The 82,173-nt window shown below is 70.4% G+C and carries 78 protein-coding genes and 2 tRNA genes; 35 read left to right on the plus strand and 45 right to left on the minus strand.

Features of this window, described 5'->3' with window-relative positions; all coding sequences use genetic code 11:
* The first annotated feature begins 5 nt into the window (after positions 1 to 5).
* Together GT007_RS08095 and GT007_RS08100 are read left to right on the plus strand one after the other, a co-directional pair.
* Positions 6 to 569: a TetR/AcrR family transcriptional regulator gene (locus tag GT007_RS08095; RefSeq protein WP_160121094.1), complete on the plus strand. Its 564-nt coding sequence runs from the start codon at positions 6 to 8 to the stop codon at positions 567 to 569.
* A gap of 40 nt (positions 570 to 609) precedes the next feature.
* On the plus strand, positions 610 to 1,584 hold the full coding sequence (locus tag GT007_RS08100; protein WP_160121095.1) for a tripartite tricarboxylate transporter substrate-binding protein: 975 nt from the start codon (positions 610 to 612) through the stop codon (positions 1,582 to 1,584).
* Between the two features lie 125 nt (positions 1,585 to 1,709).
* Here the strand turns inward: GT007_RS08100 and GT007_RS08105 are convergent, their stop codons facing one another.
* Entirely contained in the window at positions 1,710 to 2,558 is an 849-nt protein-coding gene (locus GT007_RS08105; RefSeq protein ID WP_236571557.1) for a DMT family transporter, read from the minus strand.
* An 81-nt stretch (positions 2,559 to 2,639) separates the two neighbouring features.
* Here GT007_RS08105 and GT007_RS08110 point away from each other — a divergent pair, with 81 nt between their 5' ends.
* A complete protein-coding gene (locus GT007_RS08110) occupies positions 2,640 to 3,680 on the plus strand; it encodes a quinone-dependent dihydroorotate dehydrogenase (RefSeq protein WP_160121097.1) in 1,041 nt (346 codons plus the stop codon).
* Positions 3,677 to 4,528, plus strand: coding sequence for a TIGR01459 family HAD-type hydrolase (locus tag GT007_RS08115; protein WP_160121098.1), 852 nt, complete (start codon positions 3,677 to 3,679; stop codon positions 4,526 to 4,528). Before GT007_RS08110 ends, GT007_RS08115 begins: the two co-directional genes overlap by 4 nt.
* Positions 4,529 to 4,548: 20 nt before the next feature.
* Here the strand turns inward: GT007_RS08115 and GT007_RS08120 are convergent, their stop codons facing one another.
* The 16 genes from GT007_RS08120 to GT007_RS08195 form a co-directional block, all read right to left on the minus strand.
* On the minus strand, positions 4,549 to 8,424 hold the full coding sequence (locus GT007_RS08120; RefSeq protein WP_160121099.1) for a cellulase family glycosylhydrolase: 3,876 nt from the start codon (positions 8,422 to 8,424) through the stop codon (positions 4,549 to 4,551).
* Between the two features lie 183 nt (positions 8,425 to 8,607).
* Entirely contained in the window at positions 8,608 to 9,246 is a 639-nt protein-coding gene (locus tag GT007_RS08125; protein ID WP_160121100.1) for a phosphoribosylanthranilate isomerase, read from the minus strand.
* On the minus strand, positions 9,246 to 9,956 hold the full coding sequence (pyrF, locus tag GT007_RS08130) for an orotidine-5'-phosphate decarboxylase (protein ID WP_160121101.1): 711 nt from the start codon (positions 9,954 to 9,956) through the stop codon (positions 9,246 to 9,248). The genes GT007_RS08125 and pyrF overlap by 1 nt, the downstream gene beginning before the upstream one ends.
* A gap of 172 nt (positions 9,957 to 10,128) precedes the next feature.
* Positions 10,129 to 11,142 (minus strand): sterol desaturase family protein, encoded by a 1,014-nt coding sequence (locus GT007_RS08135; RefSeq protein ID WP_160121102.1) that lies wholly within the window; start codon positions 11,140 to 11,142, stop codon positions 10,129 to 10,131.
* Positions 11,142 to 11,894, minus strand: a complete 753-nt coding sequence (locus GT007_RS08140) for a polysaccharide deacetylase family protein (RefSeq protein ID WP_160121103.1) — start codon at positions 11,892 to 11,894, stop codon at positions 11,142 to 11,144. Before GT007_RS08140 ends, GT007_RS08135 begins: the two co-directional genes overlap by 1 nt.
* Positions 11,891 to 13,045 (minus strand): YncE family protein, encoded by a 1,155-nt coding sequence (locus GT007_RS08145; protein ID WP_160121104.1) that lies wholly within the window; start codon positions 13,043 to 13,045, stop codon positions 11,891 to 11,893. The genes GT007_RS08140 and GT007_RS08145 overlap by 4 nt, the downstream gene beginning before the upstream one ends.
* Before the next feature lie 96 nt (positions 13,046 to 13,141).
* The gene (msrB, locus tag GT007_RS08150; RefSeq protein WP_160121105.1) at positions 13,142 to 13,552 is read right to left on the minus strand and encodes a peptide-methionine (R)-S-oxide reductase MsrB; all 411 of its coding nucleotides are present in this window, start codon (positions 13,550 to 13,552) and stop codon (positions 13,142 to 13,144) included.
* Positions 13,552 to 14,100 (minus strand): peptide-methionine (S)-S-oxide reductase MsrA, encoded by a 549-nt coding sequence (gene msrA, locus GT007_RS08155; protein ID WP_160121106.1) that lies wholly within the window; start codon positions 14,098 to 14,100, stop codon positions 13,552 to 13,554. The genes msrB and msrA overlap by 1 nt, the downstream gene beginning before the upstream one ends.
* 382 nt (positions 14,101 to 14,482) lie before the next feature.
* A tRNA-His gene (locus GT007_RS08160) sits at positions 14,483 to 14,558 on the minus strand.
* A 16-nt stretch (positions 14,559 to 14,574) separates the two neighbouring features.
* Positions 14,575 to 15,261, minus strand: a complete 687-nt coding sequence (locus GT007_RS08165) for an NrsF family protein (protein WP_160121107.1) — start codon at positions 15,259 to 15,261, stop codon at positions 14,575 to 14,577.
* Entirely contained in the window at positions 15,261 to 15,839 is a 579-nt protein-coding gene (locus GT007_RS08170) for a sigma-70 family RNA polymerase sigma factor (protein WP_160121108.1), read from the minus strand. Before GT007_RS08170 ends, GT007_RS08165 begins: the two co-directional genes overlap by 1 nt.
* A 99-nt stretch (positions 15,840 to 15,938) precedes the next feature.
* Entirely contained in the window at positions 15,939 to 16,814 is an 876-nt protein-coding gene (locus GT007_RS08175; RefSeq protein WP_160121109.1) for an ABC transporter permease, read from the minus strand.
* Positions 16,811 to 17,758, minus strand: coding sequence for an ABC transporter permease (locus tag GT007_RS08180; protein ID WP_160121110.1), 948 nt, complete (start codon positions 17,756 to 17,758; stop codon positions 16,811 to 16,813). Before GT007_RS08180 ends, GT007_RS08175 begins: the two co-directional genes overlap by 4 nt.
* The gene (locus tag GT007_RS08185; protein WP_160121111.1) at positions 17,758 to 19,278 is read right to left on the minus strand and encodes an ABC transporter substrate-binding protein; all 1,521 of its coding nucleotides are present in this window, start codon (positions 19,276 to 19,278) and stop codon (positions 17,758 to 17,760) included. The genes GT007_RS08180 and GT007_RS08185 overlap by 1 nt, the downstream gene beginning before the upstream one ends.
* Positions 19,279 to 20,319: an ABC transporter ATP-binding protein gene (locus GT007_RS08190; protein ID WP_160121112.1), complete on the minus strand. Its 1,041-nt coding sequence runs from the start codon at positions 20,317 to 20,319 to the stop codon at positions 19,279 to 19,281.
* The gene (locus tag GT007_RS08195; RefSeq protein ID WP_328798940.1) at positions 20,316 to 21,269 is read right to left on the minus strand and encodes an ABC transporter ATP-binding protein; all 954 of its coding nucleotides are present in this window, start codon (positions 21,267 to 21,269) and stop codon (positions 20,316 to 20,318) included. The genes GT007_RS08190 and GT007_RS08195 overlap by 4 nt, the downstream gene beginning before the upstream one ends.
* Before the next feature lie 137 nt (positions 21,270 to 21,406).
* On the opposite strand from GT007_RS08195, the gene GT007_RS08200 reads away from it, so the two are divergent.
* Positions 21,407 to 21,580, plus strand: coding sequence for a hypothetical protein (locus GT007_RS08200; protein ID WP_160121114.1), 174 nt, complete (start codon positions 21,407 to 21,409; stop codon positions 21,578 to 21,580).
* A gap of 274 nt (positions 21,581 to 21,854) precedes the next feature.
* Here the strand turns inward: GT007_RS08200 and grxC are convergent, their stop codons facing one another.
* From grxC to GT007_RS08220, 4 genes are read right to left on the minus strand one after another with little or no spacing between them, the layout of a single operon-like run.
* Positions 21,855 to 22,112: a glutaredoxin 3 gene (gene grxC / locus GT007_RS08205; RefSeq protein ID WP_160121115.1), complete on the minus strand. Its 258-nt coding sequence runs from the start codon at positions 22,110 to 22,112 to the stop codon at positions 21,855 to 21,857.
* A 37-nt stretch (positions 22,113 to 22,149) separates the two neighbouring features.
* Positions 22,150 to 22,368 (minus strand): hypothetical protein, encoded by a 219-nt coding sequence (locus GT007_RS08210; RefSeq protein WP_160121116.1) that lies wholly within the window; start codon positions 22,366 to 22,368, stop codon positions 22,150 to 22,152.
* Positions 22,369 to 22,402: 34 nt separating this feature from the next.
* Positions 22,403 to 23,290 (minus strand): 50S ribosomal protein L11 methyltransferase, encoded by an 888-nt coding sequence (locus tag GT007_RS08215; protein WP_160121117.1) that lies wholly within the window; start codon positions 23,288 to 23,290, stop codon positions 22,403 to 22,405.
* A gap of 30 nt (positions 23,291 to 23,320) precedes the next feature.
* Positions 23,321 to 25,513 carry an ATP-dependent helicase gene (locus GT007_RS08220; RefSeq protein WP_236571558.1) on the minus strand — a complete coding sequence of 731 codons (2,193 nt, stop codon included), beginning with the start codon at positions 25,511 to 25,513 and terminating at the stop codon, positions 23,321 to 23,323.
* Positions 25,514 to 25,567: 54 nt separating this feature from the next.
* Between GT007_RS08220 and GT007_RS08225 the strand changes: the two genes are divergently transcribed.
* From GT007_RS08225 to GT007_RS08280, 12 genes are all read left to right on the plus strand, one after another.
* A complete protein-coding gene (locus tag GT007_RS08225; RefSeq protein WP_160121118.1) occupies positions 25,568 to 26,197 on the plus strand; it encodes a ribonuclease HII in 630 nt (209 codons plus the stop codon).
* Between the two features lie 70 nt (positions 26,198 to 26,267).
* Positions 26,268 to 27,947, plus strand: a complete 1,680-nt coding sequence (locus GT007_RS08230) for a methyl-accepting chemotaxis protein (protein WP_160121119.1) — start codon at positions 26,268 to 26,270, stop codon at positions 27,945 to 27,947.
* 63 nt (positions 27,948 to 28,010) lie between these two features.
* Positions 28,011 to 29,102 (plus strand): site-specific DNA-methyltransferase, encoded by a 1,092-nt coding sequence (locus GT007_RS08235; RefSeq protein ID WP_408015536.1) that lies wholly within the window; start codon positions 28,011 to 28,013, stop codon positions 29,100 to 29,102.
* 157 nt (positions 29,103 to 29,259) lie between these two features.
* Positions 29,260 to 30,636, plus strand: coding sequence for a signal recognition particle protein (gene ffh, locus GT007_RS08240; protein ID WP_160121120.1), 1,377 nt, complete (start codon positions 29,260 to 29,262; stop codon positions 30,634 to 30,636).
* 15 nt (positions 30,637 to 30,651) lie between these two features.
* Positions 30,652 to 30,984: a 30S ribosomal protein S16 gene (gene rpsP, locus GT007_RS08245; protein ID WP_160121121.1), complete on the plus strand. Its 333-nt coding sequence runs from the start codon at positions 30,652 to 30,654 to the stop codon at positions 30,982 to 30,984.
* A 7-nt stretch (positions 30,985 to 30,991) separates the two neighbouring features.
* A complete protein-coding gene (gene rimM, locus GT007_RS08250) occupies positions 30,992 to 31,498 on the plus strand; it encodes a ribosome maturation factor RimM (RefSeq protein ID WP_160121122.1) in 507 nt (168 codons plus the stop codon).
* A 144-nt stretch (positions 31,499 to 31,642) separates the two neighbouring features.
* A complete protein-coding gene (gene trmD, locus GT007_RS08255) occupies positions 31,643 to 32,347 on the plus strand; it encodes a tRNA (guanosine(37)-N1)-methyltransferase TrmD (RefSeq protein WP_160121123.1) in 705 nt (234 codons plus the stop codon).
* A 73-nt stretch (positions 32,348 to 32,420) separates the two neighbouring features.
* A complete protein-coding gene (gene rplS / locus GT007_RS08260; protein ID WP_160121124.1) occupies positions 32,421 to 32,819 on the plus strand; it encodes a 50S ribosomal protein L19 in 399 nt (132 codons plus the stop codon).
* A gap of 142 nt (positions 32,820 to 32,961) precedes the next feature.
* Positions 32,962 to 34,389, plus strand: a complete 1,428-nt coding sequence (gene leuC, locus GT007_RS08265; RefSeq protein WP_160121125.1) for a 3-isopropylmalate dehydratase large subunit — start codon at positions 32,962 to 32,964, stop codon at positions 34,387 to 34,389.
* Positions 34,390 to 34,787: 398 nt separating this feature from the next.
* Positions 34,788 to 35,399: a 3-isopropylmalate dehydratase small subunit gene (gene leuD, locus GT007_RS08270; protein ID WP_160121126.1), complete on the plus strand. Its 612-nt coding sequence runs from the start codon at positions 34,788 to 34,790 to the stop codon at positions 35,397 to 35,399.
* A 15-nt stretch (positions 35,400 to 35,414) separates the two neighbouring features.
* Positions 35,415 to 36,527 (plus strand): 3-isopropylmalate dehydrogenase, encoded by a 1,113-nt coding sequence (gene leuB, locus GT007_RS08275; RefSeq protein WP_160121127.1) that lies wholly within the window; start codon positions 35,415 to 35,417, stop codon positions 36,525 to 36,527.
* Between the two features lie 180 nt (positions 36,528 to 36,707).
* Positions 36,708 to 36,784: transfer RNA gene (locus tag GT007_RS08280), tRNA-Arg, on the plus strand.
* Between the two features lie 26 nt (positions 36,785 to 36,810).
* Here the strand turns inward: GT007_RS08280 and GT007_RS08285 are convergent.
* From GT007_RS08285 to recG, 5 genes are all read right to left on the minus strand, one after another.
* Positions 36,811 to 38,403: a PEP/pyruvate-binding domain-containing protein gene (locus tag GT007_RS08285; protein WP_160121128.1), complete on the minus strand. Its 1,593-nt coding sequence runs from the start codon at positions 38,401 to 38,403 to the stop codon at positions 36,811 to 36,813.
* Positions 38,400 to 40,337, minus strand: coding sequence for a DUF47 family protein (locus GT007_RS08290; protein ID WP_160121129.1), 1,938 nt, complete (start codon positions 40,335 to 40,337; stop codon positions 38,400 to 38,402). The genes GT007_RS08285 and GT007_RS08290 overlap by 4 nt, the downstream gene beginning before the upstream one ends.
* 162 nt (positions 40,338 to 40,499) lie before the next feature.
* Positions 40,500 to 41,054 carry an HdeD family acid-resistance protein gene (locus tag GT007_RS08295; RefSeq protein ID WP_160121130.1) on the minus strand — a complete coding sequence of 185 codons (555 nt, stop codon included), beginning with the start codon at positions 41,052 to 41,054 and terminating at the stop codon, positions 40,500 to 40,502.
* 78 nt (positions 41,055 to 41,132) lie between these two features.
* Positions 41,133 to 42,095 carry a Bug family tripartite tricarboxylate transporter substrate binding protein gene (locus GT007_RS08300; RefSeq protein ID WP_160121131.1) on the minus strand — a complete coding sequence of 321 codons (963 nt, stop codon included), beginning with the start codon at positions 42,093 to 42,095 and terminating at the stop codon, positions 41,133 to 41,135.
* 275 nt (positions 42,096 to 42,370) lie between these two features.
* Positions 42,371 to 44,461 carry an ATP-dependent DNA helicase RecG gene (gene recG, locus GT007_RS08305; protein WP_236571559.1) on the minus strand — a complete coding sequence of 697 codons (2,091 nt, stop codon included), beginning with the start codon at positions 44,459 to 44,461 and terminating at the stop codon, positions 42,371 to 42,373.
* A 21-nt stretch (positions 44,462 to 44,482) separates the two neighbouring features.
* Here recG and GT007_RS08310 point away from each other — a divergent pair, with 21 nt between their 5' ends.
* The 9 genes from GT007_RS08310 (at position 44,483) to GT007_RS08350 (ending at position 54,832) form a co-directional block, all read left to right on the plus strand.
* Positions 44,483 to 44,767: an FAD assembly factor SdhE gene (locus tag GT007_RS08310; RefSeq protein ID WP_160121132.1), complete on the plus strand. Its 285-nt coding sequence runs from the start codon at positions 44,483 to 44,485 to the stop codon at positions 44,765 to 44,767.
* On the plus strand, positions 44,764 to 48,222 hold the full coding sequence (gene mfd / locus GT007_RS08315) for a transcription-repair coupling factor (protein ID WP_236571560.1): 3,459 nt from the start codon (positions 44,764 to 44,766) through the stop codon (positions 48,220 to 48,222). The genes GT007_RS08310 and mfd overlap by 4 nt, the downstream gene beginning before the upstream one ends.
* A gap of 265 nt (positions 48,223 to 48,487) precedes the next feature.
* Entirely contained in the window at positions 48,488 to 48,841 is a 354-nt protein-coding gene (locus GT007_RS08320) for a hypothetical protein (RefSeq protein ID WP_160121134.1), read from the plus strand.
* 110 nt (positions 48,842 to 48,951) lie between these two features.
* The gene (locus tag GT007_RS08325) at positions 48,952 to 49,677 is read left to right on the plus strand and encodes an ABC transporter ATP-binding protein (RefSeq protein ID WP_201451832.1); all 726 of its coding nucleotides are present in this window, start codon (positions 48,952 to 48,954) and stop codon (positions 49,675 to 49,677) included.
* A complete protein-coding gene (locus tag GT007_RS08330) occupies positions 49,674 to 50,396 on the plus strand; it encodes an ABC transporter permease (RefSeq protein WP_160121135.1) in 723 nt (240 codons plus the stop codon). Before GT007_RS08325 ends, GT007_RS08330 begins: the two co-directional genes overlap by 4 nt.
* 3 nt (positions 50,397 to 50,399) lie before the next feature.
* Positions 50,400 to 52,316: a GldG family protein gene (locus tag GT007_RS08335; protein ID WP_160121136.1), complete on the plus strand. Its 1,917-nt coding sequence runs from the start codon at positions 50,400 to 50,402 to the stop codon at positions 52,314 to 52,316.
* Positions 52,317 to 52,333: 17 nt separating this feature from the next.
* On the plus strand, positions 52,334 to 53,341 hold the full coding sequence (locus GT007_RS08340) for a DUF4340 domain-containing protein (RefSeq protein WP_160121137.1): 1,008 nt from the start codon (positions 52,334 to 52,336) through the stop codon (positions 53,339 to 53,341).
* On the plus strand, positions 53,338 to 53,769 hold the full coding sequence (locus GT007_RS08345) for an NUDIX hydrolase (protein WP_160121138.1): 432 nt from the start codon (positions 53,338 to 53,340) through the stop codon (positions 53,767 to 53,769). Before GT007_RS08340 ends, GT007_RS08345 begins: the two co-directional genes overlap by 4 nt.
* 64 nt (positions 53,770 to 53,833) lie before the next feature.
* Positions 53,834 to 54,832, plus strand: a complete 999-nt coding sequence (locus tag GT007_RS08350) for a Bug family tripartite tricarboxylate transporter substrate binding protein (RefSeq protein WP_160121139.1) — start codon at positions 53,834 to 53,836, stop codon at positions 54,830 to 54,832.
* Between the two features lie 125 nt (positions 54,833 to 54,957).
* On the opposite strand, the gene GT007_RS08355 is transcribed toward GT007_RS08350, so the two are convergent.
* The 7 genes from GT007_RS08355 to GT007_RS08385 form a co-directional block, all read right to left on the minus strand.
* Complete coding sequence (locus tag GT007_RS08355; RefSeq protein WP_160121140.1) at positions 54,958 to 56,886, minus strand: potassium transporter Kup; 1,929 nt, start codon at positions 56,884 to 56,886, stop codon at positions 54,958 to 54,960.
* Entirely contained in the window at positions 56,883 to 57,737 is an 855-nt protein-coding gene (locus GT007_RS08360; protein WP_160121141.1) for a class I SAM-dependent methyltransferase, read from the minus strand. Before GT007_RS08360 ends, GT007_RS08355 begins: the two co-directional genes overlap by 4 nt.
* Complete coding sequence (locus tag GT007_RS08365; RefSeq protein WP_160121142.1) at positions 57,738 to 58,211, minus strand: L-2-amino-thiazoline-4-carboxylic acid hydrolase; 474 nt, start codon at positions 58,209 to 58,211, stop codon at positions 57,738 to 57,740.
* Between the two features lies 1 nt (position 58,212).
* A complete protein-coding gene (locus GT007_RS08370; protein ID WP_160121143.1) occupies positions 58,213 to 58,986 on the minus strand; it encodes an amino acid ABC transporter ATP-binding protein in 774 nt (257 codons plus the stop codon).
* Positions 58,987 to 59,029: 43 nt separating this feature from the next.
* A complete protein-coding gene (locus GT007_RS08375) occupies positions 59,030 to 60,163 on the minus strand; it encodes an amino acid ABC transporter permease (protein ID WP_160121144.1) in 1,134 nt (377 codons plus the stop codon).
* A gap of 87 nt (positions 60,164 to 60,250) precedes the next feature.
* A complete protein-coding gene (locus GT007_RS08380) occupies positions 60,251 to 61,453 on the minus strand; it encodes an amino acid ABC transporter permease (RefSeq protein ID WP_160121145.1) in 1,203 nt (400 codons plus the stop codon).
* An 87-nt stretch (positions 61,454 to 61,540) separates the two neighbouring features.
* A complete protein-coding gene (locus tag GT007_RS08385; protein WP_236571561.1) occupies positions 61,541 to 62,644 on the minus strand; it encodes an amino acid ABC transporter substrate-binding protein in 1,104 nt (367 codons plus the stop codon).
* Positions 62,645 to 62,931: 287 nt separating this feature from the next.
* On the opposite strand from GT007_RS08385, the gene lhpI reads away from it, so the two are divergent.
* The 4 genes from lhpI to lpxK all read left to right on the plus strand — a co-directional run bounded on the left by lhpI (position 62,932) and on the right by lpxK (position 66,935).
* The gene (lhpI, locus tag GT007_RS08390; RefSeq protein ID WP_160121146.1) at positions 62,932 to 63,852 is read left to right on the plus strand and encodes a bifunctional Delta(1)-pyrroline-2-carboxylate/Delta(1)-piperideine-2-carboxylate reductase; all 921 of its coding nucleotides are present in this window, start codon (positions 62,932 to 62,934) and stop codon (positions 63,850 to 63,852) included.
* Positions 63,853 to 63,940: 88 nt separating this feature from the next.
* A complete protein-coding gene (locus GT007_RS08395; RefSeq protein WP_160121147.1) occupies positions 63,941 to 64,645 on the plus strand; it encodes a lysophospholipid acyltransferase family protein in 705 nt (234 codons plus the stop codon).
* Positions 64,642 to 65,940, plus strand: a complete 1,299-nt coding sequence (locus GT007_RS08400; RefSeq protein WP_160121148.1) for a 3-deoxy-D-manno-octulosonic acid transferase — start codon at positions 64,642 to 64,644, stop codon at positions 65,938 to 65,940. The genes GT007_RS08395 and GT007_RS08400 overlap by 4 nt, the downstream gene beginning before the upstream one ends.
* Positions 65,940 to 66,935, plus strand: a complete 996-nt coding sequence (gene lpxK, locus GT007_RS08405) for a tetraacyldisaccharide 4'-kinase (RefSeq protein WP_160121149.1) — start codon at positions 65,940 to 65,942, stop codon at positions 66,933 to 66,935. Before GT007_RS08400 ends, lpxK begins: the two co-directional genes overlap by 1 nt.
* A gap of 51 nt (positions 66,936 to 66,986) precedes the next feature.
* On the opposite strand, the gene recA is transcribed toward lpxK, so the two are convergent.
* From recA to GT007_RS08445, 8 genes are all read right to left on the minus strand, one after another.
* The gene (gene recA / locus GT007_RS08410) at positions 66,987 to 68,027 is read right to left on the minus strand and encodes a recombinase RecA (RefSeq protein ID WP_160121150.1); all 1,041 of its coding nucleotides are present in this window, start codon (positions 68,025 to 68,027) and stop codon (positions 66,987 to 66,989) included.
* 132 nt (positions 68,028 to 68,159) lie between these two features.
* Positions 68,160 to 69,608 (minus strand): ATP-binding protein, encoded by a 1,449-nt coding sequence (locus GT007_RS08415; RefSeq protein WP_160121151.1) that lies wholly within the window; start codon positions 69,606 to 69,608, stop codon positions 68,160 to 68,162.
* Positions 69,605 to 70,687 (minus strand): EscU/YscU/HrcU family type III secretion system export apparatus switch protein, encoded by a 1,083-nt coding sequence (locus GT007_RS08420; RefSeq protein WP_160121152.1) that lies wholly within the window; start codon positions 70,685 to 70,687, stop codon positions 69,605 to 69,607. Before GT007_RS08420 ends, GT007_RS08415 begins: the two co-directional genes overlap by 4 nt.
* A 3-nt stretch (positions 70,688 to 70,690) precedes the next feature.
* Complete coding sequence (locus GT007_RS08425; protein WP_236571562.1) at positions 70,691 to 71,473, minus strand: flagellar biosynthetic protein FliR; 783 nt, start codon at positions 71,471 to 71,473, stop codon at positions 70,691 to 70,693.
* Positions 71,470 to 71,745 (minus strand): flagellar biosynthetic protein FliQ, encoded by a 276-nt coding sequence (locus tag GT007_RS08430; RefSeq protein WP_160121153.1) that lies wholly within the window; start codon positions 71,743 to 71,745, stop codon positions 71,470 to 71,472. The genes GT007_RS08425 and GT007_RS08430 overlap by 4 nt, the downstream gene beginning before the upstream one ends.
* 165 nt (positions 71,746 to 71,910) lie before the next feature.
* On the minus strand, positions 71,911 to 72,249 hold the full coding sequence (gene fliE, locus GT007_RS08435) for a flagellar hook-basal body complex protein FliE (RefSeq protein WP_160121154.1): 339 nt from the start codon (positions 72,247 to 72,249) through the stop codon (positions 71,911 to 71,913).
* Entirely contained in the window at positions 72,249 to 72,656 is a 408-nt protein-coding gene (gene flgC, locus GT007_RS08440; protein ID WP_160121155.1) for a flagellar basal body rod protein FlgC, read from the minus strand. The genes fliE and flgC overlap by 1 nt, the downstream gene beginning before the upstream one ends.
* Before the next feature lie 18 nt (positions 72,657 to 72,674).
* Positions 72,675 to 73,064, minus strand: a complete 390-nt coding sequence (locus GT007_RS08445) for a flagellar basal body rod protein FlgB (protein ID WP_160121156.1) — start codon at positions 73,062 to 73,064, stop codon at positions 72,675 to 72,677.
* Between the two features lie 145 nt (positions 73,065 to 73,209).
* Between GT007_RS08445 and GT007_RS08450 the strand changes: the two genes are divergently transcribed.
* The 3 genes from GT007_RS08450 to fliP are packed head-to-tail and all read left to right on the plus strand — an operon-like array spanning position 73,210 to position 74,482.
* Positions 73,210 to 73,503 carry a hypothetical protein gene (locus GT007_RS08450; RefSeq protein ID WP_160121157.1) on the plus strand — a complete coding sequence of 98 codons (294 nt, stop codon included), beginning with the start codon at positions 73,210 to 73,212 and terminating at the stop codon, positions 73,501 to 73,503.
* Positions 73,500 to 73,763 (plus strand): hypothetical protein, encoded by a 264-nt coding sequence (locus GT007_RS08455; protein ID WP_160121158.1) that lies wholly within the window; start codon positions 73,500 to 73,502, stop codon positions 73,761 to 73,763. The genes GT007_RS08450 and GT007_RS08455 overlap by 4 nt, the downstream gene beginning before the upstream one ends.
* Positions 73,760 to 74,482, plus strand: a complete 723-nt coding sequence (gene fliP, locus GT007_RS08460; protein ID WP_160121159.1) for a flagellar type III secretion system pore protein FliP — start codon at positions 73,760 to 73,762, stop codon at positions 74,480 to 74,482. The genes GT007_RS08455 and fliP overlap by 4 nt, the downstream gene beginning before the upstream one ends.
* A 7-nt stretch (positions 74,483 to 74,489) precedes the next feature.
* Here the strand turns inward: fliP and GT007_RS08465 are convergent, their stop codons facing one another.
* Positions 74,490 to 75,254 (minus strand): ABC transporter substrate-binding protein, encoded by a 765-nt coding sequence (locus tag GT007_RS08465; RefSeq protein ID WP_236571563.1) that lies wholly within the window; start codon positions 75,252 to 75,254, stop codon positions 74,490 to 74,492.
* 196 nt (positions 75,255 to 75,450) lie between these two features.
* Here GT007_RS08465 and GT007_RS08470 point away from each other — a divergent pair, with 196 nt between their 5' ends.
* Positions 75,451 to 77,850, plus strand: a complete 2,400-nt coding sequence (locus tag GT007_RS08470) for a hybrid sensor histidine kinase/response regulator (protein WP_160121161.1) — start codon at positions 75,451 to 75,453, stop codon at positions 77,848 to 77,850.
* Positions 77,851 to 77,915: 65 nt separating this feature from the next.
* Positions 77,916 to 78,260: an Hpt domain-containing protein gene (locus tag GT007_RS08475; RefSeq protein ID WP_160121162.1), complete on the plus strand. Its 345-nt coding sequence runs from the start codon at positions 77,916 to 77,918 to the stop codon at positions 78,258 to 78,260.
* Between the two features lie 20 nt (positions 78,261 to 78,280).
* On the opposite strand, the gene speE is transcribed toward GT007_RS08475, so the two are convergent.
* The 3 genes from speE to GT007_RS08490 form a co-directional block, all read right to left on the minus strand.
* Positions 78,281 to 79,141 carry a polyamine aminopropyltransferase gene (gene speE / locus GT007_RS08480; RefSeq protein WP_160121163.1) on the minus strand — a complete coding sequence of 287 codons (861 nt, stop codon included), beginning with the start codon at positions 79,139 to 79,141 and terminating at the stop codon, positions 78,281 to 78,283.
* An 83-nt stretch (positions 79,142 to 79,224) separates the two neighbouring features.
* Entirely contained in the window at positions 79,225 to 79,671 is a 447-nt protein-coding gene (gene speD / locus GT007_RS08485; RefSeq protein WP_160121164.1) for an adenosylmethionine decarboxylase, read from the minus strand.
* Between the two features lie 174 nt (positions 79,672 to 79,845).
* Positions 79,846 to 82,173 (minus strand): hypothetical protein (locus GT007_RS08490; protein ID WP_236571564.1); only part of this gene is annotated, 2,328 nt, incomplete at its 5' end.

Raw genomic sequence — 82,173 nt, forward strand, 5'->3', positions numbered from 1 at the left:
CTGCCATGATCCGCAAGGAACCGCTCAGACCCGGCGGGCGCAGCGCCCGCGTCCAGGCCTCCGTGCACCAGGCGGTGCGCGCGTTGCAGGCCCGCCACGGCCGCGCCGGGCTGACCATCCCCATGATCGCGGCGGAGGCCGGGGTCACGCCCTCCACCCTCTATCGCCGCTGGGGCGACCTGCCGGAGCTGCTGGCCGATGTGGCAGTGGAGCGCCTGCGCCCCGACACCCCCCCACGGGACACCGGCAGCCTGCGCGGCGACCTGGAACACTGGGCCGAGCAAATCGCGGATGAATACGCCTCCGTCCCTGGCCGGGCGCTGATCCAGGATGTGCTGGCGGCCAATGCCACGCCGGAGCGCGCCTATCAGTGCTGCGCCTTCCTGCGGGAGGCGCTGGGCCTGGTGATCCTGCGCGCCCAGGCACGCGGAGAGCCCACACCGGATGTCGAAATGCTGATCGACGGGGTGATGGCCCCCATCCTCTACCGCATCCTGTTCCTGGGCGACCGGCCGGACAAGGCGCGGGTGAAGGCCCTGGTCGCCCGGGCCCTTCAAGGCTTGGCCTGACGCCCCGGCCCCGTTACTGGGTGGAGGCAGGAGGAAACCCATGAACCATCTCGCCCGCCGTGCGCTGCTGGCTGCGCCATTGGCCGCGCCTTCGCTTGCCCGCGCCCAGCCCCCCGTCGCCCGCACCGCCCGCATCCTGGTGGGCTTTCCCGCCGGCGGCACGGTGGATGTCGTCGCCCGCATGCTGGCCGAGAAGCTGCGCGGCGCCTGGGCACCTCAGGTGGTGGTGGAACAGCGCGTGGGCGCCGCCGGCCGCCTGGCCATAGAGGCCATGCAGCAGGCCGAGAATGACGGCACCACCCTGCTGATCACCCCCGCCAGCATGGTCACCATCTATCCGCACCTGTACGGCGAGCGCCTGCGCTACGTGCCCGCGCGGGACCTGACGCCGGTCTCGCCCGTGGTGGTCTATCCCTTCGGGCTGGCCGTGGGGCCCGGCGCGCCCGGCGTGAACACCGTGGCGGACCTCGTGGCCTTCGCCCGGCAGCGGGGCGGGCTGAACTATGCCTCGCCCGCCGCCGGGTCCATGCCGCATTTCGCCGGCGTCGTGCTGGGCCAGGCCGCGGGCATCGAGGTGACGCATGTGCCCTATCGCGGCGCGGCCCCCGCGATTGCGGACCTGCTGGGCGGGCAGATCGCCGCCTCCTTCAACGTGATCGGCGACCAGACGGAGCACCACCGCGCCGGGCGGCTGCGCATGCTGGCGCACACCAACGCCACCCGCCTGCCGCGCCTGCCGGATGTGCCGACCTTCATCGAGGCCGGCTTCCCGCAACTGTCCTTCGACGAATGGTTCGGCATCTTTCTGCCGGCCCGCGCGCCCGCTGGGCTGGTGGCGGCACTGAACGGATTGCTGGGGCAGGCCGGGCAGGACCCGGAACTGAAACCGCGCTTCGAGGAACGGGAATTCATCCCGGCCCATCTGGGGGCGGATGCCTTCGCCAGCCGGATCGAGGCGGAAACGCGGCGATGGGGGCCGATCGTGCGGGATAGCGGGTTCCGGCCGGAGGAGTGAACGGGGGCGTTGCCCCCGGCCAGGACCAGCGCCAAACTCCTGGGGTCCAGGGGCCTTTCGGCTCCTGGCGGGTTCCAAGGGCAGAGCCCTTGGTGGGGGGTCGAGCGGGGCAACGCCCCCCTGCCTCACCTCCCCCGCACCGCCCTTTCGCTCATCACGCAGGCCGCCACCACCACCGCCCCGCCCAGCACCAGCATGGCTTCCGGCGGTTTGCCGAACAGCAGCCAGTCGAAGCCCAGCGACATCGGCAGCGCGATGAATTCGAAGGGCGCCAGCCGTGAGGGCGGCGCGTGGCGGAAGGCGGTGGCGAGGGCGACCGTCGCCGCCCCCGCCAGCACCCCGTTCAGCGACAGGGCCGCCAGGTCGCCCGGCGGTGGCCAGTTCCATTCCACGACCATGAAGGGCGCCGTCGCCAGCAGCCCCACCAGGCCGGGCCAAACCATCAGCCGGGCGAATCCGGCCTCGGAGCGCAGGCGCCGGTTGATGATCACGACCAGCGCGTAGCTGATGGTGCCGCCGAGCGCCGAGGCCACGCCCAGCAAATTCGCTCCGCCCGCCAGTTGCGGCGCCAGCCCCAGCATCACGCCGCCGAAGGCGAGCGCGCACCAGCCCCAGGCGGCGGGCGGCACCGCCTCCTTCAGCACCAGCCGGCTCATCGCCAGGATCAGGAAGGGGGAGGTGAAGAACACCGTATAGCCATCGGCCAACGGCAGCAGGCGGAAAGCATGGAAGAACAGCACGCCCGCGCCCAGCATGCACACCGCCCGCAGCAGATGCAGGCCCGGGTGGCGCGTCAGCAGCGGGCCGCCGGCGCCCGGCACGAACAGCCGCGCGCCGAAGACCAGCGCCAGCAGCACGGCATGGCGGAAGAACAGCGCCTCCGCGGCGCCATAGCGGCCGGAGAGCAGCTTGCTGTTCGCGTCGAGCATCCCGAACAGGAAGATGCCCAGCATCAGGTAGAACGGTCCCCTCACGCCGCAGCAATAACCTGACATGGCAGGCAGCACCACGTCACGGCTTCCCCATCCGGCGCGTCTCTGGCATGCCCCGGGGCGATGACGCCCGCCCTCGCCTCCGCCCTCATGCCGCTGATGCGGTTCCTCGATGCCGAAACCGCCCATGGGCTCGCGCTGAAAGCGCTCAGCCTGGGCCTCGCGGGGTCCAGCGCACCCGACCGGCACGCCTCCCTGGCCACCACCGTGATGGGGCTGCGCTTCGCCAACCCGCTGGGGCTGGCCGCGGGCTTCGACAAGGATGCGGCCGCCATCCTGCCGCTGCTGCGGCTGGGCTTCGGCTTCATGGAGGCCGGCACCGTCGCCCCCCTGGGCCAGCCCGGCAACCCGAAGCCCCGCCTGTTCCGGCTGACGGAGGACCAGGCGGTGATCAACCGCATGGGCTTCAACAACAAGGGCGTCGCGCCCTATCTGGAGCGGCTGAAGGCGCTGCCCCGCCCCCTGCCCGGCATTTTCGGCGCCAATATCGGCGTGAACAAGGAAGGCGGCGACCCGGTGCGGGATTATCCGGCGCTGTATACCGCCCTCGCCCCCTACGCCGACTATGTGACGATCAACATCTCCTCCCCCAACACCCCGGGCCTGCGGGATCTGCAGGGCGAGGAAAAGCTGGCCGAGATCCTGGGCGCCATGCCCGCCCGCACCGTGCCCTTCCTGGTGAAGCTGGCGCCGGATTTGTCGGACGCCGCCCTGCCCGGCATCCTGGACGTGTGCATGGCCCATGGCGTCTCGGGTGTGATCATTTCCAACACCACCATCGCGCGCCCGGCCAGCCTGCGCTCGGCCCATGCGACGGAGGCCGGCGGCCTGTCGGGCCCGCCGCTGTTCGAGCGCAGCACCGCCGTGCTGCGGGAAGCCTATCAGCATGCCGCCGGGCGGCTGATCTTCATCGGCGTGGGCGGGATCAGCACGGCCGAGCATGCCTACAGGAAGATCCGCGCCGGCGCCTCGCTGGTGCAGCTCTATACCGGCTTCGCCTATGGCGGGCCGGCGCTGGTGCCGCGCCTGCTGGATGGGCTGGCCGCCCTGCTGGCGCGGGATGGATTCACCAGCATCGAACAGGCCGTGGGGACCGCAGCGTGAAGATCATCGAGAGCATCGCCGAGACCTTCGGCGATTATGACGGCTATGTGCTGGATCTGTGGGGCGTGGTGCATGACGGCCGCCAGCCCTATCCGGGCGTGCTGGAGGCGCTGGCCGCCATGAAGGCCGCGGGCAAGCGCGTGGCCTTCCTGACCAACGCGCCCCGCCGCTCCTGGTTCATCGACAACCTGCTGGCCAGCATGGACATCCCGCGCGACGTCTATGTCGGCACCATGTCCAGCGGCGAGGCCACCTGGCTGACGCTGAAGGCCCGGCAGGATGAGCGCTTCATCGGCCGCGCCTTCCATATCGGCCCCGAGCGCGACCTGTCCGTGACCGAGGACGGCGCGACCGAGCTGGTGCCCAGCCCCGAGATCGCGGATTTCCTGCTGAACACCGGCCCCGACCCGGACCATGGCTCGACCTCCGCCGAGCCTTACCGGCCGCTGCTGAAGCGCTGCTTCGACGCGGGCCTGCCCATGGTGTGCGTGAACCCGGACCGGCATGTGATGGTGGCGGGCCAGAAGCTGATCTGCGCCGGCGCCTTCGCGGATATCTACCGCGAATTCGGCGGCGAGGTGCTGGAGATCGGCAAGCCCGACCCCAGCGTCTATGCCCCCACCCTGGCGCTGCTGGAAGGCATCCCGAAGCACCGCATCGTGGCGGTGGGCGACACCCCCCACACCGATCTGGCGGGGGCGGACGCCGTGGGCATCGACAGCCTGTGGGCGATGACCGGCCTGTTCGCCAACGCCCATGGCCAGGATGCCTCGGCCGAGACGGTGGCGCGGCTGGCCGCGAAGGAAGGCGTGCGGCCCAAGGCGGGGCTGCGGGGGTTGAAGCTGTAGGGCCCAGCCCCCCCGGGCCCTCACATCCCCCAGCCGAAATCCGTCATCGCCAGCCCGGCCTTGGCCACCCCGGCCAGCGTCACGTCGCCGCCCGTGTAGTGCAGGATGGTGTCGCCGCCGGCCTCGGTGGCGCCGGCCAGCATGGCCTGCACCTGCGCCTCGGTCAGGGACTGGAAGAACAGCCCGTCACTGCCGCTGGCCCAGCCTTCCACCCGGTCATGCCCGGTCTGGGCGCCGAAGATGAACAGGTCGTGCCCGCCGCCCGAGTAGAACACGTCATCCTGGGCGGAGGCGGTGAACACGTCATTCCCCGTGCCGCCCACACCCACGAAGCCCTTGCCCGTCAGGCCGGAGGCATCGATCGTCAGGCTGGTGCCGCCCGCCGCCGAGAGCGTCACCACCCCCTTGAAGGCCGCGGCCGCGCTGTCGCCCAGCGCGAGCGAGACGCGCCCGCTGGTCGCGGCATCCGCCCCGCCCACGAAGGTCACCTGGTCCAGATTGGCGATATGGGCGAAGGCCGCGTCGGTCAGCGTGCCGAAGCCGCCGACGGCCGCCAGGTCATAGCCGGTGCCGCCATCCACCAGCGCCGCGCCGGAGAAATCGGCCAGCCCCGCGAACTGGAAGCCGTCATTGCCGCCGCCGCCATGCACGATGTCCCCGGTGCTGACACCGCGGAACAGGTCCGCGCCATTGCTGCTGGTGATCACGTCGGCACCCGTGGTCATGTACACGTCCAGCACGCCGGTGGTCATGGCATGGGCGTCGATGGATAGGGAGGCAGCGCCCGGCCCCGTCACCGTCACCCGGCCGCCGAAGGCGGTGCCCGCCAAGTCACCCAGGATCGCGGACTGCAAGCCGCCGCCCGCGAGCTGCAGGTGCTCCATCCCCGTCACATGGGCGAAGGCGCTGTCGGCGATGCTGGTGCCGGTCTCGATCTTCAGCGTGTCGAAGCCCGTCCCGCCATCGACCAGCGCGGCCTCGGCCAGCTGGGCGGCGGTGTGGAACACCAGCGTGTCCTGGCCCGCGCCGCCATGCAGCGTGTCGGCGCCGCCCTGGCCGATCAGCCAATCATCGCCCTGCCCGCCGATCAGCGTGTCCGCGCCGCCGGTGCCGTACAGCACCACCGCGCCATAGGGCACGGCCGAGGCATCGAAATGCACGCTGTGGGCATTGGGCGCCACCACGATCAGCTGCCCGTTGGCGGCACCGATGGCCTGCAACCCGAAGCTAGCGGTCACGTCGCCGGTGCTGTCGAACTGCACGTATTCGATGTTGGACTTGCCGGCGAAGGCGCTGGCCGAGAGGCTGGTTACATCCGCGCCCAGCTCGATCACATCGGTGCCCGCGCCGCCATCCACCTGGGCCGCGGCCATGCCGGCGGCGGTGCCGAAGATGACGCGGTCATTGCCCGCGCCGCCCTGGAACAGGGTACTGCCGTCGCCCGCCACCACGATATCGTCGCCCGCGCCGCCGAACACCACCAGGTCATGCGTGCCGGTCACATGCAGGGCGGCATCGGCCTGCAGCGCCCTGCCATCCACGCCGAACAGCTGGGCATTGGGGGCGGAGACGTTAATGACCTTGCCCTGGAAGGCGCCCGCATCGGCCTCGGTGAAGCTGGCCGAGAGCTGGGGGGCCGCCGCCGTCAGGGTGATGGTGGTCAGGTGCGAGAGGTGGTCGAGCGAACCCGCGCCGAGGTTGTCGCCGGTCAGCTCGATATGCGTCACCCCGGCCGCGATGGCGCCGATCGCCAGCTCCGCGCTGGTGGAAAAGCTGGCGGTGCCGCCCTCCACCGGGGTGGTGCCGCCGCCGCCATCGGTGATCAGGCCGAACATGATCGGCTTCACCGCGTTCACCTTGTTCAGGTTGGGCGTCAGCCAGTCATCCTGCAGCACGCCGCCGGTGTCGCCGCTGTTGGGGTTCCAGGCCCACCAGGCCCAGGACATGGGCAGCTTGCCCGCGCCGATGTCCTTGGTGCCGTCCAGGTTGAAATCGCCGCCCAGATACTTGGTGATGGCGTTCAGCCAGCCGCTGTCCAGCGGGTCCACCAGCTTGGTGCCCCATTCGCCCAGCAGGATGGGGGCGATGTTCTGCTCGTAGATGTAGCCCCAATTGGCGCGGAAGATGTCGTCCAGGTTGTTCGGGAAGTTCGGGTCCTGGAACCAGGTCTGCGGGAAGACGCTGTTGGGATAGTCGTGCGGCGAATAGACCAGCTGGTTGGCCACGTTCAGCACCACCGGGTGCTGGGCCACGCCTTGCAGGTTGCCGCCCCACCAGTAGTTGTTGCCCTGGTAGCTCTCCACGCCTTCCACGATGATCAGCCATTGCGGCGCCACGTTCAGGATGGCGTTGCCGATGCGCTGGGCGGCGGCCTGCCAGTCATTCGCGCCGCCATCGCCCCAGGTCGCGTTGTGCGGCTCATTGGCCAGATCCGCGCCGATGACGGTGGAGTTGCCGGCATAGCGGTTGGCCAGCATCACCCAGTTCTCGATCATCTTCGATTCCGGGTAAGCGCTGCTGTACCACAGCCCGTTGCCGTTCGGCCCCGCCCCCGCCTCGCTGCGGTGGTGGTCGAAGAAGATCTTCAGGCCGACCTGGCCCGCGTATTCCACGATCTTGTCGTAGACCTGCAGCACCGTCAGGCCCTGAAGGTCCGGGTTCAGCGCGAAGTCGATGCCGTTGGGCACCTTGCCCGGCTCCAGAGCCTCGTCGCTGTAGGGCAGGCGGATGGTGTTGAAGCCCAGCTCCACCATCTGGTCCAGCATGTCCTTGTAGCCGCGCGACCACAGCCCGTGCGGGACATAGGTGGTGCTCTCGCCGCCGAACCAGCTGGTGGCGTTGATCTGCACCGCCTCGCCCGAGGCATTGACGATCTGGTTGCCGTCCGTGTGCAGATAGCCGCTGCTGGCCGCCACGGGGTCATGGATGGTGGCGGTGGCCGACAGGCTGGGCGGGGTGGCGCCGGCCGCGTGGGTCAGGTTGAGGGCGAAGGTCTCGTTGCCCTCCGCCACGCCATCGCCCGCCACCTGCACGCTCAGGGTCTTGCTGGTCTCGCCCGGGTTGAACACCAGCGTGCCGGAGATGGCGGTGTAGTCGCTGCCCGCATGGGCGGTGGCGTCGGCCGTGGCATAGGCCACCTGCACCACCTCGGTGGAGGCATGGGACAGGGTGATGGTGAAGGTCGCGGCCTTGGCGCCGCTGGCGGGCTCCGTCACCGAGATATCGGAAAGACTGAGCGCTGGCGGGCCGGCGGGGGCCACCGTGTCCGTCACCGTCACCACACCCGTCGCATCCGACAGCGTGGCGCCATTGGCGTTGGAAAGCGTGACGTTCAGGCTTTCCGTGCCCTCGGTCAGCGTATCGGCCAGGACGGGGATGGTGATGGTCTTGCTGGTCTCGCCGGCGGCGAAGGTCAGCGTGCCGCTGGTGGCGGTGTAGTCGAGGCCCGCCGTGGCGGTGCCCCCGCCCGTGGCGTAATCGACCGTGACGCTACCGGTGGCCGGCGCGCTGAGCGTGACCGTCAGCGTGGCGTTGGCGACGCCCGAGGCGGGCTCCGCCAGCGTGACGTCGGAGATGGCCAGCCCCGGCAGCGCCGTGCCCGCCCCGCCTGTGCCGGTGGCCAGGCCGCTGATCTGGCTGAAGCTGCCCGCCGCCTGGAAGCCGAAGCCGGTGGAGGCGCCCGCCGCGATGGTGCCGTTATAGTCGAGGTTGCCCAGCACATAATGCGTGCCGACATGGCTGACGATGCGGGCGTTCCACACATTCGTCAGCGCGAAGGGCGCGTCGAAGGCGACGGTCCAGCCATTGGCGGCGCTGCCCGTCGCATTGACCGTGAAATCCGCCACGAACCCGCCATCCCAGGCGCTGCGCAGCGTGGCGTTGACTGTCTCGACCATACCCCGATCCCCCGCGGAACAACCGCTCTCTGGGGGGACCATATCCGGCAAGGCCTTGGCGAACACCGCCAAATCAATGCGTTAGCGAAATCTTTACCTGGGTATGATCGGCGCACAATCCACGACAGAACTCGGCATTACTCAACCCACAAGTGTAGGCCAAGGAATAAATAACTGTCGCGCTCAGTCGCTCTGTCGCGCCGCGGCGACGAAGGCACGAATCAGCGAGACACTCTTCACCCCGCGCGATTCCTCCACCCCGGAGGACACATCCACCCCGGGCGCGCCGCTGACCCGGATCGCCCCCGCAACATTCCCGGGCGTGAGGCCCCCGGCCAGCAGCCAGGGGCGCGGGATGGTCCGCCCGGCCAGCAGCGCCCATTCGAAGGGATGCGCGTTGCCGCCCGGCAGCACGGCATCGGGCGCGGGCTTCGCATCCAGCAGGAAGCGGTCCACCACCGGGGCGTAATCGGCCAGCTGGTCCAGGTCGGCGGCGGCCCCCACCCCGATCGCCTTCATCACCGGCAGGCCGAAGCGCGCGCGGATCTCGGCGCAGCGGGCCGGGGTTTCGGCGCCGTGCAGTTGCAGCACATCCAGCTTCACGGCGGCCAGGGTGGCGGCCAGCGTGGCGTCATCCGCATCCACGAACAGCCCCACCCGGCGCGGACCACCGGCCACGGCCGCGCTCAGCGCGCCCGCCTGCCCAGGCGTGACCGCGCGCGGCGAGGGCGAGAAGAACACGAAGCCCACGAAATCCACGGCCAACTCGGTGCAGAGCGCGAGGCTCCCGGCATCCCGCAGGCCGCAGATCTTCACCTCCATCAGCCGATGCCCGCGGCGATGGCTTTCGCCGCCGCCACCATGTCGGGCGCGCGGGTGATCGGGCGGCCCACCACGATCCAGTCGGCACCGGCGGCCACGGCCTCGGCGGGGGTGGCGGTGCGGGCCTGGTCGCCGGCCTCGCTGCCCGGCGGGCGCACGCCCGGCACCACCAGGGCGGGGGTGGCCCCGAAGGCGTCGCGGATGCGCGAGACCTCCTGCGGGGAACACACCAGCCCATCGGCCCCGGCATCCAGCGCCAGACGAGCCAGCCGCAGCACCTGCTGCACCGGCCCGCCCGACACCCCGGTGGCGGACAGCGTCTCGGCATCGATGCTGGTCAGCACCGTCACGGCCAGGATGATGGGGCGGTCCTCGCCCGCTTCCTCGGCGGCGCGGCGGGCGGCAGTGACCATGGCCGGGCCGCCGGCCGCGTGAATAGTCAGCATCGCCGGGCGGATCGGCAGCAACGCCCGCACGGCGGAACCCACCGTGTTCGGGATGTCGTGCAGCTTCAGGTCGAGAAAGACCGGCGCATGGGCGGCCACCTGCCGCATCGCGGCGGGCCCGCCAGCGCCGAACAACTCCAGCCCCACCTTCACCGGGCCGGTGTGCGGGGCCAGGGCGGCGGCGATCTCGGCGGCACGGGCAGGGTCCGGCACGTCAATGGCCGGGATGATGCGGGAGGCGGCGGTGGTGGGGCGGGCAAGCATGGAGGCTGTCTACAGGAAAATGGGGCGGGCTCCGAGAGGGGGCTTTGCCCCCGGCCCCCAGTCAGGGGCTCCGCCCCCGACACCCCCGCCAGGACCGTGCTCGGTCCTGGACCTAGATCAGTTGGTGCCCTTCCTGGCAGGCGGGGCGCCAATTCCCCGGGGTGCGGGGCCGCTACGGTCCTGCCGGAGGTCCAGGGGGCAGAGCCCCTTGGTGGGGGCCCGGGGGCAACGCCCCCGTTTCTCCCCGCCCCACCAGCGCCCGCGCCACCTGCCGGAACCCTTCCCATTGCTGCCGCAGCCACCCGCCGCTGACATAGGCCTGCGGCGCCTCCGGGTCGCCCGTCTCGGGGAAGCGGTTGCGCTCGAAATTCGCGGTGCCGAAGATCCAGTCCCACACCGGCAGCAGCACGGCGTAGTTCTTGCCGGTGGCCCCCGCCCCCAGCACCCCGTGATGCAGCCGGTGGAAGCGGGGGGAGACGACCAGCCTTTCCCCCAGCCAGCCGAAATGGATGCGGGTGTTGGCGTGGGACAGGGTTTCGGCCACGCGCAGCACGGTCAGGATCACCGGGAACTGGCCCGGCGGCACGCCGATCAGCACCGCGATGGCGCCGAGCCAGGCGGCCTGCAGCACGTCGTCCAGCACATGGTTGCGGTCGTCGGTCCAGAAGGTCATGTGCTTCTGGGCGTGGTGGATGGAATGCAGCGCCCACCACCAGCGGAAGGTGTGCTGGAAGCGGTGGCGCCAATACTCGAAGAAATCCAGCACCACGATATAGACCAGCATGGCCAGCCACGGGATGTCCCGCAGGATGGGGAAGAACTCCTCCAGCGTCGGCGGGATCCAGCCGCTGTCGGCCAGCGCGCCCGAAAGCCAGGTGTCGGCCGCGAAGAACAGGATGAAGCCCAGCAGGGGCAGCACGCCCAGCCGCGTCAGCAGGGTATAGGCCACATCGGTGCGGATGGCGCGGCGGTCCTGGCCGCGCTCCACCGGGCGCCAGGCCTCCAGCGGGCGGCAGACGGCATAGACGACGGCCACCTGCACCAGCCCGAACAGGAAGAAGTCGAGCCAGGTGAAGGCATCCTCCGCCCAGTCCATCAGGCCGAACTGGTAGAGGACGGGCTGGATCGCCGTCTCGAAGATCCAGGTGGCCAGCAGGTCGTATTTATCCGACAGCCAGTCCCACATCAGGCCCCGCCCTCCGACATCCCGCCCTCTGGCAGCAGGGCGAAGCGGTGGCCGCGGGCCAGCAGCCCGGCCATCAGATCGTCGAAGATGCCCGCGAAGGGCTCCCGCCGGCTGCGCACGCCCCAATGCATCACCAGCACCTCGCCGGGGCGGATATTGGCGAGGTTCCGGCGCAGCAGGGCGGCGTTGGGGTGGGCGGCGCTGTCCAACTCGTCGCCCAGGAAGCCGTTGGCAGTCCAGCCCTGATGGCGCAGGCCGCAGGTCAGTGCCATCTGCCGCGCCTGGGCGGTCTGGATGCCGCCCGGGGCGCGCCACAGCGGCAGGATGCGGGCGGAAGGGGCGAGGGTACGCAGGGCCTCGATGGGCCGGGCCAGTTCGGCGCAGAGGCCGGCGGCGTCCAGCACCTCCGCCCCCTCACCGGCCCGGCGGGAGGCATAGCGGATGCGCCCCGCACCAGCATCGGCGATGTACCAGTGGCGCCAGGTGTGGCTGGCGAAGGCATGGCCCTCGGCGGCGCGGGCGCGCCAGAACGGGGCCCAGGCGGCATCCAGCGTGCGGTCGCCGCGAAAGGTGGGCTCCTGCGCCACGAACAGGGTGGCGGGGATGGCGCGGCGGCGCAGCACCTCCGCGATCTGCTCGGCCTCACGCGACCAGCCGGTGTCGATGGTCAGGAAGATGGGGGCCTGGGCGCGCGCGAGGCGGGGCAGCGCCAAGCCAGCCGCCGCCAGCGGCAGCGCCCGGCGCGGGATCAATTCGCGTCTTCCAGCCGGGCGGGGCTGCGGCGGAAGAAGCGCGCGGGCGTCACCACCGGGCCCGGGGCCAGGGTGGGGGCGCCGGCCACGATCGGCGGCGGGTGGCCGGCGGCGGGTTCCCCGCTGCGGGCCGCCAGCGGGCTGGGCAGAGGGCGGGAGCCGGAGACGGAACCCGGCATGATCGCCGCGAAATCCGCGCGCATGCCTTCCCGCCGGGGCATCACGAAGATGCCGTGCGGGGAGCGGCCGACGCGGATGGTGTCCATGCTGCCATCGGCGGGGTTCAGGATGGCGACCCGGCCTAGCCAGCGCAGCGTCATCCACAGCCGGCCATCGGGGTCGAAGGCGATGCAGTCCGGCCCACCCGCGATGTCGAAGCGGCGCACCACCTCCAGCGTGTTGGCATCGACCTGCCACACGCCCGATTCCACCCGGGCCGTGGCGTAGAGGTAACGGCCATCCGGGGAGGGAAACAGCGTGTGGGCGCCGCGCGCGGTCTGGAAGGCGGGCGTCACCTCCCGCGTCTGCGGGTTCAGGCTGACGAAGCCGTCGCTGCCCATCAGCCCGATGAGCAGCCGGCCGCGATGCCAGATGATGCCCGCGGGCTCCGGCCCCACCGGCACGGTCCAGACCGTCTCGCGCTTGGTCAGATCGACCGCCGCCACCTCTCCGGTGCCTTGCAGCGTGACATAGACCATGCGGCTGTCGGGGCTGAAGGCGACATGGCTGGGCTTGTCCGACTGCCGGAAGCGGGCGGCCAGTTGCAGGGTGCCGGCATCGTAGATGTCGATCTGGTCCCGCCGGAGGGAGGCGACGACCAGATACTGCCCGTCCGGGCTGTATTCCAGGTGATAGGGGTTCGACACGCGCTCCCGCCGGCGGATCTCGCCGGTGGCGGGGTCGAGGAAGATCAGCTCATTGCCGCCGGAATCGCCGATCACCAGCGTGCTGCCATCGGGGGTCAGCACCGCGTGGTGCACCTCCCGCAGCACGGGCATGCGGCGCAGCTCCACGCGTTCCCGCGCGTCGATAACGGAGATGGAGGCTTCGCCGGAGTTCAGGACATACACGATGTCGGCCCTGGCGGGCGCCGTGAGCAGCCCGAAGGCGCAGGGAATGGCGAGAAGGGGGCGCGCGAGAAAACGCCACATGGGGCAGCACCTGGAACGACGGGGATTTTAGGCGCCACAAAGGACACCACCAGCGTGCCTTTTACAAGGCGCTGGTGGCGAATACCCTGATGTGGATCAATTTTCCGCCGGCTGGAACGTCAAAGCCACACCATTCATGCAGAAACGCTGCCCGGTGGGCTCCGGCCCGTCGGGGAAGACGTGGCCCAGATGGCCGCCGCAGCGGGCGCAATGCACCTCCGTGCGCAGCATGCCGTGGCTGCGGTCGGTGGTGGTGGCCACCCCCCCTTCCAGCGGCGCCCAGAAGCTGGGCCAGCCGGAGCAGCTTTCGTATTTCGTCTCCGCCTCGAACAGCGGCGCGCCGCAGCCCGCGCAGTGGAAGCGGCCGTCGCGCTTCTCGGCGTTCAGCGGAGAGGTGCCCGGGCGCTCGGTGCCATGGCCGCGCAGCACGCGGAAGGCATCGGGCGACAGGCGCGCGCGCCATTCCTCCTCGGACAGGGAGACGGGGTATTCGCGGGTATCGGCCATCAGCTCGCCTCCTGGATGCGCGCGGCGAAGGTCTTGCGGAACTTCGCCAGTTTGGGCGCGATCACCACCTGGCAATAGCCCGCCCAGGGGTGGTGGTTGAAGTAGTTCTGGTGGACGGGTTCGGCCGGCCAGAAATGCACCGGGCCGGTCAGTTCGGTGACCAGCGGCGCGGGATAGAGCTTCTCGGCCGCGATCTCCGCCATCACGGCGCGGGCGGTCTCGGCCTGGGTCTCATCGGTGGCGATGATAATGGAGCGGTATTGCGGCCCCACATCGGCGCCCTGGCGGTTGGGCGTGGTGGGGTCGTGGATGGTGAAGAACACCCGCAGGATGTCGGCGAAGGCGATGCGGGCGGGGTCGTAGGTCAGGCGCACGACCTCGGCATGGCCGGTCTTCTTGTCGCAGACCTGTTCGTAGCTGGGGTTGTCCACATGGCCGCCGGCATAGCCGCATTCGCTGGACAGGATGCCCGGCAGTTCGCGGTACACCGCATCGAGGCACCAGAAGCAGCCGCCGCCCAGGATGGCGGTTTCGGTGGAAGTGGTCATTCGCGGGCCCTCCGGTTCGAGCTGAAAGATAGGGTGCCACGCCGCGCGATCAATCCGGCGAGTCGCAGGGCGCCCGCCCTGCCCTGCCCTTCCAACCGACACGCCCTGCCGGATCTTCCGTTCGCCAGGAGAATCCCGGCGCAAGGCGCCGGGCGGCGCCCATAAGGCCGATATCGAAGGGAGGGACCGCATCGCGCCGCAAGCCAAGCCGCCGGAGGCGGCGCCCGGCGCCTGAGGGCGTCATCATCTTCCCCCCGCCCCGAGAATCCCGGCGCAAAGCGCCGGGCGGCGCCCATAAGGCCAATATCGAAGGGAGGGACCGCATCGCGCCGCAAGCCAAGCCGCCGGAGGCGGCGCCCGGCGCCTGAGGGCACAAAAACTATGGGGCGATCGACGGGGCTCGAACCCGCGACATCCAAGACCACAACCTGGCGCTCTACCAGCTGAGCTACGACCGCCGCACGGGGACGCCGTTTAGAGGCGGGTGGCCTCGCGGTCAACCGGCAGGGCGGCATGAAGTCCGACCAGGGCGAAGCTTTGTGCACCGAAGCGCTTGCCCATCCAGGCCACCAGCAGCACGGAGGTGCCGTGCCACAGCAGCAGCAGCCCCGATGCCTCCACCCCATGCAGCAGGGACAGCACGGCGGAGGAAAAGGCGGCGGCGGCCAGCCCCGCCAGGGCCGAGACCTCCACCGGCCGGGTCAGGGCGGCGTGGCGCATCATCAGCATATGGGCCAGCGTCAGCGGCACGCCCACGGCCACGATGATGCCGAGGCAGACCGCGCTCTCCTCCCCGTGCAGGGTCTCGGCGCCGCCGGGCAGCAGCTCGGCGATGCAGCCGATGCCCAGCCCCGCGAACCAGGCGATGGCGGGCGGGATGGGCAGCCACAGCCAGTGCCGATTCGCGTCCGGCCGGGCCAGCTCGAAGGCCGCATAGGCGGCCGCCAGGGCGGTGAGGACGGAGAACACGATGTTCGCGCGCTCCTGCCAATTGTCCATCGCCTCATGCAGGGGCTGGTTCATGCCGTGCACCCAGGCCACCAACCCGGCGGCCACGAAGGCGCAGAGCAGCCACAGGGACAGGCCCAGCCAGGAAGGAATGATACGCCGCACCGGCCGCAGGTCAGAGGAAAGCCGGGCGATCAGGGTTTCGCTGTCCATCAGCGGTCTCCGCCTAGTCTGGCGCGCAGCGCGGCAAGGGCGCGGTGCGTCGCAACCTTCAGGGCACCCACGGACAGGCCGCTGATCTCCGCGGCCTCCTTCAGCGGGCGTTGTTCCAGCTTGGCCAGCAGCAGCGCCTGGCGCTGGCTGGCGGGCAGATCGGCCACGGCACGGCGCAGTTCCTCGGCCTCGAGGCGCTGGGTACCGGTGGCGGGGGTGGCGAATTGCGATTCGGGCTGGTCGTCCAGCACCTCCTCACGCCCCTGGCGGCGGCCCTTGCGGCGCAGCTGGTCGATGGCCCGGCGCTCCGCCACCGCGTTCAGCCAGGGGCGGAAAGGGCGCGCGGGGTCATAGGTGTGCCGCAGCGCGTGCAGGGAGAGCAGGGTTTCCTGCACCGCGTCCTCCACCTCCGCGCTGCCGCGCAGGCGGGCGCGGGCGATGGAGCGGATATGGGGCAGGATCTCATGCAGCAGCCGGTCATAGGCCCGCGCGTCCCCGGCCTGGGCCGAAGCCATCAGGGCGGACCAGCGCAGGTCCCGCGCATCGGGCACAGCGGGGGCGGCGGTGGCACCCGGCATCCGTTTTCCCGTTGTCAGGCACGCGCCTGCCATGAAAGCCCCCACTCGTTCGTCGGGAGGGGCTTCGTGGCAGGGGCGGGCGAGGTTACGGGCGCAGTATCATCTTTTCGCGGCGCGCGGGTCCATCGCGTCCCGCAGCCCGTCGCCCACCAGGTTCAGCGCCAGCACCAGGATGAAGATCGCGCCGCCCGGGAAGATCGCCAGCCAGGGCGCGTTCTCGATGAAGCGCTGGGCGCTGTTCAGCATGCTGCCCCAGCTGGGTGCCGGCGGCTGCTGGCCCAGGCCGAGGAAGGAAAGCGAGGCCTCGGCGATGATGGCCTCCGCGATCGACAGCGTGGCCTGCACCAGCAGGGAGGGCGCGATATTGGGCAATATGTGCAGGATGGCGGTGCGCCAGGGCGGGTTGCCCATGGCGCGGGCGGCCTCGACGTAATCCTGGCTGGCCGCGTCCTGCACCATGCCGCGCGCCAGCCGCGTGAAGATGGGCGAGGCCGAGATGGCGATGGCCAGCATCGCGTTTTCCAGCGCGGGCCCCAGGAAGGCCGCCAGCGCGATGGCCAGGATCAGGAAGGGCACCGCCAGCATGGCGTCCGCGACGCGGGAGATGACGGCATCCACCCAGCCCCCCGCCAGCCCCGCGATCAGCCCGAAGGGCACGCCGATCAGCAGCGCGCCGCCCACCGCGATCACGCCGGCGGCCAGCGAGGCGCGGGCGCCGAACAGCACGCGCGCGAACACGTCGCGCCCGTTCTCGTCCGTGCCGAACCAATGCGCGGCCGACGGCGCCTTGCGGATGGCGGACCAGGAGGTGGCGATGGGATCGGCCCCGGCCAGATAGGGCGCGAACACCGCCCCCGCCACGAAGACGAGCACCACCAGCAGCCCGAACATTGCCAGCTTGTGCGCCAGAAAGGCCGAGAGCGCGCGGCGCGCGGGGCTTTGCGGCGGGCGGATGGTGCTGACGGAGACGCTCATGCCGCCCTCAGCCTGGGGTTCACCAGCATGGCCAGGATGTCCGCGATCAGGGAGAGGGTGACGAAGATCAGCGCCGTGACCAGCACCACCCCCTGCACCACCGGGTAGTCGCGGTTGAACACCGCATCCACCACCAGCTTGCCGAAGCCGGGGATGGAGAAGATCTGCTCGGTCAGCACCGCACCCGCCAGCAGCCGGCCGAATTCGATGGTGCCGAGAGTGACGACCGGGATCAGGGCGTTGCGCAGGGCGTGGCGGGCGACCACCACGCGCTCCATCAGCCCCTTGGCGCGGGCGGTGCGCACGTAATCCTGCGAGAGCGCGGTCAGCATCGCCGCCCGGGTGTGGCGCATCAGCACCGATGCCACCCCCGTGCCCAGCACGAAGGCCGGCATGATGGTGGTGGCCAGCGACTGCACCGGGTCCTCCCACAACGGCACATAGCCGCTGGGCGGCAGCCAGCCGAGATGCACGGAAAAGAACATGATCATCATGATGCCGAGCCAGAAATTCGGCGTGGAAATGCCGAACAGCGCCACCGCGTTGATGCCCCAGTCGGCCGGCTTGTCCTTCCAGACGGCCGAGAGCACGCCGGCGGGGATACCGATCACGAGCGCGATGAGGAAGCTCATGCTCGCCAGCTGCGCCGTGACCGGCAGCTTGGACAGGATCAGCGCCGATACCGGCTCCCGGATCCGCCAGGAGAAGCCGAAATCCCCCACCAGCACCCGGCCCAGCCAATGGAAATATTGCTCCAGCAGCGGCCGGTCGAGCATCAGCTCGGCGCGGATCTGCGCCAGCACCTGCGGGTCGCCCCGGTCCTCACCCGCCAGGATCAGCGCGGGGTCGCCCGGCATCAGCTGCTGCAGCGCGAAGATGCCGAAGGACAGGATCAGCAGCGTGGGCAGGATCTGCCCCAGCCGGCGGAGGAGCCAGCGGGCCATTACTGAAGGCGCAGCCCGGTCGGGCGGATCAGCCCGTCCGGCACGTTCAGGAAGCCGCTGAGGCGCGTCGTGTGCACCACGATGTTCTTGCGGTGCCACAGATAGATGCGGCTGCGGTCCTGGCGGATCGCGATCTGGAAGGCCTGGGCATACAGGTCGCGCCGCTTGGCCACATCGACCTCCACCCGCGCCTCGTCCAGCAGGCGGTCCACCTCCGGGTTGGAATAGCGGCCGTCATTCTGCGGCCCGCGCGAATGGATGAAGGTCCAGGTGTTGCCGTCCGGGTCCACCCGGCCCGACCAGCCGAGCAGATAGACCTCGAAATCGCCGCGCACGGCGGCTTGCAGGGAGGACGCGAATTCCATCGCCTGGATGCGCAGGTCGAAGCCGGCCTCGCGCACCATGGCCTGCATCACCTCGGCGGCCTGGCGCAGGTCGGGGTTGTTGGGCACGGTCATGTTCACCGCGACCGGGGGCGTCAGCCCCGCCTCCCGCAGCAGGGCGCGGGCGCGCTCCACATTGCGGGGCTCGGGGCGCAGGGCCGCGACATGGAAGGGGTTGGCGGGCGGCAGCGGCTGCACGGTGGGGGTATAGACGCCCTCATACACCACCTGGTTGATGGCGGCGCGGTCCAGCGCCAGCTCGAAGGCCTGGCGCACGCGCACGTCCTGGCCCATCGGCGTCTGCGCGCGCGGGCCGTTGCCGATGTTGATGGTCAGGGACTGATAGCCCAGCTCATCCGACATCTCGACCCGCAGGCGGTTGTTGCGGCGGACGGTGGCCAGGTCGTCGGGCTCGATGGTCTGCACCATCTCGATGGCGCCCGATTGCAGGTTGGCCAGCCGCACCGTGCCGTCCGGGATGGGCAGGTAGGTGATGCGCTGGATGTGGATGTTCTCGGCGTTCCAATATTCCGGGAAACGCTCCACCACGATGCGGTCCTGGGCCACGCGCTCCACGAAGCGATAGGGGCCGGCGCAGACGGGCCGCGCGCCGAAATTGCGGCCCGCAGCTTCGGCGGCGCGGGGGCTGACGATCATGCCCGCGCGGTCGGTCAGCTGGCTCAGGAACGGGGCGGAGGGGCCGGTCAGGCGGATGCGCACCGTCTGGGGGTCCACCACCTCCACCGATTCCATGGTGTTGATCTCACCCCGGCGGAAGCTGCCCTGCATGGTCAGGTGGCGGTTCAGGGAGTAGCGCACCGCCTCCGCGTCCATGGTCTCGCCATCATGGAAACGCACGCCCTGGCGCAGCGTGATCAGCAGGGTGCGCGGGTCCTCCCACCGGTATCCGGTGGCGAGCTGAGGGACGATTTCCAGCTTTTCGTTGATGTCGAACAGCTTGTCGCAGATGCTGGCGAACACGATGCGGCCCACGAAGGTGCGGGCCAGCGTCGGGTCCATGATGTCCGGGTCCTCGCGCAGGCCGATGCGCAGGTTTTGCGCCGGCTGCTGGGCCTGGGCGGCACCGGTCAGCAAGGTGAGCGCGGCGGCCGCGCCCAGCAGGGTACGCTTCAACATTCAGGCTTCCTCCCGGTGGAAGTGGGCGGCCAGGCGCGATAGGCGCTCGCCGCCGGTATGGGCTTCGGCGAAGGGGGCCGCGGCGGGCAGTTCCCCGGCCAGGTGGCAGGCCACCTTGTGGGCGGCGCCGAGCAATTCGGGCGAGTCCACCGAACAGCGCGCCACGGCATAGGGGCAGCGGGTGTGGAACCGGCAGCCGGAGGGCGGCGCGATGGGGCTCGGCATCTCGCCCTGGATGGGCTCGGCCTGAATATGGCCTTGGCCCGGCACGGCGGCCAGCAACGCGCGGGTATAGGGATGGGCGGGTGCGGCGAAGATCTCGGCCGCCGGCCCTTCCTCCACGATGCGGCCCAGATACATCACCGCCACCCGGCCGGCCACATGGCGCACCACGCCCAGGTCGTGGCTGATCAGGATGAAGGCCAGCTCCATTTCCCGGATCAGGTCCATCAGCAGGTTCAGCACCTGCGCCTGCACCGAGACATCGAGTGCCGAAACAGGCTCATCCCCGATCACGATGCGCGGGTTGCTGGCGATGGCGCGCGCGATGGCGATGCGCTGGCGCTGCCCGCCCGAGAATTCATGCGGATAGCGCACCGCCGTCTCGGGCCGCAGGCCCACACGGGCCAGCAGCTCCGCCACGCGCTTCGCCCGCTCGGCGCGCGACAGCTTCGTGTGCAGGATCAGCGGTTCCTCGATGGCGGCGGCCACCGTCATGCGCGGGTCCAGGCTGGCGAAGGGGTCCTGGAAGATCATCTGCGCGTCCCGCCGGGCGGCGCGCAGGGCGCGGGGCGAAAGCGTGGTCCATTCCTGGCCCAGCACCTGCACCTGGCCGTCATCCGGTTCCAGCAGCCGCAGCGCGAGCCGCCCCAGCGTGGACTTGCCGCAGCCGGATTCCCCCACGATGGCCAGCACCTCCCCGGGTGCGACCCGCAGGGAGACCCCATCCACGGCCCGCACGGCGCCCCTGGGGCGGCCCAGCGCGTCCCGCACCGGAAAATGGCGGCGGATGCCGGCGAGTTCGAGCGCGTATTCGGTCATGCGATGGGCGCCACCCAGCAGGCCGCCGCATGCCCCTGGCCCAACGGGGCCATGGGAGGCTGCTCGGCGCAGCGCTCGTCGCCGAAGGGGCAACGAGGCGCGAAGCGGCAGCCAGGCGGCGGGGCCATCAGGTCGGGCACAGTGCCGGCGATGCTGGCCAGCCGGCCGCCCGGGGTGGCGAAACGCGGCGCGGCCCCCATCAGGCCGATGGCATAGGGGTGCTCGGGCCGGGCGAACAGGGCCTCGACCGGCGCCGTCTCCGCCACGCGGCCGGCATACATCACCACCACCTCATCCGCGTGGTCGGCCACCACGCCCAGATCGTGGGTGACCAGCAGGATGGCGGTGCCCGTCTCCCGCTTCAGCTCCGCCAGCAGGGACAGGATCTGGGCCTGCACCGTCACGTCCAGCGCGGTGGTGGGCTCGTCCGCGATCAGCAATTTCGGTTTGCAGGCCAGCGCCATGGCGATCATCACCCGCTGGCGCATGCCGCCCGAGAGCTGGTGCGGATACTGCGCCGCCCGCCGCGCGGGTTCGGGGATGCGCACGCGGTCCAGCATCTCGATCGCGCGTTTCAGGGCGGTGGGGTGGTCCAGCCCCTCATGCACGCGCAGGGCCTCGGCCACCTGCTCGCCCGCGGTGAAGGCGGGGTTCAGGCTCGTCATCGGCTCCTGGAACACCATGGCCAGGGTGCCGCCCGCCAGCTTCCGCCGCTCCCGCGGGGACAGCGCCAGCAGGTCCCGGCCCTCGAAGGTCAGCCCGCCGCCGATGCGCGCGGATTCCGGCAGCAGCCCCATGATGGCCAGGGAGGTGACGGACTTGCCGCAGCCCGATTCGCCCACCAGCGCCACGGTCCGCCCCGGCGCCAACGAGAACGACACGTCATCCACCGCGCGCAGCGGCCCGCGCGCCGTCTCGAAGGTGACGGAAAGCCTCTCGACGCTCAGCATCGCCACGTGATCTGCATCATTTGCGTCCAACAGCATGGAGCGAGGTTGCCGGACAAGCCAGCCCCTTGAGGGCCATTGCCGCGGGCCGCCCCCCGCTGCCCTATATGAAGGCAGCATCGGTCAGGAGGGGGGCAGGCATGCGGCGAGGCTGGCGTTTCATCGCCCTGTTGTGCGCGGGCGGCGCGGTGGCGGTGGGGCTGGGCGCGATCGGCATGGCCGCCCTGGGACAGGCGCCCCGGATGGCGGAAGTGGCGCAGCTGGTCATCGGGCTGGTCTGCGCGGGGATGATCGCGGGCAGGATCGGGCGGTGAAGCATTCAGGGGGTTTGCCTCCGCCCCCCCACCGAGGGGGCTGCCCCCCAAGGGCGCAAAGGACCGAGGGGCTCTGCCCCTCGGCTCCCCGCCAAAGGCCGAAAGGCCCTTGGAACCCAGGAGTTGGCGCCTCATCCTGGCAAGCGGGGCACCATTTTCAATATAAAAATCAAGCAGAAACACTTTCCCAGAATCAGCGCCAAACTGCTCTAGGTCCAGGACCGAGCACGGTCCTGGCGGGGGTCCAAAGGGCAGCGCCCCCTGGGGGCGCCCCCTACCCCGCGATCAGCGCATCCAGCTTGCCGGCGCGTTCCAGCGCCACCAGATCGTCGCAGCCGCCCACATGGGTGCCGTTGATGAAGATCTGCGGCACGGTGGTGCGCCCGCCGGAGCGTTGCATCGCCTCCGCGCGTTCCGGCGTGCCGTGGGGCGCGTTGATCTCGCGGACCTGGGCGCCCTTTTCGTTCAGGATGTTCAGCGCCCGCGCGCAGTACGGGCACCAGGGTTGGGTGTAGATGTCGATCGTGGCCATGAAGCGGAGGTGGCGCCACCCACGGCCCGCGTCAAGACTACACCAGCATCGCCGAGACGAAGGCGACCCCGCCGCCCAGCAGCAGCAGCATCATCAGGAAGCGCAGCATTTCACCCGCGCCATAAGGCGCCTGAAGCGACGGCGCCGGCTCCCGCGGGGCGGGTTCGAAACCCGGCGCGAAGGCGCGCTCGGGGAAGATGAACACGTCATCGGGGTGGGGCTCGTAGTGGTGGGGCGGGCGTGGGGCTTTGGGCATGCCCCCATCCTGCCGCCCCCTTCTTGCCGGGCGGTTAACCCCGGCGGCGCAACACCAGCGTGGTCCAGGGCCCGACATTCAGCCGGCGTTCCAGCACCAACCCGGCATGGCGGTGCGCGGACATCACCCAGCGCGCCTGGGTGCCCAGCAGACCGGCCAGGATGGCGGTGCCCCCCGGCGCCAGCGCGCCCGCCAGGTCCTTGGCCATGGCGCACAGCGGCCGGGCCAGGATATTGGCGAAGATCAGGTCATAGGGGCCCTCGGCCGCCACCCGGCGGTGGCGCCAGCCATCGGCGAGGCGCGCATGCACCAGGTTGCGCAACCCGTTCATCACCGCGTTGTCGCCCGCGATGCGCACCGACCAGGGCTCGATATCGGTGGCCAGCACCGGGCGCTTCAGCTGCTTGGCCGCCGCCATGGCCAGGATGCCGGAACCCGAGCCGATATCGGCGATGCGGCGCGGCTTGCGGGCGGCCACACGCTCGAACGCCATCAGGCAGCCACGGGTGGAATTGTGCTCGCCGCTGCCGAAGGCCAGGCCCGCATCCAGGCGCAGCACCATGCGGGCATAGTCGCGCGGGTTGGGCAGATGGGTGGGGCGGATCAGGAAGCGCCCGCCGATCTCCTGCTCCGGGAAGGCTTCCACGGTGCGGGCCAGCCAGCCTTCGGCCTCCACCGGGGCGCGGTCGGGCTCGGCGGTGTGGCCGGAGATCAGGGCGGCCAGGGCCAGCGCGCCGGCCAGGGCCGCGGGGTCGGCCCCTTGCTCGCGCACGGCTTCCAGGCGCCAGGTCTCGCCCGGTTCCTCGCGGAAATAGCCCACGCTGCGGGCCACGGATTGCAGCGCCGCCTCATAGGCAGGCACGGCTTCGTCCGGCAGGCCGGTCAGGGTGATGGTTTCGAGTTCGACGGCGCGGCGCTTCATCTTCAGGCTTTCAACGTCAGGCGGGCAACTTCAGGCGGGTTCCACGAAACGGTCGAGCACCCGCTTGGGCCCGGCCTTCTCGAAAGCGATGTCCAGCTTGTCGTCATCCACCGCCGTCACGCGGCCATAGCCGAATTTCTGGTGGAACACACGCTGCCCCACAGCCATGCCGCCCGCGCGGGCGGGGCGCTGCTTCACCTCCCAGGCGCCGGCCTCCACCAGCCGCGCCGGGCGGCTGGCCAGCGGGAACTGGCCCGAGAAGACAGAGGCCGGGCGGGCCGAAGCCTGGCTGCCCTCGCGCTCGACATGTTCCGCCGGCAATTCATCCAGGAAGCGGGAGGGGATGGAGCTGGTCCAGCTGCCATAGATGCGGCGGTTGGCGGCGTGGCTGATGATGGCGCGGCGCTTGGCGCGGGTGATGCCCACGTAAGCAAGGCGCCGTTCCTCCTCCAGGCCCTTGGTCCCACTCTCGTCCAGCGCGCGCTGGTGGGGGAACAGCCCTTCCTCCCAGCCCGGCAGGAACACCATCTCGAATTCCAGCCCCTTGGCGGCGTGCAGGGTCATGAGGCTGACGCGGGCGCCCTCGGCGCGCTCGTCATTCTCCATCACCAGGGCGACATGTTCCAGGAAGGCCGCCATGGTGGGGAAATCTCCCATCGCGCGCAGCAGTTCCTTCAGGTTCTCCAGCCGGCCCGGGGCCTCGGGGCTTTTGTCCAGCTTCCACATCTCGGTGTAGCCCGACTCGTCCAGGATGGCGCTGGCGCCGACGATATGGCCCTCGGTCTCCAGCGTGGCGCGCCAGCGGGAAAAACCCTCCAGCAGCTCGCGCAGGGCCGCGCGCGGGCGGGGGCGGATGGCGTCGCCCTCGCACAGCAGGCTGGCCGCGACCGAGAGCGGCACCTCCCGCTCGCGGGCCAGGCGCTGCATCTCCCGGATCGCGGTGTCGCCCAGGCCGCGCTTGGGCAGGTTCACGATGCGCTCGAAGGCGAGGTCGTCGGCCGGCTGCACGGTGGCGCGGAAATAGGCCATGGCGTCGCGGATCTCCGCGCGCTCATAGAATTTGGCGCCGCCCACCACGCGATAGGGAATGCCCAGCGTGATCAGCCGTTCCTCGAAGGCGCGGGTCTGGAAGCCGGCGCGGACCAGGATGGCGACCTCGCTCAGATCCTGCCCGGCGCGGCTCGCCTGCTCGATCCGCTCGCCCACCATGCGGGCCTCCTCCTCGCTGTCCCACAGCGAGGCGATCTTCACCTTCTCCCCGGCATCGTCCGGGCGGCCGGGGCGCAGCGTCTTGCCCAGCCGGCCCTCATTGTGGGCGATCAGGCCCGAGGCAGCCCCCAGGATATGGCTGGTGGAGCGATAGTTGCTTTCCAGGCGCACGATCACGGCGCCCGGGAAGTCCTTCTCGAAGCGCAGGATGTTCTCGATCTCGGCGCCGCGCCAGGAATAGATCGACTGGTCGTCGTCGCCCACGCAGCAGATGTTGCGCTGCGCCGGGTCCTCCCGCTGGGCCAGCAGGCGCAGCCACAGATACTGCACCAGGTTGGTGTCCTGGTACTCGTCCACCAGGATGTAGCGGAACATGCGGTGGTACTGCGCCAGGATGTCGGGGTGGGTGCGCAGGATTTCCGTCACCAGCAGCAGCAGGTCGCCGAAATCCACCACGTTCAGCTGGCGCAGCCGCGCCTGGTAGGCGGCGTAGAACTCCATCGCCCGGTTGTTGGCGAAATCCGTGTCCTCGGCCGGGGTCACGCGCTCGGGCGTCAGGCCCCGGTCCTTCCAGCGCTGGATAATGGCCATCAGCCCCGGCAGCGGCCAGCGCTTGGTGTCCAGGCCAGAGCCCTCGGTCACCTGCTTCAGCACCCGGTTCTGGTCGTCCGTGTCCAGGATGGTGAAGTCGGAGCGCAGCCCGGCGAGTTCGGCGTGCCGGCGCAGCATGCGTGCGCACAGGGCGTGGAAGGTGCCCAGCCACAGCCCCTCGGCCGGCTGGCCCAGCATGGCGCCGATGCGTTCCCGCATCTCGCGCGCGGCCTTGTTGGTGAAGGTCACGGCCAGCACCTGCCAGGGCTGGGCCCGGCCGGACATCAGGATATGCGCGAAGCGGGTGGTCAGCACCCGCGTCTTGCCGGTGCCGGCGCCGGCGAGGACGAGCAGCGGGCCGTCCAGCGTTTCCACGGCGGCGCGCTGTTCGGGATTGAGTCGGGTGAGATAGTCGGGGGTCACGGCCGAGGGTATAGAACAGCCCGGACGGAGAACAAAGCTTGCACGGATTGCCCCATGCCTGACTTTTCGCTGGAGGCCGCGGCCGGCGGGCTGGTGGCCGGCGTGGATGAGGCCGGGCGCGGCCCGCTGGCGGGCCCGGTGCTGGCCGCCGCCGTCATGTTCCCCGCGGGCGTGCCCCTCGAACTCGCTCGGCTGCTGGATGACAGCAAGAAACTGACCGCGAAGCGGCGGGAGGCCGCTTTCGCCGCCCTGCTGGCCGCCCGCGCCACGGGCCGGGCGGAATGGGTGGCCGCCGCCGCCTCGGTGCCCGAGATCGGGCTGCTGAACATCCTGGGCGCCACGCATCTGGCGATGCGGCGCGCGGTGCTGCGCCTGCCACGCCGGCCGGAGCTGGTGCTGATCGACGGCAACCGCCCGCCCCCCCTGCCCTGCCCCAGCCGGTGCGTGGTGGGCGGCGATGGCCTCAGCCTGTCGATCGCCGCGGCCTCCATCATCGCCAAGGTGATCCGCGACCGGGCGTTGCTGCGGCTGGATGCGCGCTGGCCCGGCTATGGCTTCGCGGGGCATCAGGGCTACCCGACGGCCGCCCACCGGCAGGCGCTGGCCAGCCTCGGCCCCTGCCCGCACCACCGGCGCGGCTTCGGCCCGGTGGAGGCCGCCTTTCGGGCCATGGCAAGCAATTAATCCAGGGCTTTAGACATTCTTCGGGGGCAGGGACGCAATTCCAGCGCGGATTTGCCGCACCGGAGACGCCATGTTCGCCCGCCTGACCATCCGCTCGAAACTGACCGCCATCGTGCTCGCCCTGTCGCTCGCCAACGCCGCGCTGTCGGGCTTCCTCATCATCCGCGCCAAATGGGTGGACGATGCGTACAGTCTGCTGCTGAACCGGGAGGCCGCCTTCGTGATCGCGACGGAGCATCTGCGCGGCGATCTGGCCAATACCGGCGGGCGCTTCTTCCAGGCGGTGAATGCGCCCACCCCGGCGGCCCGCCTCGAAATGCTGAATGAGGTCCGGCGCCTGACGGCTGGCTTCGAGCCCTTGATGCGCCGCGCCGTCGCGGCCGGCACCGGCGAGTACCAGCGCGCCATGCAGGCGGAGCTGGAGCGGCTGCCGCGCCTGACGGCTTCCATCGCCGCCGCCGTGGCCGCCGCGGAGGCCGGCGACCAAGCCCGCCTGGCCCAGGCGCTGAGCGTCACCTCGCCCGCCATCAACACCATGATCGCCTGGATCGGCGAGCATGCGGAAACGCTGCGTACCAGCATCGAGGGGCGCTCCGCCCAGCAGACCCTCGAAATGCGGGAGGCATCGATCTTCGCCTGGACCGCCCTCGGCCTGATGTTCGCGGGCAGCCTGATCATCGGCATCCTGTTGGCCGCGCGCGGGGTCTCGGTGCCGCTGGCCCGGCTGCAGACCCGCATGGCCACGCTGCAGCAGGGCGACACCACCAGCCCCATCCCCGGCCAGGAGCGCAGCGACGAGCTGGGCGCCATGGCCCGCGCCCTGGGCGGCTTCCGCGACAACATGCTGGAAAGCGACCGCCTGCGCGCCGAACGGGAGCGCGGCCTGCAGGCCGATGCCGCCCGCGCCGAGCAGGTGCGCGGCCTGGTCGCGGAATTCGAGAAGGGCGCGACCGAAACCCTGTCCGCCGTGAAGCTCGCCGGCACCAAGCTGGAAGGCACGGCGACCAGCCTCACCTCCGTCTCCGACGAGGGGCGCGGGCTGTCCACCTCCATGGCGGCGGCGGCGCAGCAGGCCTCGGGCAATGTGCAGGCGGTGGCGGCCGCGACCGAGGAGCTGGCAGCCTCCATCGCCGAGGTGGCGCGCCAGGTGCAGGAAAGTGCGCGCATCGCGGGCCAGGCGGCCTCGGACGCCGCGGCCACCGACCAGACCGTGCAGGCGCTCTCCGAAGGGGCGCAGCGCATCGGGGATGTGGTGCGGCTGATCAACGACATCGCGGGCCAGACCAACCTGCTGGCCCTGAACGCCACCATCGAGGCCGCCCGCGCCGGCGAGGCCGGCAAGGGCTTCGCGGTGGTCGCCTCGGAGGTGAAGCAGCTGGCGGCCCAGACCGCCCGCGCCACGGAACAGATCACCGCCCAGATCACCGCCATGCAGGGCGAGACCAGCCGCGCGGTGGCCGCGATCGGCGAGATCGGCCGCACCATCGGCAGCATGAACGAGATCACGGGCCAGGTGGCCGCCGCCGCCGAGGAACAATCCGCCGCGACACGCGAGATCACCCGCCGCATCAGTGAGGCCGCGACCGGCACCGGGGAAGTGAGCCGGTTGGCCGAACTCGTGACCGGCGGCGCCCAGGCCACCGGCGACGCCGCCCGCCTGGTGCGGGAGGGCAGCGACGCCCTGGCGCAGCAGACCGAGGTGCTGGGCGGGCGGGTCGATGGGTTCCTGTCCTCGATCCGGGCGGCCTGAACGGTTGACGGGTGACTCCCCCCACGTCCATGTTGCGCCCCGAGTCGGAGGCTAAGGGCGAGCGTGAGCACGGGGGTTACTCTACCGCTGGACCAGGTGCTGGTGGGCGATTGCGTGGAGATGCTGCGGCAGCTCCCGCCCGCCTCGGTCCACGCGATTTTCGCGGACCCGCCCTATAATTTGCAGCTGAAGGGCAGCCTGCACCGGCCGGACAATTCCCTGGTCGATGCGGTGGACGATGAGTGGGACCGCTTCACCGATTTCGCGGCCTATGACGCCTTCACCCGCGAATGGCTGACGGAATGCCGCCGCGTGCTGCGCCGTGACGGCACCATCTGGGTCATCGGCGCCTATCACAACGTGTTCCGGCTGGGCACCGCGTTACAGGATCTGGGCTTCTGGGTGCTGAACGACGTGATCTGGCGCAAGGCGAACCCGATGCCCAATTTCCGGGGCCGGCGCTTCACCAACGCGCATGAGACGCTGATCTGGGCCGCGCGCGGCCCCGAAAGCCGGCACCGCTTCAACTACCAGGCCATGAAGTCGCTGAACGACGACGTGCAGATGCGCTCGGACTGGTACATCCCGCTGTGCACCGGCAACGAACGCCTGCGCGGCGAGGACGGCCGCAAGCTGCACCCGACGCAGAAGCCCGAGGCGCTGCTGCAGCGCGTGATCATGGCCAGCACGGCGCCGGGCGACGTGATCCTGGACCCCTTCCTCGGCTCCGGCACCACGGCCGCCGTGGCGCGCAAGCTGGGCCGGCGCTTCATCGGCATCGAGCGCGAGACGATCTATGCCAACGCCGCCCTGGCGCGCGCCGAAAGCGTGGTGCCGCTGAGCGACGAGGCCGTGGCCGTGGCCCCCAGCAAGAAGGAGCAGCCCCGCCTGCCCTTCGGCACGCTGGTGGAGAACGGCATGATCCCGCCGGGCACCGCCCTGACCGACCGCCAGCGCCGCTGGCGCGCCATCGTGGGCGCGGACGGCACGCTGACCTGCGGGCGCGCGCGCGGGTCCATCCACGGGGTGGGCTCGCAGGTGCAGGAAGCGCCCAGCTGCAATGGCTGGGTGTTCTGGCATGTGGAACTGCCGGGCGGCGCGCTGCGGGTGCTGGATTCCTATCGGGCCGAGGTGCTGGCGGCGGCGAAGGGGTAGCGCCTCGGGGCCGCCGCTCCATCTCCCTTGACTCGCCCCGCCCCCGCGCCTATCCACCGCCCCGTGGGCCCATGCCCGCTGAAGGCCGCCCCATGGTGGGGTCGCCCCGCCGCTCCGCGAGATTCGCGCAGCGGCGCGATATCGTTTGGAGTGCTCTTTGTTCGAAGGCCTGTCCAGCAAGCTGAGCACGGTATTCGACCGTCTGCGCGGCCGCGGCGCCCTCTCTGAGGAGGATGTGTCGGCGGCCCTGCGCGAGGTCCGTGTGGCGCTGCTGGAAGCCGACGTGGCGCTGCCCGTCGCGCGGGACCTGATCAACAAGGTGCGTGAGCGCGCGATCGGCCAGGAGGTGATCCGCTCGGTCGCCCCCGGCCAGCAGGTCGTCAAGATCGTCAATGACGCGCTGATCGAGGCGCTCGGCGGCGCGGGTGCCCCCACCGGCATCGACCTGAACGCCCCCGCCCCCGTCGCCATCCTGATGGTCGGCCTGCAGGGTTCGGGCAAGACCACCAGCTCGGGCAAGATCGCGCTCAGGCTGAAGAACCGCGACCGCAAGAAGGTGTTGCTGGCGTCGCTCGACGTGCACCGCCCCGCCGCCCAGCAGCAGCTGGCGACCCTGGCGAACCAGACCGGCGTCACGTCCCTGCCGATCATCCCGGGCCAGTCCCCGCTGGAGATCGCGGCCCGCGCGCTGGATGTGGCCAAGCGTGAGCTGTTCGACGTGGTCATCCTCGACACCGCCGGCCGCCTGGCGATCGACGAGGCCCTGATGGCCGAGGTGGCCGAGGTCAAGCGCTTCGCCGCCCCGCACGAGACCCTGCTGGTCGTGGACGCCATGACCGGCCAGGACGCGGTGAACACCGCGCGCGAATTCCACGAGAAGGTGGGCGTGACGGGCATCGTCATGACGCGCGTCGATGGCGACGCGCGCGGCGGTGCCGCGCTGTCCATGCGGGCCATCACCGGCGCGCCGATCAAGCTGCTGGGTGCCGGCGAAAAGCTGGATGCCCTGGAGGATTTCCACCCCGAGCGCATCGCCGGCCGCATCCTCGGCATGGGCGATATCGTCTCGCTGGTGGAAAAAGCCGCGGCGACGATCGACCAGGCGGAAGCGGAAAAACTCGCGGCGCGGATGCAGAAGGGCATCTTCACCCTCGAGGACTACGCCAAGCAGCTGGAGCAGATCGGCAAGATGGGCTCGCTGCAGGGTATCCTCGGCATGCTGCCCGGTGTCGGCAAGATCAAGCAGCAGATGGCCGACGCCAAGCTGGATGACGGCATGCTGAAGCGCCAGGCCGCCATCATTTCCTCCATGACACTGCGTGAGCGCCGCAGCCCGGACCTGATCAAGGCGTCCCGCAAGCGGCGCATCGCGGCCGGCAGCGGCGTCCAGGTGCAGGATGTGAACCGCTTGCTGAAGCAGTTCGACGACATGTCCGCGATGATGAAGCGGATGAACAAGCTTGGCCAGAAAGGGCTGATGCGGGGCGGTCTTGGCTCCCTCATCCCCGGCCTTGGTAACAAACGACCTTTCTGAGAACAGGAGTCTCCCATGTCCCTCAAGATCCGCCTGGCCCGCGCGGGCGCCAAGAAGCGCCCCTACTACCACATCGTGGTGGCCGACAGCCGCAGCCCGCGCGACGGCCGCTTCATCGAGAAGGTGGGCAGCTACAACCCGATGCTGGCGACCGACCACGCCGAGCGCGTGCGCCTGGACAACGAGCGCATCACGCATTGGATCGCCAACGGCGCCGTGGCGACGGACCGCGTGGCCCGCTTCCTGGGCAAGGCCGGGCTGGCCCCCGTGCCGTTCATGCCGAACCAGACCAAGCAGAACCAGCCGAAGAAGAAGGCGCAGGAGCGCGCGGCCGCCGCCGCGGGCTGATGCCTTCATGCCGTCTTCGCTCATTCTGATGGGCGAGCTGGGCCGCGCACATGGCGTGCGCGGCCTTCTGCGTCTCAAGGCCCATTGCGAGGCGCCCATCGACAGCTACAACCCGCTGCGCGACGAGCGCGGGCGGGTGTTCGTGCTGCACCCGCGCGGCGCCGACCTGGTGGCGATCGAGGGCGTGGCGGACCGCAACGCGGCCGAGGCCCTGACCGGCACCAAGCTGTATGTGGAACGCGACCGCCTGCCGGAACCCGACCCGGATGAGTTCTACCTGACTGACCTAGTGGGGCTGGCCGCCTTCACGGCGGAAGGCAAGGCGCTGGGCCAGGTGCGCGCGGTGGAAGACTATGGCGCGGGGCCGTTCCTGACCCTATCCGGCCCGCCGGAACGGCTGGTGCCCTTCACCATGGCGGCGGTGCCGGTGGTGGATATCCAGGGCGGGCGCATCACCGTGGAACCGCCGGCGGAAATCGAAGTGAAGCCGCCGGAGGGTGAGGCGGAAGAGTAGCACTGGGGAAGGCTCTGCCTTCCCCAGACCCAGGCTCACCCCGAACCGTCAAAAAGGCATGGGGGAGTTTGAGGGGGAAAGTCATTTCCCCCTCAATGCAAGTGTGAGGGCAAAGCCCTCACCAACAGAGGACCATCCCCCGCCATGCCCTGGCACGCCACTGTCCTGTCCTTGTTCCCGGAGATGTTCCCCGGCCCCCTCGGCCTGTCCTTGGCCGGGCGTGCCTTGCGTGACGGGGTCTGGAGCATGGAGGCGCGCCAGATCCGCGACCATGGCCTCGGCCGGCACCGCCAGGTGGACGACACGCCCTTCGGCGGCGGTGCCGGCATGGTGATGCGCCCGGATGTGCTGGATGCGGCCATCGAGGCCGCGAACCCCGGGGACCGCCCCCTGCTGGTGATGACCCCGCGCGGCACGCCGCTGACCCAGGCCATGGTGCGGGAATGGTCCGTGGGCCCCGGCCTCGTCATCCTGTGCGGCCGGTACGAGGGCATGGACCAGCGCGTGATCGAGGCCCGGGGCATGCGGGAGGTTTCGCTGTGCGATGCCGTGCTGTCCGGGGGCGAGTTGGCGGCGCTGACGATTCTCGATGCCTGCATCCGGCTGCTGCCCGGGGTGATGGGCGGGGTGGACAGCGCGGTGGAGGAAAGCTTCTCCGCCGGGCTGCTGGAATACCCGCAATACACCCGCCCCGCCGACTGGAACGGGCGGGAAGTGCCGCCCGTGCTGCTGTCGGGCAATCATGCGGAGGTGGCGCGCTGGCGCCGGGAACAGGCGGAAAACGTGACGAAACAACGCCGTCCGGACCTGTGGTCGGCTTTTTCGTCAAACTGCGGACAGCATTCCTAATTTCCGCGCAAACCGGGCTTGCGCAAGGCTTCGCACTTGCCTATACGCCGGGGCTCGAAAGGGACTCTAGACCATGAACCTCCTTCAGCAATTCGATGCCGAACAGAAGGCGAAGCTCCTCGCCGCCCGTGCCGTGCCCGACTTCGCGCCCGGCGACACGCTGCGCGTCATGGTCCGCGTGGTCGAAGGCGAGCGCATCCGCACCCAGGCCTTCGAGGGCGTGGTGATCGCGCGCTCCAACAAGGGCCTGCACAGCAACTTCACCGTCCGCAAGCTCTCCTACGGTGAGGGTGTGGAGCGCGTGTTCCCGCTGTACTCCCCCTCGCTGGCCGAGATCCATGTGGTCCGCCGCGGCAAGGTGCGTCGCGCCAAGCTGTATTATCTGCGTGGCCGCACCGGCAAGTCCGCTCGCATCGCCGAGAAGATGGGCCTGCGGACCAGCGCGGCGCCTGCCGCCACCACCGCCGAGTGAGGCCGGAAGGGCCGCCACGCGCGGCTCTTTTATGGTTCCGAAGGGGGGTCGGCGATGCCGGCCCCCCTTTTTCTTTTGTCACCTCGGTGGTTGATTGGTTCCGCCAGTCAAGCACCGGATAGCCACTAGCCAGGGAAACGCCATGGCCACGAAGCCACGCACTTTGTTCGACAAGATCTGGGACGCGCATGTCGTCGATCGGCTGGAGGACGGCACCACCCTCCTCTACATCGACCGCCACCTCATCCATGAGGTGACGAGCCCCCAGGCTTTCGAGGGGCTTCGTGCCGCCGGCCGCAAGCTTCGCCGCCCGGATGCGACCATCGGCGTGGTGGACCACAACGTGCCCACCAGCGCCGACCGCCTGACCGCGGTGAATGAGCCGGAAAGCGCCCTGCAGATCGCCACGCTGGAACAGAACGTGGTGGAATTCGGCGTGCCCTACATCCCGCTGGATGACGTGCGCCAGGGCATCGTGCACGTGATCGGGCCCGAGCAGGGCCTGTCCCTGCCGGGCATGACGCTGGTGTGCGGCGACAGCCATACCTCCACCCATGGCGCGCTGGGCGCCCTCGCCTTCGGCATCGGCACGTCGGAGGTGGAGCACGTGATGGCCACCCAGACCCTGCTGCAGAAGCCCGCGAAGAACATGCGCGTGACGGTCAACGGCACCCTGCCCGCCGGCTGCACCGCCAAGGACATCGTGCTGGCCATCATCGGCAAGATCGGCACCGCCGGCGGCACCGGCCATGTGATCGAATTCGCCGGCGAGGCGATCCGCGCCCTCGACATGGCCGGCCGCATGACCGTGTGCAACATGTCCATCGAGGCCGGCGCCCGCGCCGGCATGGTGGCCCCGGACCAGACCACCTTCGACTACGTGAAGGGCCGCCCCTTCGCGCCGAAGGGCGAGGCCTGGGACAAGGCGGTGGCCTGGTGGTCCTCCCTGCCCTCGGACGCCGACGCGGTGTTCGACAAGGAGGTGGAGCTGGATGCCGCCACCATCGTGCCGCAGGTCACCTGGGGCACCAGCCCCGAGGACGTGCTGCCCATCACCGCCACCGTGCCCGACCCGGCGAGTGCCACCGATGAGACCCGCCGCGCGCAGATGCAGCGCATGGTGGACTATATGGGCCTGATCCCCGGCCAGAAGCTGACGGATGTGAAGGTCGATGTGGTGTTCATCGGCAGCTGCACCAATTCCCGCATCGAGGACGTGCGCGCCGCCGCCGCCATTGCCCAGGGCCGCAAGGTGGCCCCGGGCGTGCGCGCCATGGTGGTGCCGGGCTCGGGCCTGGTGAAGCGGCAGGCGGAGGAGGAGGGTCTGGACAAGATCCTGCTCGAAGCCGGCTTCGAATGGCGTGAGGCCGGGTGCTCCATGTGCCTCGGCATGAACCCGGACAAGCTGACGCCGGGCCAGCGCTGCGCCAGCACCAGCAATCGGAATTTCGAGGGCCGGCAGGGGCCGGGTGGGCGCACCCACCTGCTCTCCCCGGCCATGGCGGCGGCCGCCGCCGTCACGGGCCATCTGGCCGATGTGCGGGAGTTTCCTCTGAGCAGCCGAGGGTAATACCGTAGATGCCCTCTCCAGGCGTCATCTCAAACGGCTACTGCACCGGCACTGTCGAACGAGCTATGTCACGTCTTCGACGGGTGCTCGGTGCTTATGCGAGAGAAGGCCGATGGCATCATATGAAGATTGGATACACGTCCAATCTCTATCGAAGGTGGCCATCTTATCGGGATTGCGGCTACGAGCTTCTGGTGGCCGTTTACCGATCCACGTCTTGGAAAAACGCCACTGAAATAGAGTGCCAGCTAATCGAATACGCAATAAAAAAATCAAAAACTGGTGGATACATTCATAATGTCCACAAAGGAAGAAACGGAAAAAAAAGCTGAATATGCAAAGGAATACTTCGTATATTTAGCCCTCGCCAGAAAATATGCTCGAATTGGAGGCTGCAAGTGAAAACTTTCACCACCCTGACAGGCGTCGCGGCCCCCCTGCCGATGGCCAATGTCGATACCGACAAGATCATCGCCGCGCGCTTCCTCAAGACCATCAAGCGCTCGGGCCTGGGCAAGAACCTGTTCGCGGACATGCGCTACAAGGCGGATGGGTCCGAGAACCCGGATTTCGTGCTGAACCAGGAGCCCTACCGCCACGCCGAGATCCTCATCGCCTATGAGAATTTCGGCTGCGGTTCCTCGCGTGAGCACGCGCCCTGGGCACTGCTGGATTTCGGCATCCGCTGCGTGATCGCGCCGGATTTCGCCGACATCTTCCACAACAACAGCTTCAAGAACGGCATCCTGCCCATCAAGCTGCCGCGCGAGATCTGCGAGCAGCTGATGGCGGACGCGAAGATGGGCGCCAACGCACGCATCTCCATCGACCTGGAGCGCCAGGTGGTGGTGCGCCCGAACGGCGAGGAAATCCCGTTCGATGTGGACCCCTTCCGCAAGCACTGCCTGCTGAACGGCCTCGACGATATCGGCCAGACCCTGCAGCACGCCCCCGCCATCGACGACTACGAAGCCCAGCGCCGCGCGGCGGCTCCCTGGCTGTTCGCCTGAGACGAAGGAAACTCCATGTCCGCCAACAAGAAGCTGCTGGTCCTGCCCGGTGACGGCATCGGCCCCGAGGTGATGGGCGAGGTCCGCCGCGTGATGGACTGGATGCAGTCCCGGCGCGCCGTCTCCTTCGATGTCGAGGAAGGCCTGGTGGGCGGCATCGCCATCGACCATGAGGGCACCCCCTGCTCCGACGCCACGGTGGCGCGCGCCAAGGCGGCCGACGCGGTGCTGTTCGGTTCCGTGGGCGGCCCGAAATGGGATGGCCTGCCCTTCGAGCAGCGGCCCGAGTTGGGCATCCTGCGCCTGCGCAAGGGGCTGGAGCTGTTCGCCAACCTGCGCCCGGCCGTGGTGATGGAGCCGCTGGCCGAGGCCTCCGCCCTGCGCCCCGATCTGGTGTCGGGCCTCGACATCATGATCGTGCGCGAGAGCACGGGCGGCGTGTATTTCGGTGAGCCGCGCGGCGTGACCACCGGGGCCGACGGCAAGCGCACCGGCTTCGACACCCAGATCTACCATGAGGACGAGATCGCCCGCGTGGCGCGCGTGGCCTTCGACCTGGCGCGCCAGCGCCGGAACAAGGTGACGAGCGTCGAGAAGGCGAACGTCATGCAGTCCGGCCGGTTGTGGCGGGCCGTGGTGGGCGAGATCCACAAGGCGGAATACGCCGATGTGGAGCTGGAGAACATGTACGCCGACAATTGCGCCATGCAGCTCGCGAGCCGCCCCAAGCAGTTCGACGTGATCCTGGGCGACAACCTGTTCGGCGACATCCTGTCCGACCTGGCGGCCGCGTTGACCGGCTCGCTCGGCATGCTGCCCTCCGCCACGCTCGGCGCCGTGCAGCCCAGCGGCAAGCGCCATGCCCTGTATGAGCCGATCCATGGCTCGGCCCCCGACATCGCGGGGAAGGGCATCGCCAACCCCTGCGCGCAGCTGCTCTCCTTCGCCATGCTGCTGCGCTACTCCTTCGGCATGGACGAGGATGCGGGGCTGATCGAGCAGGCGATCGAGCGCGTGCTGCAATCCGGCCTGCGCACGGCCGACATCATGCAGACCGGCCGCGCCCGCGTGGGCACCGCCGTGATGGGTGAGGCCATCGTGCGGGAGCTGGAAAAGCTGGCCGGCTGAATTTTTCGGAACTGCCGTGTATTCAAGGGGTTCCGGCGTGCCGGAGCCCCTTTTTCATATCGGGGATTCGGGCAACCTCCCCCGCCGCATGGGGCCCCTGCAAAAAACCCAACGCATTTTCCGGCGGGGGGTGGGTTGCGCCCGACCGCAACCTCAGCCAAATAGGCGCCACATTGGTTGGCACCCGTAGCTCAGCTGGATAGAGCACCAGACTACGAATCTGGGGGTCAGGAGTTCGAATCTCTTCGGGTGCGCCAATCTCCCCTTTCCTGATGACACCGCGTCACGCCGGGTGTTTTCTCCCGTGCAGGGCGCCCAGCCGCGCCAGCAATTCGGCCGGCACCTGCGCGGTGATGCGCGCAGCACCCGCATAGATCTGGCCGGTATTGCCATCCAGCGTCAGCAGCGCCCCCTGGGGCAGCACCTGCCCCGCGATGTCGATCTCGCCGCGCGCCTCGTCGATGCTCATCGTCTCGCAGCCCACCAGGCACACCTTGCCCAATTGCCGCGCCACCACCGCGGCGTGGGAGGTGCGGGCGCCATGCCGCGTCAGCAGGCCGTCGGCCAGTTCCAGGGCGGCGATGTCGCGCGTTTCCGCGTCGCGGCGCACCAGGATCACGCTGACATGGGCCGCCTTGCGCTCCCGCACCCGCGCCTCGTCGAAGGCGATCTCGCCGCAGACCACGCCGCTGGCCGCCGAGGCCGCCACCGCCACCGGCGCCAGCGCCGCGCCGTCCTCGGCGGCGATGACATGCTGGGTCAGCGCCCGCTCATCCAGCCCCTTGGTCCGGGCGCGGGCCGTCTTTTTGTCGATCAGCCCTTCCGCCAGCAGGTCCAGCGCGATGCGGGCGGCGGCCAGGGGGGTGCGCTTGCCGTTGCGCGTCTGCAGCAGGAACAGCACGCCTTCCTGCACGGTGAACTCGAAATCCTGCATGTCGGCGAAATGGCGCTCCAGCACCGCGGTGGCCTGGACCAGTTCATTCCAGACCCCCGGCGCCACGGCCGACAATTCCTCATGCCCCTGGGCGCTGCGCCGGCCGCTGACGACATCCTCGCCCTGGGCGTTGAACAGGAAATCCACCCAGGGCTTGGGCTCGCCGGTGCTGGGGTTGCGCGTGAAGCCCACGCCCGCGCCCGACAGCCCGCCCGCATTGCCGAACACCATGCGCTGCACCGTCACGGCGGTGCCCATACTGTCCGCCAGCCCGTGCATGTGGCGATAGGCCTGGGCCTTCCCGCTGCTCCAGGATTGGAAGACGGCCGCGATCGCCTCGCCCAGCTGCTGTTCGGCGCTTTGCGGAAAGGGCCGGCCGGCCTCGCGCGCGAAGGTGTCCAGGTGGCGGCGGGCCAGGGCGCGCAGGCTGGCGAAATCCAGCTCGCGCTCATCCCCGCCCTGGCGCACCGCCTCCAGATCGGCCTCGAAATGCCGGGCGTCGATGCCCGCCACCACCTCGCCATATCCCGCGATCAGGCGCCGGTAGGCATCCCAGGCCAGGCGCGGATGGCCGGTCAGCCGCACCAGCCCGGGCACGGTGGCGTCGTTCAGCCCGATGTTCAGCAGCGTCTCCATCATCCCCGGCATGGAGACCGGCGCGCCGGAGCGGACGGAGAGCAGCAACGGCCGCCTGGGATCGCCGAATGCCAGCCCCGACATCGCCTCCAGCCGCGCCAGCGGCGCGCGCCACAGCTCTGGCGTCACCGCCCCGGGGTCGGCGCAGAAGCCCGTGCCCAGCACGAAGGCGGGTGGCACGTTCAGCCCCAGCGCCGCCATCCGCGCCAGGTTGTAGGCCTTGAAGCCCAGCACCGCCGGCGTCATGCCCTCGGGCAGCGCCTCCGCCCCGATGACATGCACCCGGGCCAGATCCTCCCCGCTCATGCCTGCATCCCCATGCGGCTGAAGGCCAGGTCGCGCATGGCATAGCCGGTGGCCAGCAGGGCGTCGGTCGCCTGTTCCAGCGCCGCCGCGAAATCGGTGCCGAGGCTGAGCGTCGCCGCGTCATCCACATGGCGCACCAGCAGCCGGCGGATGTCGCGCAGCAGCAGGTCGCATTGCCGCTCGGCGTTCAGCACCCGCCAGCAGACGGCGATGAATTCCTCATGGTCGGCCGCGTCGCCGCCCTCGCCCAGCATGGCGGCGATGGCCAGGGCCTTCACATGGTCCTGCGTGGCCTCCAGCGTGCGTTCCGCCAGCGCCTGGATGCCCTGGCGCACCGCGTCGTTCCAGCCCTTGTGATGGCCATCGGCGATCAGGGAGAACAGGAAGGCCGCTTCCTCCAGCGCGTCAGCGATATCGTCCGCGCGCTCGATCAGCCGGGTGAAGGGCAGCCAGTGCGGGTTGCGCTCGGCCTTCTCGCGGGAGCGCATGACCAGCGTGTCCGCCTGGCGTTCCCAGGCCTTGGCCCGCTCCGCCAGCTTTTCCGCGGCCTTGGCGTCCCGCTCATGGCCATGGGCCAGGGCGTCGCGGATGCCCTCGGCCATGGCGTGGCAGAAGGCGGCGTGCTCGCTCAGCAGCGCGAACTCATCCCGATGTCGGCCGATGAAGCGGACCAGCAGCGCGCGCACGGAATCGGCGATGGCCGAGACGGGCTGTTTGCGCAGCATCGCCTGGGAGCACAGGACCAGCGCCTCAACCAGGAAGTCGCGCGCATGGGCATCACCCAGCACGGTATCCAGCCGGTCGCCGATGCGGAAATAGTCGCTGCCCACGGCCTCCATCGCGCCGAAGATCAGGGCCTCGCCGCCCGCCTCCAGCCAGCCTATATGGCCGGCCTCGCGCTCCGCGCAGGCGCGCAGCACCGCCACCGCGCCGGATTTGCCCACGAGTTGGACCAGCCGCTTGCGCGCCCGGTTCCAGTCGATCAGGAAGACGATGCGTGCGCCCAGCCCCTCCAGCGCCTGGTCCAGCGCCGCCGCGTCCGCGCAGTCGAAGGTGGCGGTGCCGACGTGATAGGCCGCGTCGGCGTTCAGCCCCGCCGTGCTGCGCGCCTCCACCCCCGACCAGGCGGCGCCGATCCCAGCCAGCAGCTCCTGGAAGAAGGCGAAGCGCTGGCGGTGCAGGTCCGAATAGGTCAGCGTCAGGCGCAGCCCCTCCACCTGGGCCACCAGCACATGGGCGTCATTGGTGCCGATGTCGTTCTGGATCAGCAGCCGGCCGCCATCGCCGGTGGCCGCGGTCTCCAGCCCCGGATGGCTGAACTTCAGCGCGCGGGTGCGGTTGAGCCCGCGCATGAAGGCCGCCACCAGCGGGCGCTGGGCCTCGGGCAATTGCCAGACATGGGCGCCGTCCAGCACCTCATCCGACAATTCCGCCGCCAGCTGGTTCAGCGCCTTGTGCAGGTCCATCACCAGGATGTGGAAGCTGTCATCCTGGCCGCGCTTGCCGCTGGTCAGGGCGCGCAGCCGCGCCGCGTCCAGCGTGCCCGCATCCAGCCCGCCGAGCCAGGCGCACCAGTGCTCGACCCGGGCCAGCAGTGCCGGCTGCGCGCCATCCTGGAAGGGCCGGGCCATCAGGCGCAGGTCCTCGGCCAGCTTTTCCGCCAGCTTGCCGAGTTCCGCGATGTGCAGCGTGCCGCCCTCGATGAAGGCCGCGCCCGGCAGGTCGAGCAGCCAGGGTGCGTCGATCCGGGCGGCGGCGTATTCGCGGCGCAGGTCCAGCGGCAGCGCGCCCGGGCGCTCGGCATGCGCCTGGGCCGCCTGCAGGATCGTCAGGTAGAATTTCAGCCGGTCATTGGCCGCCAGCGCCACCTTGATCCAGGCCGGGCGCAGCAATTGCATCTGCCCCAAGGAGGCCACGATGCTGGTCTTTTCCATATCCGCTCTCTCATACCGGAGCGCGGCGGGATATGGGCAGGCCGCCCCGTTCATGCCGGGCGACGGGAACCCAACCCGGCCGCGCCGCGATCATTCGATGGTCATGCCGGGATGCTACGCCGGAACAGGCCCTTGCCTCGTTACGGTATCGTGATTGCTGGCTTATGGGCCGGCCTGGGCGCGCCGCATCGCCAGGCCGATGCCCATCCAGGCCGCCCCGGCCATCACCAGGTCGATCCCCAGGAACAGCCCCAGGATATACAGGCTGGACACCGGCCAGCGCGCGAGGATCAGCGCGCCCAGCAGCACCGTGATGGCCCCCGACAGCGCCACCCACAGCCAGGGCGTGCCCTGCTTCATGAAGAAGGCCAGCGCGATGCGCATGGCGCCCGAGGCCACAAGGATCACCCCCAGGAACAGCGTCAGCGCCGCGGCGGTCAGCAGCGGGTTCCAGAAGGTCATCAGCCCCGCCGCGATGTACAGCAGCCCCAGCACCACCCACAGCGCGAAGCGGCTCCAGCTTTTCAGCTGGAAGGCGTTCACCACCTCCGCGATGCCGGACAGCACCATCATCACGCCCACCACCAGCACGCTGGCCACGGTGGCCGTGGCCATGCTGCCCAGCGCGATGAAGCCGGCCAGCAGATAGACCGCGCCCAATGCGACAACCCAGCCCCATTTGGCGTGCGGCAGGCCGGGTTGGGTGGTCTCGATCATGGCGGCGGTCCCTTTGCGTGAAACGGCATGTTAGGCCCGCCGCCGATGCCCGGGTAGTGAAAGATCGGACAAGCCCGCTCAATCGGCCCTGATGCCCACCTGCCGGATCAGCTCTCCCAGCCGGGCGAACTGCTGGACGTTGCGCGCCTGGTATTCCTCCGGGCTGCCGGGGATGGGCGCCGCCCCCAACTCCTGCATGCGGGAGACATGATCCGCCTTGCCCAGCCCCGCCCGCAGCGCGGCGTTGGCGCGGGCGATCACCTCCGGCGGGGTGCCGCGCGGGGCGACCAGCCCGAACCAGGCCGTCACCTCATAGCCCGGCAGGGTCTCGGCGATCGCCGGGATCTCCCGCGCGGTCGCCCAGCGCCCGGCGCTGGTCACGCCAATGGCCACCAGCGCGCCGGAGCGCACATGCGGCAGGATGGAGGGTAAATTGTCCGTGCCGAAATCGATCCGCCCCGGCAGCAGGTCCGTCATCATCGGCGCGCTGCCGCGATAGGGCACATGGGTGGCCTCGATGCCCGCCATCAGGCGGAACAGCTCGGCCGCCAGATGGGTGGAACCGCCGATGCTGGTCTCGCCATAGGAAAGCCGGCGGCGCTTGGCCAGTTCGATCAGCCCGGCGGCATCGCGCACGCCCAGGCCCGGATGCGCCGCGATCAGGTTCGGCACCTCCGCGATCTGGCTGATCGGCAGGAAATCCGTCAGCGGGTCATAGCCGGCATTGCTGTACAGATGCGGGTTGATGGCATTGGTGCCAGGCGAGCCCAGCAGCAGCGTGTAGCCATCGGGCGGGCTGCGCAGCACGGCCTGCGCCGCGATGTTGGAACCGGCGCCGGGCCGGTTCTCCACCACGCAGGGCTGGCCCAGCTCCTCCTGCAGGATCTGCGCGGCGATGCGGCCCAGGATGTCCGTGGTGCCGCCGGCCGGGAAACCCACGATGATGCGCACCGGCCGGCTGGGCCAGGGCGACTGCGCGAGGGTTGGGGTGGACAGCAACGCCGTGGCCAGCACGGCACGGCGGGGGATCGGATGGTTCATTATGGCGCCCTCCCGAGGCTTGTTTTGCCGGGGAGAGTATCAGGCGCTGGATGCGGGGGAAGGGGATTGAGGGCGCCGCCCTCAAACTCCCGTTGAGGGGGAAATGACTTTCCCCCTCAAACTCCCCCATTACTTTCCATCAGTTTTGGGACAGCACCCATTCCGTGAAGTGATTTTCGTAAATAATATCAGTTATATAAAACTATTCGCAGGGGCCTGGGGAGATCTTATCTCCCCAGCGGAGGGGGTATGGGGGAGGCAGCGCCTCCCCCATCTCATCCCGCCCCCAGCGTCGCCATCGCCGCGTCTTTCCCGAACAGCCCCAGCAGCAGCCTGGCGGCCACGCCGCGTTCCCCCGCCAGGGCCGGGTCGCGTTCCAGCAGCAGCGCCGCGTCCTGATGCGCCATCGCCACCAGCCGGTCCTGCGCGCGCCCATCCTCCAGCGCCAGCCTGGCCATGGCGTGGCCGGATTGGCGGGTGCCCAGCGCCTCGCCGGCGCCGCGCAGGCGGAAATCCTCATCCGCGATCAGGAAGCCGTCCTCGGTCTCGCGCAGGATGCCCAGGCGGTCGCGGGCGGTGCGGCCGGCGGCCTCGTCGTACAGCAGCATGCAGAAGCTGCGCGCCCTGCCCCGCCCCACCCGGCCGCGCAGCTGGTGCAGCTGCGCCAGGCCGAAGCGTTCCGCGTGCTCGATCACCATCACCGTGGCCTCAGGCACATCCACCCCCACCTCGATGACGGTGGTGGCGACCAGCAGCCGGGCCTCGCCGCGCGCGAAGCGGGCCAGGGCTTCCTCGCGGATCTTCACATCCATCCGGCCATGGGCCAGGGCGACGGTGTCGCCGAACAGCTCCTTCAGCTCGGCGTAGCGGGTTTCGGCGGCGGCGACCTCCATGGTCTCGCTCTCGGCCACATGCGGGCAGACCCAGTAGATGCGGGCGCCCTTGTCCATGGCGCGGCCGCAGGCGGCGATCACTTCCTCCAGCTGCGACAGGCCATGCAGGGTGGTGGTGATGGGCTGGCGGCCGGCGGGTTTCTCGCGGATGCGGCTCACGCTCATCTCGCCCCAATGGGTCAGCAGCAGCGTGCGCGGGATGGGGGTGGCGGTCATCACCAGCAGATCGGCCAGCGCGCCCTTGCCCGCGAGCGTCAGGCGCTGCTCCACGCCGAAGCGGTGCTGCTCGTCCACCACCGCCAGGGCCAGGTCGCGGAACTCCACCGCCTCCTGGAACAGGGCGTGGGTGCCGACCACGATCGGGATGGAGCCATCGGCCAGCCCCCGCAGCACCCGCCGCCGCTCCGCCCCGGTGACGGAGCCCGCCAGCAGCGCCACCTCCACCCCCGCGGCGCCGCACAGGCGCCACAGCGTGCGCAGATGCTGCCGCGCCAGCAGCTCGGTGGGCACCATCAGCGCGGCCTGGGCGCCCGATTCCACGGCGCGCAGCATGGCCAGCAGCGCCACCAGCGTCTTGCCCGCGCCCACATCGCCCTGCAGCAGGCGGCGCATGCGGTGGGGGGCGGCCAGGTCGGCGTCGATCTCGGCCAGCGCCTCCCTCTGCGCCCCGGTCAGCGGGTGGCCGAAGGCGGCCAGCGCCCGGGCGCGCAGGGCGCCGTCGCCGGTGATGGAACGCCCCGCCTCGGCCCGCGCGCGGCGGCGCACCAGGGCCAAGGCGAGCTGGTCGGCCAATTGCTCGTCATAGGCCAGGCGCGCCCGGGCCTCCGGCGCCGGTTCCGCATGGGCCAGGCGCAGGGCATCGGGCATGGGCGGCCAGGCCTCGCGCTTCAGCAGCGCGGGGTCGTGCCATTCTGGCATGGGGGGCACGGCCTCCAGCACCGCGGCCACGCAGCGCGCCATCTGCGCCCGGTTCAGCCCGGCGGTCAGCGGCCAGACCGGCTCGCGCTCCGGCAGGCCGCCGGGGTCGGCGGCCACATCCGGGCTGATGGCGGAATAATCGGCGCCCTCGGGGCGGATTCGGCCGCTGATCCAGCGCGGCTCGCCGCGCGGCAGGCGCTGTTCCACCCAGGGCAGATGCCCGTTCATGAAGCGCAGCACCAATCGCGCGCCCCCCGATTCGCCGCGCACCTCGACATAGCGCGCCCCCTGGCGGGACCGCGCGGCGCGGTGGCTCTCGGCGGTGAAGGGCAGCACCGCATCGCGGTCCGGCGGCGCGTCGGCGGGGGATTCCACCCGCTGGCGGCTCGCGAATCGCTCGGGCAGGTGCAGCAGCAGGTCCCAGATACGGTCCCCGCCCGTGGCTTCCTTCAGCAGCGCCGCGCCGCGCGGGCCGATGCCGCGCAGGCTCGTGAGCGGCGCGTGCAGCGCCTCCCTGATTTTCCCGGCACCGGAGCTACTGACAGGATGTTCCACGCGCGCCTATATGCCACTGCCATGACGGACCCGACACTCTCCCCCCGCCGCAAGCGTCTTCTGTTCCGCGCGCACCATCGCGGCACCAAGGAAACGGACCTGCTGGTCGGCGGTTTCGTGGCGCGCCACATCGCCACCTTCTCCGACGCCGAACTGGATGAGCTGGAGGCGGTGCTGGAATACCAGGACATCGACCTGACCGACTGGCTGACCGGCCGCCGGCCCGTGCCCGGCAGCCACGCCACCCCCATGCTGGGCCGGCTGCTGGCCGAATGCGGCCTGCCCGGCGTGGGCTCCCGCAGTTGAGCGAGGCGTCGGGCCTGACGGTCTATGGCGCCGTCGAGGGCTTCGACGCCGCCCTGCTGCGCGCCCGCCGCGCCGAAACCACGGGGCCCTTGCTGCATGTCGCGCATGATGACGCGCACATGGCCCGGATCTCGGACGCGCTGGCCTTCTTCATGCCGGAGGCCGAGGTGCTGCGCTTCCCGGCCTGGGATTGCCTGCCTTACGACCGTGTCTCCCCGAACCCGGAGATCGTGGCCGAGCGTGTGGCCACCCTGGCGCGCCTGCAGGAGGCCCCGGCCCGCCCGCGCATCGTGCTGACCACGGTGAACGCGCTGGTGCAGAAGGTGCCGCCGCGCGCCGTGTTCCAGGGCAGCGTGCTGGCCCTGAAAAAGGGCGCGCGCATCGCACCCGAGACGGTGGTGAAGTTCCTCGATTCCAATGGCTACAACCGCACCGGCACGGTGATGGAACACGGCGAGTACGCCGTGCGCGGCGGTATCCTGGACCTGTTCCCGGCCGGCGAGACCGAGCCGCTGCGCCTGGATTTCTTCGGCGACGAGATCGACGGCATGCGCCGCTTCGACACCACCACCCAGCGCAGCGGCGCCCCCGCCGGCGAACTCACCCTGCGCCCGGTGGGCGAGGTGTTCCTGGATGCCGATGGCATCGCCCGCTTCCGCGCCGCCTACCGCGACCTGTTCGGCGCGGCCTCGGCCGAGGACCCGCTCTATGTCTCCGTCAGCGCCGGGCGCCGCCACCCGGGCATGGAGCATTGGGCCGGCCTGTTCCATGAGGCGATGGAAACCCTGATCGACCATATGGGTGAGGGTTGCCACCTCAGCCTCGATTACCAGTCCGAGGACGCGCTGGCCGCCCGGCTGGAGATGATCCAGGACCATTACGAATCCCGCCGCATCCCCGCCCGGCTGAACGAGGGCGAGGTGCCCTATCGCCCCGCCCCCCCCGGCAAGCTGTACCTGACGCGGCGGGAATGGGACGCCATGCTGGCCCCCTGCCACCCCCAGCGCTTCAGCCCCTTCGCCCAGCCCGAGGGCACGCCGGGCATCGACGCCGGCGGCCGCCAGGGCCGCGTCTTCACCGAGGTGCGCCAGGCCGGCGAGAATGTGTTCCGCGCCTATGCCGCCCATGCCGAGACCCAGCTCTCCCGCGGGCGGCGCAACATCCTGGCCGCCTGGTCGCGCGGCAGCGCGGAGCGCCTGCGGCATATGCTGGCCGAGAACCGCATCGCCGCCGAATTCGTGGAAGACATCTACGCCGCCCGGAAGCTGGACCGCGCCATCATCGCCGTCGCGGTGCTGGGCCTGGAACGCGGCTTCACCAGCGACGAGCTGGCCGTCTGCGGCGAACAGGACCTGCTGGGCGAGCGCATCGCCCGCCCGCCCCGCCGGCGCAAGCGCGCCGACCAGTTCATCTCGGACGCCACGGGCATCGAGCTGGGCGACCTGCTGGTGCACCAGGATCACGGCATCGGCCGGTATGAGGGGCTGGAGACGCTGGCCGTCTCCGGCGCGCCGCATGATTGCCTGAAGCTGGTCTATGACGGCGGCGACAAGCTGTTCGTGCCGGTCGAGAACATCGAGGTGCTGTCGCGCTTCGGCACCGAGACGGCGGGGGTCACGCTCGACAAGCTGGGCGGGGCGTCGTGGCAGACGCGCAAGGCCAAGGCCAAGCAGCGCATCGCCGACATGGCGGGCCAGCTGATCCGCATCGCGGCAGAGCGCCGCACGCGTGAGGCCGAGCTGTTCACCCCACCCGAAGGCGCCTGGGACGAATTCTGCGCCCGCTTCCCCTTCGCCGAAACCGAGGACCAGTCCCGCGCCATCGCCGATGTGCTGGAGGATTTCGCCTCCGGCAGGCCCATGGACCGGCTGATCTGCGGCGATGTGGGCTTCGGCAAGACCGAGGTGGCGCTGCGCGCGGCCTTCGTCGCGGCCATGACCGGCGCGCAGGTGGCTGTCGTGGTGCCCACCACCCTGCTGGCGCGGCAGCATTTCCGCACCTTCTCCGCGCGGTTCGCGGGGCTGCCGGTGAAGGTCGCCCAGCTCTCGCGCATGGTCACGGCCAAGGAAGCGGCGCTGGTGAAGGCGGGCATCGCCTCGGGCGACATCAACATCGTCGTCGGCACCCACGCGCTGCTGGCCAAGGGGATCGAGTTCGACAACCTCGGCCTCGTCATCGTGGACGAGGAGCAGCATTTCGGCGTGGCCCACAAGGAAAGGCTGAAGGCGCTAAAGTCGGACGTGCATGTGCTGACGCTGACGGCCACGCCCATCCCGCGCACGCTGCAACTGGCGCTCTCGGGCGTGCGGGAAATGAGCGTGATCGCCACGCCCCCGGTCGATCGCCTAGCCGTGCGCACCTTCATCATGCCCTGGGACCCGGTGGTATTGCGGGAGGCGATCCAGCGCGAGCGCTTCCGGGGCGGGCAGATCTTCTGCGTGACGCCCCGGCTGGAGGACATGCCCAAGCTGCGCGAACGCCTGGCCGAGATCGTGCCCGAGGCCCGGGTCGTGGAAGCCCATGGCCGGCTTTCCGCCACCGAGCTGGAACGGGTGATGACCGAGTTCGGCGACGGCAAATACGACATCCTGCTGGCCACCAACATCGTGGAATCGGGGCTGGACATGCCGGCCGTGAACACGCTGCTGATCCACCGGGCGGACATGTTCGGCCTGGGCCAGCTGTACCAGCTGCGCGGCCGCGTCGGGCGCGGCAAGCAGCGCGGCTATGCCTACCTCACCTGGCCCACGGCGCAGCGGCTCTCGGCCTCCGCCCAGAAGCGGCTGGAGGTGATGCAGACGCTGGACAATCTCGGCGCCGGCTTCACGCTGGCCAGCCACGACCTGGATATCCGTGGCGCGGGCAACCTGCTGGGCGACGAGCAGTCGGGCCATATCCGCGAGGTGGGCATCGAGCTGTACCAGCAGATGCTGGAGGACGCGGTGGCCGAGATGCGGGCCGGGCGCGGCAAGCGCGACGAGGCCTCGCGCGATTTCACGCCCAACATCGCGCTCGGCCTGCCGGTGCTGATCCCCGAGACCTATGTGCAGGAATTGCCGGTGCGCCTCGGCCTGTACCGCCGCATCGGCCAGCTGGCCGACGATGCCGAGAGCGAGGCGCTGGCCGCCGAGCTGGCCGACCGTTTCGGCCCCGTGCCGGCCGAGGTGGAGAATCTGCTGGCCGTCGTCGCCATCAAGCGCCTGTGCAAGCAGGCGGGGGTGGACAGGCTGGATGCGGGCCCCAAAGGCGTGGTGCTGGGCTTCCACCGCAATCACTTCCTGGACCCCGCTGGCCTCGTCACCTGGGTGGCGGCGCAGAAGGGCGTGGTGAAGCTGCGGCCCGACCACAAGCTGGCCCTGCTGCGGGAAATGGACGTGGCGGGCCGGGTGAAGGCCGCGCGGGAGATGCTGCAGGCCCTGGCCCGCATCGTGCAAGGCGCCAAGCAAGCGGCCTGATCTCAACGGCCGGGTGCCCCGGCCGTTGAGCTTTGCCATGCCCTCAGACGCCGGGCGCGGCCTCCGGCCGCTTGGCTTCGGCGCGCCGCCGCGTCGCCAAGCCCTGCGGCCTGATGGGCGCCGCCGGCCGCCTTGCGGCCGGGTTTCCCGGCTGTTGGTCTGCACGCCCCGGCGGGCTGGCACCCTTCTGTTTGGTGATGCGCATGCAACCTGATCCGTTCTAGCGTTGCGCCACCACACAACCTTCGTAGGGGTCCAAGAACGGATGCGCAGCGTTATTCTGGCCACGGCCCTGGCGGCCGCACTCTCCTCCGGCGCCGGGGCCACCGGTATCTCCGTCAACAACGAGCAGTTGCAGGCCGGCACCACGCTGGGCGTGTGCATGGCGCGGGCCGCCGCCGCCATCGGCCAGGCGGGCATCCGGCCGCTGAACCCCACCAGCTCCGCCGCCTGGGGAGAGCTGGATGGCGGGCGCATCTTCACCATCTACTGCATCCCGCAGAACAACGTGGCCATCATCGTCGGCGCCGGAAACCGGTATGAGGATGTGGACGCGCATGTGACCACCCTGCGCAATGCCTTCCGCGGCGGCACCAGCGGCGGCGCACCGGTCAAATGAGGCGCTGAGGGCACAGCGGGGCACCACGCGACCCGCCTGCCCCCCGGCTTGCATTGCGCCCCTCTCGGTATAAACCCAACGGCCATATGACCTGCCGGAGGGTTCGGTTCTTGGCGGCACTGATCGAGATCGAAGGCCTGACGAAGCGTTTCGGCGCCTTCACCGCGGTGGAGGGCGTCAGCTTCTCCGTCAGCAAGGGTGAGGTGGTGGGCTTCCTCGGGCCCAATGGCGCGGGCAAATCCACCACCATGCGCATGCTGGCGGGCTTCATGGCGCCCAGCGCGGGCACCGCGCGCATCTGCGGCTTCGACGTGCAGGAGCAATCCGTCGCCGCCCGCCGCAACCTGGGCTTTCTGCCCGAGGGCGCGCCGACCTATCCCGAAATGACCGTCTCCGGCTTCCTGGGCTTCTGCGGCCGGGTGCGCGGCTTCCGGGGGGCGGAGTTGGCCACCCGCATCGCCCGCGCCATGGAGCGCACGGAATTGCAGGGCGTGCGGCTGCAGCCGATCGAGACGCTCTCCAAGGGTTTCAAGCGCCGCGTGGGCCTGGCCCAGGCCCTGCTGCACGACCCGGCGGTGCTGGTGCTGGACGAACCGACCGATGGCCTCGACCCCAACCAGAAGCACGAGGTCCGCACCCTGATCCAGGAGATGGCGCCCGAGAAGGCCATCATCATCTCCACCCATATCCTGGAGGAGGTGGAGGCGGTCTGCACGCGCGCCATCATCATCGCGCGGGGGCGGCTGATCGTGGACAAGCCGCCGCGTGAACTGGCAGCCGAGGGGCCGGATTTGGAAGCCGTCTTCCGCCGCCTGACGACGGGAGAAGCCGCATGATCGCCATCGCGCGCCGGGAGCTGGGGAGCTATTTCGCCACCCCCGTGGCCTATGTGTTCATCGTGATCTTCCTGGCCCTCGCGGGGGCGCTAACCTTCACGCTGGGCAATTTCTTCGGGCGCGGCCAGGCGGATCTGAACCCGTTCTTCTCCTTCATCCCCTGGCTGTTCCTGTTCCTGGTGCCGGCGCTGACCATGCGCCTGTGGGCCGAGGAACGCCGCCAGGGGACCATCGAGCTGCTGCTGACCCTGCCGGTCACGCAATGGCAGGCGGTGCTGGGCAAGTTCCTGGCCGCCTGGGCCTTCTGCGCCATAGCGCTCGCGCTGACCTTCCCACTGTGGCTGACGGTGAACTGGCTGGGCCGGCCGGACAATGGCGTGATCCTGGCGGGCTATGTGGGCTGCCTGTTCGTGGCCGGCGCCTATCTGGCGGTCGGCGCCGCGATCTCGGCCCTGACCAAGAACCAGGTGATCGCCTTCGTCCTCGCGGTCTCGGCCTGTTTCGTCTTCGCCGCCGCCGGTTCGCCGGTGGTGACGGAATTCCTCTCGGCCAACCTGCCGGTGCTGGCGGATATCGCCCGCGCGGTGTCGGTGAACGAGCGCTTCAGCGGCTTCACCCGCGGCGTCGTTTCGGCGCGGGACCTGATCTTCTTCGCCAGCTTCATCCTGTTCTGGCTGCTGGTGAACACGGTGGTGCTCGAGCACCGGAAGGCGGACTGAACCATGGCTTCCAAGCGCCTTCTTCTCTCGGCGGGCGGTGTGGCGGCGGCGCTGATGCTGGCCGTCGGCGCCAACATGCTGGCCGACCGCTTCCTGTCCTCCGCCCGCGTGGACCTGACGGAGCAGCACCTCTACACCCTCTCGCCCGGCACCCGTCAGGTGCTGGGCGGGCTGCGGGACCCGATCACGCTGCGGCTGTTCTACTCCCGCCGCCTGGGCGCCGAGGTGCCGATGTTCGGCGCCTATGCCGAGCGCGTGCGCGACATGCTGCGCGAATATGTGGCCGCCAGCGGCGGCAAGCTGCGGCTGGAGGTGCTGGACCCCGAGCCCTTCTCCGAAACCGAGGACCGCGCGACGGCGCTGGGTTTGCAGGCCGTGCCGCTGGACCAGGCGGGGGAGCAGGTGTTCTTCGGCCTGGCCGCCAGCAACCAGACCGATGACGAGCGCAGCATCCCCTTCTTCCAGCCGGACCGGGAACGCTTCCTCGAACTCGACCTGACGCGCATCGTGTGGGAGCTGACGAACCCCACCCGCCCGGTGGTGGGGCTGATGACCCCCCTGCCCCTGAACGGCGACCCGCGCGCGATGATGATGCGCCAGCCGCAGCTGGCCCAGCCCCAGGCGGTGATCACCCAGCTGCGCCAATCCGCCACCGTGCGCGACGTGGCGCTGGACGCGCAGGTGATCGACCCCGAAATCCAGCTGCTGGTCCTGGCCCATCCGCAGGGGCTGAGCGACACCACGCTCTACGCCATCGACCAGTTCATGATGCGCGGCGGCCGCCTGCTGCTGTTGCAGGACCCGCACAGCGAGATGCAGGCCGGCCGCACGCCTCCGGGCCAGCAGGCGGATACCTCCTCCTCCCTCGCGCGGCTGCTGAATGCCTGGGGGGTCGAGGCACCGACGGACAATGTGGTGCTGGACCTGCGCGGCGCCTGGCGCGTGCGCGCCCCGGGCAATGACCGCGTGCAGGCGGTGGACTACCTGGCCTGGTTCGCGCTGTCGGGCGACAGCCTGAACCGGCAGGAGGCCGCCACCGCCCAGATCGACCAGATCAGCGTGGGCAGCGTGGGCGAGGTGCGGCGGCGCGAGGGGGCGAACATCGAATTCACCCCCCTGCTGACCAGCAGCCCGCAATCCGCGCTGATCGAGGCCGACAAGGTGCGCCGGGACCCCAACCCCACCCGCATCCTGGCCGATTTCCGCGCCGACGGGCAGCGCCGGGTGCTGGCGGCGCGCGTGCGCGGCAACCTCGCCACCGCCTTCCCCGACGGCCCGCCGGCGCTGGCCGAGGGCCAGGAGCGCCCGGAGAACTTCCCCGCCCATCGCGCCGCCACCGAGGCCCCGGCCAATTTCGTCGTCATCAACGACACGGACATTCTGGATGACCGCTTCTGGGTGCAGGTGCGCGATTTCTTCGGCCAGCAGGTGGCCCAGCCCTTCGCGGGCAATGGCAGCTTCATCGTGAACCTGGCCGATACGCTGACCGGCAGCGACGCGCTGATCGGCCTGCGTTCGCGCGGGGAATCGATCCGGCCCTTCGAGGCGGTGGAAGCCATCCGCCGCGTGGCCGACGCCCAGTACCGCCAGACCGAGCGCGGCCTGCAGGAGCGCCTGGAAGCCACCGAGCGCCGCCTGCGCGAGTTGCGCCAGGGCCCGGCCGGCACCCCGGGCGAACGCAACCGCAGCCAGGTGGTGATCACCCCCGAGCAGCGGGCCGAGATCGACCGTGCGCGGGAGGAGATCGCCTCCACCCGCCGCCAGCTGCGCACGGTGCAGCTGGAGCTGCGGCGCGACATCGACGGGCTGGAAACCCGGCTGCGCATCCTGAACATCGCGGCGGTGCCGGCGCTGATCACGCTGCTGGCGATCGGGCTGGCGGTGGTGCGGGCGCGGCGCCGAGCCGCGGCACGCGCATGAGCGCCGGCGGCACGCGCATGAACCGCCGGCTGCTGGTCCTGGGCGGGGCTGCCATCGGCGCCGCCAGCATCGCCGCCGCCCTGCTGCTGGGCGGTGACGAGGACAGCCCCAGCCTGGGGGCCACGGGCGGCGGGCTGATGTTCCCGGGCCTCGCGGCCCGGCTGGCGGAGGCCACCAAGGTCGAAATCCGCCGCAACGAGGGTGCGATGACCCTGCTGCGCCAGGACGACCGCTGGGTGATCGCCGAGCGCAACGACTACCCCGCCCGCGACGCCAGGCTGCGGGAGCTGCTGACCGGCCTGACGGAGCTGCGCCTGCTGGAACCCCGCGCGACCGACATGGCGGGCTGGGCGCGGCTGGGCGTGGATGACCCGGTGAACCCTGGCAGCACCGCCAATTTCGTCCGCGTGCTGGATGGCCAGGGCCGCTCCATCGCCGAGCTCTTCCTGGGCCGCCGCCGCGTGCGCACCCAGGGCGGCCTGCCCGAGACCGTCTATGTCCGCCGGGGCGGCGAGACCCAGGCTTGGCTCGCCGAGGGCCGCGTGCCCGTGGATGCCGACGCCGCCAGCTGGATGGACCGGGACGTGGCGAATTTCCCGCCCGAGCGCATCTTGGGCGCGGCTATCCGCCGCGCGGGCGAACGGCCCCTCACCCTCGGCCGGCGGGAGCCCGGCGCGCCGCTGGTGGTGACCGACCCCGCCGACCCGCCGGTGCAGAACCGCGCGGCGCTGGACGAGGTGACGCGCGGCTTCGAGTTCCTGACCTTCATGGACGCCATCCCCGCCGCCGAGAACCGCGGCGAGGCGCTGGGCGAGGCCACCTTCTCCCTGACCGAGGATCTGCGCGTCACAGTTTGGGCCAGCAAGTTCGAGCAGTTCCTGTTCATCCGCCTGCAGGCGGAAGGCGGGCTGGAGGCCACGGTGCTGAACCGGCGCTGGTCCGGCTGGGCCTATCAGGTGGGGATCTGGAAGGAAAAATCCTTCCTGCCCACGCTGGAGGAACTGACCCGCGAGGAGGCCGGTTGAGCGACCGAGAATACCCCGCGCGCCCCTGGGTGGGTGTGGGCTGCGTGATCTTCCGGGGTGAGGCCGTGCTGCTGACCCGGCGCGGCAAGCCGCCGCGCGTGGGCAGCTGGTCCCTGCCCGGCGGCGCCCAGCATCTGGGCGAGGGCGCCATCGACTGCGCCCGGCGCGAATTGCTGGAGGAAACCGGCATCGAGGCCGGCCCCCTGCTGCTGGCCGATGTGATCGACGGCATCGCCCTCGATGCCCGGGGGGCCGTGCGCTACCACTACACCATCATCGACTATTGCGGGCATTGGCTGGCCGGAGAGGCCCGGCCGGGCGACGATGTCTCCGAGACCGCCTGGGCATTGCCGCAGGAACTGGCAGCCTATCGCCTGACGCCCCAGGTGTTGGCAGTCATCGGCCGGGCGCGCGCGCTTCTGGGCTGAAACCCCTGCTGGCGCCACGGCCTCCGCCGCGCCATTCTCACGGCAAGGTTACACGGAGGCAAAGATGCAACCCTCATTCTCGCGACGATCGCTGCTGGCGGCCCCCGCGCTGATCGCCCTGCCCGCCACGGCCCAGCCCATCGCCGGCGGCCGCAACATCCGCCTCATCGTCCCCTTCCCGCCCGGCGGCGCGGTGGATCTGCTAGGCCGGCTGATGGCGGAGCGCCTGTCCACCGCCCTGGGCCAGACCGTGGTGGTGGAAAACCGCGGTGGCGCCGGCGGCCTGCTGGGGGCCGACATCGTGGCCAAGGGCGACAAGGACGGCAGTGTGATCGGGCTGATGGGTGTCACCATCATGGCGGCCTATCCCTACATGACCAACCGCATGCCCTTCGACCCCGAGCGCGACCTGGCGCCGATCAGCAAGGTGGTCGATGGCTCCCTGCTGTGCGTGGTCAACGCCGACACGGCGCGCCGCAATGGCTGGACCGATTTCCGCGCCCTGATCGCCTGGAGCCGCGCCCACCCCGAACAGGTGCGCATGGGCTCCTCGGGCAACGGCACCGCCTCGCACCTCAATATCGAGGCGATCAACCGCGCGGCGGACGCCAAGATCCTGCACGTGCCCTATCGCGGCGGCGGCCCCGCCATCAACGATCTGGTGGCCGGCAACATCGACATGATGTTCGACGTGATGCCCGCGCTGATGCCGCATGTGGAGGCCGGGCGCTTCAAGGCGCTGGCCGTGTCCTCGAAGGAAGCCGTGCCCTTCCTGCCCAATATCCCGGGCATGGGCAGCTTCCCCGAGCTGGGGCTGGCCAACCACAACCTGGTCAGCTGGAACTCCATCATGGCGCCCTCCGGCGTGCCGGAACCGGTGATCCAGCGCCTGCACGCCGCGATCGTGCAGGTGTGCTCGGACCCGGCCTTCGTGCAGCGGCTGCAACCGCTGGGCTACGCGGCCGCGACCAGCGCGACACCCGCGGCACTGACAGCACTGATCGCGCAGGAACGGCCGTTCTGGCGGAATATGGTGGAGATCTCGGGGGCACGGCTGGATTGAGACGGGGGCTTCGCCCCCGAGCCCCCAGTCAGGGGCGCCGCCCCTGACCACCCCGCAAAGGGTTGCAGCAACCCTTTGAACCCAGGAATTGGCGCCTTGCCTTGGCAGGTGGGGCGCCGCTTTATTCACACCGCGATCCGCACGCCCAGCTCCACCACCCGGTCGGGCGGGATGCGGAAGAACTCCGTGGCCGGCATGGAATTGCGCTGCATCGCCCGGAACAGCCATTGCTGCCAGCCCCACATCTTAGGCACGGCGGCCTGCACGATGGTCTCGCGCCCCAGGAAATAACTGGCCTGCATGGGTTCGAAGGCGATCTTGCCCTCGGCGTTCAGGGTTTCCAGTTCGCGCGGGATGTTGGGGCTTTCCTGGAAGCCGTAATGCAGCATCACGCGATGGATGCCCGGCGCCAGCTCCGCCACCTCGCGCCGGCGGGCGTCGCCCACCACGGGGATATCCTCGTTGGAGACGGTGACGAACAGCACGCGCTCATGCAGCACCTTGTTGTGCTTCAGGTTGTGCAGCAGCGCACCGGGCAGGAAGTCCTTCTCGCCGGTCATGAAGATGGCGATGCCGGGCACGCGGATGGTACGGCTCTGCGGCAGGCGGGCCAGGAAGGATTTCAGCGGCAGGCTGTCCTGGCGCAGGCGCTGGAACAGCAGCTGGCGGCCATGATACCAAGTGGCCATCAGCGCGAAGGTGATCAGGCCCAGGATCAGCGGCACATAGCCGCCATCGGGCACCTTCAGCGCGGTGGCGGCGAAGAAGCCGAGGTCGAGCAGCGCCAGCGGGATGAACACCGCCCCCACCTTCAGCACCGACCAGTTGAACACCCGGTGCAGCACGATCACCGCCAGGATGGAGCTGGCGATGAAGGTGCCCGTCACCGCGAAGCCATAGGCGGCCGCCAGCGCGTCGCTGTTCTTGAACTCCAGCACCAGCACCAGCACGCCGATCAGCAGGATGAAGTTGATCTGGGGCACATAGATCTGCCCTTCCTCGGTCGCGGAGGTGTGGCGCACCACCAGGCGCGGCAGCAGGCCCAGCTGCACGCATTGCCGCGCGACGGAAAAGGCACCCGAGATCATGGCCTGGCTGGCGATCACGGTGGCGGCGCAGGCCAGCACGACCAGCGGCAGGCGCAGCCATTCGGGGGCGAGCAGGAAGAAGGGGTTCTCGATCGCCTCGGGCTCCCGCAGCAGCAGCGCCCCCTGGCCGAAATAGTTCAGCGCCAGCGCCGGCAGCACGAAGGTCGTCCACATGATGCGGATGGGACGGCGGCCGAAATGACCCATATCGGCATACAGCGCCTCCGCCCCCGTGACCGACAGCACGACGGCGCCGAGCGCGATGAAGGCCGCGGCGTGATAGTGCAGCACGAAGTTCACGGCATAGCTGGGCGACAGCGCCAGCAGCACGGAGGGGTGGTGCAGGATCTCCCACAGGCCGAGCAGGCCGATGCCCAGGAACCACACGGCGCAGATCGGCCCGAACACCTGGCCCATCTGCGAGGTGCCCCGGTACTGCACCGCGAACAGCCCCAGCAGGATCACCAGCGAGAGCGGCACCACCGCTTCCTCGAAGATGGGGTCCACCACCTTCAACCCCTCGACCGCCGAGAGCACGGAGATGGCCGGGGTGATGATGCCGTCGCCGAAGAACAGCGCGGCGCCGGCGATGCCGATCATCACCACGATCCAGCGCCCGCGCGTGGTGGTGGTGGTGCGCATGGCCAGCGCCATCAGCGCCAGGATCCCGCCCTCTCCCCGGTTGTCGGCGCGCATGATGACCATCACGTACTTCACCGTGACGGTCAGCATCAGCGACCAGAAGATCAGGCTGAGCACGCCCAGGATCTCCCACCGCTCGATCCCGCCATCCTCGAAATGCAGCAGCGAGGCCTTCAGCGCGTAAAGCGGAGAGGTGCCGATATCGCCATAGACCACGCCCAGCACGCCCAAGGCGGCGGCCAGGGTGAGCTTACCCTTGGCGTCATGCCCAGGCGCGGACGGGGGCGCGGGGGTGCTGGGGCCGGAAGGCTGTGCGTCGCTCATGCTTCAGCACATAGCGGTTTTTTTCCAAAGGTTGCAGCGGGGGTATGCGTGACACCCCTGTCACCTCCGCCCCGATGGCGTCCCCAGGCCAGCCGAGCGGTGGCGGTGAAGCTGCAGCCCGCGGCCGGATCGCCCCAGGCCTCCCGCAACGCGGCCTCCACCCGGGCGCGGTCCGCGGGCGACAGGGCCATCAGGAAGGCCCCCATGATGCCCTGCCCGGCCAGCCAGGGGCCGAACCAGTCGTCGAAATCGCGGAAATCCTGGCGGATGGCGATGTCCTGCTCCCGCACCGCCTCCAGCCCCGCGCCGCGCAGCAAGGCCGAGAGGCGCCCGGGCGCGCCCACCTGGCCCCGCCAGTGCCGGGCGCGCCAGGCGGCCCCCTGGGGCAGCAGGGCCGCCACCGTATCGGCGAACAGGTTGAGAAAGGGCATGCCGCCCCGGAAATCCCACATGGCGGTGGCCACCACCCCGCCCGGGCGGGTCACCCGGACCATCTCGGCCACGGCTTGTGCCGCATCCGGTACGAATCCCAGCACCAGCAGGGCCAGGCTGGAGTCAAAGGCGCCGGAAACGAAGGGCAGCGCGCCGATATCGCCGCGCACGAAGGCCGCCCCCGGCACCCGCCGCCACGCGCCCAGCAGATAGGCCTGGCCATAATCCAGCCCGGTCAGCCGCGCGGCGGGGTCGCGCGCCGCCAGCGCGGCCGAAAGCGCCCCGGTGCCGCAACCCGCATCCAGCACGCGCGCGCCGGGGGCCAGGGACAGCGCATCCAGGAAGGGCTCCGCCAGCGCCCGGCTCCAGCGGCCCATGGATTGCTCATAGGCGTCGGAGTCGGTGGCGACATAGGCCATTCAGCCGGCGGCCTCGTCCCAGACGTAGCGGAAGTCGCAATGGCTGGCGCCGCCCATGATGGTCTGGGTGCGCGTCAGCTTCAGGCGCTTGTCGTAGCCGCCGCAGAAGGCGCCGTCGCGGTTGCAGGACAGCACCGCCCCCAGCTCCCCCAGCCCCATATCGCGATAGGTCTCGGCATAGCGGCAGCGGGTGACGTTGAAGTCGAAATGGGTGGCATCCTGGCGGGTGATGTCCATCGCCAGGGCATCGTCCTTGCGCCACAGCTCCATCAGCGAGGCGAAATGCGCGACACCCGTCTCGGCGCCCTTTGCCATGGCGGCGCCGGTTTCCTCGGCCAGCTTCACGATCGCCCGCGTCATGATGCCGCGGGCGGCCTCGGCACCGATGCTGGCCGCCATCTCCTCATAGATGCCCTTGGCGAAGGCGGCCTCGATCCGGCGCTGGGCCAGGATCGAGACGGGCGCCTCCCCCATCTCAGTGTCCCCGCAGGATCTGGCTGAGGAACAGCTTCAGGCGGTCGGTCTGCGGGTTGCCGAACAGCTCGTTGGGGGTGTTGGATTCCACCACCTCGCCGCGGTCCATGAACACCACGCGGTCGGCCACCTGGCGGGCGAAGCCCATTTCATGGGTCACGCAGATCATGGTCATGCCCGTGTCGGCCAGCATCACCATGGTGTCCAGCACCTCCTTGATCATCTCGGGGTCGAGGGCGGAGGTGGGTTCGTCGAACAGCATGATCTTGGGCTTCATGCACAGCGCGCGCGCGATCGCCACGCGCTGCTGCTGCCCGCCCGAGAGCTGGCCGGGGTATTTGTTCGCCTGCTCCGGGATGCGCACCCGGGTCAGGTATTCCATCGCCAGCTCCTCGGCCTCCTTCTTCGGCATCTTGCGCACCCAGATGGGCGCCAGGGTGCAGTTCTCCAGGATGGTGAGGTGCGGGAACAGGTTGAAGGATTGGAACACCATGCCGACCTCGCGGCGGATGGCGTCCAGGCTCTTCAGGTCGTCGGACAGCTCGATGCCGTCCACGATGATCTGGCCCTGCTGGTGTTCCTCCAGCCGGTTGATGCAGCGGATCATGGTGGATTTGCCCGAGCCGGAGGGCCCGCACACCACCACGCGCTCGCCCTCGGCGATCTCGAGGTTGATGTTCCGCAGCACGTGCATCTGCCCGTACCACTTGTTCACGCCCAGCAGCTGGATGGCGGGCTTGCCCAGATGACGAGAGGAGGAAAGGGCGGCGCTCATGCGATGAAGTCTCCGGTCAGGGGATGGCGATGGGTCATGATCCTCACCGCTTCCTGTGCTTGTTGAGTTCCGCTTCCAGCCCGGCGCTGTATTTGGACATGGCGAAGCAGAAGATGAAATAGATCAGGCCGACGGTCACATACACCTCGACCGCGAAGCCTTGCCATTGCGGCTCGATGATCGCGGTTTTCGCGGCGGTGAGCAGGTCGAAGATGCCGATGATCAGCACCAGCGAGGTGTCCTTGAAGAAGCCGATGAAGGTGTTGACCAGCGGCGGAATGACCAGCCGCAGCGCCTGCGGCAGGATGATGAAGCCGGTCTTCTGCCAATAGGACAGGCCGAGCGCCTCGGCGGCCTCGTACTGGCCCTTGGGCAGGGATTGCAGGCCGGCGCGCACCACCTCGGCCAGATAGGCGCCGGCGAACAGGATGATGGCCACCTGCGCGCGCAGCAGCTTGTCGATGTTCAGCCCCTCGGGCAGGAACAGCGGGAACATCACGCTGGCCATGAACAGCAGGGAGATCAGCGGCACGCCGCGGATCAGCTCCACATACACCACGCACAGCGCCTTGATGGCCGGCAGGCGCGACCGCCGCCCCAGCGCCACCATGATCGCGAGCGGGAAGGCGAAGGCGAGGCCGAAGGTCGCCAGGATCAGCGTGATGGGCAGGCCGCCCCAGCGCTCCTGCGGGACATAGGACAGGCCGAACACCCCGCCCCACATCAGCAGGCCGATCGCGGTCAGCGTCACGGCCCAGACCAGCACCAGCTCCTTGCGCCAGAAGCGGCGCATGGCGCTGACGATGTACAGCGCGATGAACAGCACGCAGACGATGGCGGGGCGCCAGTGCTCCTCATACGGATAGGTGCCGAACAGGATGAAGCGGTGCTTCTCCGTGATCACGGCCCAGCAGGCGCCGATGCCCTTGATGTCGCGGCAGGAGCTGGTGTCGGCCCGGCCGAAACGGTCGTTGGGCACCTGCCAGATGGCGTTGAGGAAAGCCCAGTCAACAAAGCTGATGGTGTAGCGCACCAGCAGATAGGCCAGCAGCAGCGTGATCATGCTGTTGAACACGCCGTTCAACAGGTTGGCCTTCACCCAGCCGAGCGGGCCGCCCGCCATGAGGCGGGAAGGCGGCGGCAGGGCCGGAGACGGGGTATGGGTCGTCACACTCATGGCTCAGCGCTCCACCAGCGCGATGCGCGCCCAAGGGAACATTGCGACAATGCGCGGGCCGGGGTCCGGTATCGTCAGGATCATCGCTTAGCGCTCCACCAGCGCGATGCGCGCATTGTACCAGTTCATGAAGAGACTGATGGACAACGAGATCGACAGATACACCACCATGATGGCGGCGATGCCCTCGATGGCCTGGCCGGTCTGGTTCAGCGTCGTGTTGGCGATGCTGACGATGTCCTGATAGCCGATGGCCACCGCCAGCGAGCTGTTCTTGGTCAGGTTCAGGAACTGGCTGGTCATCGGCGGGATGATCACGCGCAGCGCCTGCGGCAGCACCACCAGGCGCATCACCTGGCCGCGCGGCAGGCCCAGCGCCCCCGCCGCCTCCCACTGGCCCTGGTGCACGGCCTGGATGCCGGCACGCACGATCTCGCAGATGAAGCCGGCGGTGTAGAGCGTGAGGCCCGTCAGCAGCGCGAAGAATTCGGGGCTGACGGTCAGCCCGCCCTGGAAGTTGAAGCCGCGCAGAAAGGGGATGTCCGGGGTGAAGGGCGCGCCCTGCGTGGCCCAGACCACCAGCGGCGCGCCCACGCACAGCAGCAGCGCCACGGGCCAGACCTTGCGTGGCTGGCCATCGGCCATCTGCCGGGCGAGTGCGGCGCGGCGCCAGATCAGCGTGGCCACGATGCCGATCACGCAGACCAGCAGTGCCCAGCTATGGGCCGGCAACCACTCGAACCAGGGCAGCTTCAGGCCGCGGTTGGACAGGAACACGCCGGTGGCGGGGTTGATCGCCTGGCGCGGCCCCGGCAGGCCCTGCAGCATGGCGTACCAGAACAGCAGTTGCAGCAGCAGCGGCAGGTCGCGCACCACCTCGACATAGCCGCCCACCAGCTTGGAGACGAGCCAGTTGGGCGACAGGCGCAGCACACCCAGCAGCGTGCCCAGCAGCGTGGCCAGGATGATGCCGATGATCGCCACCTTCAGCGTGTTCGTCAGGCCCACGGCCAGCGCGCGCAGATAGGTGTTGGTCGGATCGTAGGGAATGAGGCTTTCCGCGATGGGCAGCCCGGCCTCGCGGCTCAGGAAGCCCCAGCCGCTGGCGATGCGCCGCACCTCCAGATTGTGCACGGTGTTGGACCACAGCCACCAGAAGATGGTCGCCACCACCGCCAGCACCAGCACCTGCCAGACGATGCCGCGAAAGCGCTCGTCGCTCCAGCTCAGGCGCAGGGGGCGTTTGGGTGGTTTGGCCGCATAGCGCGGATCGATCGCGGTATCGGACATTCGGGGGGATGCCTGCCTGTTTATGTCATGGGCCTTGCGGCGGAACCGGGAGGGACTGGCCCTCCCGGCGGTATCTCATGGGTCGGATCAACGGAACGGCGGGGCGTACTGCAGCCCGCCCGGCGTGGTCCACAGCGCGTTGGGGCCGCGCTGCAGGCCGAGCGGCGTCAGGTTGCGGCTGAACACCTCGCCGTAATTGCCCAGGATCTTCACGACATTGACCAGCCAGCGGTTGTCCACGCCCAGCATCTGGCCAAGGTCGCCGCCACGGCCCAGCATGCGGCCCACCTCGGGGCGCTGATCGGCGGTCGCGGCCTGTTCCACATTGGCGGCGGTGATGCCGAACTCCTCGGCGGCGAGCAGGCCGAAATGCACCCAGCGCACCAGGTCCGCGAAGCGCTGGTCGCCATGGCGCACCAGCGGGCCCAGCGGCTCCTTGGAGATGATCTCGGGCAGGATGATGTGGTCGTTCGGGTTCTGCTGGGTGCTGCGCACGCCGGCCAGGCCCGAGGCGTCGGTGGTGTAGGCATCGCAGCGGCCGGCGATATAGGCCGCGACATTGTCCTCCTGGCGCTCGATCACCACGGGGCGGATGGTCACCCGGTTGGAGCGCGCCCAGTCGGACAGGTTCTGCTCGGTGGTGGTGCCGGGCTGCACGCAGATGGTCGCGCCATCCAGCTGCCGGGCGGAGGTGACGCCCAGGCTGCGCTTCACCATGAAGCCCTGGCCGTCATAGAAGCTGGTCGCCGGAAAATCGAGGCCGAGCGAGGTGTCGCGGCTCAGCGTCCAGGTCGTGTTGCGGGCCAGCATGTCCAGCTCACCCGATTGCAGCGCGGTGAAGCGCGCCTGCGGGGTGGTGGCGACGAAGCGGACGCGGTTCTGGTCTGTGCCGAAAATGGCGATGGCCACCGCGCGGCAGTAATCCACGTCGAAGCCGGACCAGCGGCCCTGGCTGTCGGGCGCCGAGAAGCCGGCCAGCCCGGTGCTGACGCCGCAGATCAGCGTGCCGCGGTTGCGGATGGTCTCGATCATGTTGCTGCCGCCGCCGGCGGCGGGGGCCGGTGCGGGGGCGGGTGCCGCCGCGGGGGCCTGGGCCCGCGCGGCGGGCGCGGTCAGCGCCAGCAACCCGGCGCCCATCGCGCCCAGGACCAGCCGGCGAACGGAAAAGCCCCGCTTCCCAGAAGAAGACATGGTGTTCACTGTGATTTCTCCCTCGACTTAGCCGCCTGGTCTCCCAGCCTGGCGACCGCCCCCCTCTCCCGCAGGGGAAGGCGACCGATGCATCCATGCTGGCCCAGCCATGCGACCCGATCAATGCAACACTCATATGGCCCCCGGAAGCGTTGCGCCAGTGTTGCCCACACTCGATGCACTCGCCTGTTTTTCATGCCGTCGCCCCGCTGCACCGCAACAGTGCGATGAGTGACCAAGGGGCGGGCAGGTTCACAGCGCTGCAGCCCCTGCCTAATGTCCGGGCCATGCGTGAATTAGACCAGGCGGCCGTGGCCGCCGCCCTGCCCTGGCCCGCCCTGATGGAGGCATTGGCCAGGATGTTCCGGCAGGGTTGCGATTCCCCTCTGCGCCACCGCCACCTGCTGGGCGACGATGCCTCCCTGCTGCTGATGCCGGCCTGGACGGCGGGGGGGTACACCGGGGTGAAGATCGTGCATGTGAACCCGGCCAACACCTCTCGGCGCCTGCCGGCGGTGCATGCGGCCTATCTGCTGTCCTCCGCCGTCACCGGCGCGCCCATCGCCCTGCTGGATGGCGGGGAGCTGACGGACCGCCGCACCGCCGCGACCTCCGTGCTCGCGGCGCGCCACCTGGCCCGGCCCGACAGCCGGCGCCTGCTGGTCCTGGGCAGCGGCAAAGTCGCGGGCGCCCTGGCGGAGGCCTATGCCAGCGCCTTCCCGCTGACCGAGGTGATGATCTGGAGCCGCGGCCAGGACAACGCGACGGCGCTGGCCCGCAAGCTGGCGGCGCACGGCCTGCCGGCCCGCGCGGTGGCCAGCCCCGACCCGGCGGGCGCCGACATCGTCGCCTGCGCCACCCTGTCCACCGAACCGCTGCTGCGCGGGGCCGATCTGGCGCCGGGCACGCATCTGGACCTGGTCGGCGCCTTCCGCGCCCATATGCGCGAATCCGACGGCGCGGCCATGGCCCGCGCCCGGCTGGTGGTGGACACCTATGCCGGCGCCTTGGCCGAGGCCGGCGACGTGCTGCGCGCCATCGAGGAAGGCGCCATCACCCGGGACCACATCGCGGCCGAACTGGCCGAGATCCTGCGCGGCGAGAAGACCGGCCGCCAGGATCCGGAACAGATCACCGCCTTCAAATCCGTCGGCTGGGCCGGCGAGGACCTGGCGGCGGCCATGCTGGCGGCGGGTGTGACGGGCTGAGGCCCGGCCTCACCGTGAGTTACCCACAGGCCGAGGTTGCATGCGCGGGGCCGCATGGCTACCACCGCGTCATGCCGCCCGTGCAACCATGCTGAAACGACTGACCCGGCACCCGGCGGTGCAGGCCGCGGGGGCGTGGCTGCTCGGCCAGTATCTGGCGCTGGTCTATGCCACCACCCGCTGGCAGCTGGTGGGGATCGAGCATCTGCGCGCGATGGAACCGCTGGCGATCGCGGGCCAGGGCGCCATCGCCTGCTTCTGGCACGAACGCCTGCCCATGATGCCCATGCTGTGGCAGCGCGCCCGGCAGGAGGTGCCGGCCCTGGGGGGCGGCAGGCGCGCCCATGTCCTCGTCTCCCGCCACCGGGACGGGCGGTTCATCGGCGATGTCGTCACCCGCTTCGACCTCGACATGGTGTATGCATCCAGCAGCAAGGGCGGTGCCTCTGGCCTGCGGACCCTTCTGCGGTTGCTGCGCGCGGGGGACTTGGCGGCGATCACCCCCGACGGCCCGCGCGGGCCGCGCCGTGTCCCGGCGCCCGGGGTGGCGCAGCTGGCCATGGCCTCCGGCCTGCCGGTGATGCCGAGCGCGGCCGCCACCACCCGCCACATCCGCCTGCGCAGCTGGGACCGGATGATGCTGCCCCTGCCCTTCGGGCGCGGCGTGATCAGCGTGGGCGCGCCCATCACCCTGGTGCGGGGTGAGGAGGAAGAGGGGCTGGCCCGGATCAAGGCCGGGCTGGACGCCTGCACCGACGCCGCCGACCGCGCCCTGGGGCTGACGCCCGGATGACACTGGCCTGGCGCCTGATCGCGGGCGCCCTGGCGCCGGTGCTGCCCGCCTGGCTGCGCCTGCGCGCCGGGCGCGGCAAGGAGGAAGCGGACCGGCTGCCGGAACGCTATGGCCTGGGCGCCGACCGCCCCCCCGGCCCGCTGCTGTGGCTGCACGGCGCGAGCGTGGGGGAGGCGCTGTCCCTGCTGCCGCTGATCGAGGCCGTGGCCGCCGCGGCGCCCGAGGCGCAATTCCTGCTGACCACGGGCACCGTCACCTCCGCCCGGCTGGCGATGGAGCGGCTGCCCCCCGCCCTGCGCGCCCGGGTGCGCCATCGCTATGCGCCGCTGGACGTGCCGCGCTGGGTGCGGCGCTTCCTGGATGGCTGGCGGCCGGACGCGGCGGTGTTCGTGGATTCGGACCTGTGGCCCAACCGCATCTTCGCGCTGAGCCAGCGCGGGGTGCCGATGGCGCTGGTGAATGCGCGTATCTCCCCGCGCTCCGCCCAGCGCTGGGCGCAATTCGCCCCCGGCCTGGCGCGCGCGATGCTGGGCCGCTTCAGCCTGATCCAGCCGCGCGCCGGCGATGACGCCGCCCGTTTCGCGGCGCTGGGCGCGCCGCCCATGCTGCCGCCCGGGGACCTGAAGGCCAGCGCCGCCCCCCTGCCCCACGACCCGGCCGCCCTGGCCGCCCTGCGCGCCGCCTGCCCGGGCCCGGTCTTCCTGGCCGCCAGCACCCAGCCGGGCGAGGAGGCCATCGTGGCCGAGGCCCACGCCCTGCTGCGCGAAACCCACCCCGGCCTGACCACCATCATCGTGCCCCGCCACCCGGAGCGCGGGGCGGAGATCGCGGCGCTGACCGGGGGCACCCGCCGCTCCCTGGGGCAGGCGCCAGGGCCCATCCATGTGGCGGACACGCTGGGGGAGCTCGGCCTGTTCTACCGCCTGGCGGATGTGGCGCTGGTGGGCGGCAGCCTGGTGCCGCATGGCGGGCAGAACCCGATGGAGCCCGCCCGCCTGGGCTGCCCCATCCTGTTCGGCCCCTACACCTTCAACTTCGCCGAGCGCACGGAACAGCTGCTGCGGGCGGGCGCCGCCCTGCGGGTGGACCCGCCCGACGCCCGCGCACTGGCGGCCGCCGCCCGGCATGTGCTAATCGATACGGATGAGGCAAAGCGGATGACGGATTCCGCGCGCCTCCTGGCCGAGAGCCTCGCGGGGACCGCGGAGCGTTTGGCCGGCCCCATGGTGCAGTGGCTGCGCGCGGGTCATCACCCCGCGCCGGCGCAAGATGAACGGGAATCCGATACGCCTTGATGCGCGCCCCAGGTTTCTGGTCCGGCGGCGGGGGCATTGCGCCCTTGCTGCTTTCCCCCATCGCCGCGCTGTACGCGGGCGTGACCGCGCGGCGCGTGGCCCGGCCGGGCTGGGATGCCCCCGTGCCCGTCATCTGCTGCGGCAACGCGACCGCGGGCGGGGCGGGCAAGACCACCCTGGCCTCCGACATCGCCAGCCGGCTGGAACAGGCGGGCACCGCCGCCCATGTGCTGCTGCGGGGCTATGGCGGGCGGCTGAAGGGCCCCGTCCGCGTGGACCCCGAGGCCCATTCCGCCGCCGATGTGGGCGATGAGGCGCTGATCCTGGCCGCCCTGCACCCCACCTGGGTCTCGGCCGACCGCGAGGCCGGGGCGCGCGCCGCCATCGCCGCCGGCGCCCAGGCGATCGTGATGGATGACGGGCTGCAGAACCCGGGCCTGGTGAAGGACCTGTCGCTGCTGACCATCGACGGCACCTACGGCTTCGGCAATGGCCGCATCATCCCCGCCGGGCCGCTGCGCGAACCGGTGGCCGCCGCTGCCTCCCGCTGCCAGGCGGCCGTGCTGATCGGCGCGGATGAGGCCGGCGCCCAGGCCATGCTGCCGCCCAGCCTGCCCGTGCTGCAGGCGCGGCTGGTGCCGGGGCCGGAGGCCGCGACCCTGGCCGGGCGTTCGGTCTTCGCCTTCTGCGGCATCGCCAATCCGGGGAAATTCTTCGCCACGCTGCAGGAATCCGGCGCCCATATGGCCGGGCGCGCCACCTTCGCGGACCACTACCCCTATGACGACGGGGATATGGAAACCCTACTGAAGGAAGCCACCGCCCTGCGCGCCACCCCGGTGACCACCCGCAAGGATTTCGTGCGCATCCCGCAGAAATTCCGGGCGGCGGTGACGGTGGTGACGATCAGGCTGGAATGGTCGGAGCCGCGGCAGATCGACGCGCTGCTGGAACAGGCCATGGGCGTGGTGCCGCAGGTGGAACTGGCGCGATAGCCAGGGATGGCGCCCTGCCCCGTCGGGCAAGGCGCCGGGAACGGCCTCCGGTCAGGCCTCGCTGGCCTCGGCGCCTTCGCTTTCGGGCGCGGTCATCATGGCATTCGCCACCACGCCGGACTGGCCGCGGATCTTGCCTTCCAGCGTGTTCGCCAGGGCCGGGTTGTCGCGCAGGAACTGCTTCGCGTTCTCGCGCCCCTGGCCGATGCGCTGGCTTTCGGCGCTGAACCAGGCGCCGGATTTCTCCACCACGCCGGCCTTCACGCCCAGGTCGATCAGCTCACCCACCTTGCTGATGCCCTCGCCGTACATGATGTCGAATTCCACCTGCCGGAACGGGGGCGCCATCTTGTTCTTCACCACCTTCACGCGGGTGGTGTTGCCCACCACCTCCTCGCGTTCCTTGATGGAGCCGGTGCGGCGGATCTCCAGCCGGACCGAGGCATAGAACTTCAGCGCGTTGCCGCCCGTGGTGGTTTCCGGGTTGCCGAACATCACGCCGATCTTCAGGCGGATCTGGTTCAGGAAGACCAGCAGGCAGTTGGAGCGGCTGACCGTGCCGGTCAGCTTGCGCAGCGCCTGGGACATCAGGCGAGCGTGCAGGCCCACATGGCTGTCGCCCATCTCGCCTTCCAGCTCGGCCTTCGGCACCAAGGCCGCCACGCTGTCCACCACCAGCACGTCGATCGCGCCGGAGCGCACCAGCGTGTCGGCGATTTCCAGCGCCTGCTCGCCGCCATCGGGCTGGCTGATCAGCAGCTCATCCACATTGACGCCCAGCTTGCGGGCATAGCCGGGGTCGAGCGCGTGCTCGGCGTCGATGAAGGCGCAGGTGCCGCCCTTCTTCTGCGCCTCGGCGATGGCGTGCAGGGCCAGCGTGGTCTTGCCCGAGGATTCCGGGCCATAGATTTCCACGATGCGGCCCTTGGGCAGGCCGCCGATGCCCAGCGCGATATCCAGGCCCAGCGAGCCCGTGGAGATGACCTCGATGTCCTCCATCGCGCTCTTGCTGCCCATGCGCATGATCGAGCCCTTGCCGAAGGACCGCTCGATCTGGCTGAGCGCTGCCTCCAGCGCCTTGCCCTTATCCATACTGGAGACCCCTTTTCTGCAACCTGCGCGCGCAATGCGCACAGGCTTCTCGCGCGATATTGTAGACATGCCGCCCCGCGCCGGCCAAGCGTGGTTTAGCGGCACTCCTTAACAGTTCTCATTATGTTCTATTCAGCCGCGCCTGTCCAGCGCGGATGCCACGGCGATACACAGGGAATCCACCGTCCAGGGCTTGGCCAGGAAGCCCCAGCCCTTCCCCTGCCAATCCACCGAAAGGGTGGAGGCCGCATAGCCCGACAGCAGCAGCACCGGCAGGCCGGGGCACAGCCCGCCCGCCCGCCCGGCCAGATCCACGCCATCCAGCCCGGGCATGGCCACATCGGTCACCAGCAGTTCAGGGCGCAGGCCATCCTCCAGCAGATCCAGCGCGTCATGGCCATCGGCGGCGGTGGTCACGCGGTGGCCCGCGCGTTCCAGCGCCTGGGCGCCCAGGCGCAGCAGGGCGGGCTCGTCATCCACCAGCAGGATATGGGCGGGGGCGGCCTCCGCCACCGGGGGCGGGGCGGGGTCCGCCTCGCCTTCATGGCGGGGCAGCAGGATGGTGAAGCGCGCCCCCTGTCCGGGCGGGCTCTCGGCCAGGATATGCCCGCCCGATTGCGCGACGATGCCCTGCACGGTGGCTAGGCCGAGGCCGGTGCCCCCGCGCTCGATCCGGGTGGTGAAGAAGGGCTCGAAGATATGCGCCAGCACGGCGGGCGGAATGCCCGGGCCGCTGTCCTGCACGGTGATGGTGGCGTAGCGTCCGGGCGGGATCTGCCCCGCCCCCTCACCCAGCACCAGGCGGCTGCCGGTGGCGATGGTGATGCGGCCATGCCTCCCCATGGCGTCGCGCGCGTTCACGGCCAGGTTCAGCAGCACCTGGTCCAACTGCGAGGGATCGGCCCGCACCCGGCGCGGCGGGTCGTCCAGCACCACCTCCAGCGTGATGGCCGCCCCCATCAGCCGCTGCAGCAGCCGGCCCATCGCCTCCACACGGGCATTCAGGGACAGAACCTGCGGCGCCATCACCTGCTGGCGGGAAAAGGCGAGCAACTGCCGCACCAGCGCGGCCCCGCGCTCGGCGGCTTCCTCGATCGCCAGCAATTCGGCCCGCAGCGCGACCTCCCCCCGGGCGTGGCGGGCGGCGGCGGCGGCACCGGTCACGATGCCCAGCAGGTTGTTGAAATCATGCGCCACCCCGCCGGCCATGCGGCCCAGCAGGGCTAGGCGCTCGGCATCCACGGCCGGAGCGGGCGGCAGCAGGCGCAGCAGCGACAGCCCATCCATCCCCAGCGGCGCCAGCGCCACCCGCAGCGGGCGGCCGGGCGGCACGGTGCCCGACAGGGCCAGCTCCGCCTCGCCCTGCCCCTGGCGCAGCAGCGCGTCCAGCCCGTCGCGCGGCTGGAACCAGCCGCGCACGGCGGCCCCCTTCCCCGCCGGCAAGGCCGGGCCCAACAGCGCGCGGCAGGCAGGGTTGGTGCCCAGCAGGCTGCCATCGGCCTCCAGCAGGGCGGCGGCCTCGGGCAGTTGCGCCAGCAGGGCCAGCGCGCCTTCCCGCCGGGGCGTGCCGCGCAGCTTCATGGCGCGGGGGCCTGGGGCAGCGCACCCTTGCGGCGCAGCACGAAGGCGATGATCTCGGCCACGGCACCCCAATGCTCGGCGGGGATCTCGGTGTCCTCCGGCAGCTTGAACAGGGCCCGCGCCACGGGCGGGTTCTGGATGATCGGCACGCGCGCTTCCTCGGCCACTTCCCGGATACGGGCGGCCATCAGATCGGCCCCCTTGGCCACCAGCTTCGGCGCGGCGGATTTGGTGGGATCATAGACCAGCGCGACAGCATAATGGGTAGGGTTGGTCACGACCACCGTGGCTTCCTGCACCGCGGCGATCATGCGCCGCCGCCCCTGCGCCATCTGGATGGAGCGCTGACGGCCCTTGATCTCCGGGTTGCCGTCCGTCTCCTTCATTTCCTTCTTCAGTTCTTCCCGCGTCATGCGCAGGTTCTTCGTCCAGCGCAGGCGCGTCAGCAGGATGTCGCCGCCCGCCAGCAGGCCGAAGGCCGCCAGCGTGGCGAAGGCCAGGCTGCGCGCGCCGCGCCCGATGGCATCCAGCGTGCCCTGGCCGTTCTGGTGCAGCGTGGCGCCCAGCCGCGTCAGGTCCCACGCCACCCAGGCCACGGCGCCCCCCACCACCAGCAGCTTCAGCACGGTGCGGCCGAATTCCAGCAGCCCCTCGGACCCGAACATGCGGCCCAGCGCGGCCATCGGGTTCAGCCGCCCGGGCTTGGGTTCCAGCGCGCTTTCCACGATGGCCCCGCGCGACTGCGCCATGGTGGCCACCACCGCCCCCACCGCCGCCGCCGCGATGATCGGCAGCGCGATGGACAGGAATTCGCCCAGCACGGCGCGGGAGGCGGCCTCCGGCGTCCATTCATGGCTGCGGGACAGCAGCCCCCGCATCGCCGTCATCGCCGAGCGCGCGGCCCCCGGCAGGAACATCACGCAGGCGCCCGTGGTCAGCAGCAGGGTGGCGAAGGAGACCGCCTCCCGCGAGATGGGCAGGTTTCCCTGCTCCCGCGCCTGCTCCATCCGTTTATGGGATGGGTCTTCCGTTTTGGATTCGTCGTCGGGCGGATCGTCGTCCGATTCTCCCTCCGCCATGGCTCAGTTCATCCCCGGCAGAGAGGAAAACACCTCCCGCAAGGTGCCATGCCACAGGCCCAAGATGGCCGGCAGCATCAGGGCCAGCAGGCCGATCCCGGCCAGAATCTGCGCCGGCGCCGCGATGACCGAGACCTGCACATGCGGCGTGAGGCGCGAGATCAGCCCGATCCCCACCTGGAACAGCGTGGCCGCCACGATGAAGGGGGCCGCCAGTTGCAACCCCAGCTCCAGGCTGCGCAGGGCGATGCCGGCCACCGCCTCCGCCATCTCGCCGCCCGGCAGCGCGCCGCCGGCGGGAAAGGCCTGATAGCTGTTCACCAGCGCGGCCAGCGGCAATTGGTACAGCCCGGTCGAGAGCACCAGCGCCGTGCCCGCCAGCCCCAGGATGCGCCCGAGCGCCGTGGATTGCGCGCCCAGCAGCAGATCCCCCTGCAAGGGCGTGCTGAGGCCGATCATGCTGCCCATCACCTGCCCGGCCTCCGCGATCGCCAGATGCATCAGCCGCGCCAGCGTGCCGAGCCAGAGGCCCACCACCACCTCCAGCGCGACCAGGCGCAGCAGGTCGGGCACGCTGTCCACCTCGGCGGGCAGCAGGGGGGCCAGCACCGGCAGCAGCGCCAGCATCAACGCCATGCCGAGGCCCAGGCGCAGGGTGGTCGGCACCTCCTGCTCACCCAGGCCAGGCAGCAGCATCACGGCCGCCCCCAGGCGGCAGAACAGCAGCGCGGCCTGCAAGGCCAGCGAGGGCAGGGTTTGCAGCAGGGCGGTGTCCTGCTCGGTCACGGCAGCCCGCCCAGCGCCACCACCTGGTCGAACAGATGGGTGGCCCAGCCCTGCATGTGCCGCACCATGCCGGGGCCGAGGAACATCAGCACGCCGCCCATCACCGCCACCTTGGGCAGGAAGGCGACGGTGGCCTCCTGGATCTGCGTCAGTGCCTGCAACAGAGAGATGACGACACCCACCACCAGCATCGCGGCCAAGGGCGGCCCGCCGATCTGCACGGTGATCCACAGCGCCTCTCGCAGCGCCAGCGCCGCGGGTTCCTCCATCATGCGACCCACCTCCTGCGGGTGCTGGGCCGGTTCCGGCCCGCGGCATCGCCCCATTTCAAGCGCCCGAATGGGCGCCGCCGGCAGTCCGGCGGAAGCCAAGGCGGCGGATGCCGCCGCCCGGCGTTTGAGGGCAAAAAAGGATTCGGCGGCTGGAAGCCGCCGAGATCAAATCGGCATGCGCATCACGTCCTGATAGGCGCTCACCACCCGGTCACGCAGGGTGGTGGCCGTCTGCAAGGCGAGTTCGGCGCGGGAGACGGCGACGACCACATCCGTCACGCTGCCCCGCCCCTGCATGGCGTTGCTGGAGGCGGCGTCGGCCTGGTTCTGCGCCTCGATCATGCCGCCGGCCGCGCGTTGCAGCATGGCGGCGAAGCCCCCCTGCGCCTGGGAGGCGGCAGCCCCCCCCGCCTGGGCCAGCCCCTGCGCCACGCCCTGCACGGCGCGATAGGCCGCGGCCGCCCCGGCCGAGGCGAGCGGCGCCGCCAGCAACGGCACCGCCATCAGCGCAGCGCCTCGACCGCGCGGGACAGCATGGCGTTGGTGGTTTCCAGCACCGACAGGTTGGCGTTGTAGCTGCGCTGGGCCTCACGCATGTCCATCGTCTCGACCAGCGAATCGACATTGGGCAGGCGGACATAGCCGCTGGCATCCGCCGCCGGGTGGGAGGGGTCGAAGCGGGTGGGGAACTCCCCCTCCGCCCGGCCGATACGCTGCACCTGCACGGTGGGGGTGCCCAGCGCCCGGTCCAGCCGGTTGGCGAAGGTCACGGTCTTGCGGCGGTACGGGTCCTGGCCCGGGGCGGTCGCGGTGCTGTCCCGGTTGGCGAGGTTTTCCGCCACCACGCGCAGCCGCGTGGATTGCGCCGCCATGCCGGCGGCGGAAATGGCGATGGCGCGGTCAAGGTCCATGGTTCAGTTCCCCCGAGGTCACGAAGTGCGGCCCAGCGCCGTGCGGAACAGCGCCAAGTATTTGCGGTGCAGGGTCATCGCCAGCTCATGGTCGCCATTGGTGTCGGCCATGCGCAGCGCCTGCTGGTCCAGCGAGACGGTGTTGCCGTCCGGCGTGCGCTCCTGCGTCGTGCGGTCCGCGTGCGGGCGCAGCACGCCGCCGGCCGAGGCCAGATGCGCGGGCTGCGTCACGCTCAGCGGCGGCGAGGCGGTGTTGGCCAGCACCTGCGCGAAGGGCCGCACATCCTGGGCGCGATAGCCGGGCGTGTCGGCATTCGCGATGTTCTGCGCCAGCACGCGCTGCCGCCCCTCCGCCCAATGCAGGCGTTGTTCGGCGAGCGCGATGGGGCCATTGCCGGTGATGTCCATGGGGCGGACCCTGCCGCAGAATTCCTAACGGCCCGTGAAAGGGTGCGGCGGCCCGGTTTGCGGCGCCCCGGTTTACGCGCTGGCAAGAACAACCCGGCAGATTATGCCCATGCCGAAACCACCCCGCCGTCCCTATTCGGAACACATGGCCCGCATGCCCGCGCTCTCCGCGTTGAGCGACATCGAGGCGATGCGCTGCACCCTGACCATGGCGCGCGCCCTGGTCGATGCCGGGCGGCGGATCGACCTGACCGGGCTGGACCACCAGGCCGCCGAGATCTGCCACGCCCTGTCCAGCCTGCCGCCCGGCGGGGGGGCGGCGGTGCGCCCGGCCATGCTCGCCCTGATGCGGGAGGTGCAGGCGCTGGCCGCATCCCTGCCCGAACCGGGGGCCGAACCGGGGGCCGAACCAGGGATGGAGCCCGGCGCCGGGCCATGAACGGCGTGCTGGACTGGGTGCAGGCGCTGGGCGCGCTGGCGGCCGTGCTGGGGCTGGCCGTGCTGCTGGCGCGCTTCGCCCGCCGCACCGGGCTGGCCCGGCAGCATGGCGCGCCTGGGCGCATGGCCGTGCAATCCGTGCTGGCGCTGGATGCGCGGCGGCGGCTGCTGATGCTGCGCATCGACGGACGGGATTGCGTGGTGATGACCGCCCCCGGTGGCGACACCATGCTGGGCTGGCTGCCGGAAACCCAGCCATGAGGTGGCTGCCGATCCTGCCGCTGCTGCTGTTGGCCGAACCGGCGCTGGCGCAATCCATCAACCTGGACCTGGGCGCGGGCCAGGCGGGCACCGCCGCACGGTTGATGCAGCTGGCCGCGGCCGTGGGGCTGTTGTCGCTGGCGCCGTCCCTGCTGGTGATGGCCACCGCCTTCACCCGCATCGTCATCGTGCTGTCGCTGCTGCGCAGCGCGCTGGGCGCGCAGGGCGTGCCGCCCAACCCGGTGCTGATCGGGCTCGCGCTGTTCCTCACCTTCTTCGTCATGCAGCCGGTGTTCGAGGCCGCCTGGATCGCGGGCGTGGTGCCGATGAACGAGGGCCGGCTGCCGCCACTGGAGGGGCTGGCCGCCTCGGCCGAACCCTTCCGCCGCTTCATGGCGGCCCAGGTGCGCGAGAGCGACCTGAACCTGTTCTTCACCCTGGCGCAGCAGCCCGTGGCCGCCCCGGCCGAGACCCCCTATCGCGTGCTGATGCCCGCCTTCCTGATCGGGGAGCTGAAGCGCGCCTTCGAGATCGGCTTCGTGATCTTCCTGCCCTTCCTGGTGATCGACATGGTGGTGGCGTCGCTGCTGATGTCGCTGGGCATGATGATGGTGCCGCCCACCACCGTGTCGCTGCCGTTCAAGCTGATCTTCTTCGTGCTGGTGGATGGCTGGCGGCTGCTGGCGGGCAGCCTGGTGCAGGGCTTCGCGGGCGGATGAACGCCCCTCAGGGCAGCAGGATGGGCAGCAGCCCGTGGCGCTCCGCCGCCCGGCGCAGCGTGCCATCGGCGCGGCTCCGCGCGATGAAGGCGTTCACCTCCGCCAGCCACTCCGCATCGCCCGGCGCGACCGCATAGGCGTAGCGGGTCTCCCCGAACGGCCCCGGCGGCTCGATGATCCGGGCCCAGTCATGCATCAGCACCATGCGGCGGGTGTAGGGGTAGTCCGACATGAACACGTCGGCCCGGCCGGCCCGCACCTCGGCCTCACGAGTCGCGGGGGCGCGCACCACCATCAGCTCCGCCCGGCGCAGGGTGTCGCGCATCAGCGGCTCCATCAGCGTGCCGGCGGCCACCGCCACCACCACGCCCGGCTGGTCGATATCGCTCCACCCGCGCAGCTGGGCATTGTCGCGGGTGGTCACGCCATAGACACGGCTGGCCAGGTAGGGGTCGGAAAACGCAACGCGCGCCGCACGCTGTTCTGTGATGCCCACACCGAACACGGCGATGTCACACTGCCCGGCCAACAACTGGTCCATGAAGGCGGCGAAATTGGTGTCCACGAAATCCAGACGCAGATGAAGCCGATCAGCCAGCGCCTGGGCCATGTCGATATCCAGCCCCTCCAGCAGGCCGTTGCGGGGGTTGCGATAGCTGATGGCGAAATAGTCGGGCCAGATGCACACGCGCAGCGCCCCGCGCTCCGCCATGCGCCGCTGCACCTGCTGGGCGCCGCCCGTCGCCGGCCAGCACAGCGCCAGCGCACACACGGCGATGCTGACGCGGGCACACCATCTCTGCCATATCCGTAGCGACATCATGGCTCACTCCCCCACACCGGCATCCAGGGCGGCCAAACGCCCTGAAACCTGGGCCATCCTGATCGTGGCAGCCGCCATCGGGCTGGTCGCGACCGTTCTGGCCGCGACCTATGCTACGCAGGCGGCCCGGCGCGAGTCGAGGTCCATGGCGGAGGCGTCCCGGCTGACCCAGGCGCTGGCCAGCGGCATCGCCGACCAGATCTCCCGCGCGATCGAGGCCGCGGGCCTGCTGGTGCTGGGGATCGGGACACAGCGGCCGCCCTCGGCCGCCGGCCTGCCCGAGGAAGTCTCGGCCATGGCGCGGGAGATGCCGCAGCTGCGCGCCCTGCTGCTGCTGGATGCCGAGGGGGAGGTCATCGCGGCCTCGGTCCCGGAATTGCGCGGACGGCGGATCGACCTGGCGGCCTGGCGCGGGGAGGCCCCGCCCGAACGGCGGGCCCGCCCGGGCGGCGGCATCTCCATCCTGGCGCCGCAACCGGGCCGGCTGCTCGAGGGCGACGCCTGGCGGCGCTGGAGCGTGCCCATGCTGATGCCGCTGAGCGGGCCGGAGGGCCAGGCGGACGGCTTCGCGCTGGCGCTGCTGAACCCGGAATACATGAGCGGCGTGGCCGCCCGCATGGCCGAGGCCTTCCAGGTGGGGGTGCGGATCTACCGCTTCGACGGCACGCTGCTGGCGCGCTCGGACGGCAGCGCCAGGGGGGTCGGTCAGGCGCGCCCGGGCAATTGGCCGTTCCGCGATTTCCTGCCCCAGCGCGAAAGCGGCTCCTTCACCGGCATCGACAGCGAGGGGCAGAGCGTGGTCGCCAGCCTGGCCGTGACCCATCTGGGCGGCATCGTGATCGAGGTGGCACAGCCCCGCGCCGTGGTGCTGGAATCGGTGCGCGAGCAGGACCAGCTGTTCCTGACCGCGGGGGCGGCCGTGCTGGTCATCGCGCTGGTGGCCTTCCTGCTGCTGCTGAGCCAGGGGCGCCGCCTGGCCGGCAGCGAGGCCCGGGCCCGCAATGCCTCCCGCGCCAAGGAGGATTTCCTGGCGCTGATGAGCCATGAGATCCGAACGCCCATGAACGGCGTGATCGGCCTGTCCGGCCTACTGCTGGACACGCCGCTGTCGCCCGAGCAGCGCCGCTTCGCCAGCGTCATCCGCAGTTCCGCCGACCACCTGATGCACCTGCTGAACGACATCCTGGATTTCTCGAAGCTGGAAGCGGGCGAGGTGGTGCTGGAGCGCCTGCCCTATTCGCCCGAACAGCAGGTGGCGGGCGTGATCGAGCTGCTGTCCGGCCAGGCGGCCTCGAAGAACCTGGAACTGGTGGGCCAGACCTCGCCCGGCCTGCCCGCGCAGGTGCTGGGCGATGCCGGGCGGCTGCGGCAGATCCTGCTGAACCTGGTGGGCAACGCCATCAAGTTCACCGAAAGCGGCTTCGTGCGGGTGGCCGTCGCCGCGGCACCGGAGGGCGGGGCCGGCTGGCTGCTGACCATCACCGTGACCGATACCGGCATCGGCCTGCCCGCCGAGGGGGTGGAAAGCCTGTTCGAGCGCTTCACCCAGGCCGATGCCTCGACCAGCCGCCGCTTCGGCGGCACGGGGCTCGGGCTCGCCATCTCCCGCCGGCTGGCGGAGGCGATGGGCGGCACCGTCACGGCGGAACCCAACCCCGCGGGCGGCAGCGTGTTCCGCTGCACGGTCCGGGCCGGGCGCCTGCCGCCCGTGGGCCCGCCACCGGAACCGGAAGCCTGGCGCGGCGGCCGCGTGCTGGTGATCGAGGACCAGCCGGTGAACCGGGAGGTGCTGGTGGGCCAGCTGCGCGGCATGGGCCTGCGGCCGGACATGGCGCCCGATGGGCCCAGCGGCCTGGCCACGCTGGCCGGCGCGGCGGCCACCGGGCACCCCTTCAGCATCGTCATCGTCGATGGGCTGCTGGACGGGCAGAGCGGCGCCGAGGTCGCGCAGACCATCCGCGCCCTGCACGGCGACGCCCTGCGCCTCATTTTCCTGACCTCGGCGGCGGTGCCCGCCGCGCTGCCGCCCGGGCTGTGCGACGCGGTGCTGGTGAAGCCCGCCATGCCCGAGCGCATCCGCGAGGCGCTGCGCTATGCCCACACGCGCCGCCACGCGGCGCTGGAAGGCAGCCCATCGCCGGAGCCCGCCCCGACGGCGCCCCAGCAGCCCAGCATGTCGGTGCTGGTGGTGGACGACAACCAGGTGAACCAGTTCGTCCTGGTCCGCATGCTAGCCGCCGCCGGAATCGAGGCCCTGACCGCCGATGACGGCCAGGCGGCGGTGCGGATGGCGCAGGAACAGCCCTTCGACGCCATCCTGATGGATGTGCAGATGCCGGTGATGGACGGGCTGGAGGCGACCCGCGCCATCCGCGCGGCCCCGGGGCCGAACCAGCACGCCCGCATCATCGGGCTGACCGCCGCGGTGGGCCCATCCCATGAACGACAATGCATCGAGGCCGGAATGAACGATTATCTGGTCAAACCGGTGGAAAGTCGGCCGCTGCTGAATGCGTTGGGGCGCAGTGCGCGCGCTTCTTCTTGATATCCGCCAGCGTAGAGTGTGCACCGTCTGAGGTAGAATTGACGCCGGATAGCGGAGGACAATACATGCCAGCGCTGGAACCGCAGCGGATCGCCCAGCTCCGCGCCATCATGCCGCCGAAGGATTTCCCGATGCTGCTGGGCTTGCTGCGCACGGATCTGGAACAGCGGCGCGGCACGTTGCTGACGGCGCTGGAGGCGGAGGACCGCAAGGTTCTGCGCGACCAGGCCCATGCCATCGCGGGGGTTGCGGCGAATGCCGGCGCCCAGGCCCTGCATGACCTGGCGAAGGAGCTGGAAGCGATGGCGGATCACGCCCCCCTGCCACGGCTCGGCACCACGATCCTGGCGATCGTGCGGGAGGAACAGGCCGTGCAGCAGGCGCTACGGAGCCTGGCCGGGGAGGGCTAAGAGCCCCCCCCGGTAGAGGCTTACAGGTTCTCGGAGATGTAGGGCGGTAGGTTGAAGGCGCCCACATGGATCTCCGGCGTCCAGTAGCGGGTCAGCCCCGCGATGCCGTTCGCCTCGGCGCGGGCACGGATGGTGGCCACGTCTACATGGCGCAGCGCCTTGTCCTTCGCGGCCCAGCCCAACGTCATGAAGCCGCCGACATAGGTCGGCACCGCGGCCACATAGGCCCAGGTGTCGCCGAAGGACTTGCCGCGGCGGATGTTGGTCTCACGCAGCTCATCGGCCTGCTGGAAGGGCACGCCGCACTGGTTCACGATCAGCCCCTGGGCCGACAGGATGCGGGCGGAATTCGCGTAGAATTCCTCGGTGAACAGCACCTCGCCCACGCCGATCGGGTCCGTGCTGTCCACGATGATCACGTCGAAGGACGCATCCGCCGCCTTGCGGACATAGTCGATGCCGTCGCCCACGATCACCTCGGCGCGCGGGTCGTTCCAGGCATCGCCCGCGATGCCCGGCATGAATTCCTTGGCCAGGCGGATCACTTCGCCGTCGATCTCGACCATCACGGCCTTCTTGACGTTCTTGTGCTGCAGCACGCGGCGCAGCACGCCACCGTCGCCCGCGCCGATGATCAGCACGCGCTCGGCCTTGCCATGGGCCAGCAGGGGCACATGGGTCAGCATTTCCTGATAGACGAACTCGTCGCGCTCGGTGATCTGCACCACGCCGTCCAGCAGCATGACGCGGCCGTGGCTGTAGCTTTCGAACACCATGATGTCCTGGAAGTCGGACTGCACGCGGGCCAGTTCGCGCTTCACCAGGAAGCGCTGGCCCCATTCGGCGTAGAGGGTTTCGTTGACCCAGGAATCCGTGGCCATGTCATCACCTTGTCATCTGGCATGGAGATACGAAAAGGGCCGGACGTTGCCGCCCGGCCCCGCAATCGGTGAGGCCCGAAGCCTCAGCCCATCAGGCCGCGCTTGTGCTCGGAGAGCTGGATGCGCTCCGGCGAGAAGCCGTCCTTCAGGTGCGGAATCGTCTTGTACGGGTCGCAGGCGCCGCACACGAAGATGTCCAGCGCGGCGTAGTTCCGCTCCGGCCAGCTGTGGATCGACACATGGCTCTCGGCCAGCACCAGCACGCCCGACACCCCGCCATTCGGCGAGAAGTGGTGGAAGTGCCCGTGCAGGATCGTGGCCCCGGTGGCGATCGCGGCATCGCGCAGCACGCGGTCGATATGCGCGGGGTCATCCAGATTGGTGGCCCCCCACAGATCGATGATCAGATGCGTACCGGCATAACGCACGCCGTTGCGCTCGACGAAATAATCCTTCGCCTCGGACTCGTGGACAGGGGTGAGGGTTTCGCTCGGCAGATCCGAGACCATCCCCAGCGGGAGAGCGTCCATGTGGGCACCTTTCCAACCAGAAGATGACCTTGCTTCGGCTGTGCGGCCACAGCGGCCGTCGGTTCGATTGAGGTCAGCGGCGGGGCATATGCGGCACGGGGGGGAAAGGCGCAAGTGAAATCACGAATTCCGGCCGAAAATTTTTGCGGGCCAGCCCCCCGCCTGACGCGGGACTTAGCGCGCCGAGGCCTCGGCAGTCCGCAAGCCCTCCAGCCTTGTGGGCAAAGCCCGGAAGAGTTCCAGTTCGTTCTGTAACCGTGGCAGGTCCATCAGGCCCCGGATCGGGTCGGTGGTCAGCACGCGGAACGGCCCCTCCGCGGGGCTGCCCGCCAGCAGGGGGGCGTGGGCATCCCTCGCCTGGACCAGCCCCGCCGTGTCGCCCGCCAGCGCCAGCAGGGCGGCGTGGCGCACCACCTTGCGCGCCAGCGCCGGCGGCAAGGGGGAGGCCAAGGGGGCGGGACGGCCCGCCAGCTCGCGTTCCAGCACCTGGCCCAGGGCGGCGGCGGCACCCGCGAAATCCCGCGCCTCGGTCAGGTGTTCGGCCAGGGCCTCCTGGCCCGCGGCGCCCAGCGGGGCGAAGGCGGCGCGCGGGTCGGCGCCGCGCTGCACCTCGGCCCGGGCGGCCAGCAGGGCGCGTTCCCGCCGCAAGGGATCGGGCATCGCGGGGGCCGTGGTGTCGTTCAGCACGGCCAGGGCGCCGGCGGCGTCGCGTTCCGCCAGCCGCACGGCTGCCAGGCGGGAGCCGAGCCCGGCGCGGCGGGGCCCTTCGGGCGCGCGGTCCAGCGCCTGGCGCAGCAGGCCGGTCGCGCGGTCCGCCAGGTCCAGCGCCACCATGCGGTCCGCCAGCAGGGACAGCGCCTCATCCCCCTGCGCGCCGGCGGGCAGCAGTTCGGGGAAGGCATCGTACAGCGCCACGGCGTTCACCGGGCTGTCCTGGCGCAGCGTGTCCAGGAAGGCGGCGGCGATATCCTGTTGCAGCACGGCCTGGGATTCGGGGTAGAGCGACTGGGTTTCCCGCAGCAGCGCCAGCGCGCCCTGGCCATCGCCGCCACGGCGCCGCAGCTCCGCGATGCGGCGGCGGGTGGAGACCTCCTCGCCTTCGCCGCGCCAGGCGAACAGGGTGCGTTCCAGCGCGCGCGCGGCTTCGAGCGGTTCCATCCGGCCGGTGGCGATGCGCAGTTCGGCCGCGCGGCGCATCGCCTCCGCCCGCATGCGGCGGTCCCGGCCCTGGACCAGCGCGTCATAGCCATCCAGCGCCGCCGCGTTATCGCCCCGGCCCTCGGCCAGCATGGCGCGGCCCAGCTCCAGCCCCGGCATCTCGGCATCGGCCTGGTGCAGCAGGGTCTCGGCCAGGGCGGGCTGGCCGCCACCGGCCAGGGCCTCAATCGCGCGGGGCAGCAGGCGGCGCTGCAGCGCCTCCGGGTAGAAGGGCAGCAATGCCGCGCCGCGCGCGATCAGGGGGGCGGCAGCATCGGCTTCCCCGCGCATGGCCAGGAACAGGCCGCGCCACAGGGCGGTTTCGTCAGAGATCGGGTCAGCGCCGAGATTCTCCGCCTCCTCCAGCCGGCCGGCGGCCAGGGCGGCCGCGCCCAGCAGCCAGGCCGCGCGCGGCTGGGCGGCGATGATCGGGTCCTGCTCCTGCGCCAGGGCGGCCATGGCCTGGGCCTCCTGCGGCTGGCCCAGGGCGAGCAGGGTTTCGGTGGCGGCCAGCCGGGGCGCGCCGCGCGACAGCGCCGCCGCCTGCGCGATGCCGGCCTGCTGCGCCCGCAGGCGCTGCGACAGGTCCGGCACGGAGCCGGTGGGAAAGTCGAAGCTGCGGCTGATGCCCGGCGGCGGGGCGGCGCCCGCGCGCGGCAGCAGCGCGCTATCGCCCAGCGCCAGGCGGTAGCTGCCATCGCCCTGCACCAGGAAACGGTCGGTGGCCGGGCGCAGCAGCACGGCATCCGAATAGGCCAGCAGCGCCACGCCCAGCTGGGTTTCCACCAGCCCCACATCCACGAAGCGGCGCGGCTGGGCCAGCTGCGCGCCATCCTGCCGCACCGTGCCCACCAACAGCGGCAGGCCCGAGACCGGGTCCTGCACCGACAGGCTGCGGTTGGCCGCCCGTACCCCCAGCACGATCAGCCCGGGCGCGGCGCCGTCCGCCAGGGCCTGGATGGGGGTCTGCGCCACGCTGGGGCTGCCCTGCACCAGAGACCAGCGGGTGCCGGTGCGGCGCAGATACCAGGGCTGCTCATCCTCCAGCGCCAGCATGGAGCCGCCGGGAATAGCGCTGTAGCGCCAGCCGGCGCGCAGCAGGGATTCGGGCAGGGTCTCGGTGGCGGCGTCGAACAGGGCCAGCCAGCTGCCGCCTCGGCGCAGCATGGCGGCACCGGTTTCGGCGGCATAGGGCAGCAGCCAGTCGCGCCGGGGCGCCGGGGGCTGGATGGGCGGTGGCGCGGGGGCGGCCGCCACCGGGGCCGGGGGCGGCGGGGGTGCCGGCGGCGGCATGGGCGGGGCGGC

This window comes from Rhodovarius lipocyclicus (assembly GCF_009900765.1).
GTDB classification, from domain to species: domain Bacteria; phylum Pseudomonadota; class Alphaproteobacteria; order Acetobacterales; family Acetobacteraceae; genus Rhodovarius; species Rhodovarius lipocyclicus.

Coding starts and splice junctions, on each gene's coding strand:
- GT007_RS08095 (WP_160121094.1), top strand. CDS start 6: ATGATCCGCAAGGAACCGCTCAGACCCGGCGGGCGCAGCGCCCGCGTC.
- GT007_RS08100 (WP_160121095.1), top strand. CDS start 610: ATGAACCATCTCGCCCGCCGTGCGCTGCTGGCTGCGCCATTGGCCGCG.
- GT007_RS08110 (WP_160121097.1), top strand. CDS start 2,640: ATGACGCCCGCCCTCGCCTCCGCCCTCATGCCGCTGATGCGGTTCCTC.
- GT007_RS08120 (WP_160121099.1), bottom strand. CDS start 8,424: ATGGTCGAGACAGTCAACGCCACGCTGCGCAGCGCCTGGGATGGCGGG.
- GT007_RS08125 (WP_160121100.1), bottom strand. CDS start 9,246: ATGGAGGTGAAGATCTGCGGCCTGCGGGATGCCGGGAGCCTCGCGCTC.
- pyrF (WP_160121101.1), bottom strand. CDS start 9,956: ATGCTTGCCCGCCCCACCACCGCCGCCTCCCGCATCATCCCGGCCATT.
- GT007_RS08135 (WP_160121102.1), bottom strand. CDS start 11,142: ATGTGGGACTGGCTGTCGGATAAATACGACCTGCTGGCCACCTGGATC.
- GT007_RS08145 (WP_160121104.1), bottom strand. CDS start 13,045: ATGTGGCGTTTTCTCGCGCGCCCCCTTCTCGCCATTCCCTGCGCCTTC.
- msrB (WP_160121105.1), bottom strand. CDS start 13,552: ATGGCCGATACCCGCGAATACCCCGTCTCCCTGTCCGAGGAGGAATGG.
- msrA (WP_160121106.1), bottom strand. CDS start 14,100: ATGACCACTTCCACCGAAACCGCCATCCTGGGCGGCGGCTGCTTCTGG.
- GT007_RS08165 (WP_160121107.1), bottom strand. CDS start 15,261: ATGGACAGCGAAACCCTGATCGCCCGGCTTTCCTCTGACCTGCGGCCG.
- GT007_RS08170 (WP_160121108.1), bottom strand. CDS start 15,839: ATGCCGGGTGCCACCGCCGCCCCCGCTGTGCCCGATGCGCGGGACCTG.
- GT007_RS08175 (WP_160121109.1), bottom strand. CDS start 16,814: ATGAGCGTCTCCGTCAGCACCATCCGCCCGCCGCAAAGCCCCGCGCGC.
- GT007_RS08180 (WP_160121110.1), bottom strand. CDS start 17,758: ATGGCCCGCTGGCTCCTCCGCCGGCTGGGGCAGATCCTGCCCACGCTG.
- GT007_RS08185 (WP_160121111.1), bottom strand. CDS start 19,278: ATGTTGAAGCGTACCCTGCTGGGCGCGGCCGCCGCGCTCACCTTGCTG.
- GT007_RS08190 (WP_160121112.1), bottom strand. CDS start 20,319: ATGACCGAATACGCGCTCGAACTCGCCGGCATCCGCCGCCATTTTCCG.
- GT007_RS08195 (WP_328798940.1), bottom strand. CDS start 21,269: ATGCTGAGCGTCGAGAGGCTTTCCGTCACCTTCGAGACGGCGCGCGGG.
- GT007_RS08200 (WP_160121114.1), top strand. CDS start 21,407: ATGCGGCGAGGCTGGCGTTTCATCGCCCTGTTGTGCGCGGGCGGCGCG.
- grxC (WP_160121115.1), bottom strand. CDS start 22,112: ATGGCCACGATCGACATCTACACCCAACCCTGGTGCCCGTACTGCGCG.
- GT007_RS08210 (WP_160121116.1), bottom strand. CDS start 22,368: ATGCCCAAAGCCCCACGCCCGCCCCACCACTACGAGCCCCACCCCGAT.
- GT007_RS08215 (WP_160121117.1), bottom strand. CDS start 23,290: ATGAAGCGCCGCGCCGTCGAACTCGAAACCATCACCCTGACCGGCCTG.
- GT007_RS08225 (WP_160121118.1), top strand. CDS start 25,568: ATGCCTGACTTTTCGCTGGAGGCCGCGGCCGGCGGGCTGGTGGCCGGC.
- GT007_RS08230 (WP_160121119.1), top strand. CDS start 26,268: ATGTTCGCCCGCCTGACCATCCGCTCGAAACTGACCGCCATCGTGCTC.
- rpsP (WP_160121121.1), top strand. CDS start 30,652: ATGTCCCTCAAGATCCGCCTGGCCCGCGCGGGCGCCAAGAAGCGCCCC.
- rimM (WP_160121122.1), top strand. CDS start 30,992: ATGCCGTCTTCGCTCATTCTGATGGGCGAGCTGGGCCGCGCACATGGC.
- trmD (WP_160121123.1), top strand. CDS start 31,643: ATGCCCTGGCACGCCACTGTCCTGTCCTTGTTCCCGGAGATGTTCCCC.
- rplS (WP_160121124.1), top strand. CDS start 32,421: ATGAACCTCCTTCAGCAATTCGATGCCGAACAGAAGGCGAAGCTCCTC.
- leuC (WP_160121125.1), top strand. CDS start 32,962: ATGGCCACGAAGCCACGCACTTTGTTCGACAAGATCTGGGACGCGCAT.
- leuB (WP_160121127.1), top strand. CDS start 35,415: ATGTCCGCCAACAAGAAGCTGCTGGTCCTGCCCGGTGACGGCATCGGC.
- GT007_RS08285 (WP_160121128.1), bottom strand. CDS start 38,403: ATGAGCGGGGAGGATCTGGCCCGGGTGCATGTCATCGGGGCGGAGGCG.
- GT007_RS08290 (WP_160121129.1), bottom strand. CDS start 40,337: ATGGAAAAGACCAGCATCGTGGCCTCCTTGGGGCAGATGCAATTGCTG.
- GT007_RS08295 (WP_160121130.1), bottom strand. CDS start 41,054: ATGATCGAGACCACCCAACCCGGCCTGCCGCACGCCAAATGGGGCTGG.
- GT007_RS08300 (WP_160121131.1), bottom strand. CDS start 42,095: ATGAACCATCCGATCCCCCGCCGTGCCGTGCTGGCCACGGCGTTGCTG.
- GT007_RS08310 (WP_160121132.1), top strand. CDS start 44,483: ATGACGGACCCGACACTCTCCCCCCGCCGCAAGCGTCTTCTGTTCCGC.
- GT007_RS08320 (WP_160121134.1), top strand. CDS start 48,488: ATGCGCAGCGTTATTCTGGCCACGGCCCTGGCGGCCGCACTCTCCTCC.
- GT007_RS08330 (WP_160121135.1), top strand. CDS start 49,674: ATGATCGCCATCGCGCGCCGGGAGCTGGGGAGCTATTTCGCCACCCCC.
- GT007_RS08335 (WP_160121136.1), top strand. CDS start 50,400: ATGGCTTCCAAGCGCCTTCTTCTCTCGGCGGGCGGTGTGGCGGCGGCG.
- GT007_RS08340 (WP_160121137.1), top strand. CDS start 52,334: ATGAACCGCCGGCTGCTGGTCCTGGGCGGGGCTGCCATCGGCGCCGCC.
- GT007_RS08350 (WP_160121139.1), top strand. CDS start 53,834: ATGCAACCCTCATTCTCGCGACGATCGCTGCTGGCGGCCCCCGCGCTG.
- GT007_RS08355 (WP_160121140.1), bottom strand. CDS start 56,886: ATGAGCGACGCACAGCCTTCCGGCCCCAGCACCCCCGCGCCCCCGTCC.
- GT007_RS08360 (WP_160121141.1), bottom strand. CDS start 57,737: ATGGCCTATGTCGCCACCGACTCCGACGCCTATGAGCAATCCATGGGC.
- GT007_RS08365 (WP_160121142.1), bottom strand. CDS start 58,211: ATGGGGGAGGCGCCCGTCTCGATCCTGGCCCAGCGCCGGATCGAGGCC.
- GT007_RS08370 (WP_160121143.1), bottom strand. CDS start 58,986: ATGAGCGCCGCCCTTTCCTCCTCTCGTCATCTGGGCAAGCCCGCCATC.
- GT007_RS08375 (WP_160121144.1), bottom strand. CDS start 60,163: ATGAGTGTGACGACCCATACCCCGTCTCCGGCCCTGCCGCCGCCTTCC.
- GT007_RS08380 (WP_160121145.1), bottom strand. CDS start 61,453: ATGTCCGATACCGCGATCGATCCGCGCTATGCGGCCAAACCACCCAAA.
- GT007_RS08385 (WP_236571561.1), bottom strand. CDS start 62,644: ATGTCTTCTTCTGGGAAGCGGGGCTTTTCCGTTCGCCGGCTGGTCCTG.
- lhpI (WP_160121146.1), top strand. CDS start 62,932: ATGCGTGAATTAGACCAGGCGGCCGTGGCCGCCGCCCTGCCCTGGCCC.
- GT007_RS08395 (WP_160121147.1), top strand. CDS start 63,941: ATGCTGAAACGACTGACCCGGCACCCGGCGGTGCAGGCCGCGGGGGCG.
- GT007_RS08400 (WP_160121148.1), top strand. CDS start 64,642: ATGACACTGGCCTGGCGCCTGATCGCGGGCGCCCTGGCGCCGGTGCTG.
- lpxK (WP_160121149.1), top strand. CDS start 65,940: ATGCGCGCCCCAGGTTTCTGGTCCGGCGGCGGGGGCATTGCGCCCTTG.
- recA (WP_160121150.1), bottom strand. CDS start 68,027: ATGGATAAGGGCAAGGCGCTGGAGGCAGCGCTCAGCCAGATCGAGCGG.
- GT007_RS08415 (WP_160121151.1), bottom strand. CDS start 69,608: ATGAAGCTGCGCGGCACGCCCCGGCGGGAAGGCGCGCTGGCCCTGCTG.
- GT007_RS08420 (WP_160121152.1), bottom strand. CDS start 70,687: ATGGCGGAGGGAGAATCGGACGACGATCCGCCCGACGACGAATCCAAA.
- GT007_RS08430 (WP_160121153.1), bottom strand. CDS start 71,745: ATGATGGAGGAACCCGCGGCGCTGGCGCTGCGAGAGGCGCTGTGGATC.
- fliE (WP_160121154.1), bottom strand. CDS start 72,249: ATGGCGGTGCCGTTGCTGGCGGCGCCGCTCGCCTCGGCCGGGGCGGCC.
- flgC (WP_160121155.1), bottom strand. CDS start 72,656: ATGGACCTTGACCGCGCCATCGCCATTTCCGCCGCCGGCATGGCGGCG.
- GT007_RS08445 (WP_160121156.1), bottom strand. CDS start 73,064: ATGGACATCACCGGCAATGGCCCCATCGCGCTCGCCGAACAACGCCTG.
- GT007_RS08450 (WP_160121157.1), top strand. CDS start 73,210: ATGGCCCGCATGCCCGCGCTCTCCGCGTTGAGCGACATCGAGGCGATG.
- GT007_RS08455 (WP_160121158.1), top strand. CDS start 73,500: ATGAACGGCGTGCTGGACTGGGTGCAGGCGCTGGGCGCGCTGGCGGCC.
- fliP (WP_160121159.1), top strand. CDS start 73,760: ATGAGGTGGCTGCCGATCCTGCCGCTGCTGCTGTTGGCCGAACCGGCG.
- GT007_RS08470 (WP_160121161.1), top strand. CDS start 75,451: ATGGCGGAGGCGTCCCGGCTGACCCAGGCGCTGGCCAGCGGCATCGCC.
- GT007_RS08475 (WP_160121162.1), top strand. CDS start 77,916: ATGCCAGCGCTGGAACCGCAGCGGATCGCCCAGCTCCGCGCCATCATG.
- speE (WP_160121163.1), bottom strand. CDS start 79,141: ATGGCCACGGATTCCTGGGTCAACGAAACCCTCTACGCCGAATGGGGC.
- speD (WP_160121164.1), bottom strand. CDS start 79,671: ATGGACGCTCTCCCGCTGGGGATGGTCTCGGATCTGCCGAGCGAAACC.